This window comes from Clostridium sp. SGI.024 (genome assembly GCF_050315195.1).
Classification (GTDB): Bacteria; Bacillota; Clostridia; order Clostridiales; family Clostridiaceae; genus Clostridium.
Genome location: NZ_JBNPON010000002.1, coordinates 1 through 115,343 on the forward strand (window position 1 = coordinate 1; position 115,343 = coordinate 115,343).

The window sequence follows — 115,343 nt, forward strand, 5'->3', positions numbered from 1 at the left end:
TAATAATTAATTCTCTATCTACATTATATACTGTTTTTATTATTTTTTGTTACAATTAATATTCAAATAATATATTTAATTAAATCTTAATATTTTTTTATTTGAACTTTTTATGGTAATTTTTCGTAATATTAACCTAACTATATCTGAGAAGAAAAAAATTATTCAAAATTATTTATATAACAATATTTTATAAAATTATATAAAATCAATAGAGCTGTCTAACCTCCTTTAATTTTACATAGTAAGACAGCTTCATAAAAACTATTTATTTTCTTCTATTAATGCTTCTATTTTAGCTCCACATCTGCTAGCTCCACAAAATCCTGCTCCAGCACAAGTAGCTTCTTTAACTTTTTCAAAAGTATCAGCACCATCTTTTACAGCTTTTACTATTACATCTTTTTCTACACCTTTGCATAAGCAAACTAAATCCATATTTACACCTCAATTTCTAAAATTGTCTCTTTAGTTATTTGTAAAAGAAACATAAAATATTCTAATTCTTTATTATTATATAATATTTTCTCAACATTTAAAAGATATTACTAAAAAATAATTATTCTTTAATTAATTATTTTAGTAATTATAGGTATAGTTATAATAGATAGTAAAGTTGTTATAAATACTACTTTGGCAGAATATTCTTTTTCTTTATTAAAATCTGCTGCAAATATTGATGTCATAGCTGCTGCCGGCATAGCTTGTAAAACTATAATTGTATTTATGACAGTAGTATTATCTTTTATAATTATTTTAATTAGAAAAAGTATTAAAGGTATTATTATTAGCTTTATTAAAGCTTCATAATATATTGAAACCTCTTTAAATACATCCTTTATTCGTACCTTAGATAATATACTACCCACTATTATCATTGAAATTGGTGCAGTCATATCACCTACTATTTTTGTTGTATCTATTAAAAAAGATGGTAGCTTTATATTAAGAAGCATTATAGGAATTCCTATATATACAGCTATTATTGCGGGGTTTACTAAAACTTTTTTTATTTTTTTCTTTGACATCTTATCTGAAAAAATCATAACTCCATAAGTCCATAAGGCTATTGTGAATACCATATTAAATATTGATGTATACACAACCCCCTCTGCCCCATATAAACTATTGATTATTGGGAAGCCTATAAAACCACAATTTGAAAATACATTTGCAAAATGTAGAATTTTTTTCTTTTCACCTTTAAGAGGAAACAAAAATATATAAGAAATAATAGCTCCTAAAGCCATAAAAGTTATGCTATATATAAATGCAGTTAAGACATTTTTTCCCATTCCATCACTAAATTCAAAGCTAAAGGAATTTATAACTAAAAGTGGTAGTGTTACTTCTAATAGTATTCTTCTTAATCCTTTGTTTATTTCTTCATTTATTATGTTCTTTTTACTTCCATAAACACCTATTAATATTATTAAAAATAAAGATATTATTTTATTTAATACAATCATTTTTTACTCCTATATAAATTCTTTATTCTTTCATTATATACTGTTTATTAGTTAAAGTTATATAATAATTTTTTAATAAAGTATTTATTATTATAATTTAGTAGTAATTAAAATATAATTTTACTAATATATTGATAAAGTATTATTTATTTGTTATTATTATAAATATAATTTTTTGTATAAGGGAGTAGTTAGCTCTATTTTGTAAGAGTTACTAAGTCAACATATTGAACAAAGTTCTGGCTTAGTATTAAATAGCGAGACTTATGCGTAGTTTTTCTACGTATAAGTCTCGTTTTGTTTTCTTATAATAATCTATAAGTATAATAGAATCCTAATTTATATTTAGGTTTTTATAATAAATTCTATAATAAAGGAGTACATATCATGAGTTTCATTTCAATTTTTATGACTGGAATAGGATTGTCTATGGATGCTTTTGCTGTTTCTTTGGCTAAAGGTATTTGCTTAAAAGAAAATGAATTAAAATATTCTTTAAGAGTATCCTTATTCTTTGGTGGCTTTCAAGCACTTATGCCTCTACTTGGCTGGTGGGTTGGTAGATATTTTGAAAGCTATATAAAATCCTTTGATCATTGGATAGCTTTTATATTGCTTGCAATTATAGGTGGAAAAATGCTAATAGAAGCTATTAAAGAACTAAAATCTACTGAAGATACAGAAATAGCCGTAGAATGTGAAAGAGATGAATTTTCTTATAAGAAGCTAACTATTTTAGCTATTGCAACTAGTATTGATGCCTTAGCTGTTGGAGTAAGCTTTGCATTTTTAAGTGTTAGCATTATTCCTTCTATAACAATCATAGGAATAACTACTTTTGTATTAAGCTTTTTTGCAGTTTTTCTTGGCAAAAAGCTTGGTGAGTATATGCAAAGCTATGCAGAAATAATTGGTGGAGTTATTTTAATAGGCATAGGAATTAAAATATTAATTGAACACTTAATGTAAATTGTTCAGATGTTAAGAAATTAAAAATGAATAAGATACTTTCATTGAAATTTTTCCGTGAAAGTATCTTATTCATAATACTTAATGTCCCTTATGCTTCTCTTTACGTTTAGCTTGTTTAATTTCATATTTTCTTCTTTCTTCTGCAAGTTTTTCTTCCTTAGTCTTCTTCTTACGATTTACATTAGTAATTTCATGCTGCTCCTTTAATGCTCTCTGAGCCTTTGTTCCAATCACATTTTTCTCTAACTGCCTTTTTATTTCACGTTGCTGTCTTTTAGGATTAACTTTTTTTAATGCCCTATCATTTTCATGAGATTCTTGCTTTGAAAACCTTAATTTATAATAATATTTTATTATAAATTCATAAACTTCTGTATCATTAGGTTCACAACCGAAAGTTGCTTTACTAACCATATATAAATTTTTATCTTCAATTTCAAAAACTCCAATCCAAAAAGGATCATTAAATAATACCGTTAGTTTTACTGATGTTAACACAAATTTTTCCTCCTGATAATTAAAACTCATAAGAGAATGGACAACCCCAGGAGGGCAGGTTACTGCTATATTCCTAATATAGGTTCTGACTACCAACAGAACTGTGTTTTTATCTCTACAAAAGTATTATACTTCTATATTAATAAGCAAATCAATATAGTATAAATTTTAATATTTAGCAATTCCAGTTTATTTTTGCTGGATTAGGCTCATCTACTTTTTGTGATTTTTTTAATATCCTTCTTTATATAAACTATATCTTTTTTAGTTTTAACTTAGAAATCATAAGATATCCAAACATAATCATAAATACTATTACTATAATTTTCATTTCCATATTTACTATTAATGATAATACTGCTAAAACACTTCCACAAATAGTTATTGGTATCCCAGAAAAAACTCCCTCAAAATTACTTATATTATATTTTGCAAGCCTATAACATCCACATATAATATAAAATAACATAATAGCTACACCCATTAAATAATCATTTAATCCATACTTGAAAAATATAAGAAATCCTGGGGCAACTCCAAATGAAATAAGATCTGAAAGTGAATCAAGTTCCTTACCTATTTCACTTGATACATTAAATGCTCTTGCTATTCTCCCATCATATCTATCAATTAACGCTGCTCCAATTATAAAAAGTGCAGCAATTAAATAATATTTATTTATTACTTGAATTATTGACAATATACCAAATGATAAATTTAAAAATGTCAGTATATTAGGAATATATTTCTTAACCATAATTTTCTTCCTTTCAAACTTTAATAATTTTCATTAGATAACTTTTTTATTATCTTATCCCTATAAGTAATCCCTATTACAAATCCAATAACAGCTATAACAGATATTATTATAGTAGTATTATAATCTCTTGCATTTATGTTAGCACCCAAGCTTGCTGATGCCATTATCCAAGGAAGTCTACTTACTATTAAAATAATAAAAAACTTCACAGGTTTTATTGCAGTTAATCCTGCTACATATATCATAAAATCTTTAGGCAAACCTGGTACTATAAAAATTATAAATAGTATAACTTCAAACTTTTTACTATCCATAATATTGGCTATCCATTTTAACTTTTTCTTTTCTATTAAATTTGTAATAAAATCTCTACCTACTAATCTTGTAAAATAGAAAGCTATACCAGAGCCTATAACAAGTCCCATTAAATTATATGTTGTTCCCAATATATTCCCATAAAGATACCCTCCTGCTACTTGAATAGCTTCCCCTGGAATAGGAGCAATTATAGTCTGCAAAGCTTGAAATAATATGAGAATAATCGCACCCATACTCCCCATAGATAAAATATAATTCTTAAACTCTTCAAGTGATACAGTAATTAAAAGTAACTTAGGCGTAAATTTTATTAACAATATAGTTAATAAAATAGTACTTAATATTACTAAAAATTTCATTGTAAACTTTTTATTCAATATTACTTATTCTCCTCTTCCGTAAATTTTAATTTATATTTTCATTTTTATTTTTCATTTCATATATTGCATTCTATAAGAATTATCTTAAATCTTTAATATATCAAATCTTAAGAATTCTTAAGTGACTTATAAAATAATAGATAAAAATCTATTTACTATATATACTAAAATATGAAAGGAGGAAAATTGGCTATATGAAAAATATTTTAATTGCAGATGATAATGATGAAATTAGAGAAATAGTACGAATTCTTTTAGAAAGTGAAGGCTTTAATATATCTGAAGCTATGAATGGTGAAGATGCTGTCAATAAAGTTAATGATGATACAGATTTAATTATTCTTGATATTATGATGCCTATAAAATCTGGTTTTAGAGCTTGTGTAGAAATTAGGGAAAAATCAAGTGCTCCTATTTTATTTCTTACCGCCAAGTCCCAAGATTCAGATAAATGTATGGCTTTCTCAGCTGGAAGTGATGATTTTCTCTCAAAGCCCTTTTCTTATACCGAATTAATCTCAAGAGTTAAAGCATTACTTAGAAGATATTATATATATAAGGGAAAGGAATCCCCTGAAACACCTGATTTTATAGACATAAATGGTTTGAAAATAAATAAAAGTTCTAATCAAGTTTTTATGTACAATGAAGAAGTTATTCTTACTGAAATAGAGTATAGAATTCTTTTATTATTAGCCTCAAATAGAAATAAAATTTTTTCTGCACAAAATTTATATGAAAGCGTATGGAATGAACCATATTTTTATTCAAATAACAATACAGTAATGGTACATATAAGAAATTTAAGAAGTAAATTAGAATCCGATCCTCAAAATCCCAAATATATAAAAACTATTTGGGGAAAGGGGTACAGAATTGAATAGAAAAATTTTTTCTACAAAACTTGAGAAAAAATTAACTTTATCTATAATAATTTCGTTAATTATTTCTTTTTCAATATTTTATTTAGTGAATTCTGTTGGAGAATATATACTCGATAAATATTATGATAAAAGTTCTTTTCTTGAAAATAAAAATACACAAGTGATATCTGACTTTAAATCTTATGTATTAAAAAATAATATATCAATTAATGATCATAAAAAAATTGAAAAGTGGATTCGTGATTATAAATATTATATAGATATTTATATATTTATAAATAATGAGTTAGTGTACAACTCAAATAGATATGCTTCATATTACACCTCTGAAAATTTAAAAATAGCATCTTATATATCAGATAGCTTAGATGATGTTTCTTTTTATGATACAGATGCTAAAGTTTATATAGACTGCTATTTTGAATATAAAGATTATTACATTATTCTTTCTATATCAGTATCTATTGGATTGTTATGCTTTATTATTATTATGCTTACTTTAATTCGCAAGAAAATTTTGTATATAAAAACCATTGAAAATGAAATTAAAATATTAGAAGGTGGAAATTTAAATTATACTATATCTATTGATGGAAATGATGAATTAGGATCCCTAGCAGAAAGTATAAACGAAATGCGAAAGTCTTTTATTGAGAGATTACAAAATGAAAATGAAGCAACATTAGCTAATAGTGAACTAATTACTGCTATATCTCATGATTTAAGAACTCCACTTACGGCATTATTAGGGTATCTTGATATTATAGAATATAAGAAATATAAAACTGCAGAATCTCTTATGCAATATATACATAATAGTCGTGAAAAAGCTTATCAAATTAAATCATTGTCTGATAAACTTTTTGAATACTTTCTAGTTTTCAATAAGAAGAATGATTTAGATTTAGAAACATTTAATGTGACTGAAATTCTCGATCAATTATTTCAAGAAGAAATTTTTATGCTAAGTAATGAAAATTTCATATTTGATTTTATACCCTGCAGCACTATATCTCATTTAGATATGAATCTAATTTCAATGAAACGTGTATTTGATAATATATTCTCTAACCTTTCAAAATATGCTGATAAAACTAAACCTATCAAAATAAGATATTATATTAAAAATCAAGATTTATTTATTATAGTTAAAAATAAAATAAATAAAAATTTAAAATCTGTAAATAGTACTGGTATCGGGCTAAAAACCTGCACTAAAATTATAGAAATGCATAATGGTAATCTATATACTGAAAAAACAGATGATTCATTTTCAATTAATATTAGACTAAATATAAAACCAAGTAACTCATTATATTAATCTTTTAGAGAAGCTTAGTGTTAAGCACCTCTTTAGAATACATCATATTAAAGAAAAATTTAAGATTTTGAAGAGCAATTCTACTCTAAAATTACCAAAGAAACTTTTTCAAAGATTTTTTACTTAAATGGGAGTAGCTAAAGTATACTCCCATTTATCTAAATTATTATACCTTCAAAGCGGTCTATCTCGTTCTGAATAATCTGTGCAGTAAATCCAGTAAAAGTTTCTTTATGCTTCTTAAAATTTCTATCCTACTTTTAATTATTAACTTACTTATTTATCCTTATTTTAATATAATCAAAGTATAGATATTAAAAATAATAGTAGAATTAATTTAAATTCTACTACTAAAAATTAACATCTAACCAATTAGGTATTTTTTTATCTTGCCAAATCATTTTCCCATTATCAAAAGCCATCACCAATTTAGACATTTCAGTATTATCATATATATTAACTTTATTACATATTTTAATTACTTTATTTAAATTCTTCAAAGAATCATAGTATCTTCTTTCTATTGTCTCATCCGGTATTCCATGACCACCTTTGCTTACTCTAAGTGCAACTCTCTCCTTAGCTATCTCAACACTTTCAACTCCAATATAATTCATAGTAACATAAAACCCTTTTTCTTTAGCTAATTTTATATTTCTAATTATACTTTTCCCACATAAAGTAGTTTCTTGATTAAATGATATACCTTCAACTATATATTTCTTTATTAGTTTTACAGCTTCCCTTGCACATTTCATTTGAATATTATTATCTTTCCAAGAACCTATTCTTGCAACCATTTCATCAGTATTTATTCTTTTCTCATCTATATTTTCTTTATAATAAACAGATTCATATATTGAAGTTTTTCCTGCTCCATTAACTCCTGCAAATATAGTATAATTTTTCATACTACTTACCTATAACTTTCATTTGTTCTCTTTGTAATATAATATTAGATAGATTTGCATAGAAATCTCGTTCTTCTTTTGTCTTTGAATCTTGAAATAATTTCATAATATCTTTATATGAATACTTTATAAAAATATCATATAAATTAATATCCTTATTTTCCATAAAAGATACCTCCTAAAAGAAACATATTTATATAAATATTATATATCAAATTTTCTGAGTCATAAACCTACCCTATAATTCTATCCAATCACTTAATTTCTTATATACTCTAAAGCCCCTCTTCTTATACATTTCATATGCAATATTATTCTTTTCTTATTCCTTTACCCAATATTCAATACAATCTTTAGATCTTTCTAAAAATCCATATTGAATTAAAGCCCTTCTTATTGTTACATAGTCTTCATATATTCTTTTTAATATTCTATTTATTTCCTTTTCAGAATATTTCTTTCCAACATTAAAGTTTTTAGTTATCTCTTCTAATAATATAATTTTTTTCTTTTCTTTAGATGGATAACTTTTCAATCCCCCATTTTCATCTAAATAAGTATCTATAACCTTAATTTTTTCTTCCTTAGTTATATTAAATCTATCATCTAAGGTTGTTGCTCCTTTGTGCGGATCACAAATAAAATCTTCTTCTAACATGTTTATCTCTTTATTTGTATTCTTAGAAAGTAAATTCATAGTTGCTAAAAATAACTTAGCTTGTTTTTCTCTTTCTCTTAATTTATATCTATGGTTTCTAATAGTCGAATTTGCTACCCCTAATTTTGATGCTATTTCTTTATCTGTTAGTCCTAAGGCCATTAATTCAATTACTGATTTTTGAGATAATGAGATTCCTGTATAATTTGAATTCATATTTAATAAATAACTTAACATAGACTGATGCTTTTCTTTAATATGAAGCTCTGCTGTTTTTTTTGCATCATATAGATTTCCATCTACTTCATATATTCTTCCTTTTATAAAGCTTTCTTCACAAATTATACATTTTACTTCCTCTTCTGTTTCAATAAATCCTCTTTCAGTTTCTTCAATGGACGCATTCCAAAAAAATTCATTTTCCATAATTATAACCTCCATAAAATTCTTTTAAATAAATTTTACATCTTTATCCTATATTTGTCTATATATTAGCAAACTTTATTTTATTTCGTTTGTATTTTTTTATTTTGAAATATTGTTTTTAATATATAGATTTTTAGTATTAATAATTACTGAATTATATATACTAAAGTATATAAAGTTTAGTACTTGGAGGTATATAAATGCATAATAAATATAATGATCTTTTTGATATTTTAGTAAGATCTTATTATGAAGGAAATTTTGACGATACTCTTTCTAACGTTATGGTATGCCATGAGGTTTCTCCTCAGGAAACCTTTAAAATTATTACATCCCTATGTGGAGTGTCTTTGGAATTTGACAACAATTACGTTTATAATATAAAAAAAGCAATTACTAATTATGCTGTTAATAAGAAGTTTATAGAAAAATTAGATAGTTGTAATATTAATTGTAAGGAAAATAAAGATAAAAAATTCAATTGTCAAGCAGCTTGTCCATTCGATGCAATTTTATATGATTATAACAACAAATCCACATATATAAACTATGATTTATGTGTTGGCTGTGGATTATGTATAGATTCTTGTAAGGATGGTAAACTTTTAGATAAAATAGATTTTATTCCAATTGCTGATTTAATTAAAAATAATAAAACTGTTATAGCTGCTGTTGCTCCTGCAATCACTGGACAGTTTGGTGAAAATGTATCTCTAGATCAATTAAGAGCTTCATTAATTAAGATTGGATTTAGTGATATGATTGAAGTGGCTTTTGCTGCTGATATGCTTACAATAAAAGAAGCTGTAGAATTTAATAAACATGTAAATGGACCAGATGATTTAATGATAACTTCTTGTTGCTGTCCTATGTGGGTTGGAATGCTAAAAAGAGTATATAAAGAATTAGTTCCTGACCTTTCTCCTTCTGTTTCTCCAATGATAGCAGCAGGAAGAATTATAAAAAAATTAAATCCTAAGGCAAAAGTAGTATTTATTGGACCATGTATAGCTAAGAAAGCTGAAGCAAAAGAAAAGGATTTAGTTAATGATATAGATTTTGTATTAACCTTTCAAGAGCTAGATAATATTTTTAAAGCTTTAGAAATAGACCCTTCTAAATTGGAAGGTATACCAACTAAAGATTATGCTTCAAAGGGTGGAAGGTTATATGCACGTACTGGCGGAGTCTCTATAGCAGTAAGTGAAGCTATAGAAGAATTATATCCTGATAAATCCAAACTTTTCAAGTCTGCTAAAGCAGAAGGAGTTAAGGAATGTAAAGATATATTAAATAAAGCATTAAGTGGAGAAGTAAAGGCTAATTTTATAGAAGGAATGGGCTGTATTGGTGGTTGTGTTGGTGGTCCCAAAGCCCTTATTGCTAAAGAACAAGGAAAAATTTATGTTGATAATCTAGCTTACAATTCTCCAATTAAGGTTGCCACTCATAGTAATACAATGGATGAGGTTTTAGAAAAACTAAATATAACTTCTCTAAAAGACTTTGAATATGATAAAAAGACTGAAATATTCCATAGAAATTTTAATTAAATTTACTACTATCATATTATGATTATTTTCTTTAAAATCTCCTTCTACTAAGTAATTTAAAGTAGAAATTCAGAGTAATATCTATTTTTCTATTATTAGCATAGATGTATTATTTATCATATCTTATAATGTAAAAATATTATAGGAGGAAATATTTAATTTGGATACCTTAAGTGTTTGTATTATAGCTAAAAATGAAGAAAGTAATTTAATAAGATGCCTAGAAAGCATAAAAGGTATTGCAGATGAAGTAATATTAGTTGATACAGGTTCTTTTGATAAAACAATAAGTATTGCTGAAAAATATAATGCTAAAATAATAGAATTTCCTTGGGAAAAAAATTTTAGCACTGCAAGAAATAAAGCTTTAGAGATGGCTACTAAAGATTGGATATTATGCCTTGATTGTGATGAGGCATTAGATATTTCTCAAGTATATGAAATAAAAAGAAAACTTAAAAATTCTAAGAACTTAGGATTTAGATTAAAATTAGCAAATGTTATTGATAATAAGTTATATAATGGAAAACATATTCTAAGAATAATTAGAAATAATTCTGGATTTTATTACTCTGGAAAAATTAACGAAAAACTTATGAATTCAATATATAAAGATTTCCACAATAATGAAATACTTAATTTAGAATACTTTCTATATAATTATGGATTTGATTACAGTAGAAAAACCTTAATAGAAAGATGTAACAGAAATATAGATATATATTTATCCTTTAATAAAGAAGAAATAGATTTTCTTTATTATTACTATATAGGTAACGAATATTATCTATTAAAAAAATATAACACTGCAGCTAATTACTATATTAAAGCTCTTAATTTAAATGATAATGCTTATATAAATAGTTATATAACACTTTTATTAGTTAAATCCTATTACTTAATTAAAAAATATAATAAAGCCATCTTAATAGGTGAAAGCTTTTCTATAAAATATAACTTAATAAGAGAACTATATTTCTTTTTAAGTGAATCTTATAAGATGCTTGAAGAGTTTGATGTATCTAAGGAATATTTTAAGATTTATTTAAGTAATACTCCAAGCCAATACTCTTACTTTTTCAATTTGATTAATAATTCTTCTAAAAATCTAATTCCAGAATTTTTTGGTTTTTCAATAGATAATTTAAGCATTACTAAATAAAATAGAAGATAGATATTATATTTGTTGCCACATAATAAACTTCTAATCACCAAAATACAATATCTATCTTCTTCTATACCTAAGTAATGGGAGTATTATAATAAAGCTCTTAATAATAAAAATGACCGAATAACCAATAATATATGGTTATTCGATCATTTAAAATATTTGAAAAGATAATCATAAATTTATTAAAATTTTTGAAGACCTTTCCAAGTAGTATTGATATATACTTAATATCAATACTGTTAAGCTATTGTTCTTTTCTTTTTTCTAGAATTTGTTCTAATACATTTAATCTTGTTTTGCCAAGTATTTGCTTCGGTTTTTTAGCTATCTCATTGTCCTTGTAAAACTTATTTTTATTAGCTTGTACAACCATATAGATTTTTTCTTCTAATGCTTCATCTTCGATGTTGCCTTCGAAGTAATCATCTATGTAGTTTCTCAATGCATAGCTCAGTTCTTCTTGATTTTTATAATATAGTCTGATTCCACCCTTATTCACTATATACTCCTCCCTATAAAATCTACTTTTTAAATATATTTTATACCAAATATATCTTATATACAACCTGTATTAATATACTAAATTCTTACTTAATTATTAAATGTATCTATTTTCCACATTTTTCTTTCAATTATCTTCGTTTTTAAAAAAAATATACAAAAAATATTTAAAAAATGTGTTGACAAATTATTAATTAATAATTATTATTAATACATAGAAATTATTAGAAATAGGGAGGAAAAATTTATGTCATTAATAGGAAAAAAATTAGAAGACTTTAAGGTTCAAGCTTACCACAATGGTAACTTTGTAGAAGTATCAAATGAAGATGTTTTAGGAAAGTGGGGAATATTCTTCTTCTATCCAGCAGACTTCACATTTGTTTGCCCAACAGAATTAGGAGATTTAGCTGATCACTATGATAGCTTTAAAGAAATAGGAGCTGAAATTTATTCAGTATCAGAAGATTCACATTTTGTTCATAAGGCATGGGCTGATACAACTGAAACAATTGGAAAGATTAAATATCCAATGTTAGCAGATCCAACTGGTAAGTTAGCAAGATTCTTTGAAGTACTTATCGAAGAAGAAGGAATGGCTTTAAGAGGAACATTTATAGTTGATCCAGATGGTGTAATTCAAGCTTACGAAGTTCACCAAAACGGAATTGGTAGAAATGCTGAAGAATTACTTAGAAAAGTTCAAGCTGCTCAATTCGTAAGAGAACATGGAGATCAAGTTTGCCCAGCTAACTGGACTCCAGGAGATGATACATTAGTACCAAGCTTAGACTTAGTTGGAAAACTATAATATAACATGGTGCTTTGGCACACTGTAAAATTTAGCGAGGAAACTCGCTATTTTTTTAACAGACTAATCAATAATAATTATTAAATAATAATAGAATATTCAAATATATATTTATTTCATTTTATAAAGGAGGATTATATGAACAAAAACATTTATGATTTAGTTATAATTGGTGGCGGTCCTGCTGGTTTATCTGCTGCTTTATATGCTGGAAGAGCAAAGCTTAGAACATTACTACTTGAAAAAGAACATACAGGTGGTCAAATTACAACTACTGCTGAAGTTGTAAACTATCCTGGTATAGTTAAAACAAGTGGTGCAGAAATGACTTCCCAAATGCGAATTCAAGCAGAAAATTTTGGTGTTAAATTTCAAACTGCTGATGTTACTGATGTGGATTTTAATGGTGATGTTAAGACTATTAAAACAAATGTAGGTGATATTCAAGGAAGATCTGTAATTATAGCTACAGGTGCATCACCAAGAAAATTAGGTTTCCCTGGTGAAATCGAATATGGTGGTAGAGGGGTTGCCTACTGCTCAACATGTGATGGTGAATTCTTTAAAGGTTTAGAAGTCTTAGTAATAGGAGCAGGTTTTGCAGCTGCAGAGGAAGCTATCTATTTAACTAGATTTGCTAAGAAAGTAATAATAATTGCTAGAGAACCTGATTTTACTTGTGCAAAATCTATTGGAGATAAAGTTAAGGCTAATAAAAATATAGAAATAAGATTTAATACTGAAGTTGTTGAAGCCGTTGGTGATGATGTATTAAGATCAGTAAAATTAATTAATAATGTAACTAAGGAAACTTCTGTATATTATCCTCCAAAAGAAGATGGAACATTTGGTATATTTGTATTCGTTGGATATCAACCACAAACTGATATCTTTAAGAACAAAGTTGATATGGACAAATGGGGATATATACTAACTGATGAAAATATGAAAACTAATGTAGATGGTGTTTACGCTGCTGGTGACTTAAGACCTAAGATGCTAAGACAAGTTGTAACTGCAGTAGCTGATGGTGCTATTGCTGCAACAGATGCTGAAAAGTACGTAGCTTCACAAAAAGAAAGACTTGGAATAGTTGATGAATATGTAGAAGAAGAAAAAGTTGAAGAAAAGAAAGAAACGCAAGTAGCTTCTAATATAAAGCCTGGTAAGAGTGCATTATTAAATGATGCTTTAAGAAAGCAAATTCAAGGAGTTTTAGCTAGATTTGAAAATAATATATCTTTAGTTTCAATTGTAGATGAAAATAATAGTAAATCTATTGAACTAAGAGATTTAATTTTAGATATAGCTGACTTAGGTGATAAAGTTAATGCAGTTATATATAAAAAAGGTGAAAATCCTGAAATTGAAGCTAAGGTTAACGCAAATAGATTCCCTATAGTGGCTATTTTAAATAAAGATAATGAATATACCGGTGTTAAGTTCCATGGTGTTCCAGGTGGACATGAATTAAATTCATTCCTTATAGCTATGTATAATGTAGCAGGTCCTGGTCAAGAAATTAACCCTACTATATTAAATGATATTAAGTCTATAGATAAGAAAATAAATATTAAAGTTGGAGTATCACTTTCTTGTCATGTATGCCCTGATGTAGTTATGGCTGCACAAAGAATAGCAATAGAAAACCCTAATGTTGAAACTGAAATGTTAGACTTATCTAACTTCCCTGATTTAAAGGATAAGCATAAGATAATGAGTGTGCCAGCTATAATAGTAAATGACGAAAAAGTTTACTTTGGTGGTAAGAAGCTTGAAGAAATAGTAAACCTATTAAAATAAGTATTATCATTATATATTTATAATAAAAAATAGTAGCTAACCAATTGAATCTGGTGCTACTATTTTTTCTATTATTCTTATGTTTATATACTATACTACATAATTATAGTACTATTCTAAATTATAATTATTTAAATTTAATATATATCAGAAAATTCAATATTAATAATGTTATTAATTTTTATAATTTCTAAAGAATAAACCTATATGAGTAGATTTACTTAAATTCTTCTCTGTCATATAGGTTTAATACAGTTATTTATTATGCTATTATTTTAGATGCTAATTTTTCTTTTTTTCTTTTTTCTGTTTCATCTACTACTACAGCTGTAACTGCTGTTCCTGTTACATTAGTTAATGTTCTCATCATATCTATAATTGCATCTACTGCCATTACCATAGCCATACCTTCTATTGGTAATCCAGCTGTTGATAATACTACAGTTGTTGACATAGTAGCTGCTCCAGGAACTCCTGCTATACCAATTGATGAAATTATTGTAGTCACTACTATTAGAATATAATGATACATTGTTAAATCTACTTTAAATACATTTGCTACAAATATAGCTACTATAGCTGGATATAAACCACCACAAGCATTCATCCCCATTGTTGATCCAAGTGGAGCTACAAAGCTTGCAACATTTCCAGAAACCTTAGCATTTTCTACTAAAGTCTTAATAGTAACAGGTAATGTACCATAACTACTTTGACTTGTAAATGCTACTACTTGAGCTTCTGATATATCTTTAAAGAATTTTAATGGATTCTTTCTTGCAACTAAAGCTACTAATGGTGTATGAACTAATAGTATTTGTAATATACATGCTATATAAACGGCTACTACAACTAATAATAATGATTTTATTGTATCTATTCCATTTTTTGCTGCTGCTGTTGCTATTAAAGCAAATACTCCATATGGTATAAATTTTAATATTATCCTAGTAATACTTAATACTAACTCATAAGCTGATAATATAAAATCTTTAAAAGCTTTAACCTTTTCTGGATTCTTATTATCTTCAATAACTAATGCTACTGCTATAAATAATGAAAAAATAACTATTGGAATTATTTGATTATTCACCATTGATGCTACAGGATTAGATGGTAGGAAATCTAAAATAACCTTTGAAAAAGCTGGTATTTCTTTTGGAGTAAATCCTTCTACACCAACATAATTTAAACCATATCCTAAATTAAATACTCTTCCTATAATTAATCCTATTATTGTTGCAAGTCCTGTTGTTCCTAATAATATACCTATAGTTTTAAGACCTATTGATTTTAAAGTATCTAAATTTTTAAGTCTAATTATGCTTGTTATTATTGATACCATAACTAATGGTACAACTATCATTTTAATTATTGATATATATCCCTTACCTACAACTTCAAGGTAAGCAAGATTTTCCTTAAAAACTGCTCCTAAAATTAAACCTATTGTTAAAGCTGTTAAAGTTGCATAAGAAAACTTTCCAGTCTTTAATTTTACTAAATAAATAACATAAAATCCTACTAATGATAGTACTATTGCTAAAATTAAATTGAAACTAATATTAATATTCATATTTCCCTCCTACTTTTAATTAATTTTATAATTACAATATAAATTATTAAGATTTTAAAAGAAGAACAAAAAAACTCCTGCCCTGTTATACAGAGGCAGAAGTCTAACTTCCACGGTTCCACTCTGATTAGATATAAAATATCCATCTCGTCATCGGTACTAAAGATACCTAGTCTCTATAATGGGAGAACCCATAATCCCCTACTTAGTTTCAAGGATTAAACTCTAAGATGCACTTCATTAATACAATTATAAGCTATTCCAGCAAACTAGCTCTCTCTAAAATAATTGATATTAATTACTTCTTCTCTTCATCGTCATTATTCATATCGGAATACTATGTTTTAATTATAGCATTATATTATTCATTGTCAATATATAAATTAAACATTCAAAATAAATATTTTTATAAATTCATAAAGAATAAAAAATAAGAAGATGCAAAAACATCCCCTTATTTAAACAATAGTTAATAATGCATTATAAATTATTTTAGGTATTTATCTACATTATTTATAGTTACTTTAGTATGTGGTATTTTCTTATATTTCTCTTTTTCCATATCACTAATATCTTCTAAAGACTTCCCTTGTGCTACATCTATTGCTATTTCAAAAATAGCTTCTGCTTGAGCCACTGAATCACTTATTACAGTTCCATTCATTTCTTTATTCTTTATTGACTCCATAGCCTCTTTTATTCCATCTACACCAACAACTATGGGTTTCCTAATTAAATCACTATTTGAATTTATTGCATGAATAGCTCCTAATGCCATACCATCATTATTGCTAAATACTACTTCTATTTTATCTCCAAATTCTTTAATCCATTGAGTCATTTTACTATTTGCCTGATCACTTTGCCAGTTAGCACTATCATCTGCTAATTTTTCTAACTGTATACCTTTTTCATTTAGAGATTTGATACAATACTCTGTTCTTATAAGTGAATCTTGATGACCTGGCTCTCCTTCAAGCATTACATATTGAATTATTCCGTCTTTATTTTTATCATAAAGCTCCTTATTAGAATTCCACTGTTCTGCAACAATATCTGCTTGTAATCTTGCTGACTGTTCTGCTTGGGCTCCAACATAATAAACTTTATTCCATCTATTCATATCTTCTTCTACAGGTTCTCTATTAAAGAAAATTATAGGAATATCTGCATATTTTACCTTATCTATTATTGTAGCTGCCGCTGTTCTATCAACTAAATTAACACATATTACATCATAATCTTGATTAATAAACTTATCAACTTGATTTCCTTGATTTAAAGTACTCCCCTTTGCATCTAAAGTTTCAAGTAAAATTTTAAAGTCATAATTACTTCCATTTTTCTTAACTATTTCTTCTAAGTTACTTGAAATTGTTGAGATAAAAACATCATCTTGCTTATATAATGTTACTCCAATTTTTATTTCTTCTTTGGATTTAAGCTTTCTATCTTTAGCACACCCAACTACTAAAGTAGAAATAATTATTAAACTAAGCATATTGAAAATCTTCTTACACTTTATCAAAATACCCTCCCATTAATAAATCCTTACTATAAAACTTTTTTATAGATTTTCTTAAATTATTCTATTAGGTATAAAATCATTATCTAACAATTGGAAATAAGATTTTTTGATTTTCCTTAGAGTACATATTTCCACTATTTATCAAAGTGGATTCAATATTAATTTTATTATCTAACTCTTTATTTTTTATTCTATATACAGCAGTTTTTACACTTAAATATCCAACATTAAACTCATTTTGTATTTCAATTCCATCTATTATTTTTTCTTCTATTAAAGAAATTATGGCACTTGTTCTTCCTATTCCATATAGTTCAATATCAGACTCTACATTAGTATTGCTAAGCGCATTTTTCTTAACTTTCCCAATAGTTTCTAAAACATTTGGTTCAAAGGCTACTAAAACTTGTGATTTATTATCTAATAATATAGTTTTAATTTTACTATATAGCTTTGAATCATCTAATGGCATTTCCATTACTTCATAGGTGTTCTTGCCTTTATTTATTTCATCTATAAATCCATTGTATCTCTCATTTAAACTACTATATTTATAGTTACTCTTAGCAATTATAATATGATTTCTAGTATTTCCATTCCTTACTACCTCTTCTGCTAATTCTTGACCTAATTTATAATTATCACAAGATATATAAGGTATATTTTCTTTTGTGTCTATTTTAGATTCAAATAACACTATTGGTATTTTTTTATTAATGCTTTCTATTAAATCTACTAAATCTGTGTAATCTGCAGGAGATATAATTATGGCATCTGTTCCTGAATCTATTTGCCTTTGTAAATACTCCTTTTGTTCCTCAACATTATTTTCATCAAGTAAAGATATAACTCTAAGATTCACATTCATTTCTGAAGATGCTTGATTCATTCCAGCCTTCATTACACTCCATTCTTCAGTATTTTTTCCTCTAATTATTACAGCAATATCATAAACTAAAACTTCTTTTTTCCAACCTTCTTTAATTAATATTAGTGAGGATACTAATACAGATAAAAATAAAATAAATAAAACTATTTTTTTCTTTATTCTCATTACTTATCCTCCTTAATACTATTAAATTCTACAGATGGCATATGAATTCTAATTGTTGTTCCTTCATCTGGTTCACTATAAATCTCTAAGCCATAATCACTTCCAAAATATAGCTTAATCCTCTGATGTACATTATTTAATCCTATTCCAGATCCTTTCTTTTGAATATTATTACTTTTTTCAGTTAAAAGCTTGTCTGCTACTTCCTGAGGCATTCCTAATCCATTATCAATTATATCTATATACAAATCTTCACCCTTTTTATAGGATTTTACTAATATATCTCCATCACCATTCATATATTCCATGCCATGATATATAGCATTTTCTATAAGTGGTTGAATTATTAATTTAATACTAGTTAAATTTAAAGTATCCTCATCTGCTTCTATACTATAAATAAATTTATTTTTATATCTTATGCTTTGTATAGTTAAATAATTTCTAGCATGTTCTAATTCATCTTTTACTGTAATTATATTTTTACCCTTACTTAAACTTATTCTAAAAAATCTAGCTAAAGCAGTAACCATAACTATTGCCCCATCATAATTTTCATTTTCTATCATCCAAATTATTGAGTCTAAAGTATTATAAAGAAAATGTGGATTAATTTGTGCTTGTAATGCATTTAATTCACTCTTTCTTTTTGACTCCTGCTCTACCATTATATTTTTCATAAGTAAATTCATCTGATTTACCATTGATTTTATTGCTTTAGTTAAATGCTGAATTTCATAAGAACCACTTTCAGATATATTTAAGTTTTCAACACCATTTTCAAATTCTTTAACAGCCTTTTCTAAATCTTTTATAGGATTAGCTATTCTTGATGACACAAACATATTAATTGATATTAACGTAAATATTGCAAAAATCATAATAAATATTGCAAAAACTCTAAATTCATAATAGCCTGCAGTAACATCAGACATTGGTGATATAGCAACTAACTTCCAACCTGTATATCCAACTGTTTTAACTGTAACTAATCTATTACTTCCTTCAAATTTTTCTATATGATTACCATCTTCATATTTAGCTGCTTCCTTATTATTTTCAGTTGTTAAATTTGAATAAATTAACTGTTGCCTAGGATGATAAATTATCTCCCCATCTCTATCTATAAGATATACATATCCATTTTTACTTACTTCAACATTTTTACAAATTTGCTCTATTCCACTGAAGTTCATATCTACTAAAAGCACACCACTGCTTATTTTCCTTTTATTTGTTATCTCAACTGCTCTACTTAATGAAACTACCCATGTATATTTATAGTCAGGATCATAAAATAAATTTTGAACATGAGGAGTTGAAAAATGTAAATTTTCTTTTCTATTTTTTGCATTTTTAAACCAATCATTAATTCTAGGATCTATGTTTTTTTTCAGCTGTTGAAGTGGATAAGACTCTATTATTTCACCAAATTCAGAAAATAAAGTTATACTTATTAAATTATCTTTATTGGCTTCATATATTAAGTCCATTTCCTTTTCTATATTCTCTACTGACATATCAGTCTTCTTAATTGCCCTATAATAAATGGTGTCAGAAATTTTCATCATATTCCTTAAATAGCTATCTAAATTTAAATTAACTTGCTCAATAATTGTTTGGTTATTCTTTGAAACCATTTCTTCAGTAGAGTTAGAAAATCTTAAATATAATGCTCCTCCCACTACTATCATTCCAATAACAGCAACTATAGTAAAGGATATTGAAATTATATATTTAATGCTGGCCTTCTTATAATAATTATTAACTTTATCCTTAATAAATTTAAACATAATAATTTTCTCAGTTCTTTCTATATCTAGATGGTGATATTCCAAATTTTTTCTTAAATACGTAACTAAAATAATTTGCTTCCTGATATCCAACTTTTGTTGCTATTACATATGTTTTATCATCTGTTGTATTTAATAATTTTATAGCTTCTTCAAGCCTTATATCTGTAAGATAGCTTACAAAACTCATATCTGTTTCTTTTTTAAATATAGTAGAAAAGTATGTTGGACTTACATGTAAATTTAAGCATAGCTTTTCTACAGATAATTCATCATCATTGTAATTATTTTTTATATATTCCTTAGCTTTTTCGACTAATATTTTAGATGAATTAACTCTTTCCTTCTTAATTATTTCATTTAATAATATAGATTTCTTTACAAACCATTTTTTAATTTCTCCAATTGAATTAAATCCATCTAAATAAGTGTAAAAGTTAAATTCCTCTCCAAAAATCTTATTAACTTCTATATTATAACTTTGTAGTAACTTAACTATTGATATAAGAACCTCCATTAAATATATTCTATACTTCTCTATTGATACTCTGGATTCTTCTATCTTTTTGAATATATTTTCCACTTCTATTTCTATTTCTTCTTCGCTTGAAAGCTTAATTGAATTTAAAAATTTAATTTCTTCTTGATCTTCAAATTGAAGTTGTATAGAATTATCTGGTTCAACATCATCAATAAAAATAGACTTTCCAATTCCTACTATTGGTCTATAAGCTAATGCACTTTGTGCTGTTCTATAAGAAAATCTTATTTCATTAATATCCTGATATATTCTTCCTATTCCAATAGATATTGAACTGCTAAATACACATTCAAAAATCTTACACACTTCATTCAGTCCTTTTATAACATTAATCATGTTATCCTTTTCATTAAAAGATAATAAAATTGCTATTTTATCTAAATAAGGAAAGCTAATAAAATTACAATAACTTTTCAAAGTATCATCTACAATATTCTTAAGGGATATTAAAACTAATCTATTTTCTTCTTTTCTAATTAAATCATCAATATTTATTAAGGCTATACTTAAATATTTATTTATAAAATCTAGCCCTAGCTTTTTTTCATTTTCTTTCCATTGTTCTTTAGTAACTCTACCTTCTAAAGCACCTATTAATAATTGTTCTCTTATTACTGGTATGCTTTCTAAATAGTGCTTTTCAAGGACTTCCATATTTCTCTTATCATTATATTCTTTATCTAATGTTTCTTTTAATCTTTTTAATACCTCTATAAGCTCAATAGAATTAATAGGCTTTAAAACATATTCTACTACATTTATTTTAATTGCTTGATGTGCATATTCTAAATCATCTGAACCTGAAAAAATAATTATTTTAGTTGATGGCATTAAATCAACTACTTTTTTACCAAGCTCCAAACCATCCATAAAGGGCATCTTTATATCTGTCATTATTACATCTGGATGAAGTTTTTCCGCTAATTCTAAGGCTTCTTGTCCATTTTCTGCATCTCCTACAACTAAAAAACCATTTTCTTCCCAATTAATCTTCTTAATTACTCCAAGTCTAATTTCCTCTTCATCATCTACAATCATTAACTTGTATAACCCCATAAATACCTCCTATAAATAATATAGAATTACTTTTATAATTTATGTATTATAAATACTTATTATTAAAATTTATTATATCATACTTCTTTAAACATTTTCATAAATATTTAAATACAAAAAAGGAGATAAATATCATATTCCTTGCTACTTATAATAAGCTTTAAATAGCAGGCATATAATATTTATCTCCTTATACACTTAATATAATAATTACTGATTTCACTGGTAATTATGAAAGTTATTCCTAAAGTATTTTTTATTTTATACTAATATCCCAATTATCAATGACAAGAAAATTAAAATAAATAATACTACTATAATCTTGTCCATAGTTTTTACTGATACATCTAGATTTCCATAAAGTGTGTCTCTCATAGACTTTTTAGGCATTTCTTCCTTCTTTGTCTTTATATCTTCACTTTCCATAACAATACTTTCCTTTATTATTTCTTTGCTATATATTTTCTTACATCTAATGAAACTGCAACTATAATTATCAACCCTCTAATTATATATTGCCAGTATGCATTTACACCTATGAAGTTTAGTCCATAGTTTATTACTTGAAGTAATACTGTTCCTAATAAAACTCCAGGAATTGTTCCAATACCTCCAGTAAATGAAACACCACCAACTACACAAGCAGAAATTGCATCTAATTCATAGTTAAAACCAGTACTAGTTGTAGTTGAACCTGCTCTAGCAGCTTCTAAAAATCCAGCAAGTCCATAAAGTACTCCTGATATTATAAATATGAACATTATATTCTTAACTAAGTTAACACCTGAAACAGCTGCTGCTTCTGGATTTCCCCCAATTGCAAACATATTCTTTCCAAGCTTTGTTTTATTCCATACAAACCACATAATAGCTGCAACAATTGCAAGATAAAATACTAAGTATGGAATTTCTATACTTCCTAATCTTAAATATCCATTAACAAAGGCTGTGTATCTTTCATCTAAGTTAGCAACAGGTTGTGCTCCTAGTGGTGGCCTATCAATATACAAGCAAGATGCACCATAAGCTATAAGTTGAGTTCCCAGAGTTATAATAAATGCATGTACTTTTAATTTTGCAACCCCAAATCCATTAATTGCTCCAAATATTCCACCTATTAATATAGCTAAAAACATTGGTACTATCAAAGGTAATGCTTTTAAGTTAGGATACATTCTAGCAGCATATGTTGTTGATTGTAGTAATGATGCTGATACAATAGCTGTAAATCCTAAAATACGTCCTGCTGAAAGGTCAGTTCCTTGAAGAACTATTAATCCTGCAACCCCAAGTGCTAAGATACCACGGGTTGATGCTTGACTTAAAATATTAGTAAAATTCTTTAATGAAAGGAAGCCTGGTTCCTTTATAACAAAGAAAATTATCATTATAAACAAAACTATATATAATGCATAATTAAGTAAGAAATTTTGTAATGATTCTTTATTAAATTTAACTTTATCCATAGGTTCCACCTCTATCCTAAATATATTTAGCAGCCATAGTCATAATATCTTCTTGTGTTAATTTATCTGCGTCACTAATTCCAGCTACTTTACCATTTGACATTACTAGTATTCTATCGCAAATCCCTAATAGCTCTGGCATTTCAGATGATACAACTATAACACCTTTCCCCTTATTTGCTAGATCTATAATAAGTTGATATATTTCATATTTAGCACCAACATCTATCCCTCTTGTTGGCTCATCTAATAATAATATTTCTGGGTTAGTTAAAAGCCATCTTCCTATAATTACTTTTTGTTGATTTCCTCCTGATAAGCTTCTAATTAATGTTTTTTGACTTGGAGTCTTAACCTTCATACTATCTATTGTCCATTTAGTGTCTTCAGTCATCTTCTTATTGTCTAATACACCATATTTACTGTATCTATCTATATTAGCAATCATAGTATTAAACTTAATATCAAGCTGTCCAAATACCCCTGTTGCTCTACGTTCTTCTGTTAATAAAGCAAAGCCATTTTTTATTGCCTTACGAGAATCACTATTTTCTACCTTTTTACCATTAAGTATTAATTCCCCTTCACTATGTTTAGCTATTCCAAATATTGTTTCTAACAATTCAGTTCTCTTTGAACCTACTAATCCTGCAATACCAAGAATTTCTCCCTTTCTTAATTCAAAGGATACTTCTTTAATTGAAGGTTGATAAGCACCAGTTAAATTTTTAACTTCTAATATTATATCTTCAGGTTTATTTGTCTTAGGTGGAAATCTATTAGTTAAATCACGTCCAACCATTAACTTTATAATCTTATCAGTTGTAAGATCCTTTGCTGGAATTGTATCTATCCACTTACCATCACGCATAATTGTTACATCATCAGAAATTTGAAGAATCTCTTCCATCTTATGAGAAATATATATAATACCGCAGCCCTTGTCTCTTAATTTATTTATAATTTTAAATAAATGATTTACTTCTTCATTTGTTAATGAAGATGTAGGCTCATCCAAGACTAATATTTTAGCATTATATGAAACTGCCTTTGCTATCTCAACCATTTGCCTTTGAGATACAGAAAGTTTAGCCATCTTTATTCTTGGATCAATATCTATATCTAATTCATCTAGGATTTTTTTTGTTTCATCATACATACTCTTTTCATTTACTATGCCAGATTTTCCAGGGTATCTCCCAAGCCATATATTATCCATAACATTTCTTTGTAAAACTTGATTTAACTCTTGGTGAACCATTGCAACTCCGTTATCCATTGCTTGCTTTGGATTAGAAAATTTACTTTTTTCCCCTTCTATAAATATCTCTCCGTTATCTTCAATATAAACCCCAAATAAACATTTCATTAACGTAGATTTTCCCGCTCCATTTTCTCCCATTAAAGCATGTACAGTTCCTGGCCTTACTTTCAATTGAACATTATCTAATGCTTTGACGCCTGGAAACTCCTTACAAATATCTATCATTTCAAGAACATATTTTGTATCTGCCATATCTTATTCACCACTTTTCAATTATTTATTAAAGGAGCTGTCTAAGCAGCTCCAATCTGAAAATATATTTATTTTATATTCTGCAACAATTAATCTACTTTTTTATTTAGTATATTCTTGATATGGAATACGTACTGCAACTCCACTATCATCAAATTTATATGAAGTTCCATCTATAGCAGTCTTACCAGCTGCTAAGTTCATTCCTGTATCATATAATGCCTTAGCCATTCCTTTAGCATCTTGTAAAACTGATCCTGTCATAAAGCCTTTAGCTATTAAATCTTGAGCTGCTGCTGTAGCATCAACACCTACTACTGGAATAGTTTTTGCTTTATCACCATTGTTATATCCTTGAGCTTGTAATGCTGCTATAGCACCTTGTGCCATACCATCGTTATTAGCTATTACAGCTTCAATCTTGTCACCAAATTTTGAGAACCATGCTTCAGTTGCATTTTGAGCTAAAGCTTGATCCCAGTTACAAACTTGAAGTGCTAATTCTTCTGTTTTAATTTTATTATCATTTAAAGTAGAAACTGAGAATTGAGTTCTTGCAACTGCTTCTGGATTATCAGGTTCACCCTTTAACATAACGTATTGTAAAACTCCGTCTCCATTCTTATCTATAGCTTTTGAATCTTTATTCCATAAATTTGTAAGAATTTTTCCTTGCATAACTCCAGCTTCTTTTGCATTAGTTCCAACAAATATAGCTTTATCATATGCCTTTATTGCAGTAGCTGCTGGTTCTCTATTAAATAATACTACTGGCTTTTTAGCTGCTTTAATCTTATCTATTACAGTTGGTGCAGCACCTGTATCAACTAAATTAACTAATAATAAATCTACATCCTTTTGTAATAATGTATCTATACTATCATTTTGAGTAGCTTGGTCACCTTTTCCATCATAAAAAGTAAATTCAACTTTATCTGAATTTTCACTTTGAATTTTTTCTAAGTTTTGACGAACTGTTGAAATATAAGTATCATCAAATTTATATAAGCATACCCCAACTTTTACCTTGTCTCCCTTTGAAGTATTTCCAGACTCTTTTCCCCCACAGCCTACTAATGAAGCTGTTACCATTACTGTAGCCATTGCCATTGTAAGTAATTTTTTAACTTTTTTCATATTAACCCTCCATCTCTCATAAATATAATTTAATTGATTTCGTTTACACATTTATTATAAATTTATATGTAATTTACTACCATATAAAAAACTTAACAAATATATCGAAATTCTTAGAACTTATAATTATTATTTGCATATTAATATAATTTGATTTTTTCATTAGAGAATCCTTAATAAGACGTCCCTCTTATCCATATACTATTTATGTATGTTATAATAGTAATATATAGAAAGGGGTGTTTTTATGAAAAATGGATTAAAGATATTAATAACTGTAGTTGTAATTATTGCTATAATAGCCTTTCCTATTATCTCTAGTTACAATGGTTTAGTTGGATTAGAACAACAAGTTGATAAAGCATCTTCAGATATAGATACTCAACTTCAAAGAAGATCTGACTTAATACCTAACTTAGTTAATACAGTTAAAGGATATGCAACTCAAGAAAAAGACATATTCACAGATATTGCAAATGCAAGAAGTAAGCTATCTGGAGCTTCTAATATTACAGAACAAGCTAATGCTGATAGTGAATTATCAAATGCTTTATCTAGATTATTAGTAGTTGTTGAAAGATATCCTGACTTAAAATCAAATGAAAATTTTAAAGATTTAAGTATACAATTAGAAGGAACTGAAAATAGAATAGCTGTTGCTAGGCAAGACTATAATACTGCTGCAACTAGCTATAACACTAAATTGAGAAGATTTCCTACAAATATCGTAGCTTCAATTTTTGGTTTTGAAGCTAAACCACTTTACAAAGCAAGTGATAATGCTAGTGAAGTGCCATCAGTAGATTTTACTAGGTAAATATGAAAGTATTTTCCAAATTAAAGGTACTTCTCTTATCTTCTCTTTTTTTATTAGTAAGTTTTTCTCTAATTGCTTCTGCTGAAACCAATTATCCATCTCCTACTGATTATAAATACGTAAATGATTATGTTGGAATATTAACCCAAGAAGAAAAAGAGAGAATAATATCCATTGGGAAGGAATTAGAAGATAAAACTGGAGCTCAAGCTGTTACTGTTATAATAGATAGTACTAATGGAAGACCCATTGAAAATTATGCTTTAAATCTCTTTAGAACTTGGGGAATTGGGCAAAAAGATAAGGATAATGGTTTATTAGTATTAATTGCAATCAATGATAGAAACTGGAGAGTTGAAGTTGGTAGAGGCTTAGAAGGTGCAATTCCTGATGCATTAAGTAATAGAGTTATGGAATCCTTAGCTAAGGAAAAATTCAAAACCAATGATTATGGAACAGGTATAGTTGATAGTTACAGTGCTTTTAGTGATTTAATTGCAGAGGAATATGATGTTTCTTTAGAAAAATCATTAAACATAACTATTCCAAATAATGATAATAATAATGATAATAGCAGTATTTTTGAATTTAGCTCTCTTGGTCTATTGGGTATACTTCTATTAATTGACATTATATTTAATCGCGGTAGAATCATTAGATTTATTATTAAAGCTCTCATCTTATCTGGAGGTAATAGACATGGTGGAGGTGGCCGTGGCGGTTTTGGCGGTTATGGCGGCTTCGGTGGTGGTTCCTCTGATGGCGGTGGTGGCTTTGGTGGCTTCGGTGGCGGTTCTTCAGGTGGCGGTGGCTCATCAGGAAGCTGGTAGAGATGTGCTTCGCACAGTGAAAAATGAATAATTAATAATGAATAATTAAGTAAGAACCTCCAAAAGGAGTTTCTTACTTAATTTATAATTGTGAATGATGTAAAGTAAAGAAGAAACTCCTCTAGGAGTTTCTAAAACATATATTTTCAGTAATTCGTTTCGAATTACATCAATAATTCTACATTTTACATTTTACATTCTACATTTTTACCAATATGCTTTTATATATTTAAAGTATCCTTTCTTCCATATAGGAAGACTCTCATAAACGAAGATGCAGGAATTTTTATAAGCCTTTAATGTTTCTTTTGTTTTTTTAGGTGAGACATGGCTATTACCAAAGGCCTCTTGAAATGCATATTTCATTATTTTTTCTGCATCTTCATTAGTAAGCTTTGGTACTATACTAGAAATTACCTTAGGAAATTCTGGTTCCATCCCTGTGTAATCTTTTATATATCCTCCAAAATGAAGAACTTCTACAATCTTTGTAACTAAAACATCTGAATAAGACTTTTTATATTTTCTTATTATTTTTTTCCTTCTAAGTATAACAATATAACAAAGAGCAATTATAGAAATTAAAACTACTGTACTTATTCCTAAACCCTTTATCACCTTTAACACTAATTCCCATTTATTATCAGAATTATCTGCTTTATTATTATTTATTTCCTCTGGAATTCTTTCAATTTCTTTTTCTTCCTTAATATTTTCACTTATGTTATTAGTAATTTCTTTAGCTATAACCTCCTTTTCTTCATTTGTTTCAGCAATAACTTCATTTATAGATGGTGTTACTTCTACTCTCTCCCATCCATAATCCTTTGTATAGATTTCTACCCATGCATGTGCTTCTCTATCTGTAAGTGTTGCTGTATATATTCCACCAGATTCTTCTTTAAATTCAGATGGTCTTGCTATATATCCTGTAACATATCTAGCAGGTATTCCATACATACGATACATTAAGGTTGCAGTAGTTGCAAAATGTACACAATAACCTTTTCCACCTTCAAATAAAAAGTACTCAGGTATTTCTTTATTAAAGGGCATTATACCAGGAGATAATGTATATGCTGCTTTTGACCATAAGGTACTTTTTATAAATTCTGTAATATTATCAGTTCCATCAACATAATTTTCCTGACATAAATTAAAAAGCTTTGGAAATCTTTCTTTTTCTACATTTAGATATCTATCTTTAATATAAGAATATTCTGTTTGGTTTGTGTTTTTAAACCATGTAAAAGATTCACTTTCTATATCTTTTATAGCATTTAAAAATTTATCATTACTATATGTTAAAAATGTATATTCTTTTTGTCCAAGACGCTGAGATTTAGAAATATAAGGAATATAGTGCCCTAAATTCTCTGAAGTAAGATGCTTTACTCTTAGCCATATAGTAGAATATAAATTTACTTCTTGATTATTTTCAAACTCATTACTTTGAACTAAAAAAAATTGCTTATCAAAATAATTTGTAAGATTACTATTATATATTTTATTTCCATTATCACCTTTAATTTTATCTAATGAATAATTTAATTCATTATCCTTTTCCCACTTGTTATTTAAATAGTTTATACCAATAAAATTTTTTAGATATATTATCTCTTCTGGCTTTTCTGATACAACTACTTCTAACTTTTTTATTCCTTTTGCATTATTGTTCCCTCTGCTTACTCTTCCCTGACTTGAAGAGTTAGATTTATTTATTATTGCAATATCTTTAATTTCCTCTTCTAATTTCACAGGTAATGAATAAAAAAAGTTCATAGTTTTACCAGTTATTCTATAAGTAAATAATAAAGCTAAAATAAATAAAATTGCTGTAAGCAAAGCACTTATTCCAGCATTATTAATAAGTTCTGGCTTAATCTTATCCTTATTTTTCTTACTTACTTTCATATTACCTGTAATAGCAGTTCCTATATGAAAAAATACAAATAAACATACTTGAATAATATCAGGTGGATTACCTATGATTGGTCCAACTATTATAACAGCTATTGAAACTAAATATATTAACCAACCCTTTCCTTTTTTGAAGGTAAGCCAATATATAATAAGAGATACTAAAAAGGAAAATATTAATACTGTCTCTGTAATATCAAACTTCTTAAGCTGCATTATATCAGAAAATACTAAAGTAAATATATTTTTCCACTGTTCCAAGAAAAAGTTTATATTAAATAGTAATAATAAACTAAAAATTATCCATATGCTCTTCATTTTTTTATTATTATATAAAACATAAATAATAATACAGATACCTACTGAAAGAATGTAAATCATTGTTTTCTTAAAGTTTAAAAATGGACTAAAGGATATACTATAAAGTATTCCAATAACTCCAGAAACATAGCTAAGAAATAGTATTATCTCTGATAATATATTTCTATTTTCTTTATTTGCTGTAAAATCCATTACTTCAAAATTAATACCTACATTATCTTTAGTTTGCTTTTTTCTTATAAACTTAAACAGTTAGACACCTTCTTTCTATTTCCTCTATATAATTTTCTTCAGAAAACTGCATAAGCAAACTCTCATTTAAGAATAATTTAAATTCTAAATTTAAAGATATAACAGTTTCAAAATAACTTTCATATGAATATAATTTATTCAAAAGTTTATCATCAGTTTTTTCCTCATATATATCTACTTTTACCATTAATTCTTGTATCATATTTAAATAATCTTCTTCTGTTCTTACTAATGTCTCTACAATACTAGATTTTTTAATATCGTACCATCTTACTAAGTGTGATATTTTATTTTCAATTAAACCAAGAGAAATAGCTGAACATAATTCATAAAAAATATCTTTTTTCTCTATACTTACATCTCTTTCTTTTCTTAAATCTATAAAAAATGTAATCCTATTTTCTGTATTAGAAGAATACTTTTTACTTAATACCTCATTATTTCTAGCAGTTAATTTCCAATGTATATCACGCAGAGAATCACCTTCCTTATATTTATCAATCCATAATATTTCAGGAGGTTGATTCACTAAGGTTTCTGAATATCTTCCATCTTCTAAAGGAAAATATATATAATTATTACTTTCAATTTCAGCTTTAAGCTTATATCCACATGGGAATACTAAAATCTCTGTATGACTATTTCCTTTTTTCTTCTTTTTGAAAAGTGATAAATAATCATATATTTTTATTTCTTTAATTCTTAGATTTACTATTCCACAAAATTCAGACTTCATTTGGAATTCCACTTGAGTTTTACTTCTTGCAGAAACATATCCATTTATCTTTTTTACTGCAGTTTTAGATACTTTATTATGAAAGTATTCTATCTTTATACTAAAGCGTGTAATAGGAAGATATCCTTCATTTGTTACTAGTATTTTACCTTTTATTGTATTTCCTTTCTTTATTTGACCATTATGTAATTCAACTTTTGCATCTATCCTCCTTATAAAATACCTAGTTGTTAAATAAAGTATAATAAATAAAATTAGCTCTGAAAAAACTAATAAATTCAGTACCTTTAATTTATGTGTTCCTGCTAAATAAAATGTAAGTATAAGAAAACTATAATATATTATTTTTCTCATTTAATCACTTCCTTTTAAATGAGGGCATTTTTATATTATTTAAAATTTCTTGTATAATTTCCTCTTTATCAATTCCATCAATCCTAGCCTTTGCACTAATATGAATTCTATGTCTTGCTACTGCAGGGAATAAATCATATACATCAGAAGGGGATACAAAATCATTTCCCTTTAACCATGCAACTGCTTTTGAAATCTTTACAAGGGAAATAGTGCCTCTTGGACTTACCCCAATACTAAGATACTGACTTTTTCTTGTTTCAGTAATTAGTCTTACAATATATTCATATATAGTATCATTTACAAAAACCTTTTCTACTTCTTTTTGCATATTAACCAATACTTCTGCATCTGCAATTGCCTTTAATCCTTCTGTCCGTTTTCCTCCATCTATCTCTTTTGCCATTAACATCTCATTTTCAAAATCAGGATACCCCATTGTCATACATACAATAAAACGATCCATCTGTGCAGGTGGTAAAGGCTGAGTTCCTACTGTTCCTAATGGATTCTGTGTTGCAATAACTAAAAATGGTAATGTAAGGTTTCTAGTTATTCCATCAACTGTAACCTGCATTTCTTCCATAACCTCTAAAAGTGCAGACTGTGTCTTTGGAGATGTTCTATTAATCTCATCTGCTAAAAGAAGATTACAAAATACAGCTCCAGGCTGATAAACAAATTTTTCTGTTTCTCTACTATATATAGAAAATCCAGTTAAATCTGATGGAAGTACATCTGGTGTAAACTGAACTCTATTACATTGAAGTCCCATTAATTTTGAAACAGCTATTGCTAAGGTTGTTTTTCCAACACCAGGTATATCCTCTAATAATATATGACCATTTGCTAATAAAGCTGCTACAACTTCAAATATAAATGATTCCTTTCCCAAAATAACTTTATTCAATTCTAATATCATTTCTTTTGCAATTTCTCTATACTTATCCATACTCCTCCTTACAACTAAAATAGATTTTTATATTATTATATATTTATATACTATCGTATTGAGCCAACATTATGTCAATATATAATTAACATTTTTTATATTTTTTCCCAAAATGTAAGTTTTTTTTAATAAATCCATACAAAAAAATCCCAATACAAATTTTCTTTTATTAGAAAATCATAGTATTGGGATTTTTAAATTATGTTAATTATAATTTTTTTATTAACTCATATAATCCTTGGTTTCTGTTTTAAGTCCTTTTTTTTCTAATCTTCCTTCTACAAATACTTTTACTATAGAATAGAATATTGCAAATAGAGGAACTCCAATAATCATTCCTACTATACCTAATACCTTACCCGCAACTAAAATTGAGAATAAGATCCAAAAGGCTGATATACCAATAGTATCTCCTAATATTTTTGGTCCAATAATATTTCCATCTAATTGTTGAATAAATAATATTATTAATAAGAACCATAAGGCTTGAATAGGAGAAACAAATAGTATAATTATAAATGATGGTATTGCCCCTATAAATGGTCCAAAGAATGGAATAATATTTGTTATACCAACTATTACTGATACAAGTACAGTATAAGGCATCTTAAATATAGTTAATATAATAAATGTTAATACTCCTATAATTAACGAATCTATTATTTTACCTATTAAAAATCTTCCAAAGGTATAGTTGCTTTTATGAATTAAGTTGATTAAATTATTAGCATATCTCTCATTGAAAAAAGCAAAAGTAATCTTTTTGCTTAATGCACATAACTTTTCTTTATCAATTAGTAAATATACTGATATTATAATACCTAATATTACATTCCATATACTTGAGGCAATTTTTGCTAAAAAGCCTCCTAAAGCTGGTATTAAATTAGTAACAAATTTAATAATGTGATTTACAGAATCATTAAAAGTATCCAAAAGAACTTTTGAATATTGCTCTTCTATATGTAAATCTTTAATAATATTATTAACAAAATCTGTAGTATTTGTTATATAATTTGGTATGTCATTAACTAATCCAACAATACTATCAATTACCTGTGGTAATAAAAATCTTACTACCATTCCAACTATTAAAAAGGCAGTTATATATGCAAGTAAAATTGATAGCCCTTTAGTAGACTTAAATTTTAACTTTTTCATATATTTCGCTTTAAAAAACTTATTTTCATAAAAATTCAAAAGAAAATTAATTATATAAGCTATTGAAAAACCAATAATAAAAGGTTGTAATATAACAAATATTGAATTTAACTTGTCAGTAAATATAGATACTTGTGATATTGCTAAATAAAATAAAATTACTGAGACTGCTACTAAAAAAGAATATACTGCTATAGTTGTATATTTACTATTCCAATTTAACTTCATTTCAAACCTCACTTCTAAATTTATTTTCTTTTTTATTATAATTTATTTTATATATGTTTTTTATCTTTTTATTAAAATTCATCATTTATTAATTATTTATAGAAAAAAATTTTACAAATAAGTTATATTTACAATAATTTTTCATTATTTCTTAAATGAATAATAATAAACTTACTGCCATTACTATCATTCCTAATATTAATCCATATATTGATAGATGGTGTTCTCCATATTCCTTTGCTGCTGGTAACAACTCATCTAAAGATATAAATACCATTATACCTGCAACCATTGCAAATATTATTCCAAAGGATAAATCACTAAAGAAATTTCTTAAGAGAAAATAACCAACTATTGCACCTATAGGCTCTGCCATACCTGATAAAAAAGAATACATAAAGGCTTTCTTTTTATCTCCTGTAGCATAATATATAGGAACCGACACAGATATCCCCTCTGGAATGTTGTGTATTGCTATTGCCACTGCTATTGGAATTGCTATCTTCATATCACTTAAAGCAGATACAAATGTAGCTAGACCTTCTGGAAAATTATGAATTGCTATAGCTAAAGCAGTAAATAAACCTGTTCTTAATAAACCTTTTTTATTTCTTTCCTCTTCATCCTCTTCTGAAGGAAGTAATTTAACTTCATGTGGATTTTCTCCACTTGGAACAACTTTATCTATTAATGCTATTAAAAACATTCCTACAAAAAAAGCAATTACTGTGAGCCAACTACCTATTTTTTCGCCTCTAGCTAATATTAATGAATCTTTTGCTTTAACAAATATTTCAACCATTGAAACATATATCATTACACCTGCTGAAAATCCTAAACTAACAGATAGGAACTTTTTATTTGTGCTTTTAGCTAAAAAAGCTATTAAACTTCCAATCCCTGTAGCAAGTCCAGCAAATAATGTAATTAAAAATGCTACTGTTACATTATTCATGGGCTTACCTCCTTACTTATATTTTATTATATATATATTTTATATGTATATTCAGATAAACACAATTATAAATAATCAGTATTTATTAATAAAAATTATTTATAATTAATTAAAGGATTACTATAATAATTAGTAACCCTTTAGTATTATAATATACCTTGTGTGAATTAAGATGTTAAATATTATCTGCAATTTCTCCAACATGAATTTGAATTTCCATTTTCATTTGATGCAGTACTTACATTGTTGGCATTACAAGCTAAATTATTCACTGCTCTAATTACGTCTCTTAAAGCCCTATTATAACCTGTTCTAAAGCCATTATTAAAACCTTCTCTTGTACCTCTTTCAAGTCCAGCACTATATCCTTCTTTATAACCTTTTTGATATCCGCATCTAAAGCCTTTTTGGTATCCACATCTAAAGCCTTTTTCATAAGCAGCTCTAGCTAATTCCTCTGATCTACTTAAGCCTCTTTCAAGTCCAGAATTAAAACCTTCTCTTAGCCCTGCTTCTCTGCCTTGTTGCTTTCCTCTAGAAAATCCTCTTATAAAGCCTTGTTCTAAGCCTTCTCTTAATCCTTTTTCATAACATTCTCTAGCACTAAGAACTCCACAAGAACAATTACTGTTATTGTCTGAACCTAAATTTGCAGTGTCTATGTCGTTTGAATTACTTCTACTTCCATTATTACAGCTAGAATCTAAATCTTCAAAATTTAGTGATTCTAAATCAGAAAAATTAAAATTACCTAATCCATTTTCTGAATCAACAAAACTATCATTTGATGTTAATTCAGCCTCATCATTGCCAAGTCTGCTTAAAATTTCTTCAAAATTTTCGGCATTATATCCACAATTAGTTCCCATCTTTTTTATCTCCTTGTATATTGTTATAATACACAATATATGCTATTAATCTTACTTTTGTTAATATTTAATATATTATAATTTAATCATTAAGTAAGGAATAAACTTCTCTAACTAAGTTTTTAACTCTATCAGGAAGTCTAGATAATGCTTTTTCTCTTTTTCTTTCATCTTCTATTTGTGCTATTCTCATTACTTCTTGTTGAACTCCAGGAATGCTATTAAATTCTGATACTATCCTATTAAATCTTTCTGAAAATCTAGGATCCTGCATTTTTGCTTGTAACTTCATTATTAAGTTATAATTATTCATCAAAACTTTACTCCTAAACTTATTTTACTTTATATTATTCAGGGTAAATTTATTTGTGAATGTAATGGAGAAAGAAATATAATGCTAGCTTTTCCATCACAGACACCAAGCCAAACTAGAATTATATTTCTTCTCTTAACACTAAAGGTAATAATTTCTTTTTTCATTGGAATAAATTTAAAAGGAACATCTATTTTGACGTTCCTTTCATTATTAGTTAATTTATGCTTGTATTTAGAATTTTAAAGATGAAACTTGCTTAAACATATTAATTTCAGTTTCTGAATCTACTTCGCTTAAAGTTTCATTCCAATTTTTATCAAAGTTTATTTTATAAATTTCGATATGTGATTTATCCTTTACAGGTGCCATTGCAACGTATTCTTTACCACAAATTAATTTTTGCTCTAATATTGCATATTCAATTCTATTTCCATTTTCGTCATTAAAGGCCATTATTTTTTCATTCATTAATATACACTCCTTTATTATAATGTTTTTATTTTGCTTTTATTGAATAAATTTATGCATATTTTGTTCTTTAAGTTAGTTTAGCTGTATTAAGTATTCTTGCATATCCTTTATATTAGAGCTATATTCATCTGAAATTGTTATCAATTTCTTCTTAAAGCTTTCATTTAAATCAGCTTCCTTTATAAGAAAATCTAAAATAGCTTTAAAGCCCATTTCTGTACCTTTAATTCCTGTTTGTAATATTTCTTTATCTGTATCAATATTCATTTCCTTAATACTACTAAATACTTCTACAATTTTGCCCCAAGTCCCTTCATCATGTGTGGGTTTTCCTCCTAAGCTTTTTATTTCTTCAATGATAGCAAATTTATTTTTTTCTGCTATCTTTAAAGTATTATCTAATAATTCTATTACTTTATAATCTTTTGCTTTTTCTAGAAGTTTTATAATTTGATTTTCTCCCATTATTACTCCTTCTAGCTCTGAATTTAATTCCTTTAAAACTTTTTCTTTCATAATAAAAACACTCCTCTATGTTATTTTTAGAAACATAGAGGAGTTTATACATACTTTTATTTAATTTTTTTATTTATCATTATCTTCATCACAAACAGCTTCTTGTTGAATATTATGATCTATTATTATTTGAATTCTATCAATTCTTTTATCATCTAATTTTAATAGCTTTAATTTAAGATTATCAAATTTTATTTCACAATCCTTTGTTGAAGTTGGTATTTCTCCAAGCTTTTCAATAAATAAACCTGCTATAGTATCTGCTACTTCAGATTCTAATTCAATATCTAAATAATTATTTATATCATCAAGTGTCATTAATCCACTTACTATATAGTTATAATCATCTATTTTTTCTACATCTAAATTATCATCGTATTCGTCTAGGATTTCCCCCATAACTTCTTCTATGATATCTTCCATTGTAACTATTCCTGAAAAACCACCATATTCATCAATTAATATTGCAATATAAGATTTTTTCTCTTTTAATTCTTTAAATAAATCATCAATATTCTTAGTCTCAATAAAGAAACATGGTTCTATTAATAAATCCCTAATTTCAACATTATCTATTCCCTTTTCAACTATACTTGCAAATAAATCCTTCATATGCAATATTCCTATAATATTGTCTATTTCATTTTCATAAACAGGTATTCTTGAAAAGTTCTCATCTAAAATGTCTTTAATGCAGTCTCTTATACTATCATTAACATCTAATAAAAATGTTTCTGTTCTAGGCGTCATTATTTTTTTAGCTGTTGTATCATCAAACTCTATAATTCCATCAATCATTTCTCTTTCTGATTGATTGATAGCACCATTTTCTTCACCCATTTCTATTAAACTTCTAATTTCTTCTCTTGAAATTTGTTCTTCTATTCCTTCAGTATTCACTCTACATATTTTCAAAATAACATTAGTTGAAAATGATAAGAACCATACAAAAGGCTTGGTCACTTTAGAAATAAATATTATAGGCTTTATAGCTGACATTGCTAATTTTTCTGATTTTTGAAGTGCTATTCTCTTTGGAACTAGCTCTCCTAAAACTAATGTTATATAAGATATAGCAATTGTTGTCAAAACTAGTGCAATACTTTCTGCATAAGGAATATTAACACCTTTTAAAAAGTTTGCAAAACCATATGATATTGATGTTGCTGCTGATGCTGATGCAAAGAATCCTGCAAAAGTTATTCCAACTTGTATAGTTGATAAAAAGTTATTTGGATCCTTTAATACGTTCTTTAACAATTTTGCTTTCTTATTTCCTTCTTCAGCTAACATATTTATTTTGGTTTTGTTTAATGACACTATGGCCATTTCTGCTGATGCAAAAAATGCATTAATAACAATTAAAATTAAAATTAAAATAAAACTACTCCCGGGACTTCCTTCCATTTACTCATTTCTCCTTATTTTTTAGTGTAATGCTATAATTTTATCATAGTTTATATTATTGTATCAAATTTGTATTTTTTATCTAGTTCCTGAATTTTCTCAATATTAGAAATTATTTTCATATATATATATTTAATTAACTGTATCTCTTTATAACAAGGTAATACTATAAATATAAACAAAAAAATCATTTTAAAGTTATAAAATGATTTTTTTGTAATAAATTATTATTTATTATCTTTTTCAATAGCTTCTTTTAATGTATGCCATGCTAAAACTGCACATTTTACTCTTGCTGGCATATTTGATATATTTTTAAGAACTATTGCATCTTCTAATGCTTCTAGCTCATCCTCATCATCTATTTCTCTTTTTATCATTCCAATAAAAGTTTCTACTAATTTTAAAGCTTCTTCTTTACTTCTTCCCTTAATTAGATCTATCATCATTGAAGTTGACGCTTGAGAAATAGCACATCCTTGGCCTGAAAATGCTAAATCTTCTATTATATCTCCCTTTAGCTTAATTTCTAAAGTTATTTCATCACCACAGCTTGGGTTATGTCCTTTTTCACATAAATCTGCATGATCTAATTTTCTTCTATTGTGTTTTGATGCACTATGCTCCATTATAAGAGTTGTATAAATTTCATTTAAATCCATTAAAACTACCTCCATTTTGAAAACATATCATATGTTTTTTTAATTGCTTCCACTAACCTATCGATATCTTCTTTAGTATTATATAAATAAATACTTGCTCTAGAAGTTGCATTTATTCCCATATATCTCATAAGAGGTTGTGCGCAATGATTTCCAGCTCTTATACAAACTCCAAAGGTATCAAAGATTGAAGCTACATCATGTGGATGAACCCCTTTAATTTCAAAGGATAAAACTCCACCTCTTTTTTCAATATCTTTTGGGCCATATATATTAACATATTCTAATTTACTTATTTCTTCTATAGCATAAGACATTAGTTCTTTTTCTATCTTCTCAACATTATCCATGCCTATTTCATTTAAATAATCTATTGCCTTTGATAACCCTACAGCAGCCTCAACATTTTGTGTTCCTGCTTCAAACTTATATGGTAAAACATTATAGGTAGTTTCTTGCTCATATACATATTCTACCATATCTCCTCCCAATAATACAGGAGGCATTTTTTCTAGTAATTCTCTCTTACCATATAAAGCTCCAATTCCCATAGGTGCTAAAAGTTTATGCCCTGCAATAACTAAGAAATCTGCATTTATATCTCTTACATCAACCTTCATATGTGGAACGCTTTGTGCTCCATCAACTATTACTACAGCTCCTTTAGAGTGTGCATATTCTGCTATTTCTTTTACAGGATTTATTGTTCCTAAAGCATTAGATACATGTGTTATACTAACAATCTTTGTTTTATCTGTAATTTTTGAATGAACTTCTTCTTCTGTTAATTCACCATTTTCATCAGTATACATATATTTTAAAACTGCACCTTTTGCTTTAGCTACATTTTGCCAAGGAATTAAGTTAGAATGATGCTCTGCAATTGAAATTACAATTTCATCGCCTTCATTTATAAAATTCATTCCATATGAAAGAGCAAGCAAATTAAAAGCTTCTGTAGCATTTTTAGTGAAAATTATTTCTTCAAAATGCTCTGCATTTATAAACTTTCTTACTTTTTCCCTAGCTTCATCATAAGCTTCTGTTGCAAGAACACTTAGTTCATAAGCCCCTCTATGAGGGTTTGCATTTATATTCTCATAATAATCTTTAATGGCATCGATAACTACTTTAGGTTTTTGTGTTGTTGCTGCACTATCTAAATATGCTATTCTTTTTCCGTTCTTTTCTTTATTTAAAGTAGGAAATTCCTTTAAAAAATCTCTATTATTCATTATCTAAACATTCCTTTATTGCTACTAAAGTTTCATTTCTTGTTGCCTCATCTTCTACTTTATCAATTATTGGATTAAAGGCACCTTCAATTATTACTCTTCTAGCATCATTATAATCTAAACCTCTGCTCATTAAATAGAATAGCTTATTTTCATCTATCTTACCTGAAGCTGCAGCATGTTCTCCAGATACATCATCTTCATCACAAAGTAGCAATGGCATAGCTTTTGCTTTTGCCTTTGGAGATAATATCATGCAATATTCATCTTCTGCTCCTTTACTTTTAGATGCTCCTCTTTTAAAATCAATAGTTCCTCTAAAGATTTTATTTGCTTCACCCTTTAATGCACCTCTTGTAGTAATTTGAGACTTACTTCTTATTCCTCTATGAGTAACTACATAGTTCATATCTATTACCTTTTTATCTCCACCAAGATAAATTGAGCTTAAATTAGATTCTGCACTATCTTCAATTAAATCTCCATGATAGTTTGTAACACTAACTTTTCCACCTAAATCTATTGAAACAAAATCAACATTACCATAACTATTTATATCTGCAAGATTAGAATCTACATTTACAGTATTATTGTTTAATAAATTTACTTTAACTACTTGTATCTTACTGCTATTCTTACTGAAAATTTTACATACTCCATTATGATATCCACTAACATCATCTATTGAGTTATATTTAATAATAATCTTTGCTTCTGAATCTTCTTCTGCAACTACTATAATATTATCAACTAAAGTGCTATTTTCCTTATCCATATTAAATTCTAAAATTATTGGTTCTTCGATCTTTGCTCTTTTATCTATATTAATAAGGAAGCCTTTATTAAAATCAAATTCTCCTTGATTAACTAATTCTTCTGAAGCTCCATAAAGAAATTTTTTATTTAATGGAACTACTTTTCCTTTTTTTAATTCTTCTATTGTAACGCCTTCAAAACCATTACCAGTTACTTTATAATTATTGAAGTCTCCAATTTCAGGAGCTTCATAATCTTTTAATGTTACATCATTAACCTTTAACCAGCTTTTAGTTCTTACAGGAGTCTTGTTAATATTATTAAAACTTATACTATTATTCATTATCCTATGCTCCCTTCTAATTCAAGCTTAATTAAATTATTCATTTCTACTGCGTATTCTAATGGTAATTCCTTTGATATAGGTTCTACGAAGCCTCTTACTATCATGGCCTTAGCTTCTTCTTCAGAAATACCTCTACTCATTAAGTAGAATATAGCATCATCACTAATCTTACCGATTTTTGCTTCATGTCCTATTTCAACATCATCATTCATCAAATCTATAACTGGAATAGTGTCTGACTTAGAAATATTATCTAACATCAATGATTCACAGGATACTACTGATTTAGAATTATATGCATTTGCATTTACTTTAACTACACCTCTATAAGTTGCAGTTCCTCCACTTTTAGAAATTGATTTTGAGTTAATTGTTGAGGAAGTATTTGGTGCTGCATGAATTATTTTTGCTCCAGTATCTAAATTTTGTCCCTTACCAGCAAATGATACTCCAGTAAATTCTGCTCTTGCTCCTTCTCCTTTTAATATACTCATTGGATATAGCATAGAAATTCTTGAACCAAATGAACCTGATACCCATTCAATTCTACCATTCTTTTCAACTATTGCTCTCTTAGTATTTAGGTTAAGCATATTCTTAGACCAGTTTTCTATAGTACTGTATCTTAAAGTTGCTCCTTCTTTTACAAATAATTCAACACATCCAGCATGTAAATTAGTAACATTATACTTAGGTGCTGAACATCCTTCTATAAAGTGTAAGCTTGCTCCTTCTTCTACTATTATTAGTGTATGTTCAAATTGTCCTGCCCCTGGGGAATTTAATCTAAAATATGATTGTAGTGGTATATCTACATGTACTCCCTTAGGTACATAAACAAATGATCCTCCTGACCAAACTGCTCCATGTAGAGCTGCAAATTTATGATCACTTGGAGCTACACATTTCATAAAATACTTCTTAACTATATCTTCGTATTCTCTAACAGCAGTTTCCATATCAGTATAAACTACACCTTGTTTTACTAAGTCTTCTTTTATACTATGGTAAACAACTTCTGAATCATATTGTGCTCCTACACCTGCTAAAGATTTCTTTTCAGCTTCTGGAATTCCTAAAAGATCAAAAGTCTTTTTGATGTCTTCAGGAACCTCTTCCCAATTACCATTTAACTTAGACTTTGGTCTAACATATGTAACTATATTATCCATGTCTAATTCATCTAAGGATGGTCCCCAAGTTGGTAACTTAATTTCATTATATATATCAAGAGATTTTAATCTAAATTCTCTCATCCATTCTGGTTCATCTTTTTCTTTAGAAATAGTCTCTACTATTTCTTTTGTTAAACCTTTATCTGCCTTAAATTCAAATTTATCTTCATTTTTTACGTCGTAAATTCCTCTTTCTACATCTTCAACGTAAGTCTTCTTTTTAATTTCCAAAGTAAGTCACCTCCCTCTTACATAGCTTCTGCTTTAAAAGCTTCATATCCATTTTCTTGTATTTCTTCTGCTAAACTAGCATCTCCAGTTTTAACTATCTTTCCATTAACTAAAACATGAACGTAGTCAGGATTTAATCCTTCAAGAATCTTATTATTATGAGTTATTATTAATACTCCATTTTCTTCATTAGCAAACATCTTAATACCTTCAGATACTATTCTAATAGCATCTACGTCTAAGCCTGAATCTGTTTCATCTAATATAGCTAATTTAGGATTTAACATAAGCATTTGTAGTATTTCATTTTTCTTCTTTTCTCCACCTGAGAATCCTACATTTAAATATCTCTTTGCATATTCAGGATTCATCTTTAAATCCTTCATATTGTTCTTTAAATCCTTATCAAATTTAAGGTATTTAATAAGTTGACCTTCTTTTGCAATTTTTGCACTTCTAATAAAGTTTTCAACTGTTATTCCTGGAACTTCTTCTGGGCTTTGGAAGGATAAAAATAATCCCTTCTTAGCTCTTTCATCTGTCTTAAGTTCTGTAATATCTTCACCTTCAAAAGTAATTTCTCCTGAAACTCTTTTGTACTTAGGATGAGCCATTAAAGTATTAGCTAAAGTAGATTTACCCGCTCCATTTGGTCCCATAATTACGTGTATTTCACCTTTATTAATCTTTAAATCTAAACCTTTTAATATTTCCTTACCTTCTACAGCAGTTTTTAGTCCATTTATATTTAATAAAACATCGTTCATTTATTTACATCTCCTTATTATAAATATTATTTATTTCAATTAAATCTTATCATTTCACTCTGAATTGATTATATCATACTAAATTACTAAGAATTAATCAACTATTTTTTTATTTGTTATAGTAGATAATAAGCAATTATATATTAATATCTTATTTTAGCTTTACATTCCTTATTTTTATTTCATTTTATATATCCTTTTATACTAAATGAAATCAATTTATAAAAAACCCTCTGCTTTTTCAACAGAGGGTTTTCAACAAAATAAATATATTTTATATTTTCATTATTCAATTTACATTGTGCCATAGCACCCTTTATAGTTCTTTGGCTAAAACATATCTTCTTAATCCACCATATTTAATCTTATCTTTTTTAATTTCATATCCTAGTTTTTTAAATGTATCCACACTATACTTATTATATGGTGATGCTGTTGATGTTAATATCTTTATTTTATCTTCTTTAGCTATATCCTCTATTTTTTTACATAATATTCTTTGAAGACCATTTCCTCTATAATCGCTTCTAACAATTGTAGATTCAACTTGTGCAACCTTAAGTAATAAGTCTCCTTCTAAGCCTAAATCGTAGCCATAGTTTCCTTTTTCATATCCTTTTTTCACATATACAGCCATAGCAATTAAAGTATCTTCTTCATCTACATATCCAATTATTTTACCACCATTTTTAAAATAATATATAAATTCTTCTCTTTTTGTTGGGGCATATAATTGCTTATCTTCTAACCCATTTATAATTATTTCTTGTAATTCAATTATTTCATCAATATTATTTAAATCTAAAATTTTATATCTAGCATTAACTATGTTACCAGATTTATTTTTAAGCTTTAGTATTTCTTCCAATTTTAACCCTCCCTTATCATATCTATATTATAATACTTAAATATTATTAAAGTTGTTAACAGAAAAATAAAGAAGAAAATATATTTCTAATTGAAGCTTGTAAATTTAAAGTCCTTCTATAATTATATTTATTTTTCTAAGAATTGAAATATTATATCTAGATATTTTTCTAGTATATCATTATTCTCTAAGTATATTTCATGTTTTGCATTATTAAATTTAATTAGCTTTGCTTTATTACATCTTTTTATAAACTTTCTTATTCCTCTTTCCCCAACTAAGTCATCTCTTCCACTTTGAAATAAAATTACTTCTGCATTTATTTTATTTATGTTTTTTCTTCTTAATATGTTTTTAATAGCCTTTAGAGATTCATATAACCATCTGTATGAGCCTCCGCCTCGTTGCAGCTTACTATTTCCAAGTATTTCTCTATAATAATATGTATAACGGCTTTCGTTTGAGGTAGATGCTAAAAAGAAATTATATGTACTATCATAAGGCATATTACCAAGAATAAATTTATCTTCATTGCCAATTAGTAATTCATATTTAGCTAAAGTTCTAGCCAAAAATCCTGGTACCTTTCCTATTGCTATTTGTAACATAGGTGAAGATAATATAGCTTTTCTAAAATATTCAGGATACTTTTCAAGAAACATTATCCCTATTGCTCCTCCCATAGAATGAGAAAATAAAAATAAGTTTTTATTTTTGTTTTTTAATACTTCTTTATCTATAAATAACTTCATATCATCAACATAATAATTAAAATCTTCAACGTGTATTTGAGTATTATTTTTCCCTAAGCATCCTGATCTTCCATGACCTCTATGCTCCATAATGAAAACAGAATAACCTTCTCTTGTAAAATAATATATTATTTCCATATACTTTTCTATGCATTCTGTAAATCCATGAGAAATAACTATTCTTCCTTTTTCATTTTTCACTTTATATACTTCAAAATATATTTTATTATTATTTGCACCTATAAAGCTTCCTCTATCTTTAATATAAACAAGCTCTTTTCTAACCTTTTCAACAATATCTTCATCCATTCCAAAGTTTTCAAAATAATATCCTGTATTCATTTTCTTACCTCTAATTTTATATTGCTATTATTTTATCCTATAAAGATAAATTTATAGGTTATAGCTTCATATTTTAGATATTTAAGATATTTTATAGAACTTAAAAAATATCTTCTAAAACCAGATTTTGTATCATTGTAAATCTTGTATATCAAAAAAGAAGAACTCCTCATTTGGAGTTCTCCTTCTAGTTAGTATCATTCATAGCTATTGATTTTGATATCTATTTTTCTTTTTTAAAATATAAAGTGCTACACATGCCATTATCATAAATCCAACATATAAAAATACATATGATGTATCTCCTGTTGTAGGTGAATTTTCAATATCCTCTGGATTATTCACATCCCCTGGATCTTTATTATCATCTTTATTAACAGGATTTTCTACTGGTTTTTCATTATCGTTAGCTTGTGCTAATTCTAAATTATTTAGAGCTAACTCTAAACCTTCTACTGCTTTATCTACTTCTTCTTGAGTAGCTTCTTTATTTTCTAATACAGCCTTAGCATTAGCTAATTCTGAATTTAATTTAGCAACAGTACCTGAAGTAAATTTAGATGTATCTTTACCTTCTAATTCTGTTACTAGTTGTTGAAGCTTAGCTTTATCAGTAGATACTACCATTTCTAAATTAGAGAATTCTTTATTTAAATCTTCGTAAGCTTTAGTTACTTCTGCTTCCATTGCATTTTCATCTGCTATTACTGCATTAGCTTTTGCAAGTTCAGCTTGTAATGCTGCCCACGTTGAAACTGTATATTTGTTTTCTTCTAAAGCATTAATTATTTCAACTAATTTTGCAAGCTCTGCCTTGTCACCCTTCTTAAACTCTAACATATGAATTACATTAATTAGTCTTTTTTCAGCTAAATCTATTTGAACTTCTGTAGCATTTGCATCAGCTAAAATAGCTTTTGCTTCTTGTAATGCAGCTTCAAATTCAGTAACTACTGATGGAACAACATTTTCAAGTGCTCCCCCTGCTTTTACTTCTTCAGCATAATCTATAACTAATCTCAATACTGTTTTATCAACAACTTCTGGTTGTTCTTTAGCATTATTGTATACTGATAAAGCTGATGCCAATTTCGATTTTTCTACAGCTGCTATTTGTGTTGTAGTAAATGGATTATTTAACATTTTTTCTGCAGTTATAAGAGCTCTCATTAATTCTTTTGCTTGTTGCATTTCGCTTGTTTCAAGCTTATCTCTTACAATTACTGTTTTCACATCAGCAATTTCTGCCTTAAGTGGAGATTTATCCACCTTTTCAAAAACTTCTACTTCTCTAATTCCATAGTAGTTTGCATTCCTTGTAATACCTTGCACTTTTACATATTGCGCCTCTACTGGTGTTGCTAATGTAATAGTATTTTCTGAAGCTGTATTTCCAGAAATAGTCTCTACCGTTGTCCAGTTTTTCCCGTCTATTGATGTCTCAATACGGAAAGAAGTTGCATATTGTGTTCCATTCCATGTAATAACAACTTTGCTTATATCCTTAACTTCATCAAGATCTACCATCAGGTAATCATTATTATTATTTGAACTTAACCAATAAGAGTTAGGATCTGTTGATATAATTGTTGATGCTAAATCATTCTTATCACCATCTGTTGCTTTCCATGCTGGATGACGCTTTAAATCTCCTGAGTTCAATGCTGGAGATCCGCCAAATCGCTCTGCATAAGCTTCTGTGTTAAGGGCAACATTGATTTCTGTCATATCAGCTGCATTACGAATCATCTCTGGTTGTAATGCTTTATTATAAGCTTTTATATTTCCCATATATCCATGGAAGTTTAAACCAATTTCCTTCATTGGGAATACAAATGTACTCCAGTAATTTGAGCTATTTCCATCATCTGCAGAATATAGCATTTTAACTAATACACCATCTACATAAATCTTTGTATTTTGGAAAGTTCCTACAATTGTTACATTAGCAGTATCATCTGTTGGAAGCTCAAATCCTGTTGGTTGTGTATAGAAGCTTCTTCTCACTGTCATGAAGGAATTTGAAATACCTTTTGCAAGAAGTTGTCCATCATATCCTGAGAATAGTAAAGAATCTTTATTATTTCCATCTGATGCTTTTACATCAAAGGATACTGTATATGGATAACCTAAGGTCTCTAATGGAGTAGTCATTTTTGTAGTTCCGTCAAACTTAATCATTTTTGTTCCGTCTACATCTACAATTTTTCCATTTTCAACTACTGCATCATAACCATTTCCACTTGCATCTTTTACTACAATATTACTATTTGAATTAATTGTTTCTTGTAAATCATAATCAACCACTACTTCAGATTCGCTAATGATTGTATGAGCAATCTTTGTTCCAGGACCTTCTTCTAAGTCCTCGAAGGCTTTTTGATATTCTATATAACTATCTTCTTCACTCTGTCCACCCCATGTCTTTTCTGCAACCATAGCTGCTGAGCGAAGCATTCTTTCATGTAAATCTGCTTCTGTAATACCTTCACGGAATTCATCTCCCCATAATGCTGCTTTTGCACCTAATAATAATGGTTCTCCTGCTTCTGCACGAATATCACCATTAAATATGGTTGGATCCCAATTTTTATATAAATACTCTTCACCAATCATATCCTTATGATCACGACCAGGAGTTGTGTACAAATAAGGTTGTGGTACGTTTACAACTTGGTATCCTTCTGCCAAACGAGCATATGGATCATCTTCATAAGTAGCCCAAATATCTATAACGATATTAGCTGGATCAATTACTGTTGTTCCAGGGAATAATTTTTGAGCACCCCACATACGAGCAGTTTTTCCATAGGAAGCCATAAGCTCTGATAAGAAGTTTATATATTGACGGAATGCTTCTGGATTACTCTTATCCCAATATTCATCTGCACCTACATGTACTGTATCGCTTTTAAATACTGGATTACTTCCACCTAAATAGTCTCCATATAATTCTTCAATAAATCTTCTTGCATTAATTGCATGTTGTTTTTCTACCTGATTTGATGAATTCACATCTAATGCAAGCATTTCTCTATTATTTGAAGCACTACTTACTGTTGTATTGATTGGACCAAGCCACTCAATATTATCTGGATTCTCATTTGCATATTCAATATATGCTGTTGAATGAGAAGGAGTATCAAACTCTGCAATTAAGTCAATACCTCTGCTATTTGCCAAATCTTCTAATTGACGATATTCTTCTTTTGTATAGAATGGATCTGCATAATCATTATTGAAATATTCAAAGGCTTCTCCTGTATAGATATCCTTTGCTGTTAAGCTTGGATATACATCACTTTCTAATCTATGAAGTCCTGACCAAGTTGTATTAGTTTTTGTAGAAAGCCCATCTTTATTGTACTCAAAGTCATCATTCAAATGAAGGTGGAACTCACTCATCTTATACCATGTTAAAATTTTTGTATAATCTTGTAGATATTGTAAACGATGAGGAATACGTCCTACGTCAAACATAACACCACGAATTTCGTAATCTGGATAATCACGAACAACTCCGTATGGAACATTTTTATTTGCATCATCTCTCCACAAGATTTGTTCTACTGTAATTGTACCGTATAAAGATCCTGTATAAGTATGTGCATAAATTTTAATACCCTCTTCATCTACTGTCATGAAGTAACCTTCATCACCTACTCCATAAGTATCTTCGTTTAAAGATTCAATATAAATATCATTACTTCCACCTTCTGTACCTATTACAATGGGAATAGTCAATCCTGTGATTTCTTCTAAATCTGTCTGCATATTTTCTGCAACAGATCTTAAGCCTACATTTGCAACATCATTAATTATAATTTTAGAATTGCTATTTAATGTGAATGTACCATTATATCCATACCATTCTTGGATAGATGGAATAATTACTGGTTTTTCATTTGCATCTATAACTGTCTTGAATATTTCTGGATACTTACTATTTTTCGATGGAACCACTACATCAAAGTTTCTTCTTGCTGTATCTGCTTCATCTTCATTATTTGTCACTTCTACAAGTAATTTAACATTTCTGTCTCCAATGTTGTGTGAAGTAATATCTCCATCATTGGAAATAACTTGTTCTTTATTACTTCCTATTATCTTAATGTTGTAACCTTCTTCTACTTCTGGAAGTTCTACTTTTGTCGTGTCCAAACCTATTGTTGGAAGTGAATTGATACCATGTAAGATACTAGAGGCAGAATTGATTGCTGTCACCTTCATCTCTTTAATTGTATAATTACCTGCACTGTTGGTCTTATCAAATCCAAAGTATCCATTTGCCATATGAGGGGTTCCCGACATTGTTTGTGAAAATACTTGTGTACCATCAACCCAAAGGGTCACTTTTTTTCCAACTAATTCTACTTTAATTTTTGTTTCTTTACCTACTGTAAGGGCTGGTCCCGTTACAGTACTTCCCCATGAATTTCCACTATCGCCCCAGAATTCCCAAAACCATTTATTATTGCTATTTTCTGTACCCACTAATACTTTATGGTTAGCATCTGTGGCTCTCATAATAAGACCAAATCTTGCTCCGTTTTCATTTGGAACAATTGTTGCTTCATAAATAGCATCTGACACTGGAGTCATATTTTTGTCTACTACACCAGCTCTTGTACTAGTATAAGTTAAGTTCATACCATTTGATGAACCTGTAATTGTTGCTCCACTTCCATAAAGCATTTCTACTCCATCAACATTTCCATCTGTAAAATTACGTGAATAAGTAGGTACTAATTCATCTTCCGGTTCTTGTGGTGTACCTGGTGTAATAACACCAGTCTGCCTACCCATGATTGTAATATTTTTCACTGATACTCCTGTTCCACCTGCATCTGGATTTACTTTTTCAAAGTAGAATCTTACATACCTTTGCAATGTGAATTCTTTAGAAAACGTATCCACATGATCATCCGAAAGACTTCCCTTAGTTCTTTGTGGAATATCTTTTACTAAAGTCCACTCCGTTGCGTCTGAAGTTGCTGCTGTCTCAATGCGATACTTTGCTGCCCATACTTTCCTAAAAAATGATACACTTATTTCTGTTGCCTTTGTTGCTTCTGCTTCCAAATCAACCATCAACCATTGTGGTGTCTGTACTGTGTCATCATTAGCACCTGAAGCTTTCATAGCATTAGAAGACCAACGTGTATCCGCGCTTCCATCGAAAGCATTTCCTGCCACATTCTCTGGTAATGCACTTTCTACAGAAGATGCTCTTGCAGTCTTTCCAAGAGCTACATTTGTTGGTTCTTCTACCACTGGTGTTCCCATAATTGTAATTTCTCGAATAGATACTCCTGTTCCACCTGCACTTGGGTTTACTTTGTCAAAGTAAAATCTCACATATCTCTGTAATTCATAAGTTCCAGCAAAGATATCTATATGATTGTCTGGAAGACTTCCCATATTTCTCTGCTCAATATCCTTTACTAATGTCCATTCTGTTGCATCTACACTTGCAGCCGTTTCAATACGGTACTTTGCTGCCCATACCTTCATAAAAAATGCTACTCTGATTTCTGATGCATTAGTTCTTTCTGATTCTAAATCAATAGTCAACCATTGTGCTGTCTGTGTTGTACTATCATTAGCTCCAGAACCTTTCATAGCATTAGAAGACCAACGTGTATCAGAATTACCATCAACCACATTGCCTCCAACATTTCCTGGCAATTGATTTTCCACGGAAGAAACAGTAACATTTTTCCCACTAGCCACATTTGTGTCTGCCGCTTTTACATTAATATTCTGAATGCCCAAACTACTCAGTAATACTGCAAAAGCCAGAAAAAAACTAAAAATTTGTTTCTTTTTCTGTTTCATAATAAATACTCCTTTATATTAAATTTACCGTGACTTTTGTAGATGTATACAAAAGCCCATGATTATATATAACGATACCACCCCCCTCTCTCATTGTCAATTTTTTCCAGAAAAATTGTAAAAAAAATATATGTATATCTCCATTGATTTTTCTTATATTGAAAACTTATCATAAAATCAATATCCTACAAATAATACTTAATCAATATTCTCTATAATATTAGAAAAATCTCAAAAATATTTCGAATTAAAATGCCACACAAAAGTAAGCCAAAAGAGTATTAACTGATTATAATGCTGCTGAGTCAAAATTGTAATTATGAAGTGACTTTGTGAATGATAATAACTAAAAAAGAACTCCAAATAAGAGTTCTTTTTTTATACCTTATATTCTTTTAATGACTATTATATTGCCTTCTTTCATAAAATCAAAATTGCCATATGTTTAACATCTTACTTCTAATTATCACTTAATATGAAGTTTTGAATTACTAATAAAGCTTTTACATCTATATTTTCATTTGAATTAATAAGTTCTTTTGCTTCTTCTTTGTTAAGCATTACTACTTCTATATCTTCATCTTCTTCTAAATTTTCTTGTGAAACAACTCCATTACAAGTACATTTTACTAATGCTATAGATTCATCTGTCATTCCTACTGAAATATATACCTTTTCTTTAGTTGCCTCTCTATCAATTTCTATAAGATCTAAACCTGTTTCTTCCTTTAGTTCTCTTCTTACAGCTTCTTCAAAGCTTTCACTTCCATCAACTAACCCAGCTGGTAATTCTATAACATAGTCATTAATAGGTACTCTAAATTGCCTTATAACAACTAATTTATCTTCATCAACATGTTTTGCAATTATTACAACTGCATCTATTTTGTCTTCTTCATTATTAAAGAATTTATTTTCTATATCTTCTAAACTTTTTCTTGATGCTATTATCCAATTTTTTAAATTTCCTTTTTTATTTGTATAATCTGCACTATACAATGATAAGTACTTAGTTTTTGATAATGTTTTTATATTTTTAACCTTACTCATGTTATTCATCTCCATTATAACTATAGTTTCATACTTTATTTTACTTTTATTTTACAATTCATTCAACTTTATATCTAGATTTATTACTACTATTGTTTTAAAATTAATATAATATACTAATTTTACAAATTGGAGGACATTAGATTTTGAAAGAAATAAATAAAAAATTAAAAGAAAATATTTTACTTGGAACATATTTAATTATTCTTTATTTCCTTTTACTAAATATTAAATGGGTAACAGCAGCTTTAGGAAGTATACTTGGAATTATTAGTCCTTTTATAACAGCTTTTGCTATGGCCTTTGTTTTAAATTTACCTATGAAATTTTTTGAAAATAAAGTTTTCAATTTTTTAGATAAAGAAAAATCTAGCTTTCTTAGAAATCTTAAAAGACCACTATCTATTTTAACTACATTTATATCTGTAATAGGTTTTATTGTAGCATTAATTCTTTTTGTAGTGCCTCAATTAGCTGCTAGTCTTTCTACACTACTTGATGCAGTACCTGGATATATGGAATCCTTTGAAAAATTATTAAATCAATATCTATCTTCTACGGAGATATTACAACACATTTATAATACTTTAATGAATACATGGCAAGAACTATTAAAATACTTTGCTAATTTCCTAAGTACATCATTAACTGGTATATTAAATACTACTGTTTCTATCACTAGTGGATTAATTAACTTTATATTATCCTTAGTATTAACAATATATATGTTAGCTAGCAAAGAAACTTTAATATATCAAATAAAAAAGATATTATATGCATTCTTAAATAATGCTATTGTTGATAAGATTTTAAGTGTTAGTAGACTTACAAATAATACTTTTGCTAAATTTATTACTGGTCAATGTATTGAGGCAATTATATTAGGTGTCTTATGTTTTATTGGAATGACTATTTTTAAAATGCCATATTCATTATTAATAAGTGTTCTTATAGGAGTAACAGCTTTAATTCCTGTTTTCGGAGCATTTATAGGTACAATTCCAGCAGTATTCTTAATACTTATTATAAATCCTATACAAGCTATCTGGTTTGTAGTATTTATTTTATGCTTACAACAGTTTGAAGGAAATATCATTTACCCAAGAGTTGTAGGTAACTCTGTAGGACTTTCGGCAATATGGGTAATGCTTGCTATGTTAGTAGGTGGTAGTACTTTAGGGTTAATAGGTATGCTAATTGGAATTCCTCTTTTCAGTGTAGCTTATCAGCTTATTAAGGACTATACTAATAAAAGATTAAATAAAAAGGATTTAAAAATTTAAGGAGCTGTCTCAACAGCTCCTTTATAAATTTTCTATTTTAGTTAATATTTCATAGCATAATTTGTGTGTCTCTAATGAATCTTCTATATTAATACTAGCTTCATTATTATTCTTTACAGCCTTTAAGAATTCCTTTATTATTACTTCAAATCCTCTTCTATAGAGAATAGTATCCCAGTCATTAAATTTTAATACCTTTTCAGTATTATCTGATAATATATTAGCGTTAACTAAATCTTTTACTATTACTTTTGTACCTTCAGTATAATATTCAAGGACTTCTTCATTAGCCCCACTTTCTCTATTCATCATAGCAATACAAGTTGTTTTATCATTTCCTAAAGTAACAACTAAATTGTATAGTAGTCCATTTTTCTTTTTTGCAGAAACATTTAATATATTTAATTTATCTTTTGCTAAAAACCTAATTGTATCAAGTACATGTATAAAATCATCTAAAACAAAAACAACTGGATCTTTAGGGCTATCTACTCTATTTTTTTCTAACTTTATTATTGAAGGTGAACCTATATTCTTTAATCTAGCATACATAGGTGCAAATCTTCTATTAAATCCAACCATAAATATTTTATTTTTACTCTTGGCTAATTTTGATAATCTAATACTATCTTCATAGTTATAACTAATAGGTTTATCAACATAAACATGTATATTGTTATTTAATAGCTTCTCTATTATTTCTGCATGACTTTCAGTTGCTGTATGAATAAATGCTGCTTCTATATTTTTACTTATTAATTCATCTACTGAAGTTACATATTCTTTTACTCTGTATTTTTTCGAATAATACTTAAGCTTATCTATATTTCTAGTGCAAAAAACTAAATCTATGTCATCTAAAGATGTAACAACTGGTAAATATGCTTTTTCGCAAATATTACCTAATCCAATTATACCTATCCTCAAAGATCTCACCTGCCTTATTAAATTAGATTATCTAAACTATTTTTATTTTCATTAATTACTTCTATAAACTTTGCTGATATTTCAGGATCAAATTGTACACCACTATATTTTCTCATCTCTTCTATTGCTTGCTCATATGTTTTTCTTGCATTATATGGTCTATTTGAAGTCATAGCATCAAAGCTATCTACTACACAAAGTACTCTGGATAAATAAGGAATTTCTTCTCCTTTTAAATTAGATGGATATCCTGAACCATTATATCTCTCGTGATGATGTAGTATTATTGGTATAACATTTTCTAAAGATTTTACTGGTTTAATTATTTCTATACCATCCTCTGGATGCTTTTTAAGACTTTCCCATTCCTCGTCAGTTAACGGCATGCTCTTTGTTAATATTTCCTTAGAAATGTTAATTTTACCTATATCGTGCATGTAAGCACTATAAATAAGAGTTTTTTTATCTTCTTCATTTAAATTAAGTTTTTCAGCTAATAATCTGCAATAAAGAACAACTCTTTCAGAATGTCCATATGTATATCTATCCTTAGCATTTATTACACTAATTAAAGTTTTAATAGATGCAACTAATTCTATATCTCCCTCATCTATATCTGCACTTATTTCATCCAATATAGATGTATATGTCTCTACTCTATTTTTCATAAAGAACTTAGCTCTATATAGTGCATCATCTGCACTTTTTATAAGAGTAATATCATCCTTAGCTTTATCAGGGTAAACAGATATACCCATAGAGACAGTTAAAAGGCCATTAGGTTGATTTTCTTCACCTTCAAATTTAGTAGTTTCTATGATTTTTCTAATATTATCTGCTATAAGTACAGCTTCTTTTTCCTCTGTATCAGGTAAAATTATTCCAAATTCTTCTCCACCATATCTTGCTGCTATATCGTTTTCTCTTAAATTTTCTTTCAATATTTCCCCAATTATCCGTAGAACTTCATCTCCCATTTGATGACCATTTAAATCATTGTAATGTTTAAAATAATCTATATCAACAAATATCATAGAAATTGGTTTATTAGATTTCTTTGATAATGCTACTTTCTCTTTTAATGTATCATGAAAATATCTATGATTATAAACTCTAGTTAAACCATCCTTATTCACAAGTTCCTCTAATTTATTAATATGTTCTCCTTCAATCTTAACATAAAACCCTAATGGCCATGCAGTTAAGATAAATATTCCTGACAATATCAAATCATTTTGAAAATATTTATTAACCCCTGAAGTTTCAAAACAAACAATATCCATACCTAATATTAGTACTGATGAAATTATAGCAACTGTTATTCCACTTTTTAATCCTAATTGTATAGTAGAAGTCATAATTATAAATAAAAATATATATTTATATTGACTTTCATTAGCTCCTGAAAAAATTACCGCTATGAAAAATATGGCAATAAAAAATAAATTTTCTACAAACATTATATATTTATAACTTTTTTTATTCATCCTTTTTATTGATGGAAATGACCATAAAATATATATAAATAATAATATTAGTACAGCTATCATTATTCCTGTAGAGGCTGACTGTGCATATGCCGCACTTCCATTTATTTTTTTTTCATCAAAAAAATATTGAAAAAATATAATTCCTGTAAAAAGTAATGAAGCTAACTTTACTATTGAAACCATATCATTTATTTCTTTTAATCTGTTATTTTTCATACTTACCATAGTTACCATCTCTTTCTATGATAAATAAAGATCGGAAGAATCCGACCTTTATTTACTTATTCCTCTCTTAAAGCTTTTGGCTCTTCTGGTTGATACATCATCCACCAACAAGCTGAAGTAGATACTACAGATGCAATTACTGTAGCAAAAGCTGCAACCACCATTAATACCTTATTACTTAATTTCTTCATTCTCTTTTCCCCCATATACTTTAATATTTTTATTAATAAAGAGTCTACTTTATTAACTACAATATGACCATACTTTGTTAAAGTAAACACTTGCCATAGAATTCCTATATAAATACATGATGTGTAAAGTAAAAATGAATTTATAGTATTAATATAATATATGCCTATGTTTATAACTACTAAAATCATATAAATAAATAAAATAATAATAGATCCCCTTTTTAATCTTTTTATTTTTTCCTTCTTTTTTATTGGCTTGTTGGGACTATCTACTGGTGCTAATTTATAAATAATAATAAATGAACTAATAAACAATAAAATTCCAATAATAATTATATAACTCTTATTTAATCCTATATTTTTAACTATATATGCAGGAATAACAGAAATTACTATTCCAACTATTGAACAATTAGTTGAAGTGCTTGCATGTGCTCCACCAGAAAATTTTCTTAGAAAAGCTCCAACAAAAGATATTATTAATGCTTCAATAATTACATTAAAAATTAATCCAGCTACTGCTACTAATAATATTGATATACCCATTTGAAAAAAAGCAAATATACCATATTCAATAATACTTCTTTTATCTTCATCCAAGTTTAGTTCATTTTTTAAATTATTAGATATTTTTTTGCTTAATAATTCTAAATTCATATTTTTTAATGCTTCCTTTTTTTATTATTAAATATATAAATTATTAGTATTATAACTCCAGTAATTATTAATGATGGAATTCCAATAATAGATTTATAAATTGGATTCTTAAATTGAGTATCTAAATCAAAATTCATAAAGTTAAGTATTAAAACATTTATTGCTTCTGAAATAAACTGTATCAAATATATAAATATTATGCTCTTTATAGCACTTACAGCCTCTATTTTATTGTAGGAAACTATAATAAATAACAAAAATAATACAGATAAAACCATATGTACTCCATAATTAATTGGCAATAATCTAACAGTAAAAGTTATTATCGAAAAACCTACACTAGTACATAAATATTTTTTTTTATTTATATCTACTTTTGAAAAAATATAAATTGCAAGTACAACTATAAATCCCTCTGGTAATGATCTTAATAAAAATTCTATTGGTCTTACTTCTAACATTTTCTGTCTCCTTTTATTAATTATTTTCATTTGTTAAATTTATTTTTTTAATTGTATTGTATATAATAATAAATACAAATCCTCTTATAAATATATCACCTAAACTAAGGACACTATATCCAATATCGAATATATCAGTTAAAAACTTTAATTTAGTTGAATAATTGCCTAATATATGTATATCTTGAACTTTTGAAAAGGAATCAACTTTTGCATATCCAGTTAAATATGAAAGACTTGGAAATACAGGCATATATCCATTATTTGCAGAAATAGCTATATTATTTAATACTCCTCCAACTAAAACAAATATTGAGCCTATTATAGCTGAAATATATTGCCTATAAGTAAATACCAGTGGTAAATATGATAATAAATACAAAGTTTTAAATATTGATGCAAACTTAATTAAACTATAATTTTCACTAAAAATATTAGCTTGTACAATTAAATAAACCACCTCCATAAAGATAACTGGATATATAGGCCAAGTTTTAAATAATGGCTTTATTTTTAACCTCTTTATTTTACAAAATATTAATGAAATAATTATTGTTTCCAACATGGTAAGCGTTTCCTTTTACTTTATTCTAATTAAATATTAATAGTATACATACATGATTTTTATTATATTTATTTTATATGATAATTATACTATCACCTGTTATTCTTTACCATAACTATTTTTGTTTTTCGCTAAATAAATATATTTTTTAAATCAAAAAAATAAAAATAGGAGAATAATTCCCCTATTTTTATAAATAATATCACTTTTTGTAATTAACATGTAAAATACTATGAGCTATTTCACTATTAGGTTTAATAAGATATTCATCGTATAGTTCTTTTATCATAGGATTTTCATGAGATTTTCTAATTGTTTTTTCCCTATCCTCTATATAAATAGAATCCATTCTACTTTTTAACACTTCCCTATTTGATTTTATATAAGGTTGTCCTCCACCATTTATACAGCCACCTAGACAAGCCATAACTTCAATAAATTGATATTTTGACTTTCCAGATTTTAAATCATCCATAACCTTCTTAGCATTTCCTAGGGAGCTAACTACAGCTATATTTATTTCTTTACCATTAATCTCTATCTTAGCTTCCTTAATACCTTCTAAGCCTCTTACATCTTCAAAGTCAACCTTTTCTAAAGTATTTCCTGTAATCCATTCATAAGAAGTTCTTAAAGCAGCTTCCATAACTCCACCACTTGCTCCAAATATGGCTCCTGCTCCACTTGATTCTCCTAATGGATTATCAAAATCACTATCTTCTAGATTAACTATATCTATTCCTGCTTCTCTTATTAACTTAGCAAGTTCCCTTGTAGTTATTACTATATCTACATCTTTTATTTTATCTTCACTTTTCATTTCTTCTCTATTAGCTTCTTGCTTTTTAGATATACATGGCATAATTGATACAACTTTTATATTATCTTTATTAAGTCCTAATTTATTTGGTAGATAATTTTTGGCAATAGCTCCAAACATTTGTTGTGGTGATTTACAACTTGAAATAAGCTCTATTTTGTCAGCATAATTATTTTCAGCAAATTTTATCCACGCTGGACAACAACTAGTAATAAGAGGTAAATTTTTACCGCATTCAAATCTTTCTAAAAATTCATTTGCTTCTTCCATTATAGTTAAATCAGCAGCAAAATTAGTATCGAATACTAAATTAAAGCCTAATAATTTTAATGCAGCTACTATTTTACCTATGGATAATTTTCCTGAATCCATTCCAAATTCTTCTGCTAAAGCATATCTTACCGCTGGAGCTATTTGGGTAATGACATATTTATTTCCATCTAATAATTCCCAAACCTTTTTGTAATTCATCTTTTCTCTTAATGCACCTGTAGGACAAACAGCTATGCATTGACCACAATAAGTACAATTACTATTTACTATACTTTCATTACAAAATGTTGAAATATTACTTTTAAAGCCTCTATCTGCTACTGTTATAGCATTTACCTTTTGCAAATCATTACATGCTGTTACACACCTTCTACACAATATACACTTTTCTCTATCTCTTACAAAGCCCTCAGAAATATCTAAATCAAATATATTTCTTTCCCCTTCATAAGAATTTTCATGTATACCTAGTTCTGCTGCTAAATTTTGCAACTCACAAATGTTATTTTTTTCACATTTCAAACAATCCATAGGATGATCTGATAGTAAAAGTTCAGTTATAATTCTCCTTGCTCTAATAGCCTTTAATGAATTAGTCTTTATAGACATTCCTTCCCCTACTTCTGTAGCACAGGATGGTACTAATCCATCTTTACCTTCTATTTCAACAACACATACTCTGCAAGTTCCCTTACAATTTCTTGTTTTTCCATCTACCATATACATATGGCATAATGTTGGTAAGTGTATATTAATCTTTTTTGCTGCATCTAAAATACTTGTACCCTTTTCTACCTCTATATTAATACCATTTATCTTTGCATTAACCATTAATTATCCCCTCCTAAGCTAGTCTTAATTATGGCTTTTGTAGGACATGCTTCAAAGCACAATCCACATCTTATACACTTATTAATATCTATAACATGATGTTCTCTGAGTTTTCCTTTTATTGCTAACACTGGACAAGCTCTCAAGCACTTAGTACATCCTATACATTCCTGTGTAATATCATATTTTACTAACTGTTTACATACTCCTGCTTTACATTTTTTCTTTATAATATGTTCTAAATATTCATCTTTAAAAAATTTAATAGTACTTAATACAGGATTTGGAGCTGCTTCACCTAAACCACACAAAGATGCATCCTTTACAACTTCACAAAGCGCTTCTAATTTATTTAAATCTTCCTCTTCAGCCTTTCCTGTAGTAATTTTTTCTATTATTTCTAATATTCTTTTATTACCAATTCTACATGGAGTGCACTTTCCACAGGATTCATCAACACTAAATTCTAAATAGAACTTGGCTATGTCTACCATACAGTTATTTTCATCCATTACTATCATGCCACCAGATCCCATCATAGAACCAATGCTAGTAAGTGTATCGTATTCTATTGGTAAATCTAAATATTCTATAGGAATACATCCACCTGAAGGACCTCCTGTTTGTACTGCTTTAAGTTCTTTATTGTCTGTTAATCCTCCACCTATTTCATATATTATGTCTCTTAAAGGAATTCCCATTGGTACTTCAACTAGTCCTACATTATTTATATTCCCAGCTAATGCAAAAACTTTTGTCCCTGTTGATTTTTTTGCTCCTATACTACTATACCAATTAGCTCCATTGTTAATTATTTGACAAATATTTGCGAAGGTTTCCACATTATTAACGCAGGTAGGTTTTTGCCATAATCCTTTTTCTGAAGTTCTAGGTGGTTTCATAGTTGGCTCTCCTCTTTGACCTTCAATGGAATGTATCAAAGCTGTTGCCTCACCACATACAAAAGCTCCAGCACCATACTTAATTTCAATATCAAAATTAAAGCCAGTATTTAATATATTTTCCCCAAGTACTCCAATTTCTCTAGCTTGAGCAATTGCTACTTTTAATCTATGCACTGCTAAAGGATATTCAGCTCTAATATAAATATAGCCCTTACTTGCTCCTATAGCATATCCACAAATAGCCATAGCTTCTAATACAGAGTTAGGATCTCCTTCTAATATAGCTCTATCCATAAATGCACCTGGATCTCCTTCATCGGCGTTGCAAATTACATACTTTATATCCCCTTCTGCTCTTCTTGTAGCATCCCACTTTCTACCTGTTGGAAATCCTCCACCACCTCTTCCTCTTAGTCCTGATTCTGTAATCTCCTTTATAACTTCCTCTTTTGTCATAGAGGTTATAGCTTTTCCTAATGCTGTATAAGCTCCAACTGCTAACGCATCTTCCATATTTTCAGGGTCTATTACTCCACAATTTTTTAAAGCTATTTTTACTTGCTTTTTATAAAATGGTATTTCTTCTTTTACTCTTATTCTTTCTTTGGTCTCTTTATCCTCATATAATAATCTTTCAACAACTTCTCCATTAAGTATATGACTTTCTATTATTTCCTTAACATCCTCATCTTTAACTTCAATATAAAAAACCTTATCAGGCATAATTTCTATAACTGGTCCCTTAGCACAAAATCCAAAGCATCCTGTCATTATTACTTTTACTTTTTCTTGCAATCCTAATCTTTCTATTTCTTCTTTAAACTTTTCTTCTATTTTATCTGCTCTTGAAGCTTTACATCCAGGACCTCCACATATTAATATATGTCTCTCCTCTATTATTCCATTATTGAACTTTTCTGGATTTTGCCTTACTTCAATTTTACTTTTATATTCACTAACTTTATTTAGTAAATCTTTATAATCCCTTATTTTTTCCATATTAACCCCGCTCCCTTAAATTATTAATTAATTCAGTAACTTGAGGCTTTGTAAAGTGTCCGTAAACCTTATCATTAACTAGTACTACTGGTGCAATTGCACAGGAACCAACACATCTTAAAGTATCTAATGTAAATAATTTATCTTCAGTTGTTTCCCCTTCTTTAATACCTAACACTTTTCTAAAATCCTCTAATATATCATTTGCCCCTCTTACAAAGCAAGCAGTTCCAGTACAAATGCTAATAACATATTTCCCTTTTGGCTCAGTTGAAAAATATGAATAAAAAGTTATTACACCATAAACCTTTGAAACTGGTATATTTAGCATTTCTGCTATATATTCCTGCACATCCCTTCCCAAATATCCATAAAGGTTCTGAGCCTGATGTAAAACTGCAATTAAAGAGCTTTCATCATCGTTTCCTTCTTGGATAAATGATTTTAAATCTTTGAACTTACTACACTTGTCCATTAAATCATCTCCACAAAATATTTTTGAAATTTTAAAAATTTTCTAAATTTTCTATCTATTTAATATTATCACATATTTTGTATTTGTTAAACAAAAAAATGCATTCTAATTTCACAATTAGAATGCAATGAAAAATATTTTTATTTTTCTCCATATATACTTAATGAAAAACCTTTTTTTAATGCTTCTTTTGCATATTCCTTAGCTCCAAATAAAGATAAATCTCTATAATTTCCACATTGTACTTCATTAGCAGCTGGAATTTCAGTAGCCTTTAAAACCTCTTCTAAAGCAGCTTCTAAAGCTACTTTTATCTCCTTTGAATCTCTATCTCCCCAAATGCTTAAATAAAAACCTGTTCTACATCCCATTGGAGAAAAATCAATAATCCCTTCAACTTTATCTCTAAGTTCATAAGCTAGTAAATGCTCTAATCCATGCATAGCTGCTGTTCCAAAAGCTTCTTTATTAGGTTGTAAAAATCTAATATCGAACTTAGTTACCTTATCTCCATTTTTTCCTTCTAGCAAACAACATTTCCTTATATAAGGTGCCTTAACTATTCTATGATCTAATTCAAAACTTTCAACTTTTTCCATACAATATACCTCCACTATATTTATAAATTTAATTTACCTCATTTTCTAAAGTATTTATAGTATTAACAATGGATGAAATGCTTTCACTTATTTTCTTAGCCACATAAGGGTTATTCATTGTATATAAATGAATACCCTGAACTCCAGTAGATATTAAATCTATAATTTGTTCAGTTGCATATGCAATTCCAGCATCTCTTAATGCCTCTGGATTATATTCATATTTATTCATAATCTTTATAAACTTATTTGGAACTTTAGCACCACATAATGATACTATTCTCTTTATTTGTTTTGTGTTTATAACAGGCATAATTCCAGCTTGAATTGGAATAGATATTCCATACTTTTCTTTTTGCTCTAAGAAATTATAAAAATACTCATTATCAAAAAACAGTTGTGATATTAAATGCGTTGCTCCAGCTTCTTGTTTTTTCTTTAAATTTATTAAATCATCTTCATAAGACTTGCTATCTAAATGCCCCTCAGGATAACAAGCTCCAACTATATTAAAGTCATTTCTTAATTTAATATGCTTTATTAAATCGCTAGCATATTTAAAATCACTTTTTCCATCAAAATCAATTGGAATATCACCTCTTAAAGCTAAAACATTTTCTATTCCTTCTTTTTTTAAATCATTTAAAATCTTATCTACTTGCTCTTTAGTAGAATTAATACAAGTTAAATGTGCTAATGGCTCTATCTTATATTTATTTTTGATTATAGAAGATATCTCACAAGTCATATTTTTAGATAAGCTTCCACCTGCCCCATAGGTTACACTTATAAAATCTGGACTTAAACCTTTTAATTCTTCTAAAGTATTATAAATAGTATCTATATTTGATTCTTGCTTTGGTGGAAATATTTCAAAAGAAAAAACCACCTTCTTTTCATTAAATAAATTATTAATATTCATAACTTGCCCCCTTTTCATTACTAAAAAAAGTACCTAAAGGATAACCTTTAGGTACGTAAATAGCCTATATATTACCCTTATCTTACAGGAATTAGCACCACACAAATAAAACAATTAATTTAAATAAAATTAACATTGTAGGTTGCCGGGTATCATAGGGCCAGTCCCTCCACCACTCTTGATAAGTTTTGTTCATTCTTTTTTTATATTATAAGTCTTTTTCTTAATTTTGTAAATATTCAAATTTTATTCTTTGTAATCTTCTTTAAATAAAGCCATAAGTGTAATATCATTATACTTGCCATTTCTATATAATTCTTTCTTTAATATTCCTTCCTCTATAAAACCTATTTTTTTATAACATGCTATTGCTCTAGCATTAAAAGAAAATACTCCAAGTTTTATCTTATCCATATTTACTTCTTCAAATATAAATTTTATTAACACTTTTAAAGCATCACTACCATAATCCCTTCCCCAGTAATCTTTATCTCCAAGCATTATCCCTATGGTACAGTTTCTATTTTTCACATCACAATGGTTGATACTGCATCCTCCAATATATTTTCCAGTTTCTAAATCTTCAATTGCAAAATCATAAGTGAAATCTTTATTACTTTTCCTACTTTTTATCCATTCTTCTTCCTGCCATTTAGTAATTGGAAAAGGAATGGCGGTATCTAGAAATTTTTTAGTTTCTTCATCATTTATAAATTCTACAGCTCTTTCTATATCTTCTTCCCTATAAGCTCTTAGCTTAACTAATTTTCCCCTATACATAATTCTCCCCCTTAAAATAAATACTCTGATATTTTACACTTTAAATTATAAAATAAGGAACTGTTATAAACAGCTCCAAATCAAAAATATAAATTTAAAATTATTATATAATTTATTTTCAATTACTAATAAATATTTTCACCCTAATTCTACATTTCAAATTTTTCATTAGCCATAGCTACTAAATCCTATCTTTTTATTAACAACAGAATAATTGATATTAAACTAAAAGCTAAACTAACCATATTTATATATGTTACAACTTGTTTTGGCGTAAATCCCTTTGATTCTAATCTGTAATGAATTTGACTTCTATCTGCTTGATATACTGGCTTACCATCAATAAATCTTTTTACTATTACAAAAAGATTATCAAATATCGGTATTGCTAATGCTAATATTGGTATAAATATACTCATTAAAGTTGCTTGTTTAAAAGCTCCATCTAAAGCAATTATACTTAAAATAAATCCTAAGAAGTTTGCACCTGAATCTCCCATAAAAATCTTAGCAGGATAATTATTGTACTTTAAGAATCCAAGTGTAACTCCTGAAACAATTAGTGACATAGTAATAGATTCACTTTGTTTTAATATTATTGCTGCTCCTGCAAAGGTGATAGATGATATAAGAGACAAGCCACCAGCAAGTCCATCCATTCCATCTGACCAGTTAATAACAGTTGTTACTCCAAATATCCACGTAATTGTTAATATAAATTGTACAAAACTAGATAAAACTATATAATTTCCTGTAAATGGATTAGTAAAACCTCTAAATACAATGCCAGCATTATATATTATAAATGCTGCTATTAATTGAATTATTAATCTAGGATATATAGGAAATTCCTTTCCTCTGGATTTATAAAAGTCATCAACTAAACCTATTGCTAAAATAAGAAAAGATCCTATAAATATTAAAATTTTTTCTTTTGTTAAAGTATAGTTATTAACTAAAAAATAAACTATAAAAAAACCTATAAACATTGCTACTCCACCACAAAGGGGAGTTTCTTTATCATGCTTTTTTCTCTTTGTTGGTTTATCAGTAAAACTATATTTATTAAATAATTTCATTAACCATGGTGTTATAAAATAAACTATTAAAAATGATACTACTAAAGATAAAATATATCTCATAATATGCTCCTTAAAAAAATAATGCAAATTTATTATGTAAATAATTCTTATGTAAACAATTATTATCTAATTATACTATTAACCCTTATTTTTATCAATGACAAAAGAATTACGAATTATTTCAAAAAAATTAGAGCTGTAAATTAGAATGCATAATGCGTAATGGATAATGCATAATTATAGAAGTAATTTGTTCCAAATTACAAATTTAAATATAGAATTTCTCTATAAAACTATAAATGAGTATAAAACTAATTTAATAGTTTTATACCCATTTTACATTTTTTATTCTTTTTATATTATATAATAACTTTGTTAGCTTTTTGCTTGTATTATATCTTTAACCTTCATAAGCCTAGTTAAAGCTCCTCTTTCATTTTCATCTAACTTCATTCTAATGTATTTAATAGTTTCTTGTAATGAAGGTATAGTCATATATTCAAGTGCATTAACTCTTCTTCTAGTCTTTTCAATTTCATCTGCCATTAGCTGAGTTGATTTTTCAACTTCTGCTAATTCTAATAATTTAGGTAACATATCATATAATTTAGCAATAGAATCATCTAATTCTGATGATGTACTTGCAAAACCATAAGGGAATATACTACCTTCATCACCTTCAAGCTGCCTATGAAAATCCATTTTAGGAACATTAACACTCATTATATTTTTAGTTCCTACTTCAACAGATATACTTTCTTTTGGATAAGCTACTGCTTCTTCTAAAAATTCCGAGCTCATAACAGCCCTAGCCATAACAAAATCCTTAAGTGCTCCTTGAAGCTCTGCTTCAACAGATTTTCTTAATTCATTATTATATTTGACAAGATTAACGAATTGTCTCATAAGCTCATCTTGCTTATCCTTTAAAAGTTTATGTCCTCTTGTAGCTGTAACTAATCTTTTCTTTAGCTTAGACATCTCCATTCTAGTAGGATTGACATTTAATCTTGCCATGGCTATTCTTCATCTCCCTTTGGCATATACTTTTCAAGATACTCATCTCTAATTCTCTTAAGTTCAGTTCTTGGAAGTATCTTTAAAAGCTTCCATCCTAAATTTAATGTTTCTTCTATACTTCTATTAGTTGTAAAGCCTTGTGAAACATATTGTTCTTCAAAAGCTTCTGCAAATTTTGCATATTGCTTATCTGTATCAGATAAAGCTGATTCACCTAAGATTGCTGATAATTCTTTTGCTTGCTTACCTTGAGCATAAGCTGAGAATAATTGGTTCATTGTATCAGCATGATCTTCTCTAGTCTTATTCTTACCAATACCTTTATCTTTAAGTCTTGATAATGATGGAAGAACATCTATTGGAGGTATAATACCTTTCTTATATAACTCTCTTGAAAGAATTATTTGTCCTTCTGTTATATATCCAGTTAAGTCAGGAATCGGATGTGTCTTATCCTCTTCTGGCATTGTTAAAATAGGAATTTGAGTTATAGAACCTTCTTTTCCTCTAAGTCTTCCTGCTCTTTCATATAAAGTTGAAAGGTCAGTATATAGATATCCTGGATATCCTCTTCTTCCTGGAACTTCTTTTCTAGCAGCTGAAACTTCTCTTAATGCTTCTGCATAGTTTGTTATATCAGTCATTATAACAAGTACATGCATTCCTTTTTCATAAGCTAAGTATTCTGCTGTAGTAAGAGCCATTCTTGGAGTTGCTATTCTTTCGATAGCAGGGTCAGATGCAAGATTCATAAATAATACTGAATTATCTATAGCACCTGTTTTATTAAATTCATCAACGAAGAATTGTGATTCTTCGAAGGTAATACCTATAGCAGCAAATACAACTGCAAAGTTAGCATCTGAGTTTAAAACTCTCGCTTGTCTTGCTATTTGTGCAGCTAATTGTGCATGTGGAAGTCCTGATGCTGAGAAAACAGGTAACTTTTGTCCTCTTACTAAGGTATTTAGTCCATCAATAGCTGAAATACCTGTTTGAATAAATTCTGAAGGATAATCTCTTGATACAGGATTAATTGCTTCCCCATTTATATCAAATCTTTTTTCAGGTATTATGTTAGGGCCATTATCAATTGGATGTCCCATACCATCGAATATTCTACCAAGCATATCTTCAGAAACACCTAATTCAAGTGGTCTTCCTAAGAATCTAGCCTTTGTTTCTTTTAAGTTAATTCCTGATGATCCTTCAAAAAGCTGAACCATAGCCTTAGTTCCATTAATTTCAAGAACCTTACCTCTTCTCTTTTCTCCAGTTTGAAGTTCAACTTCAACTAATTCATCATATTTAACACCTTCAACGCCTTCAACAACCATTAAAGGTCCTACAACTTCTGTTACTGTCTTGTATTCTCTAAGCATCTAGAACACCTCCTTCTTCAGTTATTAGTGCATCTATAGCAGATTTTAATTCTAATTCAATTTCATCTATCTTATTTATATTCTTTTCATTAATATACTTACTTCTTGCTATTTTATCTCTAATTTCATCTAAGCCTAAAATTTTATTTAAATAAACGCCTGCTTTTAATGCTCTTTCTGCTTCTTTTCTGAAAAGAAGTATTAACTTTAGCATCTTATATTGTTTATCTAATGAAGCATATGTATCAACTTCATGGAAGGCATTTTGTTGAAGATAGTCTTCTCTTAATGACTTAGATACTTCTAATTTAAGTCTATCCATTTCAGATAAGGCATCAATTCCAACAAGACTTACTATTTCTTGAAGTCCTGATTCTTCTTGAAGTAAAGTCATAGCTTCTTGTCTTAAAGTTGACCAATCAGATGCAACTTCTTCATTCATCCATGTATCAATTGTATCTGCATATAATGAATATGAATTTAACCAATTTATTGATGGGAAATGTCTCTTATAAGCTAATTGAGCATCTAATCCCCAGAAAACCTTAACTATTCTAAGAGTTGCTTGAGTAACTGGCTCAGATAAATCTCCTCCTGGAGGTGATACTGCTCCAATAGCTGTTACAGCTCCTTCTCTACCATCTTTACCTAAACATATTACCTTACCAGCTCTTTCATAATAATCAGCAAGTCTTGAGCCAAGATAAGCTGGATATCCTTCATCCCCTGGCATTTCTTCAAGTCTTCCTGACATTTCTCTTAGTGCTTCTGCCCATCTTGATGTTGAGTCAGCCATGATTGAAACTGAATATCCCATATCTCTAAAGTATTCAGCAATAGTTATTCCTGTATATATACAAGCTTCTCTAGCTGCAACTGGCATATTTGAAGTATTTGCTATAAGAACTGTTCTCTTCATTAAGCTTTCACCAGTTTTAGGGTCCTTAAGTTCTGGGAATTCATTAAGAACGTCTGTCATTTCATTACCACGTTCTCCACAACCAACATATACAACTATTTCAGTATCTCCCCATTTAGCTACTTGGTGCTGAACAACTGTTTTACCTGCTCCGAATGGACCTGGAACTGCAGCTGCACCACCTTTAGCAACTGGGAAGAAAGTATCTATAACTCTTTGACCTGTTGTCATTGGAGCTTCTGGCTTTAACTTTCTTGCAAATGGTCTTCCTTTTCTTGCTGGCCATTTTTGCATTAAAGTTATTTCCTTATCACCTTTTTCAGTTTCTACTATACATACAGTATCAACTATAGTAAATTCGCCTTCTTTTATTTCTTTTATAGTCCCCTTAACACCGTAAGGAATCATTATCTTATGAAGTACAACTGAAGTTTCTTGAACTGTTCCAATAATATCTCCAGCTTCTACTACATCCCCTACCTTTGCTGTAGGGTCAAACTTCCAAAGTCTTTCTCTATTTAAAGATTTAACAGCTACACCCTTCTTTAAGAATGGTGAATTTGCAGCCTTTTCAAAGGCATCAAGTGGTCTTTGAATACCATCAAACATAGATTCAATAAGACCTGGTCCTAATTCTATACTTAAAGGTTCTCCAGTAGTAACTACTGGGTCCCCTGGTCCAATTCCTGTAGTTTCTTCGTAAACTTGGATAGATGCCTTATCATTTCTCATTTCTATGATTTCTCCAATAAGACCTTTTTCTCCAACCTTTACCATGTCGAATATATTTGCTTCTTCCATTCCCTCAGCTACAACTAAGGGACCTGCAACCTTAATTATCTTTCCGGTCTTCAACGTGCTAACCTACCTTCCTATAAAATATTAACGCCAACAGCTTTTTCCACACTATCACTAATTCTCTTAAGTCCAATATTCAATGAGCCTTGATTACTTGGAATTAATATTACAGATGGAAGTATTTGTTCATTGTAACGTGCTATTGTTTCTTCAATATTTTGAGCTACTTGCTCAGTAACGAAGATTACTGCATAATTATTTCTTGCACAATTATCCACTGCTTTTCTAGCTTCCTCAGCTTCTACAACTGGGAATACATCAATTCCTAAAGCTTTAAAAGCTAAAACTGAATCTTTATCTCCAACTACGCCTATTTTCTTATGCATATATATCACGCAACCTTTCTCTTATTACTTCCTCAGCAATATTATTAAGCTTGCCAACCATTATAATTCTTATTACTTTTATTTCTGTTTCCTTAGCATAAATATAAGATAATAATCTTTCTGGTCCAAAAGTAACTAACTTAGAATTTTTCATTAAGTCCATAATATAGTTATCACTTAATTTTTCTAAAAGACTTGCTGATTCAGTAGCTATATATCCTTCAAAGCCTTCTTTAATTAAATCAGAATAAATTGTACTTTGTAGTTTAGACATTATATTTTCTGGTGATTCATTAATTAAGGAAATTAATTTACTACTATCTATATCTCCACCTTCAAAAATAACTTCTCCAGCAAAATCTCTTCCTTTATTTTGTTTCTTTATTCTAAGTAAAGTTCTTATATTAGTAGAGTCTATGATAGCCTTAACTAAGTTATCTATAAACTTATAATTTAAAGCTTTATTTATTTCTACTAATTCTTTAAACATGTATTTATCTATAATAATATCTATTTTTTGTGGATCCTTAGTTTCTTCAAAAGACTTCATTGCTTCTTGAATTCCCTTGCCTAAGGTTCCATTTAAGCTTTTTAAATTATCAGAATCTATCTTTCTCTTTATTTCTTGTAAATCAATATTTCCAAGCTTTATAAGCATTGATGATAAATCCTTACCTAATACTTTTTCTTTTAAAAGAACTTTAGCATTATGATAGTCATATTTTAAGTTCATTATTTTTACAACTTCTTTAATAGGACTTATTTCATAAACTAAATCATACACTCTTTTTAACTCTGCAGTTAGAATTTCTTCATAATCTTCTGCTCTTTTAATACCTGCTGAAACATTTGAATATTCTGTTTCATTTAATATTCTTAGAACTTCACTTGCAGATGAGGCTTCAATCATTCTTTCAACTTTTGCTTTATCAAGAAGTCTAGTTTCTAAAACCCATATTCTTGATACTGCTTGGGTAAATTTCATTACATCCATCTCTTACCCTCCTTAATTAAATAACACACTTGCTACTTCAAACTCCAATTCATCCTTTAATGAACTTACTAAAGCTTCATATGTATTATTTATTTCTATACCATTACTTTCAAGAATAAATCCACCTTTAAAGTTTCCTGCATTAGGGCTAAGCTTTATATTTCCTTTTTCACCTAATGCTTGGTTTAAATCATATATAAAAGTTAGATCAACTACTTCTAGTCCTTCTTTATTTAAAATAAGATTTTGTTCTCCTATTTCACCTAATGAAAGTATTGTGTGTTTAATAAATCTTAAAAAATCATCTCCTGTTATAGAAGATAAAACATCTATACTTTTATCAAACACTTCTTTTATTACTTCTTGCTTTGCACATAATTTATTATTTCTAACCTTTAGAGAAGCAGAAGATAAAATTCTTTCTTTTCTGCTCTTAGCCTCAACCTCAGCCTTATGTATAATTTCCTTTTCTATTTCCTTGGCTTTAGCTACTTTCTTTGAAAGAATTTTATTCTTTTCTTCTTCTGCAGAAGCTAGAATGTTTTCCTTTCTTTCTTCGGCATCCCTAAGGATTTTAGAAGTTAGATTACTTATACTTGCCATCGCCTATTCTCTCCAATCCTAGAATCCTTTATTTACTAACATAAATGAAATAACGAAGCCTAATAATGCGTATGTTTCAACCATAGCTGCTAAGATTATACCTTTAGTATTATGTTCTTCATTCTTAGCTAATATTTGAATTCCTGATGCTGCAACTTTACCTTGAGCTATACCAGACCAAAGACCTGCAAAAGCTATTGGAAGTCCTGCTGCTAATAAATATAAACCTTGTTCAAAGGCCATACCTGAAGTCATCTTAGTAAATATTAAGAAACCTATAACGAAACCATATAAACCTTGTGTACCTGGTAATAATTGAAGAACTAAAGCCTTACCAAATTTCTCTGGTTCTTCTGTAACTAAACCTGTAGCTGCTTCACCAACTATACCAACACCCTTAGCTGAACCTATACCTGATAATCCAACTGCTAGTGCTGCTCCAAGTGCTGCAAAGATCATTCCTCCATTATTTTCTATAAAAAATTGAATCCATGTCATTTCCATTTATAATTCCTCCTAATTTCTTTTGATACTTATATACTTTTCTGAACTTTTAAACGCTTTAAATGGTCTTCCACCACCATCATAAAACTTACCGAAATATTCAACATATTGAAGTCTTGCCGTATGAACATATGCTCCAAGTAAAGATAATCCTAAATTAAATATATGGAATAATACGAATAATACTGGTCCTAATAATACTGCAGCCACTCCTGGTAAAGTGTGTATTAATAAATTTAATGCTCCTGCAATAGATCCACCTGCAAGTCCTAATGCCATAAGTCTTGTATATGACACTAAATCCCCTACATAGCCAGTAATACCATATAAAGCATATAATCCTTGACCAGCCTTAGCTCCAAAAGATTTTTCTTCTCTTCCACCACCAATAACTATTAATATGGCACCTATAATTGATGTAATAATAAATAGTATATTTAAGAAACTTGGTAAACTTAAGAATTTTACTGCTGCAATTCCTCCTAGTGATAATAATGTAATTATCCAAGAACCTGCATCAAGTAAGGCATCTTTACTTTTACCTATTCTTATTAAACTATAAGCTTTAATAAATAGTCCAAAGAATATTTGAATAACTCCTAAGACTAGAGATAATACAACTATTGTCATTACATCCTTATTAGTATCTATTAATTTGAATGGCATTGTAATTGCATCTCCAAAGAAAGATCCATAAACTAATCCAAAGAATATTGTTGGGAAACTTAAATAGAAGAAAAATTTCATAAAATCTCTCATACTATTGTTTAGTTTCAAAAATTTTAAAGCTATAATTGAAGCTATTAATACTAATAATCCATAACCTACATCAGCAACCATCATACCAAAGAATATTAAGTAAAATGGTGTAAGAAGTGGAGTTGGATCAATTTCATTATATTTTGGATAACTGTACATTCCAGTTATACTTTCAAAAGCTGAAACTAACTCTCCATTTTTTAATTTTATAGGAACATCATCTATTTCCTCTTCTTTAACATCTTCAAACTCTATATAATAGTCATCATTTAGAACTTTTGAACATATAGTTTTTAAGTCTTCACTATCTTCTTCAGCTATCCAACCTTGTATAGCACAAACATTTTTAGTCTTTAAAAAGTTACTAGAAACCTTTTTTCTTTCAACCTTACTTGCAAAATAGTCATAAGCTAATTCTAATATTTTCAAATCTTCTTCAAAATCTGATATTTCTTCTTGAATAAAGAATTTTTTAGATTTAATTTCTTCTATATCATGTTTAAAATCTAGAATTAGTTTTAATGGTACATCTGCATGTTCTGTTTTAAAAGCTGTAAATCCAAAACTTCTTAAAACTTCTGAAATATTTTCATCATATTCATTATTAGCTAAGATTAATAAATTAATGTCATTTGTACTTCTTGAAATAATTTCAACATAACAATTTGACAACTCTTGAAACATTGTTTCCTCATAACCTTTAGCTATTGTTCCTAAATAATAAGATGTATTTCTCAATGTTTTAAGTTCATTTAAAGGAACATCTAAGTTTTCCCATGGAGTTAAAACATCTATTTCAGATTGTAATTTTGTTACTTCTGAGTCTAACTTTAATAACTCAGCTTCCTTTTCCTTAGCCTTTTCATAACTATTAATCCAATTAGAAGAATTAACCTTTTCTTCTAATTCATCTAAGGTTAAAGATACTTTTCCTTCTCTTAACGCCTTTAATCCAGATTTTTTAGGAACATATTTATTGAAAAATTCAACTCCAAATTTTGCTTTTGATAAATTTTCTTCATATTTAGAACACTCTACTTCATCATTATCCTTAGATAATTTTTTCAAATCTTCATATTTTTCAAGAAAACCTTCATCTTGTAAATTAATAAATTCAACATTAGATAAGCCTTGAACTTCTTTTAAAAACTTTGGCTTTTTAGATTCAAAGGTAAGCAAAGTAAACTTCTTCATCTTAACTATTGCCATTAATCTTCACTATCCTCTCAACGATTAAATTAATAGCATTATTTTTCTTATCAGTGGAAATATTCTTTATTTTTTGCACTTCAATTTCACCTTTATCTAATATAGGCTTAGCTTCATTATTTCCATCATCTTCTGCTTTTTTAATTATTTCTTTCTTCTTTAAATTAGCAGAATCTATAATTTTTTTGTACTCTTCATCAGCTAATATACTTGCTTCTTTTATTATTTCCTTTGATCTTAAAGTAGCATCTTTAATTATTTTTTCAGCCTGCTCTTCAGACTTTCTAATATTATTTATTGCTTCTAATGCCAAAATCTCACCACCTTTAGTATATTAAATAATAATAATATAGTAATTAATACTTTATGTAGTATTAATTACTTCTTTTATATTATACACTATTCCTTATTTTTTTCAACATTTTTATTCATTTTTTGCATAAATAATGATTTTTATTTGATTATAATTTATTTTTATAAGTTTTATTTAATAAAATTACTTAATATTTATTACATCGCCTCCATATCCAAATAAATAATAATCCTTTTCTTTAATTACTATCGAAGATTCTATAAATTTTTTAATATTTATATTAAAACCTTCCAAATAGTAATTTTTAAATGAATATTCTTCTCTTAATTTTCCTTTTATTTCTTCTTCTTCTTTTTTATCAATACCCCTACCAAGGAAATCAGGTATTCCTCTTTTTTTATTAAAATTTAAATAATCATATCTTAATATTTCTTTTAATATAAAATTATCTTCTTTTAATATTTCCATATTAAAATCTAAAAATACTCTATAGTACTCACTATTTCCTATATTTCTATTAAAGTATCCTTTTTTATCAAAATAATCTCCTAATTCATAATAAAAATCAAAAGGTGTATCAAACTTATTAATAAAATATTTTATTATGTTATTAAATTTTTGAGAATTATAGTATTTATCTACCATTTCTTCTACCTTTTTAAGTTTAATAAGCTCTTCATAACTTATATCCTTTGTTTTTAATATTTCATATGGAGGATATGGTGAATACTTCATACCATATTCTTGCGCTTCTTCTCTCATTGATGATCCTCTCAGAAGCTTTAAAAATCCCAATTGTATCTCTTCTGGAGCTATACTATATACATCATTAAAGGATTTTTTAAAAGAATTATAATCTTCTCCAGGAAGTCCTGCAATTAAATCAAGATGCTGTTTAATATTTCTTATTTTAAGAAGTTCATCTACCTTTTCCTTTATATCACTAAAATTAACAAATCTATTTATTTTATTTAAAACTTCATCATTTGTAGTTTGAACTCCTACTTCAAATTGAAATCTATCCTTAGGTGCTTTTCTTAATAATTCAAGTTCAGCTTCCTTTAAAATATCTGCTGATATTTCAAAATGGAATTGTGTTTTAGTTTCTTGATTTATTAAAAACTCCCATATAGCCATTGTAAATTTATGATTACAATTGAAAGTTCTATCAACAAACTTTACTAGCCTTACTTCCTTATCTATAAAGTATTTTAATTCTTTCTTTACTCTTTCTACATCTAAGAATCTAACACCATGAGTTGTAGATGATAAGCAATATTTACAATTAAATGGACATCCTCTACTTGCTTCATAGTATACTATTTTATTATCTAGATTTTCATCTTCTTCATAAGGAAAAACTATTTCATTCATATTCATTAAAGGTCTTTTACCATTTGAATATACTTCACCATTTTCTTTATAGTAAAGTCCTCTAATTGATTTTATATCTCTTTCTCCAAGCTTATATTCTACGAATTCTCTATAAGTTTTCTCCCCTTCTCCTTCAATAATATATTCCCCATTTAATTCTTTAAGTATGTTTTGACTATCGTAGGAAACTTCTGGCCCTCCATAAACAATTTCTATACTTTCATCTACTAACTTTATTAAATTTGAAAGTCTTCTTATCATTTCTATATTCCATATGTAAGTAGAAAAGGCTACAACATTAGGCCTTTCCTTAATAATTTCTTCTAATATTTTTTCTTCCCTATCATTTATAGAGAACTCTCTAATTTTACATTGATAATTCATATCTTTCGTAAATGCCTTTAAATATCTAACAGCTAAATTGCTATGTACGAACTTAGAGTTTAAAGCTGTAAGTAAAATTTTCATAAGTATATCTCCTTTCAAGTTTAAAAACTATAATTTTTTCCCCCTTATAAAATGAATATCCTCCCATAATTTAGTTTCTTCTATTATATAATATTTTTCAAGAAGTTTTTGATTTTCTTCAATATTTGACCTTATTATAGGATTTAAATTTTTAAATTCAAACTCTTTATATTTTCCTGATGGAAGGACTGCTATTATTTTATTATTTATTCTATCTCTAATCTCTTTATTTATATCCCATATAAATAATTCTCCTCCAGATTTAATATATTTACTTACCTCTTCTATTAATTTGAATCTAGTTAAGTTATTCCATATATTACTTAAACAAAAAAACATAGTACAACTGTCATACTCTTCTTCCTTTAAAATATGATAATTATCTCCATTCACATAATCTACGCATATTTCATTCATTATTTCCTTAGAAATATTGTAAATAACTCCAAAGCTTTCTCCAACATCTAATATATTTCCCTTTAGCTTTACATCTGATAAATTCAATACTATTGTTTTTCCCATCTTACCCAACCTCCATATTACATAAGTTACATTATATTTATATTAGTAGTTATATAAATTTATTATTATTTTTTATTATTATTTTAAATTCTTTCATTATTCATATTTATATCTTCTAAAGAATAGATATAAATGTATTAATTGGAGGTGAAAAGTTTGAAAGAAAATAGTTTTCTGAAAAATTCTGTCCTTCTGACAGCATCAAATATAACTACAGGTATATTGGGATTTATTTTCTCAATTTACTTATCTAATCTTATAGGCCCTGTTGGTATTGGACTTTATAGTTTAGTTATGCCTATTTATAACCTTTTTATTTGTCTTATGACTGCTGGTATAATAGCTGCAATATCTAAGGTTTCTGCTATATATAAATCAAAAGGTCAATACAATAATATAAGTAAAACTGTAAAATCTGTTGCAAGTTTTAATGTTATATGGGCTACTTTTATAGGAGTAACAGTGTTTTTTTTAGCTCCTTACATAAGTAAATATGGAATTAATGATATTAGAACAGTAAATGCAATTAGAATAACTTGCCCTGCTATGATATTTATAGCACTATCTAATATTCTAAAAGGCTACTTTTATGGAGTTTCTAAAATAGTGGTACCTTCTTTTATAGATATTTTAGAAAAGGCTATGCGTATTATAACTATAACATTACTAATTTATGCATTTAAAGCTAATTCAATTACAGCTCTTGTAACTTTAGCATATTTATCTCTTGCTATAGGTGAATTACAAAGTTTAATTTTACTTTTTATTTATTATAAAAATCTGACTAAAAAACTTCCTGTATCAACTAAAAAGCCTGAAAGAGCATCTCAATTATTATTCAATGTATTAATTATAGCACTTCCTTTATGCTTAAATGGATTTTTAGGAAATTTATTTGGAACTGCTGCTACACTTTTAGTTCCAAGAAGATTAGTATCTGCTGGATTCGATACTGTAACAGCCTTAGGTATGATTGGTAAATTCACAGGTATGGCATTAACTATTGTAACCTTTCCAATGATAGTAATTATGTCTATAAATTCCTTAATAGTTCCTGATCTTTCTGAAACTATTAGTAGGAGAGATTATTACAATGCATCTGTAAGGATAAAGAAAGTTATGAAAATAGCCTTTTTATTAGGTTTAGCCACTACTGTAATCTGTAACTTAATTCCGCATTCCTTAGGAGAGATGTTCTACGGAAGAGATGATTTAGGTAATTATATAAAAATAGCCTCCTTAAGTGCACCTATTTTCTTTACGGCAAGTACAATGTTTGGAATATTAAATGGATTAAACAAACAAGGAATTATTCTTAGAAATTCATTAATAGTATCTTCAATAGAAATTGTATGTCTATTTATATTTATAGGCATTCCAGGTGTTAATATAATGGGCTATGGTATAACATTATTTATAACTTCAAGTATAAGTTTATTTATTAACCTTAGAGAAGTTCAAAAACACATATATCTAGATTTATCTATAAGTAATATAATAATTTTTATTTTATTATCTATACTAATATATTTCATCTTAAATGGTCTTACAAGCAATATACTTAATAACTTTAGTACTATTAAAAATATCATAATTATATTATTGACCTTTTTAATATTCTCTGTGCTGAGTTTCTTTGGTGTGGAAGAAGAGTGAAGCTATAGAAAGCTAAGTAAGAAGGAATAGGTAATAAGTAAGAGTTTTGTGATTGTACACTATTACAATGCATAATGCGTAATAGATAATTCATTATGCATTATTATGGTGGAAATTTAGTAAACTGAATTTTTTTAAATGAATTAAATGATTAATTAATAATTATAATAAAGGCTTTAAGCTCAAAAACTAAACTTTTAGAATTTGAACTAAATATAGGTATTAAGTGTTTTAAACTAAGTTTTAAAACAAATGAAAAAATCACTCCATCCCACCAAGATTAATAGTGCTTTTTCATAAGATTTTATTTATTTTTAAATAAATCTAACCAATAGCCCTAAAACTAAAAACCTTCTAAGGACTGCTTAGTGTTTACGCACTAAGCTTTTCTTATTTATCTTTACATAAGTTCGATTTTGCTGAATCTAATTTCAGTAAAAAATATACCAATAAACATTAAGCCAACTTATACCTTATGAATTTTTCTTAATATAAATTTTTAAAGCTTTTATTAAAAGTATTAAAATATATATACCTAATCCTGCAAAAGCTAAAGCTAAAGCTATATTGAAAATTGACCATATAGCCATCTTAGATGCAAATTCCATAGCTCTACTCCTTTCATAGTATAACTCTTTCTAATTACACATACTAATCAGAAAAAACACTTTCTCCCACTAACCTATGTGATAGTGAATAGAAAAATCCTATTATAATTCCAAGCCAAAAATGACTTAAATTAAATGATTCTTTTATTGTAACAGATATACCTAAAAAAATAGCATATATTATCCATTTGAAAAAAGATTTATATTTTAGCTTTGAAAGTCTATTTTTAATAGGAACAAATAGTCTTAGTATGCTATTATTTAGAGCATAAAATAGAATCTGGAAAAAGAAGCAAGACACAACCATAGCTACAGTACATATTAAGAAATTAAAAAACATTATAAAAACCTCCATAAATTAAATTTACTTTTTCATAAGCAGTTCCTCTTCATAATTCATCTTATTATATAATTCTTTTAAATCCTTAATAACATTCTCATCTGTATATTTATATATATAAAGTTCTGTCTCTTCGTTAATATATTTATAAATGTAGATTTGATTTTTAGAAATTCCTATTGAAGATATATAACTTTTTTCTTTGTCCATATTATCTATTAATGAAATTACAAAGTCAGGATTCTTTTGTTTTTTATTACTTGATACAGCATTTATTGGTTTTAAATATTCTTCTATAGTTTTTATATCAATTTCATTAGTAATCATTTTACTTCTTCCTACCTCTTTTTGATTGTAAGAAATAACTTAAAAGCTTTTTTTAATTTTATTGAAAAATTTAAGAAGTTAAACATAATACAAATGGATAAAATAGAATTTTATTTTTCAAGTATTAGTGATGGACTTAACCAAAGTAATTTATCCATATTTGAAATATTTCTTACAAATTTTAATATAAATGAACTACTTCAGCTTAAAGGAAAAATAGAAAAAATAGAAAAATTAGAAGAAGATGATGTTAAAAATATATGTTTAAAAGAATTAATTAAATTTATAATAGAAAACTTTGATGATAAAAATCTAAGCTTATCTATTAGCAAAGATGAATTTCTTAAATATTTAATTAATAGTAAAGACTTTTCTTATGAATCCAAATGGAAATTAACAGTACTATTAGAAGATAGCAAAAACTATTTACTACAGTACTTTAATATATTCTTAGATTCAATAAATAACTTTGAAAGTACTTTTACAGTATTCGAAAAAGAGAAAAATAATTTTATATCTCAACTAAAAAGAGAATTGGATAAAGATAAAAATTTCCTAACAGAACTTAGCAGCTTTAAAATAGATGATTCTAATCCATTAATAATATATCCATCTATGATAGACTTCAGAAAAATTTCATTTAGCGAAAATATAAACCCACTAACCCCAATAAATGAAAGTAGTATATGCTACTTTGGATATAAATTTCAAGAGCTTATGAACTTATCAAAAGGAAAAAAGAACGAAGAAGAGATGCTACTAGAAAAATTAAAATGCTTAAGCGATAAAAGCAAATACGAAATTCTAAAAATGCTAAACAATGAACCTATGTATGGTCAACAAATAGCTCAAAAGCTAAATCTAACCACAGCTACAATTTCATATCATATGAATGCATTATCACTAAACAAGCTAGTTACTATAAATAAAAAAGATAATAAAGCCTATTATAATATAAACAAAGAAGAATTAAATAAAATATGCGCTTTACTAAAAGATACTTTCTATATTAATGTCAAGATTTTTTTGAACAATTGTGCCAAGATTTTTATGTACAATTATTCAGCTATTTTTATCAGCTATTTTGGATAATGCAGTAGCAGTTCTATAAGAGTTTCCTAGAATATTAACAATAGTAGAATGATGGACAAGTCTATCTAAAATAGCACTAGCTAACATATTATCTACAAATACTTGATTCCAGTCGGATAGATTTATATTACTAGTAACTATTGTACTTTTCTTTTCATAACGCCTATCTATAAGCTGAAAAAACATTTTTGCTTCTTGCTCACCAATAGGTAAATATCCAATTTCATCAATTATAAGAAGTTTATATTTACTAAAATGTTTTATCCTATCGTCAAGCTTATTCTCCAAGTAAGCTTTTTTTAATTGCTCTATTAAATCTTGGCATTTTATAAAATAAGTACTTACTCTTTTCTTTGCAGCAGCAATTCCAATTGAGGTCGCAAGGTGGGTTTTACCCACGCCGCTATTCCCTATTAAAATAATACTGCTATTATTTTCTAAAAATCTCAAACTTTCAAAGTCTAAAAATTGTTGTTTATTTATTTTAGGTTGAAACTCAAAATCAAAATCTTTTAACTCTTTCAGGTGCGGAAAGCCAGCTACTTTAACCATGGCATGAGCTGCATTAAAATTTTTAACTTCAACTTCTTTACTAGTTAATTCACTTAAGGCATCTACAATACTTATTTTATGATCATTTATTTTATTAATATAATCATCTATTTGAAGACTTATTTGTGTTAATTTAAGCTCACGTAGATTCTCCTGTAATTGTTGATAACTGTTCATTAAATTTTTTCATCTCCTCTAAATGTTTAACTGCATAATCTTTAACGTTTTCTTGACTTGAATTTTTAAATGTTACTCCCACCATTGCTAAATGATGATTCTCTTGATAATTTATTTTTTTATTAGAAATTGTATGTAAAGTTATTAATTTTTGACCATAATAAACATATAAGTTATTATCAATAACTTTAACAACAATATTTTTACCAATAAAATCAATAGGGACTGAATATAAATTTCCCTTATAGCGAAATAGTGAATTGGAATTAACTTTCGCATTTATTGTTGTGTTTTTGTAGTAAGAACATATTTTATCATTCGGTAGTGGTAAAAGATGTTCTTTCTCTTTCTTAAACACTAAAATTGGCGGTATTCCTGTAGCTTGACATATCCTTAAATTAGCTTCATCTGTTATCTGTTGCATTTTTTCATATAACTGTTGTTCATTATCAAGCAGACCATTATAATTCATTATTTCATCTATAATTCTCATAGGATTTTCAACCTTAGCCTTAGTATTCGGCCTTGCTCTAACGCAAGGGACGATGTTAAACCCAAAGTCATCAGCAAACTGTTGAAATTTAGGATTAACTTTGCCGACGGAACTTTCAGTTCTAGCTTTATCCATCATGGTAGATGCATTATCTATAAATATTTCTTCTGGAACACCTCCAAATGATTCTAATGCCTTAACTAAAAAATCAAATAAATAAGCCTGAGATTTAGCAGGAGAAACTGCCCAGTATTTAAATCTAGAAGCTGATAATATTAAGCTACCAACATTAAAAGTTAATTCTTTACCGTCCCTGAAAGAAAACTTTAAATCTTCCTTCCAATCAAACTGCGCTTGTTTTCCAAAAGGAGTTTCTGATTTTACAGCATCTCTTTTTTTCTTTGGCTTAAAGTATTCTGCAAAATTTTCATGTTTTAGAATATAATAATTAAAATCGCTTCTTGAGCATTTTAATCCCTTTTCTCTAACCAAATATCTATAAAGATGAGATTTATAATAAAATATTTGCTTAGTTTCTGCTGAAAGCAGTGTCGAAATGATATCATAGAAATCATCTATTTTTGATTTCTTAGGTTTTCTATCTTTCTTAATATTTCCATCATAATACTTTTTAACTGTTCTTCTATCTACTCCTAATTCTCTTGCTATTGCACTAAAATTGGGTTTATCCAAATTATTAACCTCAATTAAAATTTTAAGCTTATGTAAATCTTGAACTGACTTTAAAATTATTTCAGTACTAATGTTTGTTGTGTAAATCATATTCATCACCATTAATACTGTGTTAAATTTTACCTAGTATTATACATAAAAATATTGGTCACTCTGTACATTCTTATCTTAGCATTTATATTTCTAAAGTAAATAAAGGATATAAATATTATAATTACTACTACCTACTTTACTACTAGTAGCATTACCATAATATTTATATCCTTAATTATACACTTCAATCAATACATAATTTATAATTTATAATGCATAATGCACTATAAATTATATTTTGAATCTATTTACTCTTACTTCTTAACTATTCACTATTTAACTCTTACTTCTTACTTCTTCATTCCTAAAGTAGTTCTTTTCTTAATCTTCTTGGTAAGAATTTAAATAATTTTGGTGAAAATAAATCTAAGTCATTCTTTCTAATTCCTCCAAAGTAAATCATTGTATAAAGGTAAACAACTCCCCCTATTCCAATAAGTATTACAGTCACTATAGCATAAATAATTTTTCCTCCACCTAAAGCTTCAGCTGCCTTAATTATTGGGAATTTTGCAACAAATATAACTAAAGTCATTAGCAAAGCGCAAATCGTTGGCACTATTGCTTGCTTTACAATAGGAATATTTACTTTAAAGAACTGTTTAATCTTTTTATGATTTATTACTGTAGGTATTATAAATGATACAAAGGTTGCAATTACTGCTCCCATTATATTAACACTTGGAATAGATACTAATAAAACATTTATTATTATTTTTGCAACTAGTCCAAGACTTGCAGATACAATAATTAAGTATAATTTATTAATACCTTGTAAAATAACATTTTGTATAGTTGTTATGGACATAAATATTAATAATGATGAACCATACATAAGTAAAAAATAGCCTGATTCTGAAGGAAATAAAAAGCTATATATTTCTTTACTTAATATAGCTAACCCAAAGGTTGCTGGCATAACTATTATGTACATCATTCTAAAAGCATAGCTTGTTTGCTGTTTTAAATCTTTCTTATTTTTATAAACAAAGGCCTGTATAATCTTTGGAAATATTGATGTTCCAAGAGCTGTTACTATTGCAAGTGGTACATAAACAAGAGTTTTATAATAAGATAGTACTGCTGATAAACTATTTATCTTATCTACATCAAAACCAGCAGCTTTTAAGCTTCTAGCTAAAGTTATACTATCTATAACCCCAGCAAAATTTTGAACTGCTGCAACTAAAGTTATAGGAATAGCATACATAAATATTTTTTTAACTATTCTCTTATCTGAAACCTTCTTTTTACTTGCATCATGATTTCTTTCAGCTTCTTCTTCAAAATCTCTCTTATTATATATATAAATAATATATATAATCCCACCAATTGCTCCAAGAGAAGTTCCAACAGTTCCTCCAGCACTTCCCCAGTCTAAACTACTTGTAACTTTTAACAATAAAAATGCAAATACTAAGCTAAGAACTACATTTATTAATTGCTCAATAATTTGAGATATAGCTAAAGACTCCATTTCTTCAACACCTTGCATATAGCCTCTATAAGCAGCCAAAACAGCTGCAAATATTAATGCAGGTCCTAAAAATACAAATGTCCATGCCGATTGCTCTCTATAAATTAATTTAGATATAGGAAATGCTAAAGCCATAAATATTCCAGCAATAACCATACTGATAATTCCAAAATATCTTATTGATAGTTTCATTGCTCTTAAAGCATCCTTATTATTTCCTAGTGCTCTTAGTTCAGTAACTACCTTAGTTACAGCAGGTTGCGCACCTAAGCTTGTTACTGCAATTAAAAATACAAATATATCATAGCCTACTACATATATTCCATAACCAGTTTCGCCTAAAACCCATGTTAATAAAGGAACATATATTGCTGATAATAATTTACCAGCAATACCAGCTATTGATAATATTAAAAACCCACGTCCTACTGATTTTTGTTCCATATTAAACCTCTATTTACTATATTTTAAACTTAAACACATCATTTTTTATCTTTTTAAATACTGGTGGTAAGCTCTCTGTTATTGTTTTATTATTTAAATAGCTTAATTTATCTTTTGTATCCCTAAAAATTAATTTATATGCATATAAGAATTGGCAATCTAAACCGAACTTATTTGCAAAGAATGAATTAAGTTTTCTATCACCATATTTATTATCACCTATAATAGGAGTTCCTAAGTGAGATAGATGAGCCCTTATTTGATGGCTTCTTCCTGTTATTAAATCTATTTCTAAAAATGAATAAGCTCCATTTGTTTTTAAAGTTTTAACTTCCATTGCTATTTCTTTAGAATTAGGTACTTTTTCATCATAAATCCTAGAAATATTTGCATCCTCATTTTTTAGAATATATCCTTTATATAATCCATCCTTAATTTTACCCTTAACTAAGGCATTATAGTATTTTTCAACCTTACCTTCTCTTATTAATTCATTTACATTTCTTAACGCTTCAAAATTCTTCCCGAATATAACTATTCCTGAAGTATTTCTATCTAATCTATTACATGGTGCTGGAGTAAAGGTTACTTCATTTTCAGGTAAATAATCACCTTTTTCATTTAAGTATGATAATACATAATCAGTTAAACTTGGCTCCTTTCCCTTTTCATCTGGATGAACTAGGATATTAGGCCATTTTTCAACTATTAATATATTAGCATCCTCATATGTTATTTTCATTCCACTTGCATTTACCTTAATAAACTTTTCTTCTGGTTTTTCTTTAGTACTTTGTATATATTTAATTTCAATCACATCATCTACTTGAAGAGTGTAATTCTCTTTTTGTTTTTTTCCATTAACTCTTACATCACCTTTTCTTAAGGCTTTAAATATTTTACTTAATGGAACATCCTTTAATAACTTTCTTAAAAATTTGTCTAACCTTTGACCTGCTTCATTTGTTCCTATTTCTATTCTCAAAGTAATCACTCCTAGTTTCTATTTTATGAACTATTTTCCCCATTCTAATAGATTAATATTAATTTAACTTCTTGTCAAATATTCAAATGCCATTTGACATTGCATTGCTACTCCAAGTGGTAGACAATCTTCATCTATATCAAATAAACTACTATGTGCTGGATAAATTATGTTCTTTTCTTTATTACCTGAACCTAAGAAATAAAATACTGCTGGTCTTTCATTTGCAAAATATGCAAAGCTTTCAACCCCCATTTTAGGATGCTTTTGAAGTAATACATTTTCACTTCCTAAAATCTTTTCTGCTCCTATCTTAAAAAGCTCTACCATATTATCATCATTATAAAGATTAGGATAAGATTCTTCTATATCTATTTCTGCAGAAGCCCTAGAAGACTTACATATTCCTTCTACTATATCTCTTAATCTTTCCTTTGCAAAAGCTCTATCTTCTTTACTCATAGTTCTTATAACACCACTTATTGTAACCTCTTCTGGTATTATATTTTGAGCAGTTCCACCATGAATACTTCCAACAGTTATTACTGCAGGGTTAGCTGTATTTATTTCTCTACTAACTATAGTTTGTAATGCCAATACAATATGACTTGCTATAACTACTGGATCTACAGTAGTATGAGGATAAGCTCCATGACCACCTGATCCCTTAATCTTTATAGTAAATGGATTTGATGCTGCATTTACTACTCCATCCTTTATCATAATTGTTCCACATTCTAAAGTTTCCTCTACATGAAGGCCACAAACACAATCTACTTTAGGATTTTCTAAAACTCCTTCTTCAATCATAAATCTAGCTCCACCAATTGTTTCTTCAGCTGGTTCAAAGAATAATTTAACATTTCCACTAAATAAATGCTTGTTTTTATTTAATAATTTAGCTGCCCCTAATAAAATTGTAGCATGAGCATCATGTCCACATGCATGCATTCTACCACTTATTTTTGAATTATAATCACAAACCTTCTTATCTAAGATAGGTAGTCCATCAATATCTCCTCTTAAAGCTATTGTCCTTATATTATCACTATTACTTTCCTTAGTTCCTCTTATAATTCCACAAACTCCTGTTTTAGCTACTTCTCTAAATTCAATACCTTCATTTTTCAAAAAGTCTTTTATAAATTTAGAAGTTTCATATTCCTCCATACCTAACTCTGGATGTTCATGTAATGTTCTTCTTACTTTAATTAATTCATCTTTTATGCTTATTGCTTCATTTTTAAAATTCATAAATTTTGCCCCCTTATTTATATTTATGTAATATTACTTAGGACCAGAAAACTTTAATGCTATCCCCATCTTTCAACTTTTCTGTATAGCCTACTTTGTTTCCATTTAACATTAAATTAATTATGCCCTTTGCTTCTCTTAAATCAAAAGAAACATAGTTAAATATATCAACAAAAACGTATTCTTTTTTCCCATGTAATTTTACACTAGAATCATTAAATTTTACTTCTATTTCAGTTGTAGCTTTTGTTTTTTCTTCTTCATAAGTAGTTAATTTATCATTTTCATTAATAATATAGTTATCACTAATATTTACTGAATCCTTTTTAATATTTACTTCCTTTTTAATTATATACTTTTTTATATCCCCAATTGTCTTAGGAAGAATTATATTAATATCATCATTTTCTTTTATAAAATAATTTATATCTTATTATACTTTCAGAACTTATTGTTTTTAAAAACCTGCAGCTGCAATGGATACATCTTTAAGGTTAATACCTAATTCTGATTGAATTTCACTTAGTATTGTTTTAACACCTTTTGCTACTAAATCTATATCATGAATTTCTCCATCTATCATTGCTCTTTCTTCATGTTCTAAGTACTTTTCACATATAACTTTGAATTTATTATCTTCAATTATTCCAACAGTTCCTATTAATGACCGCATTCCCACATCTAGTGCAAATTTAACCTTACTTAAATCTACATTCTCCATATAAATACACCTCATACCCTATAATATAGCTTCTATTCTCCTTTTATTGCCATAATAAAATTATACAGCCTAATGTCTAATTAGTGAACAATTACTTATTTTTTGTAATAAGATTATTTTCCATTAATACCTTAATTGAGAAGCTTTTACCTATCTTATCGCCAAAATCTACTTTTATAACATCTTTATTAATTTCTAATACTCTGCCTCTTCCATAAGCCTTATGAGTAATTATATCATTAATCTTTATTCCATAATCTTCATTAGTTTCTATTTCTTTAAATTTACCTTCTATAACAAATCTTGAAGCTTCCTTAAATTTTCCTCTTTGAGTTTTAGGAGAAAATATATAAAGATTATCTATAGCCCTTGTTATTCCAACATAAAACAATCTTCTTTCTTCTTCAATATTTTCTTCCATTGAGGATCTATGTGGAATTGTTTCTTCATTTGCATTAATTAAAAATACATTTTTGAATTCCATTCCCTTAACTCCATGAATTGTACTTAAAATAACTCCTTCTTTTATATCCTTGCTTTCTTCTATACTTTCTTTAACTTTTTCTACATGAGAAAGCAATTCTATAATAGTCTTAAGTCCATCAGCTGCACTTTTAAATTCTTCCACTATATCTTCTAAATCATCAATACTTTGATTATACCTTTCTGAATAATCCTTTAGATAATCTATATAGCCAAGTTCCGTTATAATATATTGTATTGCTGATGATAAGGATAGCTTATTCAAGTGAATAATATCTTTTCTTAATTCATCTAGCTTTTTGGCTTGATATGGCGGTGTATCTTTTTTTTCAATTAATATATCAAAGGGAGATTTATCTTCTCTGTAAGTTCTTAAATATTCTAAATTGCTCTTACTAACATATCTAAAGGGTTTATTTATAGTATGTAAAAAACTCTCCCTGTCCTTAATATTAATAGCAAGTTGTAAATAAGCTAAAATATCCTTAGAAATAAAGTGTTCAAAAAAATTATATCCTTTATCTAAAAGGACAAAAGGTATTCTTCTTCTTGTAAATGTATCTATAAGGCTTCTAGCTTCCATATTAGTTCTATATAAAACAGCATTTTTACTTACATCATATATAGACTTTTCAATTATGTTCGCTATCTCTTCCCCTTGACTTCTTTCATCATAAGGAGATGAAAACTTTATAATTCCATTAGTGCTTTTATAAGAATTAATCACTTTATTATTTCGTTTTAAATTATGTTTTATTACATCTTTAGAAGCCTCCACAATATTTTCATTACTTCTATAATTTATAGATAAGTAAATCTTTTCTCCTCCATTAAATATTTCCTTAAAAGTCACCATGTACTCTGGCTTAGAGCCTCTAAAACTATAAATGCATTGATCTTCATCTCCTACTGCAAATAAAGAGTTGTTTTTATTCATCATTTTTAAAAATGTAATTTGTAAATCATCACAATCTTGAAATTCATCTACAAGAACATATTTAAATAAACTTAGATATTTATTTAATAAGCCTTCATTTTCTCTAAATAAAGTTATTACCTTTATTGATAAATCGTCAAAATCCCAAAGTTCATTTTTATTTTTATATTCTTCATATTTCTCTAAAGCTTCTACAAAAATATCCTTAGCTAAAGAAGGCTTAAAATCTTCTATTTTTTTTAAAGAAGTTTTAAATAATGAAATATTGTTAAGGACTTCTTTAATCTTATCTTCACTAACTTCATCTGAATATTTTGCTAAAACGGATTTAATAATTCTATGAGAAACACCTCCTTGAATTATAGATATATTGTGGCCTTCTCTTAATAGAATCTTATAAAATAATCCATGGAAGGTTCCAAAAAAAGGTGCAACTTCTCTATTAAATACATTTTTGTATCTAGTCCTCATATTATCTGCTGCTGCCCTTGTAAAAGTTATTACAATTATATTTCCAACCTTAACATTTAAATTAGTAACTAAATGATTTACTCTATTAATAATTACTGTAGTTTTACCAGAGCCTGGGGCTGCTACAACTAATACATTTTTTTCATTTATATTAACAGCTTTATTCTGATATTTATCTAAATCAACCTTCATGTTATCTCCTCTTACTATTTATTATTGACTTTTTTATACTACAAATAACTATATTGTAATAATTTATTTATAGAGGTACAATAGGTATATGTTTCAATATTAATTTCTTTAGTATATTAATATTAAGAAAAAGGAGAAGAATATGGAAAACTTAATAAGATTTGATGTTACTAATGAACGTAATCTAACAATGTTAGTAGATTTTTATGAGTTAACTATGGCAAATGGTTACTTTAATAAAGAAATTCAAAATAAAATAGCTTATTTTGATATGTATTTTAGAAGAGTTCCAGATGGTGGCGGATACTGTATTATGGCAGGAGTGGAACAATTAATTCAGTATTTAAGCAACTTAAATTTTACAGATTCTGATATAGATTATTTAAGAAGTAAAAATATTTTTTCAGAAGATTTTTTAACTTATCTAAAAAACTTTGAATTTGAATGTGATGTATGGGCTATTCCTGAGGGGAATTTTGTTTTTCCAAACCAACCACTTGTTGTCGTAAGAGGTCCAGTTGTTCAAGCTCAATTTATAGAAACTATGATCCTACTTACAATAAACCACCAAACTCTAATAGCAACTAAAGCTAATAGAATATGTAGAGCAGCAGACGGAAGAACTGTAATGGAGTTTGGTTCACGTAGAGCCCAAGGATATGATGGTGCTATATATGGTGCTAGAGCTTCTATAATTGGTGGATGTGATTCTACAGCTTGTACTATAGCCGATAAATATTTTAGTGTTCCAGCAGTTGGTACTATGGCTCATAGTTGGGTACAGTTATTTGATACTGAATATGAAGCATTTAAAGCCTGGGCTGAAGTTTATCCAGATAACTGTTCTCTATTAATTGATACTTACAACGTTTTAAAATCTGGATTACCAAATGCAATAAAGGTTTTTGATGAAATTTTAAAACCACTTGGAAAAAGACCTAAAGGTATTAGAATAGATTCTGGTGATATTACTTATCTAACTAAGAAATGTAGAAAAATTCTAGATGCAGCTGGATATGAAGATTGTAAGATAATAGTGTCTAACTCATTAGATGAACATATAATAAGAGATGTTTTAAGCCAAGGAGCTTGTATTGATTCCTTTGGAGTTGGTGAAAGATTAATAACTGCAAAATCAGAACCTGTTTTTGGAGGAGTCTATAAACTTGTAGCTGTTGAAAAAAATAATAAAATAATACCTAAAATAAAAATTAGTGAAAATACAGAAAAAATAACTAATCCAGGCTTTAAGAAAATATATAGAATTTATGACAAGGATACTCATAATGCTATAGCTGATCTTATTGCCTTAAACTCTGAAGTTATTGATGAATCAAAGCCACTTGAAATCTTCCATCCAATAGAAACTTGGAAGAGAAAAACGGTAACTAATTTTTATGTAAAAGATTTAATGGTAAAAATTTTCGATAAAGGTAATCAAGTATATGAAAGTCCTTCTGTATTAGAAATTAAAGAGTTTTCTAAAAATGAAAGTTTAAAAATGTGGCCTGAAATTCTAAGATTTGAAAATCCACATACTTATTATGTAGATTTATCAGAAAATTTATGGAAATTAAAACAAGACTTACTTCATAAATGTATAAAATAAGGAGCTGTATAGCTCCTTATTCCTATATTTCCATCTATATTTTTTAATAGTTAATAACCCTACTATCCTCATCATAACTTGAATATCTATCTTGAGAATAGAATAAATCATCATTTAAATTTTCTGCAAAAGAAAACTTAGCACCTGATGTTGATAATTCCTTAAAAGGACATATATCATTCTCGTTATCTACAGTATGCATTGGGCATTCATTATAACAATTAACCCTTTCTTTGTTTGTTGACCAAAACGGACACTTACTCATACTCTTCCCTCCAAACCCCAATAGTTGAAAACGAAATCACAATTTTCTTATATTATAGTATATATTTTTGTTAAAATAAAGTATTCTAGCACTACTTTTGTGAGACAAATATCGACTTAATTATCTATATTACTACACCGCTCTATGGATTTTGAATATATTCTCCATAATAGGTCCTCGTTAATACTCATTTTTTTTCGCATTTCAGTTATTTTATCACTATCAACATTTTCATAAGCTAATGCTAAGTCTAAAATATCCTTAAGTACATTTTGTTCTCCTAGTAATGCATTCTTAATCTCAGAGTTTAACGGTAACTCTTTAACTACATAATCAATATTTTTTTCAATCATTTGATGCATATTAGAAAATAATCCTACCATAAATGCTTGAGGAGCATAATTGGATGAAATTATATTAGATATTTCTTCACAAAATTTTGCTCTAATAATTATGCTATTTGCATACCCAGAATTTATAGAAGACATCTCTACAACAGTTAAAATAGATAACCATTTTCTAAGTTCTTCTCTACCTATTAATATAATAGCTTGTCTAATTGATTTTATTTCTTGAAGAAAATTAAAATATGATGAATTTATAAATTTTAAAAACTTATATGTTAATGCAACATCAGTTTTCATTATATATTCAACCTTATCAATATCATAATTTTCCTTAATAAGCTCAACTAATAACATAAATATGCTAGTATTCTTAACAGCAATATCCTTTCCTAAAAATATGGAAGGCTTACTATAGTAATACCCTTGAAAATAAATATATCCCAATTCTTTTGCTTCATTTAATTCCTCAGAAGTTTCAACCTTCTCTGCTAACATATCTATATTATATTTATTACATATATAAGCAATTTTCTTTCTAGCTTCACTTGTAGCTAATCTAAAGTCAACTTTAACTATATCAATTACTCCAATAAACTTTACAATATGTTCAACCTCTACAACATCATCTAATGCTATATAATATCCTAAATCCTTTAGGGACAATAATTTATTTATTATTTCTTCTGATGGATTAACAGTTTCAAGTACTTCTATTACAACATTTTCTTTTGGAAGTAAAGTGGCAATATCTTTCATTATCAAAGCTTCAGAAAAATTAACAAAAGCTCTTTTTTTATTTGTTAAAATATCCAATCCAAAGGATGATATGTTTTCAATAACTTTATAAGTTGAAACATCATCTTCAACTAAAGGATTGTAACTATTTTTCATAGAGTTCCTATATAATAATTCATAAGCCACTACTTTTCCATTTTTATCATAAATTCCTTGTCTAGCTATAAAAATATCCATATATTTTTCCTCTTTTATCAATATAAATCCATTATAACCTAAAACATGTAAATTTAGAATATTTTTTTAATTTAAAATAGAGCTGCCTAAGCAGCTCCTTTATTAAAATTTTAGAATGCAAATTTAGAATTATTGAAAAAATATATATTTTAGAAACTCCTAGGGAAATTTCTTTCTTAATTTTTCATTATTCATTTTAGATTGTGCCACAGCACCATTTTTATCTTTTATTTTTTAAAGTGAATACTATTCTTAACTACAGAAATATTTATTATCTCATTTGTAAATGCTTTAAGAAGAGCTTTTTCTAAAACTTTTTCATGATCAAAGTTTTCTATATCTCTACATTCAGCAAAAACTTTATTTAATTCTCCATCTACATTTCTATAAGTTAATGTAACATATGGCTTATCATATTGCACATCAACTATTTTTAATCCCCATGAAATTTGTGCATAGTCACCATCTGATGTTAATTTAGTTAAATCCCTTAACTTATCCTTTTCTTCTGAAGGATCACTAACTACTATTAATTCATCCCCAACTTTATATTTTCCCATATAAATTCCTCCTTAAATAAATTAATTCTATCTTTAGTATATATTATTACTAAAAATTATGATATTATAATTTAGTATACTTAGACAACCTTTTGTTAATTTATTAACAACTCTTGTTTTTATAATATCATAAGTCTTACTTTATTACAATATTATTAGAATTATTAGAAAATTTCAAGTTAATTTTTTCTAATAGATATTTATTATCTATTAGAAATTATTAGTAATAAATAAATATTGACATGTAAAACTATATATTATATAATTGGTATACAAATAGAAAAAGGATGGTGTATTATGGAAAATATAACTTCTATCTTCAGAGAAAAGAAATTAAAGCTTACTCCTCAAAGATTAGCAGTTTATAAATATTTAATGAGTACAAATGAACATCCTTCTGCAGAAATTATATATAAATCACTTCAACCTGAGTATCCTACTATGAGCTTGGCTACGGTCTACAAAGCTTTAAAAACTTTAGTGGAAGTTGGATTAGTTCAAGAAATTAACGTTGGTGAAGGTAATTTTAGATATGATGCTAATCAAGGCGAACACGCTCATATCCAATGTATAAACTGTAGTAAGGTTTCCGATTTAGAAAATTTATCATTTTCTACTCTTAATCATGCTGCTGAGGAATGCTCAGAATTTAAAGTTTTATCAAATCGAGTTTTCTTTTACGGATTATGTAAAAATTGTAAATAAAATAAAAAACAAGCTAAATCTTATGATTTTAGCTTTTTTTATTTTGAAGGCCGCATTATTGCGGCCTAAAAGGGGGATGGGGGGTTTTAGCTTAAACGAAGATTTCTCTACGTTTGCTATAGGAGAATACTTCTCCGGTACAATAATAGTATTAGCTACTCCCAATCCTTTTATTCATTTTTTATTTAAATAAGCCACTATTATAAGCATCAATTACCTTATCTAAAAAAACAGCTTTTTTATAATCTACTATGCTTTTTATAGCCACTAACATTTGTACATTTTCATCTTCTTCAAGAAATTCATTTCCTATATCTTCTTTAATTTCTTCATCATAATTTTCATTTTCAATGTTATCTAGGTTTTCAGTATTTATTTTATTATTTTCAAAATTAGATATATTGGACTCATTATTATATAAGTTAAAATTCCCTAATCCTAAATTGCTCATAATGTTTTGTAATGGAGTGAAATCAAATCCCATTGAATTTGACTGCTTACTATTGCCTTGATCTAAGTTGAAATTATTTAAATCTATACCATCTGTTTTCATAGAAGATAGTATACTTCCAATTTGATTAAAATCTATGTTGCTACCCAAAAGATTCATAAGTTGGGTTGGATTAATACCAAAAGGAATGTTATTTCTTAAATTGCTAGAAGATTGGCTATTTATTCTATCCTCCCTGCGTCTTCTTCTTCTTTTAGACATTAAAGTTCCTCCAATTATATTTCTGTTGCTTTATTATATGTAAAAATATTTTTTTTGATTATATTTTTGAGCATTTTTTTGGAGGGCTTTGCCCTCCATCCTCTATACTAATATCCGCAGCCGTCTCCACCGAACATATTTCCGAAGCAGCCTCCACATAGTAAGAATAATAATATTATTAAAACTGAACAGTTACTATTTAATAGACCAGAAGCACATGCAATTAATAAGAATATAATTGGAGTAATACAACTATTTAATCCACCAAATATATTTCCTGTTCCACAGCAAGCATTTCCCATTGGCTCGCAACATACTGGTTCACAGCAGCAGCAATCATCATATTTTTTTTCACGGCAATGTTTTCTCTTTGACATGATTTTCTCTCCTTTCTAATTCATATTAGCAGCATCCGCCAAATAAATTTCCACACCCGAAGTTACCACAGTTTCCAAAACCTGAACCATTACAAAGGAATAAAATAACTAATAGGAATAGATAAGGTGTACAATTTCCTAATCCACCAGATCCGCCATATCCTCCAGATCCACCACCATCACAGCAGCATTCTTCACAACAGCAATCACGTCTACGTGATTTCTTACAACAGCAGCGACTTCTACCTCTGTTACCATATCCACCGCCAAATCCTCCGCTGTAGAATAGGATTAATAAGATCCAAATCCAACTTCCAAATCCGCCAAAACAACCATTGTTATTACAACAGTTTCCAATTGGTTGTGATGGACAATTTGGTGCAACATTATCATTACAGCCACATGAATTTAAACCATTTAGAATTTCATTCATTTCCATAACTTACTCCTCCTTGGGATTTTTAGTTTTTTTGTTTTATAATATATGATATTCCCTCGAATAATAATTGCCACTGTTTTTTATTGTAATATTATAAAAAATAGTATATAAATATTGTATTCCTTGCTCCGTCGCTACGCTCCAAGTCGCCGTCATACAATATTTATATACTCAAGTACTAAAGGAAATAATTCCTCATTGCATTCGGAATTATGGAGATTGCTCTATATAACTTTATTGCCGTTTAACTGTAGTTTTTCTTATTACTTCCGTCTCTTTGCTTCAAGTCACCCTCATACGATACTTCCCTCTTTCTACACTAATGGTAATAATTCATCACTTTGTTCTGAATTATGAAAGGTATTTATATGATAATCAATATATTCCCAAAAACTATTATTGTTGCGATTTCCTAAAGTCCAAGTCCTCATGATAGGATATTTATATAAAAATTCTTTTATAAATATAAGGCTTTGTTTTGTTTGAATGTTGATAATTATTAACTTTTAAAATGGTAATTATTTCTATTCATCATGGAATTATATCCCAAATTAATATATAATAAAAATATATATTTTTTGTAATTGTATTTTATTATTCAGAAAATTTATTTATAAGTAAGGAGAAATTATGAAATTAAAGTTAAAAAACGGAAACTTAGTTAATACAACTTATTCCTTAGCCTATATTGTATTATCATATGTATTTACACTGTGGTATCAAATTGAATATCTCGCTTTTGAGGTTGAGGCTTCAAGAGCTATTGTTTTTCTGATTTTCAATATTATTTTTGTAGTATTAACATTATGCTTTTTAAAACTTAGCAATAGAAATATAGCAATACTTATTATAACCATATTTAGTATAATAAGTTTAAAAGTTTACGCCACAGGACCTATGCAAATATTATTAAATAATAAATTTAATGATTCCTTACCAAAGGAAGCTATAATAACCTTTGCATTTATAGTAGAAATAATAATATTTATTTCAAATTTAGCAGTTTCATTTTATGCTATATTTAGATTACATGAATTGCAAGAAAATAAAAGTAATATTTAAAGCGAAATCTTAAACTATTGCGAATTAAAATACTTTTTATTATCAACATCAGTTTAAAACAGAGCCAAATATAAAAAAGGATATCGGTATTATATTTATTATCAACTAAGATTGCTCTAAGTTGCAATTATATAATATCTATATCCTTATATATTGAAAGTAATAATTTTTAAATTTAATTGCAATTATTAAAATTATTCACTTTCTGTTTCGCTTTCTACTAATGGTCCAAAAAGATTATCAATTAATTCATCTTTTCCTTTTTTATTAACAGATGAGAAAAAGTATAATTTATCTTCTTTTCCTAGCTTCAAAGTATCTCTTATTACTTTTTCATTTTTTCTTAGTTCATTATTAGATAATTTATCACTTTTAGTAGCAATAATTACTTCATCATATCCATAAAATTTAATCCATTCATGCATTTGAATATCATCTGCTGTAGGTTTATGTCTAGAATCAACTAATAAAACTACTCTTTTTAATTCTTCACGACCACTTAAATAAGTTTCAATAGTATTTCCCCAGCTAGCCTTTTCTGTTTTAGAAACTTTAGCATATCCATACCCTGGTAAGTCTACTAAATATAATTCATTATTATTAATTTCAAAGAAATTAATTAATCTAGTCTTTCCAGGAGTTTGACTTACTTTAGCTAATTTTCTTCTATTTGTTAAAGCATTAATTATTGAACTTTTTCCAACATTTGAACGCCCTACAAAAGCAATTTCAGGTAATCCTGTTACTGGATACTGATCTTTTTTAACAGCAGAAGTAACAAAATCTGAATTTTTTATTTTAAACAATAGTATCAACTCCAATTATGGCTTTTTTTAATACCTCATCAACATGATCAACTGTAATAATATCAAGTTTATTTTTAACCACATCAGGTATTTTATTTATATCTTTTTCATTTTCCTTAGGAATTATTATAGTATCAATTCCAGCTCTAAAAGCAGCAATAGATTTTTCTTTTAATCCCCCTATAGCTAAAACTCTTCCTGTTAAAGTGACTTCACCTGTCATAGCTACATTGCTTCTTACTTTTTTATTGCTTAATGCTGAAACTATTGAAGTTATTATAGTAACACCAGCTGAAGGTCCATCTTTCTTTATAGCTCCTTCTGGGAAATGAATATGAATATCTGTATTCTTATAAAAGTCTTCATTTATACCATATTTTTTTGCATTAGCTCTCACAAATCCAAAGGCAATTTTAGCAGATTCTTGCATTACATCTCCTAGTTGTCCAGTTAATGTAAGCTTTCCACTTCCATTCATAGTTACAGCTTCTACTGGTAATGTATCTCCACCAGCAGCTGTCCATGCCATTCCTTTAACTACTCCAACTCTGTCTTCTTTATCTTTAATATCAAAAGTAAAGATTTTGTTTCCTAAATATTTTTCTAATCTATTAGCATTTATTGAAATAGATTTTTTATTATTTTTCATCATTTCTGTAAGAGATTTTCTTATAAGTTTTCCTAAAACTCTTTCTAAACTTCTTACTCCAGCTTCTCTTGTATAGTAATTAATTATATCCTTTATTGCTGCTTCAGATATTTTAAACTCATTATTTTCTAATTTATGTTCTTTTAATAATTTAGGAATTAAATATTCTTTTGCTATATGATATTTTTCTTCATAAGTATATCCTGATACTTCTATTATTTCCATTCTATCTAAAAGAGGTCCTGGAATTGTATCTAATGAATTTGCAGTTGTTATAAATAATACTTTAGATAGATCCATATCTAATTCTAAATAATGATCTCTAAAGGTATTATTTTGTTCACTATCTAGCACTTCTAAAAGTGCATCTGCAACATTTCCTCTATGATCTGAACCAAGCTTATCTATTTCATCTAATAAAATAAGTGGATTATTAACTTTTGCTTCCTTTAAAGCATAAGCTATTCTTCCCGGTATAGCACCTACATAAGTTTTTCTATGTCCCCTAATTTCAGCCTCATCTCTAACACCACCTAAGGACATTCTAGTATACTTTCTATTAGTTGCATGTGCTATAGACTTAGCTATAGAAGTTTTTCCAACTCCAGGAGGACCAACTAAACATATTATAGGTCCCTTTAAGCTTTTTGTATATTCCTTTACAGCTAAATACTCTATTATTCTTTCTTTTACTTCTTCTAAGCCATAATGCTCATTATTAAGAATTTCTTCTGCTTCTTTAATATTAAAATTATCCTTTGTTGATTTATTCCATGGAATATCTAAAATCCAATCTAAATAAGTTCTTATAACGTTACTTTCTGAACCTTGCCCAGCAGAAAATTTTAGCCTATTTAATTCACTTTCAGCTTTTTCACGAACATGTTTAGGTAATTTAGCCTTCTTTATTTTATTTTCGTAATTAGAAATCTCTTTCTTTTCTTCGTCATCTTCACCAATTTCTTCTTGAAGTGCTCTAATTTGCTCTCTTATATAATATTCTCTTTGAGATTTATCAATACTTTCTTTAAGCCTTTTTCCTACTTTTCTTTCTATATTTAATATATCAATTTGATTTTCTATTATAACTAATAGCTTTTCTATTCTCTTAATACAATCAACTTCTTGAAGAATTTCTTGTCTTTTATCTTCATCAACTATTACATATGAAGCAACCACATCAGCAAGTTCACTACAGTTCTTAATAGTACCAAAAATAGACATAATACTACTTCTATTATTTCCAGAAATATTTAAATACTTACTGAAACTCTTTTTAAGCAAGTTTACATAAGCTTCTATTCCTTCATATTCTTCATTAGAAGGTTCTTTTATTCTTTCTACCTCTGATTCTATATATTCCTCTTTATCTTTTATACTTATAAGTCTACCTCTATCTATACCCTCTACTAATACTCTTATAACATTATTCGGTAATTTAATTATTTGTTTTATTTTGCAAATAGTTCCAATTTCGAAAATATCATCAAAACTAGGTTCTTCTATTTCATAATCCTTTTGTGTTGATAAGAATATTTCTATTTGATTGTCCATTGCTGCTTCTATTGCAGCTATTGACTTTTCCCTTCCTACATCAAAATGCATAATCATATTTGGAAAGATACTAATACCTCTTAAAGGAATTAAAGGTAGAGTCATAAAATTTTCACTCATTATTCCCATCCTCCTTATTTATCCTATAACTTTATTAGTATACACATAAACTTGTATTTTTTCAATCTATTTTATATAGATATATACATCTTATTATTTAATAATTTATATTTAACAATAATATATATTAATAGTTTCAGTTTTATTAATATTATAATACATATATAATTTATAAATGAAAATAATTTTTATAAATTATTTTAGTTTAATCTTCTGATTTGGCTGATAATATATCTAAATTATTCTTTATAATAATATCTTCTGATGTATTTTCTTCATAAATGGCTTCATCTATTACTTCTTTTAAACTATTTACTGGTATAACTTTTATTCCATCTATATCTTTATAGCTTTCCCTCCAATTTTCAATTGGAATAATAACCTTAGTAGCTCCAGATTTTTTGGCTGCATATATTTTTGCATTAACTCCTCCTATAGGTTTAACTTCTCCTAGTAAAGTTATTTCTCCAGTCATTGCAACTTTATTATTAATTTTGATTTTGTTAATAGCACTATATATAGCAGTTGCTATTGTTATTCCTGCTGAAGGACCATCTACAGGCATTCCCCCTGGAATATTTATATGTATATCGTAATTTTCACATTCTAAACTAAAAATATTATTTAATACAGTTAACACATTTTGAATAGAGGAATAAGCCGTACTTTTTCTTTTAACTTTTCTATTACTGTTACTTATTTCTTCTTCTTCAATAACACCTGTTACTTTCAATACCCCTAATCTTTTCCTTACCTTCCTAGCAGTAGCTTCTACTTCCATAAGAATCCCTACATTGGCACCATGAACTGCTAATCCATTTACTATTCCTATTTCAGCTTTCTCTCTAATTTTCTTATCTGGAATTTGCGTATAGTTACCACTTTCAATTACCCACTGTATATCTTCTATATTTATATCCTCTCTATCTTCATTAATTGCAACTCCTGAGGATAGCTGAATTAAATTAACTACATCTCTACCATTAGTACAATATTTTGATACTAAGTCTAATGATTTTTCATCTATCTTTAATCCAACTTTCATCACTGCATTTTTTGCAATTACTTTAATTTCATCAGCATGAAGACATCTAAAAAATATTTCAACACATCTTGATCTTATAGCAGGAGCTATTTCTTCTGGACTTCTTGTAGTTGCTCCAATTAATCTAAAATCTGCTGGTAATCCATTATCGAATACCTCTTTAATATAATCTGGCATATTAGGATTTTCGCTGCTATAATAAGCACTATCTAAAAATACCTTTCTATCTTCTAATACCTTTAATAATTTATTAAGTTCTATATTATGTAACTCCCCTATTTCATCCATAAATAAAATACCTCCATGAGCTTTGGTTACTGCTCCTGGTTTTGGTTGTGGAATACCAGCTATTCCAAGAGATCCAGCCCCTTGATATATAGGATCATGAACTGAACCAATTAATGGATCAGCTATGCCTCTTTCATCAAATCTAATCGTAGTTGCATCTATTTCTATAAACTTAGCATCTTTTTTAAAGGGTGATTTTGAGAATTTTTTTGCTTCTTCAAGTACTAATCTAGCAGCAGCAGTTTTACCCACTCCTGGAGGCCCATAAATAATAACATGCTGTGGATTAGGTCCACATAATGCAGCCTTCAAGGCTTTTATTCCTTCCTCTTGACCTATAACTTCTTGGAAAGTAGTAGGTCTACTTTTCTCTGTTAAAGGTTGAGTTAATTGTATACTCCTCATTTTTTGTAATTTATCCATTTCTTTTAAATTCTCTTTATCAATAACTATCTTGTTATTAACATGACCTTTATTGCTATTAACCATATAATAAATAAATAGCAACATAGTTGTTATTTGTAGTATTACTAATATCTCTGTCATATATTTTGCATTAACTCTAAAAGTAAATGCATCCTCCCTTCTATCTGTCATATAAATATTATTAACTTATTGGTATGTTAATATTCTATAAAAAAAGGATACTTTACCATTATTTTTACGTGAGATTTTATCTTTATATATAATTAGTTAAATAAAAAAACATCTTAAAGTTAAAAATAACAATAAGATGTTTTTTTATTTAGGCAGTTTCTATGCCCTTTCTTTTCTTTACTTTTTTTGCTTTTAACTGAGGTCTAACTTCTCCCTCAGGAAGTTTAATTACTTCTGGATTTTTCTTTTCAGTTATACAATCCTGATTTATAATAACTTTTTCTATAGATTCATCAGAAGGAATATCAAACATAATTTCTGTCATAGTTTCTTCTACTATAGATCTTAATCCTCTAGCTCCAGTTTTTCTCTTAATAGCTTCATTTGCTATTGCTTCTAAAGCTTCATCAGTAAAGTTTAATTGAACATTATCTATTTCAAATAACTTTTTATATTGCTTAACTAAAGCATTTTTTGGTTTTGTTAAAATATTTATTAGTGCATCTTTATCTAATGATTCTAATGTTACTACAACTGGTAATCTACCTACAAATTCAGGTATAAGCCCAAACTTCAATAAATCTCCAGGCATTATATCTTGAAGTAACTTACCCACATCTTTGTTATGCTTTGAATTAACGCTTGCACCAAAACCTATAGAACTCTTTTCTGTTCTCTTTTCAATTATTTTATCAATTCCATCAAAAGCACCACCACAAATAAATAATATATTTGAAGTATTTATTTGTAAAAATTCTTGATGAGGGTGCTTTCTTCCTCCTTGTGGTGGAACTGAAGCAGTAGTTCCTTCAAGTATCTTTAATAATGCTTGCTGAACTCCTTCTCCTGATACATCTCTTGTAATAGATGGATTCTCTGATTTTCTTGCAATCTTATCTATTTCATCTATATAAATAATTCCTTTTTCTGCTCTCTCTATATCATAATCTGCATTTTGTATAAGTTTTAATAATATATTTTCTACATCTTCACCTACATATCCAGCTTCAGTTAAAGTTGTAGCATCAGCAATTGCAAAAGGAACATTTAAAAACTTAGCTAAAGTTTGAGCTAATAATGTTTTACCTGAACCAGTTGGTCCTAATAAAAGAATATTGCTTTTTTGAAGTTCTATATCATCATCTACTAAGTTAGAATTAATTCTTTTATAGTGATTATATACAGCAACAGATAAAGATTTTTTAGCTTTCTCCTGACCTATTACATATTGATCTAAATAATTCTTAATTTCATTTGGTTTAGGAACACTTGTAGTATCTAGCTCAACACTTTCTTCAAATTCGTCAGCTATTATTTCTGAGCATAAGTCTATACATTCATCACAAATATATACTCCAGGCCCAGCAATTAATCTTTTTACTTGCTCTTGATTTTTACCACAAAAAGAGCATTTTAATTGTTTCTTCTCATCGTATTTAGCCATAAATTCACCTCACTTGGTTAAGATATAACAATTTTATTCGTTACTACCTTTTTCATTTTTAATTATTACTTTATCTACCAAACCATAATTCATAGCTTCTTCTGCTGTCATAAAGTAATCTCTTTCAACATCAGATTTAATTTTTTCTAGGGGTTGCTCTGTATTTTCACTTAAGATTTTATTTAAAGATTCTTTAATCTTTAATATTCTTTTAGCATGAATATCAAAATCTGTTGCTTGCCCTTGGAAACCACCTAATGGTTGATGAATCATAATTTCACTGTTTGGAAGTGCAAATCTCTTTCCTTTTGCTCCAGATGAAAGTAAGAAAGAGCCCATTGATGCAGCCATACCTATACATATAGTTGAAACATCTGGCTTTACATATTGCATTGTATCATAAATAGCCATTCCTGAAGTTATTGATCCTCCTGGGCTATTTATGTATAAATGGATATCTTTATCTGGGTCTTCACTTTCTAAAAATAATAGTTGTGCAACTACTAAGTTCGCTACTGTATCATTTATTTCTCCACTTAACATTATTATTCTATCTTTTAATAACCTTGAAAAAATATCGTAAGATCTTTCTCCCCTACTAGTTTGTTCTACTACCATAGGAACTAAACTCATTTTAATTCCCTCCTTCTCTAAAAATTACCTTCTTTTATAATATATCCATATTCCATAAAAACTAATTATATTAAATTATATAAAATTTTATTTAATTTGTTAATGAATATTTGAAATAATTGCCAGAATTAAATTCTGGCAATTATTATTTTTGCTATTTATTGTTTTCTACTAATAACTTTACAGTTTTTGCTGTTTTTACATCTGCTATAAGAGCAGCTTTTTGAGTATTTAATAGTAATTCTACCATTTTTTCATCATCACCAGCTGAATACATTTTAGCTACTTCTTCAGCTTTTTCTTTTAATTCTTCTTCAGTAGCATCTATATTTTCTGCTTTTTCAATTGCTTCTAATACTAAATCAGTCTTAACTTTAACTTCAGCATTTTCCTTCATATAATCTCTCATCTTAGCTTCATCTGTTCCAGTAAATTGGAAGTATTGTTCTAAGTTTAATCCTTGATATTGAAGTCTTTGCTCTAAGTTTTTAACCATAGCATCAATTTCTTTTTCTATCATAACAGCTGGAACTTCAATGTTTGCATTTTCAACAACTGCTTTAATTACAGCTTCTTCATGCTCTTTTTCAGCTCTATTAGCATTAGCTTCTTCCATCTTCTTAGTTATGTCAGCTTTTAATTCTTCTAATGTATCAAACTCTGAAGTTTCTTTAGCAAATTCATCATCGATTGCTGGTAATTCTTTAACTTTTATTTCTTTAACTAAAACTTCAAATTTAGCTTTTTTATTGTTTAATTCTTCTTTGCCATAGTTTTCTGGGAAAGTAACATTTACTTCAACTTTATCCCCAGCCTTAGCACCTATTAATTGCTCTTCAAAATTATCTATGAAAGTACCTGAACCTATTTCAAGTGAATAGTCCTTACCTTCTCCACCTTCAAAGGCTACATCATCAACATAACCCTTAAAATCAATAACTGCTGTATCACCAGTAGCTACTTCTCCATCTTCTTTTGTTTCAATTCTAGCATTTTTTTGTTGCATTTCTTTTAATCTTGCTTCTACGTCTTCTTCAGTTACTTCGTAAGATGGCTTTTCAATATTTAATCCCTTGTATTCTCCTAATTCAACTTCTGGATAAACTGTAACTTCAGCAGTATAAACGAAATCTTTTCCTTCTTCTACTGTTACTATATCTATCTTTGGATAGTCAACAGGAATTATGTCATTTTCTTTTAATGCATTTGAATAAGATGCTTCTATTGCAAAATTTATTGCATCTTCCATTAAGACTCCAGTTCCATAGTACTTCTTTACTATAGCCATAGGAACTTTTCCCTTTCTGAATCCAGGTACATTAAAGTTTTTAACATTTTTGTTATAAGCTTTTTTTATAGCTTCTTGAAATTTATCAGCTCCAACTGTAATTTCAAATTTCACAAGGTTTTTCTCTATTTTTTCCATTTTAGCTTCCATCGTATTCTTTCCTCCTAAAATAGTAAGATACTATCATAATTGATATAACTAGCTTATTATACCATAGAATATTATTTACTTTCAAATATTTGTTTATTTAATTTATTAATTCTCCATTTGAGTTTATATATTTAACATTTCCATCTATAGTCACTTCTAATCCTTTTTCTTTTATTTCACCTAACTTAATTTCTTTCCCCTTGGAATTCCATAAAGTTTTATGACTATTATCATTTAAATCTACTACCCAAATGTATTTATTTAAATCATATCCAAAGTATGGAACATTACTTATATATGCTACTTTTGTATTAGTAATAAATTTAGCTTCTACATTCCACAAATAACCATTATATGTTTGAAGAACTGACGATTTATTAAATACCTCTCCATTTGGAGCTACATATTTATCTTTAGTTATATTTGCTTCTTTAGTATTAACATTGAATATTTTCATATCTTGATTTTCATCAATAGTAAGAATTAAATTTTTGTCTTGATTTAAAGTATAATAAATATTACTTGGAGCATCTTTTATCCCCTTAAACTTAACTACCCCATTACTTTCTTCATATTCTGCCTTTAATATAATTCCTTCCCTAACAATTAAATCCATTGTTTTTATTTCAGGTTCCTTAGGTGTTTCTTCTTTTACTGTCTCTTCTTGTTTATTTTCTTCATTTGTCTTATTAGTATTATCTTGAATTTCTTCATTATCTTCATCTATCCAACTTTGAACTTTACTTCTTAAGGTCTCCATGTTTATACTGTTCATTGCCATCTTTAAAAATAATATACCGATAACAAGTACTCCTAAAATTGATATTATAGCTATTCTTTTTCTTCTTTTTCTCATTAGCCTTTCATAGTCTCTACTGAATATGCTAGGTTTTCTCACACCTAATTCCCTCCTTATAAGATATTATTTATATTAAAAACACTAAATATATTATCTATAAATAATTATTGATTATTCTATTATTTTCTAGTTCCACATCCACAAGAAGATTTTCCACCTTTTGTGCTACAGCATCCCCCACATTTAAGAAGACCATAGTCTCTTAATTCTTTTACTGTAAGCTGTGCTTGATTTTCATCATAATCTTCATATTCAGGTGTGGCTTTCAATAACTCTTCTGAATTAATATTTATCATTTAAATCACCTCAAATTATATTATATACTTTAATTAGGTTAAATCTCTATAAATTTTATATATTTTTAATTTTATTTTAAGAATATCATATATCAATAAATGCTATATTATTTTAAAATATTATCGTTTTCGATTTTTTTATAAAAACTATTGGATTTTTTGACTAATTATACTATAATAATAGTATAATATATATATATATTGTATGTTTTATATATAAATATTTGTTAAAATGCCCATACTACTGTTAATAATTTATTAACAGTTTTAATAAAACCCCACATATGTTCATTTATTCCCTTTCTTAAATGAACATAAAACCCTTTAACCTGTGCAATATTCTTGTACAGGTTCTTTATTTATTTAAATAAATGTTTTTTAAATTTATATAACAATATAAATTTAATAGCAAAAAAGATTAGACTTCTATAAAAATCTAATCTTCTAATATGTATATAATTTATATTTTACGTTTTATACGTATGGTGTTGGATCTATATGTTGTCCATTAATTCTTATTTCCCAATGTATATGAGGTCCTGTACTCATTCCTGTTGAACCAACCAAGGCAATAGTTTGTCCTCTATTGACGGTTTGTCCAACTCCCACAAGTAATTCACTATTGTGAGCATATAGTGTTTGAACTCCACCACCATGATCCAATATTATTGTATTTCCATAGCCACTAATACATCCTGAATAAACAACTACACCACTTTTAGAGGCAGAAACTGGTGCTCCGTAAGGATCTCCTAAATCTATTCCAGTATGAAAACCAGCTGCCCCAGTAACTGGATTTATTCTAGGTCCATAATTATCAGTAACTACACCCTTTCCTGGTCGTAAAAAAGTTTCAGTACTTGGATCTCCTGGTGCTCCACTACTTCCACCTTCTTCTGGTTTAACGCCTTGTCCTCCACCTGAATTATTTCCACTATTTATATCAGCAAATATATTATCTAGTTCCTTTTGAAGAGCCATATTATAAGAAATTAAATCTCCTATTTGGCTATCTAATTCATTTCCTTGTTCTTTTAAATAAGCTATCAAATTAGATTTTTCAGATTCTAAATTATTTAATTCATTCATTTTACTTTGATGATATTCTTCTTTAGCTAAGTATTCTTTTTGAGCCTCTTTCAATTCATCTTGTTTGGCTACTACAGCCTTTTTTCCTTCTTCTATTTGTGCTAATTGATTAGATATTTCTTCTTTTTCCTTTTCAAGTTGTGCTTGAATTTCTTTTGCTTCATTAATTAATTCTTTATCAAAATTAATTATTCTAAAAATGCTCTGAATATTATTAAATAATGAAAGTATGTTTTCACTTTTTAAAATTAAATATATGTAATTAGTAGCTACATCCATTTTATAGTAACTTCTAAGTCTTTTTTCTATGTTCCCCTTAATTCTTAAAGCATCCTTTTCTTTTTCTTCAATTGTCTTTTCTCTACTTTCAATTTCAGATTGAGATTTGTAAATTTCACTATTAATATTATCTATTTCCTTTTGAACTTCATCTATTTTTAACTGATAAGATTTAACTTCTTCCCTAGCAGCTTCTAAATCACTACTTTTTTCATTTATTTTATCTAATATCCCATTAAGTTCAGCATTTTGATTGTTTATTTCATTTTCAACCTTATCTTTTTCTTTTTCTAAATCATTAATTTGATTTTGATTTTCATTTATTTGTTGTTGTATAGAGGAACCAGTCTCAGCATAAGCTAAAAAGTTTCCTGAAAAAACTACAGTAACAGCTATTGTTGTTGCTTTTAATATTTTACTCATAACTCTACCTCCTTTAGTTAATCTATACTAAATTTCTGTACATCATTAATAATCCAATTATTATTTTTATACTCAATATTAGTTAAAAACATCTCTTCAACATTATTCTTCCAAAAGGGCACTAACTTCTTTTTTATATTATAATTTAATTTAATAACCACATTTCCTTTATAAATACCATTTTCATAATAAAATTCACTACTCTTTAATTCAGTTTTTAAATCAGTAATTTCATAATTGTTCTTTAAAAACAAACTTTCTTTTTTTATGCTATCATAAATTTTACTTTTTGCATCATCTTCAGCATTAGCTATTAAAGAATAATCTGAGTTATTTAACGCCTCAAAAACACTTGTATAAAAATCATTAGTTGATTTATTAACTTCCTCAATAAGTTCATCATTTACAATATCTATATTTATATTTAAATTTGGTAAATTCGAAACTTCTACTTTTTCACTAGCTATTAATCCCCATGGAAATTCTCTTTCTAATTGTATTTTTATATTCTTATTTAGTGGAATCGGTCCATATTTTTTCATATCTTTAACTTGCTTATTAATTTCTTTACCATCAATTAATACATTAGCATCTTCAAAGTTTGAGGTTAAAGTTATATTTATAGCTGGCATATCTAACTTGTACTCTAAATTTTCCATTATATAGACTTCTTTTTTCTCTTCAATTTCTCCATATAAAGTATTTAATTTACCTTTAATTGAGTATTTCCCGGGAATTAAATTCCTTTTTATTTTAGTTTCAGCAATTTTTTCATCATTTATATATATTTTAGTTTCGTCGAAATTACAATTAACTTTAATGGCTACAGGAGCAATTTCTATATGATAATTGTCGAATAATAATATCTTTTTATTAATTAACTTAAAAAATCCACTTTCTCCATTATTCTTTAAATCTTTAATAATGTTATTAACCATATCTTCATTTTCAAAATAATAATCTGCTAAAGGCTCAAATTCTTTTTTACTTATTCTTTCCCCATCTACTTTAATATCTTTATAAATCCTTCTTGGTTTATTTTCTATTAAAGCTACTTCTAAATTCTTTAATATTATATTTTTACTGGACTTATAACTTCCAACTTCAAATCCAATTCCTGCAAATACTAAAAGGATAACTATTAAAATAACCTTTCTTCTTATTATAAATTCCTTTAAATTAGAAAATTTTATATTTCTTATATCCTCTATTAATAAATGTAAATATCTTTTTAAAGCCTCAAATAATTCCTTTAACCTTTTCAATATTTTCACCCTTTATTCTAAAATATCTATTATCCACTTATTACAGTTTAAACACTTGTAAATTCTAATAACAAATAAATCAAGATTTCCCATTGGTTTTTGCTTGCTTAATATTTCAACTTCTTCTCTAGTATAGAAATCATCTTCTTCATTTAAAAAGCCTTGAATTTCAATTATGTAATTTTCATTTGTCTTTTCACAACAATCATTTTGTCCTACAACTTCTATTTTTTCATACTTAAGTCTTGGACTAAGTTCTTTAATAATGTCTATAATATCTTCAAATTCATCTATATTATCTAAAAAGTCTTCTTTGTAAAATACTAAATTTTGTATTTGAAATAACTTATTCATCTTTACACCTCTTCTTCTATATATCAATTTTATATTCATTAATAATATTAAAATATATTTATATAGTCAATTTATTTTATGAAATATTAATAAATATGGTATAATTTACTACAAAGATAGCTAAAAGAAATTATAAAAACTTATTTTCAGAAATAATATTTTTATAATTTCTAAATATTAAAAGGAGATGATAAAATGATTTTCGATAGCCATATGCACTCAAAATTCTCTACAGATAGCAATATGAATATATTAGATGCAATTGCAGTAGGAAAAGAAAAAAATATCGGAATTATAATTACTGATCATATGGATTTAGACTATCCTGTTAAAGATGAGTTTAAATTTGATGTTCCTACTTACTTCAATGAATATCAAAAATATCGCTCATCAAATGTAAAGCTTGGAATTGAAATAGGCCTTACAACAAATACTGTTTCTGAAAATGAAGCTATTGCTAAAAATTATGATTTTGACTTTGTTCTAGGTTCTATACATGCTGTAAAAGGCTTAGATATCTATGTAGATTATGTTCACCAAGGATATAATAAAAAACAATTCTTCACTTATTACTTTGAAGACATGCTAAAATGTGTACAACTCCATGATAATTTTGACTCCTTATCTCATATAGACTACCCTTGTAGATATTGCAAATTTGATAATAACGAAATATTAGTTTCTGAATTCAAAGATATACTAGCAGAAATTTTCACTACTTTAATAAACAAAGGCAAAGTATTAGAATTAAATACTGCACGACTTCATGTTCCAGAATCAAATAAAGCTATGAGAGATATTTATAAGCTTTATATGGACTTAGGTGGAAAATACGTAACCATAGGCTCAGATGCCCACAGCCCCTTAAATATATACAAAAACTTTCATTTAGCACTAGAATTCATAAAAGATTTAGGACTAAAAGGAGTTTACTTTAATAAAAGAAAAATGGAATTATTCTAATAAAAATAAAATCCTATTATTAAATTAATTTATATACTTTAATAATAGGATTTTTTCTAACTAATAAGATTTTTTTCTTAAATCTCTATAAAAATCATTTAATATTAATGACTTTTCTCCATGTAAACCACCACTTACTATTACCAATAAAGTAACAATAGGTATTGCTAAAATAATAAAAATTTTATTAAATATACTCATAGTTACTCCTCCCATAATTATACATTTTAAATATTCATTTATAATATTATATTTAAATTATATAAAAAATTCAATATTTTAACAAAAAAAACATTGTAATTTATTCAATTACTTCAGCAATTTCATTACAAGCAAAATCAAAACTATCTTTGCCACTATGGTAATGAAAATTATACTTTTCATCATTAAAAAGTCCATGCTTCCTTTGAATCATCATCTTTACTGGTTCAGGAAGAATTCCAATAACCATATTTTAAACACTCCCTTTATATAATTTAAATTTATCGCAATTACAATTAATACATATTCTAATTACTCATTATATATTTTACCATAATATTAAAAATAGATTTTTCTTTAATATTCTTAAATTTTTAATAAATAAAACTATATACTTTAAGAATTTTTTTCTATAGTTTCTATTATAGTGTATGTACAAAAAATTATTGTAGATATTATAGCTATACTTAAAACAACCAATATACCAAAATCTGTAATCCTAGATTTAGCTAATATAAATAAAAATACAAAAACAATTAATATTGCAAATAAAATAGACTTAATAATCTTTTTAAAAATATACATCATTATTCTCTCTCCTTAAACCAATATAATTATTCCAAAACTCGCAGTTATAAAAATATACTCATAAATCTATATAGTGTCTATATACTTTTATTTTGTATCGCTGATTTTATTCTTAAAATAAATTCTTTCTTTTCAATATTATCTTTAAAAACTGATGTTGGTATTACTATTGGGTAAACTTTCACATTTTTATTTAGTTTATTTACTTCTGTTATTAATATACATCCTTCAAACTCATCTATTTTATTATTATTTTTAAATATAAACTCTTTTTTTTCATCTCCATAAATAATACTTATTCCTCTATCATTAACTATTATTTTTTTATTCACCGAAAAAAACTTATCTACTTTAAAATACCTTTGAGAAATTTTTTTAATTCTTTTTTGTATTAATTTAGGTAAAAATTTAAAGACTATATATATTGCTACCATAGTAAATAATAATCCTATTAATAATATTAATAATATGGAAACTATTAAAAGAGGTTTTTTATTCTCTATAAAATAATCTACCATGGTAACAATTGGTATTAATATTATTGCACATCTCATTATAAAATAGAAAATTTTTGACCAAATAATTTTTGAAAATCTATACCTCATTAAAGTTTCCATATCATTAACAGTATTTTTAAAATTTACTTCCATAATCCCCCCCCATTCTTATTGATTAAATTTTATCTTAACCAAAATAATTATTTTAAATATATCTTAACATAATTTCAATTAATAAATATATTCGCTAAATGGAATTTTATCGAAATTGTAGTTTACTATTTTAATAAAAAACTCTTTATATATTATGAAAAGAGTGATTTTATGAATAGTGATTTATTTAATTTTCTTACATCACAAGTATTTTTGCTTTATTATTTGGATACTTATAGTGTGTGCTATACACCAATTTAAAGAACCGAAGTTCGTAAAGCACTTCTCATTTTTGAGGGGTGCTTTTCTATATTCATTTTTAAACATTTCAAATATATAATTTTCAAATTTTTCTTAACTTTACTAGTTTATTTTAAATAATGCAAGTCATAAAATAGTGTATTTTTTTTATAAAAGATTCTACTATTTTATTATTTATACTAAGACTAAATCTAAAGCTCCTATATAGGAATATTATTCAATTAATGGTATAATATCTCTATATGTCAGTTAGGAGGATTTTGTATGAGTAAAAAAAATAAATTTATAATAGTTATATTTATATCACTATTACTAGTTATTTTGGGTATTATTAAATTTACTTTTAATAGTGGATATAAAATACACATTGTTAATAATACTAATCAAAGTATCAAAAGTATAGAAATAAAATTTAAGGTTGGTAGTATACTAGAAACTATCTCTCAAATAGACTCTTCTAGTTCTTGGGAAACTACTATTGATACTAATAGCATTCAAGGGGAGAATTCAATAGTTTTAATATACAAAGATAATCAAGGCAATTCTTACGAAAAAACTATAGTTGGCTATTTAGAGAAAGGTTATATTGGAAAAGTCAAAGTTTTTATTGATAAAATTGACGAAAATGGAAGGTTGGAAATAAACACTAAATAAATAGCTAATAACTTGACTTTTTAATTCAGATCTACTGTAATAACGAGCTAAACGTCTACCAACATCATTATTATTCAAATCCATAGTTCTATCAACTCCATCTGGTGTTTCTGCTTCATGAGCAGTAGCAAAAGCGGCAGCTTTACTTTCCCCAATATCATTTGCCATTAAAGCATTCCAGTATGTATGTCTGAAAGCATCTCCATTTCCTAAATACAAAGTATCTGCTTCATATAAACTTGAAGCTGTATTTGAAGCAGTAGCTGCATCAGCATATGCCACTACTGCTTCACCTGGGTATAAAGTCATTATAGCTAATTCTGTCGAATTCAAACTTTGACCAAATACATTATAACTTCTAGCACTATATATCTCTGTATTTTTTTCATTAATTTTTTGTACAATCATTTCTTTTGCATAATCTGCGGTCAATTCTTTATTATTATTCTGAACTTCTGATAGAATATCTAGAAAATCATTATATTCTAAAAGATGACCTTCTGCTTTTATAATACTATCGTAATCTTGTTGACTAATCTGAACACTTTGGTTATTAACATTAGATTCTGCAAACACAACTCCATTTGATATCGTGGTAGCAATTAATGTTGCAATAGTAACTTTCATAATAGTACTCTTCATTTCAAAACCGTTGATTGAAAAACTAACTTCCGTTTTAGCGTAAACCACTGTAACTGCAAGAGTAAAGTCAGTTTTTATATATAATTTTAGTAGTAAAAATACTTAAATTAAGCTATAATTTTTATAAGATAATCGTTTTTCTAGGGTTTTTAAACATGATTAATAAGCCTACGGAATCGTGCTTGCAAAACTAAGTTCCGTTTGCTTTATTTTTGCATGATTAAGTTCCGTTGATACTTGCCCTAGATTTTTGATATCTTATTTTTTTAAAAGTGCAGGTTTTAGATGTATTTCATCTGCTGGGATATATTTTAATGATAGTTTATCTAGCAGTGAATTATCTAATAACATTTGGGCTAATTTAAATGGTGTATTTCCATTTAAACTAGCTCTTGCTGTATTATTAATATGATTCATCATTAAAGTAATATCTTCTTGAGTACGATTATTTAAAGATGTTCCTTTTGGTATTATATACCTTATGTATTCGTGATTCTTTTCTACGTAAGGCTTCTGATAAGAAGCCATGGGATTACAGTAAAATATTTTAGTTCTTTGATTTCCTTCATTATCTAATTCTAATGATTCAGGATCTTTAAATTCGGATCCGTTATCTGTTAAAATAACAGGAAAGTATTGCTTAAATAATTCATGTCCTAATACCTCATATAGCTTATCTATAGCTTCTCTTACAGCTAATTCGCTACAACTATCAATAATAAAAGCTATCATTAATGAACAATTTCTAAAAATAAAAGTTAGAAGAACTTTGCCACTACGTGTGCCGTGGACAGTATCCATTTCTACTATTGGAGTATTTGGATTCTCTTCAATGAATTTAACAAAGTCACTAAATGTTCTTCCAATTCTATAATTAAAATCTTTAGTTACAGAAGTTGTAGATTTCTTTCTAGGTTTATACTTAACTTTTCTAGGTAAATCAATATTTCTAGCAGTGAAAGCATTTTTATCAAAATAATTATATAAGGTTCTTTCAGAACATTTTATTTCTTTCCTATGATGCGTGAAAATATGGAATAAAGATTGTCCTTTTAAAACTAGTGGAGATATTATATCATCCATCTTTTTTAATTCCGTTGAAGTTATATTAAGACCTTCTCTAGATGACTTTAAAAGCTCTTTATACTTTGTATCAGCTACTCTAGCTTTATAGTATTGTTTTTCAGCCGTACACGTAGTAGCTGTGCTACATCCGTTACAAACATATGGGTAACG

109 protein-coding genes, 2 pseudogenes, 1 riboswitch and 1 other annotated feature (1 of these 113 running past the window's edge) are annotated in these 115,343 nt (G+C 27.5%); of the genes and pseudogenes, 17 read left to right on the forward strand and 94 right to left on the reverse strand.

Annotated features, from left to right (window positions below):
* Positions 1 to 264 precede the first annotated feature (264 nt).
* Positions 265 to 438: a (2Fe-2S)-binding protein gene (locus tag ACQRD5_RS00840; protein WP_291626596.1), complete on the reverse strand. Its 174-nt coding sequence runs from the start codon at positions 436 to 438 to the stop codon at positions 265 to 267.
* Between the two features lie 128 nt (positions 439 to 566).
* Positions 567 to 1,469 (reverse strand): AEC family transporter, encoded by a 903-nt coding sequence (locus ACQRD5_RS00845; RefSeq protein ID WP_291626598.1) that lies wholly within the window; start codon positions 1,467 to 1,469, stop codon positions 567 to 569.
* Positions 1,470 to 1,856: 387 nt separating this feature from the next.
* Between ACQRD5_RS00845 and ACQRD5_RS00850 the strand changes: the two genes are divergently transcribed.
* Positions 1,857 to 2,438 carry a manganese efflux pump MntP family protein gene (locus tag ACQRD5_RS00850; RefSeq protein ID WP_294189380.1) on the forward strand — a complete coding sequence of 194 codons (582 nt, stop codon included), beginning with the start codon at positions 1,857 to 1,859 and terminating at the stop codon, positions 2,436 to 2,438.
* 81 nt (positions 2,439 to 2,519) lie between these two features.
* Here the strand turns inward: ACQRD5_RS00850 and ACQRD5_RS00855 are convergent, their stop codons facing one another.
* From ACQRD5_RS00855 to ACQRD5_RS00865, 3 genes are all read right to left on the reverse strand, one after another.
* Positions 2,520 to 2,939: a YjdF family protein gene (locus ACQRD5_RS00855; protein WP_291626602.1), complete on the reverse strand. Its 420-nt coding sequence runs from the start codon at positions 2,937 to 2,939 to the stop codon at positions 2,520 to 2,522.
* A 253-nt stretch (positions 2,940 to 3,192) separates the two neighbouring features.
* Positions 3,193 to 3,696 carry a CDP-diacylglycerol--serine O-phosphatidyltransferase gene (pssA, locus tag ACQRD5_RS00860; RefSeq protein ID WP_291626604.1) on the reverse strand — a complete coding sequence of 168 codons (504 nt, stop codon included), beginning with the start codon at positions 3,694 to 3,696 and terminating at the stop codon, positions 3,193 to 3,195.
* 20 nt (positions 3,697 to 3,716) lie between these two features.
* Positions 3,717 to 4,394 carry a TVP38/TMEM64 family protein gene (locus tag ACQRD5_RS00865; RefSeq protein WP_291626606.1) on the reverse strand — a complete coding sequence of 226 codons (678 nt, stop codon included), beginning with the start codon at positions 4,392 to 4,394 and terminating at the stop codon, positions 3,717 to 3,719.
* Positions 4,395 to 4,591: 197 nt separating this feature from the next.
* On the opposite strand from ACQRD5_RS00865, the gene ACQRD5_RS00870 reads away from it, so the two are divergent.
* Positions 4,592 to 5,281 (forward strand): response regulator transcription factor, encoded by a 690-nt coding sequence (locus ACQRD5_RS00870; protein ID WP_291626608.1) that lies wholly within the window; start codon positions 4,592 to 4,594, stop codon positions 5,279 to 5,281.
* Positions 5,274 to 6,602: a HAMP domain-containing sensor histidine kinase gene (locus tag ACQRD5_RS00875; RefSeq protein ID WP_294363479.1), complete on the forward strand. Its 1,329-nt coding sequence runs from the start codon at positions 5,274 to 5,276 to the stop codon at positions 6,600 to 6,602. The genes ACQRD5_RS00870 and ACQRD5_RS00875 overlap by 8 nt, the downstream gene beginning before the upstream one ends.
* A 158-nt stretch (positions 6,603 to 6,760) precedes the next feature.
* Here the strand turns inward: ACQRD5_RS00875 and ACQRD5_RS00880 are convergent.
* From ACQRD5_RS00880 to ACQRD5_RS00895, 4 genes and pseudogenes are all read right to left on the reverse strand, one after another.
* Positions 6,761 to 6,856 (reverse strand): annotated as a pseudogene (locus ACQRD5_RS00880) (peptide deformylase); the annotation flags it as partial.
* A gap of 96 nt (positions 6,857 to 6,952) precedes the next feature.
* Positions 6,953 to 7,513, reverse strand: a complete 561-nt coding sequence (locus ACQRD5_RS00885) for a zeta toxin family protein (RefSeq protein WP_427746414.1) — start codon at positions 7,511 to 7,513, stop codon at positions 6,953 to 6,955.
* A gap of 1 nt (position 7,514) precedes the next feature.
* Positions 7,515 to 7,679, reverse strand: coding sequence for a hypothetical protein (locus ACQRD5_RS00890; protein WP_291626613.1), 165 nt, complete (start codon positions 7,677 to 7,679; stop codon positions 7,515 to 7,517).
* A gap of 156 nt (positions 7,680 to 7,835) precedes the next feature.
* Positions 7,836 to 8,597: a DUF2087 domain-containing protein gene (locus ACQRD5_RS00895; RefSeq protein ID WP_291626615.1), complete on the reverse strand. Its 762-nt coding sequence runs from the start codon at positions 8,595 to 8,597 to the stop codon at positions 7,836 to 7,838.
* Between the two features lie 200 nt (positions 8,598 to 8,797).
* Between ACQRD5_RS00895 and ACQRD5_RS00900 the strand changes: the two genes are divergently transcribed.
* Together ACQRD5_RS00900 and ACQRD5_RS00905 are read left to right on the forward strand one after the other, a co-directional pair.
* Positions 8,798 to 10,150: a [Fe-Fe] hydrogenase large subunit C-terminal domain-containing protein gene (locus ACQRD5_RS00900; RefSeq protein WP_427746415.1), complete on the forward strand. Its 1,353-nt coding sequence runs from the start codon at positions 8,798 to 8,800 to the stop codon at positions 10,148 to 10,150.
* Between the two features lie 160 nt (positions 10,151 to 10,310).
* The gene (locus ACQRD5_RS00905) at positions 10,311 to 11,312 is read left to right on the forward strand and encodes a glycosyltransferase family 2 protein (RefSeq protein ID WP_320628058.1); all 1,002 of its coding nucleotides are present in this window, start codon (positions 10,311 to 10,313) and stop codon (positions 11,310 to 11,312) included.
* A gap of 253 nt (positions 11,313 to 11,565) precedes the next feature.
* Here the strand turns inward: ACQRD5_RS00905 and ACQRD5_RS00910 are convergent, their stop codons facing one another.
* Positions 11,566 to 11,820 (reverse strand): TIGR04540 family protein, encoded by a 255-nt coding sequence (locus tag ACQRD5_RS00910; RefSeq protein WP_291626621.1) that lies wholly within the window; start codon positions 11,818 to 11,820, stop codon positions 11,566 to 11,568.
* Positions 11,821 to 12,069: 249 nt separating this feature from the next.
* Between ACQRD5_RS00910 and ahpC the strand changes: the two genes are divergently transcribed.
* Together ahpC and ACQRD5_RS00920 are read left to right on the forward strand one after the other, a co-directional pair.
* Positions 12,070 to 12,633, forward strand: a complete 564-nt coding sequence (gene ahpC / locus ACQRD5_RS00915; protein ID WP_291626623.1) for an alkyl hydroperoxide reductase subunit C — start codon at positions 12,070 to 12,072, stop codon at positions 12,631 to 12,633.
* Between the two features lie 138 nt (positions 12,634 to 12,771).
* Entirely contained in the window at positions 12,772 to 14,436 is a 1,665-nt protein-coding gene (locus ACQRD5_RS00920; protein WP_291626625.1) for an FAD-dependent oxidoreductase, read from the forward strand.
* A gap of 262 nt (positions 14,437 to 14,698) precedes the next feature.
* Here ACQRD5_RS00920 and ACQRD5_RS00925 read toward each other — a convergent pair whose 3' ends face one another.
* The 9 genes from ACQRD5_RS00925 to ACQRD5_RS00965 all read right to left on the reverse strand — a co-directional run bounded on the left by ACQRD5_RS00925 (position 14,699) and on the right by ACQRD5_RS00965 (position 26,103).
* Positions 14,699 to 16,012 (reverse strand): dicarboxylate/amino acid:cation symporter, encoded by a 1,314-nt coding sequence (locus tag ACQRD5_RS00925; RefSeq protein ID WP_291626627.1) that lies wholly within the window; start codon positions 16,010 to 16,012, stop codon positions 14,699 to 14,701.
* An 88-nt stretch (positions 16,013 to 16,100) separates the two neighbouring features.
* Positions 16,101 to 16,336, reverse strand: a binding site (T-box leader).
* Between the two features lie 163 nt (positions 16,337 to 16,499).
* On the reverse strand, positions 16,500 to 17,540 hold the full coding sequence (locus tag ACQRD5_RS00930; RefSeq protein ID WP_427746416.1) for a galactose ABC transporter substrate-binding protein: 1,041 nt from the start codon (positions 17,538 to 17,540) through the stop codon (positions 16,500 to 16,502).
* A gap of 79 nt (positions 17,541 to 17,619) precedes the next feature.
* On the reverse strand, positions 17,620 to 18,594 hold the full coding sequence (locus tag ACQRD5_RS00935; protein WP_291626631.1) for a substrate-binding domain-containing protein: 975 nt from the start codon (positions 18,592 to 18,594) through the stop codon (positions 17,620 to 17,622).
* Positions 18,594 to 20,387 (reverse strand): sensor histidine kinase, encoded by a 1,794-nt coding sequence (locus ACQRD5_RS00940; protein ID WP_294170329.1) that lies wholly within the window; start codon positions 20,385 to 20,387, stop codon positions 18,594 to 18,596. Before ACQRD5_RS00940 ends, ACQRD5_RS00935 begins: the two co-directional genes overlap by 1 nt.
* 10 nt (positions 20,388 to 20,397) lie before the next feature.
* On the reverse strand, positions 20,398 to 21,984 hold the full coding sequence (locus tag ACQRD5_RS00945; RefSeq protein WP_291626634.1) for a response regulator: 1,587 nt from the start codon (positions 21,982 to 21,984) through the stop codon (positions 20,398 to 20,400).
* A gap of 261 nt (positions 21,985 to 22,245) precedes the next feature.
* On the reverse strand, positions 22,246 to 22,410 hold the full coding sequence (locus ACQRD5_RS00950; RefSeq protein ID WP_291626636.1) for a hypothetical protein: 165 nt from the start codon (positions 22,408 to 22,410) through the stop codon (positions 22,246 to 22,248).
* 17 nt (positions 22,411 to 22,427) lie between these two features.
* Complete coding sequence (mglC, locus tag ACQRD5_RS00955; RefSeq protein WP_291626638.1) at positions 22,428 to 23,450, reverse strand: galactose/methyl galactoside ABC transporter permease MglC; 1,023 nt, start codon at positions 23,448 to 23,450, stop codon at positions 22,428 to 22,430.
* A 16-nt stretch (positions 23,451 to 23,466) separates the two neighbouring features.
* A complete protein-coding gene (gene mglA / locus ACQRD5_RS00960; RefSeq protein ID WP_291626640.1) occupies positions 23,467 to 24,966 on the reverse strand; it encodes a galactose/methyl galactoside ABC transporter ATP-binding protein MglA in 1,500 nt (499 codons plus the stop codon).
* A gap of 102 nt (positions 24,967 to 25,068) precedes the next feature.
* Positions 25,069 to 26,103, reverse strand: a complete 1,035-nt coding sequence (locus ACQRD5_RS00965; RefSeq protein WP_291626642.1) for a galactose ABC transporter substrate-binding protein — start codon at positions 26,101 to 26,103, stop codon at positions 25,069 to 25,071.
* Between the two features lie 247 nt (positions 26,104 to 26,350).
* Here ACQRD5_RS00965 and ACQRD5_RS00970 point away from each other — a divergent pair, with 247 nt between their 5' ends.
* Entirely contained in the window at positions 26,351 to 26,920 is a 570-nt protein-coding gene (locus ACQRD5_RS00970; RefSeq protein WP_291626644.1) for a LemA family protein, read from the forward strand.
* Positions 26,921 to 26,922: 2 nt separating this feature from the next.
* Complete coding sequence (locus tag ACQRD5_RS00975) at positions 26,923 to 27,750, forward strand: TPM domain-containing protein (RefSeq protein ID WP_291626646.1); 828 nt, start codon at positions 26,923 to 26,925, stop codon at positions 27,748 to 27,750.
* Positions 27,751 to 27,957: 207 nt separating this feature from the next.
* Here ACQRD5_RS00975 and ACQRD5_RS00980 read toward each other — a convergent pair whose 3' ends face one another.
* The 19 genes from ACQRD5_RS00980 to ACQRD5_RS01070 all read right to left on the reverse strand — a co-directional run bounded on the left by ACQRD5_RS00980 (position 27,958) and on the right by ACQRD5_RS01070 (position 52,230).
* Entirely contained in the window at positions 27,958 to 30,183 is a 2,226-nt protein-coding gene (locus ACQRD5_RS00980) for a transglutaminase domain-containing protein (RefSeq protein ID WP_320901534.1), read from the reverse strand.
* A 52-nt stretch (positions 30,184 to 30,235) separates the two neighbouring features.
* Complete coding sequence (locus ACQRD5_RS00985) at positions 30,236 to 31,333, reverse strand: DUF58 domain-containing protein (protein WP_427746417.1); 1,098 nt, start codon at positions 31,331 to 31,333, stop codon at positions 30,236 to 30,238.
* 4 nt (positions 31,334 to 31,337) lie between these two features.
* Entirely contained in the window at positions 31,338 to 32,285 is a 948-nt protein-coding gene (locus ACQRD5_RS00990; RefSeq protein WP_427746418.1) for an AAA family ATPase, read from the reverse strand.
* A 222-nt stretch (positions 32,286 to 32,507) separates the two neighbouring features.
* Positions 32,508 to 33,674, reverse strand: coding sequence for an AI-2E family transporter (locus tag ACQRD5_RS00995; RefSeq protein ID WP_427746419.1), 1,167 nt, complete (start codon positions 33,672 to 33,674; stop codon positions 32,508 to 32,510).
* Between the two features lie 151 nt (positions 33,675 to 33,825).
* On the reverse strand, positions 33,826 to 34,629 hold the full coding sequence (gene zupT / locus ACQRD5_RS01000) for a zinc transporter ZupT (protein ID WP_294362584.1): 804 nt from the start codon (positions 34,627 to 34,629) through the stop codon (positions 33,826 to 33,828).
* A gap of 182 nt (positions 34,630 to 34,811) precedes the next feature.
* Complete coding sequence (locus ACQRD5_RS01005) at positions 34,812 to 35,498, reverse strand: hypothetical protein (protein ID WP_291626658.1); 687 nt, start codon at positions 35,496 to 35,498, stop codon at positions 34,812 to 34,814.
* Positions 35,499 to 35,580: 82 nt separating this feature from the next.
* Positions 35,581 to 35,811: a hypothetical protein gene (locus tag ACQRD5_RS01010; RefSeq protein WP_291626720.1), complete on the reverse strand. Its 231-nt coding sequence runs from the start codon at positions 35,809 to 35,811 to the stop codon at positions 35,581 to 35,583.
* A gap of 234 nt (positions 35,812 to 36,045) precedes the next feature.
* A complete protein-coding gene (locus tag ACQRD5_RS01015) occupies positions 36,046 to 36,282 on the reverse strand; it encodes a DUF1292 domain-containing protein (protein ID WP_291626660.1) in 237 nt (78 codons plus the stop codon).
* A 75-nt stretch (positions 36,283 to 36,357) separates the two neighbouring features.
* Complete coding sequence (locus tag ACQRD5_RS01020) at positions 36,358 to 36,801, reverse strand: DUF2383 domain-containing protein (protein WP_294362581.1); 444 nt, start codon at positions 36,799 to 36,801, stop codon at positions 36,358 to 36,360.
* A 69-nt stretch (positions 36,802 to 36,870) separates the two neighbouring features.
* Positions 36,871 to 38,208: a hemolysin family protein gene (locus ACQRD5_RS01025; RefSeq protein ID WP_294187865.1), complete on the reverse strand. Its 1,338-nt coding sequence runs from the start codon at positions 38,206 to 38,208 to the stop codon at positions 36,871 to 36,873.
* 227 nt (positions 38,209 to 38,435) lie between these two features.
* Positions 38,436 to 38,870 (reverse strand): Fe-S cluster assembly sulfur transfer protein SufU, encoded by a 435-nt coding sequence (gene sufU, locus ACQRD5_RS01030; protein WP_291626666.1) that lies wholly within the window; start codon positions 38,868 to 38,870, stop codon positions 38,436 to 38,438.
* A 5-nt stretch (positions 38,871 to 38,875) separates the two neighbouring features.
* The gene (locus ACQRD5_RS01035; RefSeq protein WP_308779582.1) at positions 38,876 to 40,105 is read right to left on the reverse strand and encodes a cysteine desulfurase; all 1,230 of its coding nucleotides are present in this window, start codon (positions 40,103 to 40,105) and stop codon (positions 38,876 to 38,878) included.
* Entirely contained in the window at positions 40,098 to 41,204 is a 1,107-nt protein-coding gene (gene sufD / locus ACQRD5_RS01040; RefSeq protein ID WP_291626670.1) for a Fe-S cluster assembly protein SufD, read from the reverse strand. The genes ACQRD5_RS01035 and sufD overlap by 8 nt, the downstream gene beginning before the upstream one ends.
* Complete coding sequence (gene sufB, locus ACQRD5_RS01045; RefSeq protein WP_291626672.1) at positions 41,204 to 42,613, reverse strand: Fe-S cluster assembly protein SufB; 1,410 nt, start codon at positions 42,611 to 42,613, stop codon at positions 41,204 to 41,206. Before sufB ends, sufD begins: the two co-directional genes overlap by 1 nt.
* Positions 42,614 to 42,630: 17 nt before the next feature.
* Positions 42,631 to 43,380, reverse strand: a complete 750-nt coding sequence (gene sufC, locus ACQRD5_RS01050) for a Fe-S cluster assembly ATPase SufC (protein WP_291626675.1) — start codon at positions 43,378 to 43,380, stop codon at positions 42,631 to 42,633.
* Between the two features lie 316 nt (positions 43,381 to 43,696).
* On the reverse strand, positions 43,697 to 44,248 hold the full coding sequence (locus ACQRD5_RS01055; protein WP_291626677.1) for a GNAT family N-acetyltransferase: 552 nt from the start codon (positions 44,246 to 44,248) through the stop codon (positions 43,697 to 43,699).
* A gap of 128 nt (positions 44,249 to 44,376) precedes the next feature.
* The gene (locus tag ACQRD5_RS01060; RefSeq protein ID WP_291626678.1) at positions 44,377 to 45,342 is read right to left on the reverse strand and encodes an alpha/beta fold hydrolase; all 966 of its coding nucleotides are present in this window, start codon (positions 45,340 to 45,342) and stop codon (positions 44,377 to 44,379) included.
* A 207-nt stretch (positions 45,343 to 45,549) separates the two neighbouring features.
* Positions 45,550 to 51,180 (reverse strand): discoidin domain-containing protein, encoded by a 5,631-nt coding sequence (locus tag ACQRD5_RS01065; RefSeq protein WP_427746420.1) that lies wholly within the window; start codon positions 51,178 to 51,180, stop codon positions 45,550 to 45,552.
* A 459-nt stretch (positions 51,181 to 51,639) separates the two neighbouring features.
* The gene (locus tag ACQRD5_RS01070) at positions 51,640 to 52,230 is read right to left on the reverse strand and encodes an NUDIX hydrolase (protein ID WP_291626683.1); all 591 of its coding nucleotides are present in this window, start codon (positions 52,228 to 52,230) and stop codon (positions 51,640 to 51,642) included.
* A 146-nt stretch (positions 52,231 to 52,376) separates the two neighbouring features.
* On the opposite strand from ACQRD5_RS01070, the gene ACQRD5_RS01075 reads away from it, so the two are divergent.
* Positions 52,377 to 53,513 (forward strand): AI-2E family transporter, encoded by a 1,137-nt coding sequence (locus tag ACQRD5_RS01075; RefSeq protein ID WP_291626685.1) that lies wholly within the window; start codon positions 52,377 to 52,379, stop codon positions 53,511 to 53,513.
* A 21-nt stretch (positions 53,514 to 53,534) separates the two neighbouring features.
* Here ACQRD5_RS01075 and ACQRD5_RS01080 read toward each other — a convergent pair whose 3' ends face one another.
* From ACQRD5_RS01080 to ACQRD5_RS01190, 23 genes are all read right to left on the reverse strand, one after another.
* Positions 53,535 to 54,440, reverse strand: coding sequence for a Gfo/Idh/MocA family protein (locus ACQRD5_RS01080; RefSeq protein WP_291626687.1), 906 nt, complete (start codon positions 54,438 to 54,440; stop codon positions 53,535 to 53,537).
* A 17-nt stretch (positions 54,441 to 54,457) separates the two neighbouring features.
* Positions 54,458 to 56,155, reverse strand: a complete 1,698-nt coding sequence (locus tag ACQRD5_RS01085; RefSeq protein ID WP_320901549.1) for a diguanylate cyclase — start codon at positions 56,153 to 56,155, stop codon at positions 54,458 to 54,460.
* Between the two features lie 56 nt (positions 56,156 to 56,211).
* Positions 56,212 to 57,003, reverse strand: a complete 792-nt coding sequence (locus tag ACQRD5_RS01090; protein ID WP_291626691.1) for an AgrD family cyclic lactone autoinducer peptide — start codon at positions 57,001 to 57,003, stop codon at positions 56,212 to 56,214.
* Between the two features lie 5 nt (positions 57,004 to 57,008).
* The gene (locus tag ACQRD5_RS01095) at positions 57,009 to 57,464 is read right to left on the reverse strand and encodes a hypothetical protein (RefSeq protein ID WP_291626693.1); all 456 of its coding nucleotides are present in this window, start codon (positions 57,462 to 57,464) and stop codon (positions 57,009 to 57,011) included.
* A 16-nt stretch (positions 57,465 to 57,480) separates the two neighbouring features.
* Positions 57,481 to 58,029, reverse strand: a complete 549-nt coding sequence (locus ACQRD5_RS01100) for a DUF5317 family protein (protein WP_320901551.1) — start codon at positions 58,027 to 58,029, stop codon at positions 57,481 to 57,483.
* Positions 58,030 to 58,231: 202 nt separating this feature from the next.
* A complete protein-coding gene (locus ACQRD5_RS01105) occupies positions 58,232 to 59,953 on the reverse strand; it encodes an NADH-dependent [FeFe] hydrogenase, group A6 (RefSeq protein ID WP_427746421.1) in 1,722 nt (573 codons plus the stop codon).
* Positions 59,953 to 61,857 (reverse strand): NADH-ubiquinone oxidoreductase-F iron-sulfur binding region domain-containing protein, encoded by a 1,905-nt coding sequence (locus ACQRD5_RS01110; RefSeq protein ID WP_291626698.1) that lies wholly within the window; start codon positions 61,855 to 61,857, stop codon positions 59,953 to 59,955. The genes ACQRD5_RS01105 and ACQRD5_RS01110 overlap by 1 nt, the downstream gene beginning before the upstream one ends.
* A gap of 1 nt (position 61,858) precedes the next feature.
* Positions 61,859 to 62,332, reverse strand: a complete 474-nt coding sequence (locus ACQRD5_RS01115) for a complex I 24 kDa subunit family protein (RefSeq protein WP_291626700.1) — start codon at positions 62,330 to 62,332, stop codon at positions 61,859 to 61,861.
* A gap of 140 nt (positions 62,333 to 62,472) precedes the next feature.
* Positions 62,473 to 62,931, reverse strand: coding sequence for an S-ribosylhomocysteine lyase (locus ACQRD5_RS01120; protein WP_294169401.1), 459 nt, complete (start codon positions 62,929 to 62,931; stop codon positions 62,473 to 62,475).
* A 28-nt stretch (positions 62,932 to 62,959) separates the two neighbouring features.
* Positions 62,960 to 63,853: a methylenetetrahydrofolate reductase [NAD(P)H] gene (gene metF, locus ACQRD5_RS01125; RefSeq protein ID WP_291626702.1), complete on the reverse strand. Its 894-nt coding sequence runs from the start codon at positions 63,851 to 63,853 to the stop codon at positions 62,960 to 62,962.
* Positions 63,854 to 63,927: 74 nt separating this feature from the next.
* Positions 63,928 to 64,041, reverse strand: a riboswitch (SAM riboswitch).
* 58 nt (positions 64,042 to 64,099) lie between these two features.
* Positions 64,100 to 64,633 carry a GNAT family N-acetyltransferase gene (locus tag ACQRD5_RS01130; protein ID WP_291626704.1) on the reverse strand — a complete coding sequence of 178 codons (534 nt, stop codon included), beginning with the start codon at positions 64,631 to 64,633 and terminating at the stop codon, positions 64,100 to 64,102.
* A gap of 188 nt (positions 64,634 to 64,821) precedes the next feature.
* Positions 64,822 to 65,775, reverse strand: coding sequence for an MraY family glycosyltransferase (locus tag ACQRD5_RS01135; RefSeq protein WP_291626706.1), 954 nt, complete (start codon positions 65,773 to 65,775; stop codon positions 64,822 to 64,824).
* Positions 65,776 to 66,090: 315 nt separating this feature from the next.
* Positions 66,091 to 66,732, reverse strand: a complete 642-nt coding sequence (locus ACQRD5_RS01140) for a V-type ATP synthase subunit D (RefSeq protein WP_291626707.1) — start codon at positions 66,730 to 66,732, stop codon at positions 66,091 to 66,093.
* Positions 66,733 to 66,734: 2 nt separating this feature from the next.
* A complete protein-coding gene (locus tag ACQRD5_RS01145) occupies positions 66,735 to 68,117 on the reverse strand; it encodes a V-type ATP synthase subunit B (RefSeq protein ID WP_291626708.1) in 1,383 nt (460 codons plus the stop codon).
* The gene (locus ACQRD5_RS01150; RefSeq protein WP_291626709.1) at positions 68,110 to 69,891 is read right to left on the reverse strand and encodes a V-type ATP synthase subunit A; all 1,782 of its coding nucleotides are present in this window, start codon (positions 69,889 to 69,891) and stop codon (positions 68,110 to 68,112) included. The genes ACQRD5_RS01145 and ACQRD5_RS01150 overlap by 8 nt, the downstream gene beginning before the upstream one ends.
* 17 nt (positions 69,892 to 69,908) lie before the next feature.
* Complete coding sequence (locus ACQRD5_RS01155; RefSeq protein ID WP_291626710.1) at positions 69,909 to 70,220, reverse strand: V-type ATP synthase subunit F; 312 nt, start codon at positions 70,218 to 70,220, stop codon at positions 69,909 to 69,911.
* Positions 70,213 to 71,214 carry a V-type ATP synthase subunit C gene (locus ACQRD5_RS01160; protein WP_294168408.1) on the reverse strand — a complete coding sequence of 334 codons (1,002 nt, stop codon included), beginning with the start codon at positions 71,212 to 71,214 and terminating at the stop codon, positions 70,213 to 70,215. Before ACQRD5_RS01160 ends, ACQRD5_RS01155 begins: the two co-directional genes overlap by 8 nt.
* Before the next feature lie 12 nt (positions 71,215 to 71,226).
* Entirely contained in the window at positions 71,227 to 71,817 is a 591-nt protein-coding gene (locus ACQRD5_RS01165; RefSeq protein WP_291626712.1) for a V-type ATP synthase subunit E, read from the reverse strand.
* Positions 71,818 to 71,835: 18 nt separating this feature from the next.
* Complete coding sequence (locus tag ACQRD5_RS01170) at positions 71,836 to 72,321, reverse strand: V-type ATP synthase subunit K (RefSeq protein ID WP_291626714.1); 486 nt, start codon at positions 72,319 to 72,321, stop codon at positions 71,836 to 71,838.
* Between the two features lie 12 nt (positions 72,322 to 72,333).
* On the reverse strand, positions 72,334 to 74,289 hold the full coding sequence (locus ACQRD5_RS01175) for a V-type ATP synthase subunit I (RefSeq protein WP_294168405.1): 1,956 nt from the start codon (positions 74,287 to 74,289) through the stop codon (positions 72,334 to 72,336).
* Entirely contained in the window at positions 74,276 to 74,602 is a 327-nt protein-coding gene (locus ACQRD5_RS01180; protein ID WP_291626718.1) for an ATPase, read from the reverse strand. Before ACQRD5_RS01180 ends, ACQRD5_RS01175 begins: the two co-directional genes overlap by 14 nt.
* 183 nt (positions 74,603 to 74,785) lie before the next feature.
* Positions 74,786 to 76,444 (reverse strand): B12-binding domain-containing radical SAM protein, encoded by a 1,659-nt coding sequence (locus ACQRD5_RS01185; RefSeq protein WP_427746422.1) that lies wholly within the window; start codon positions 76,442 to 76,444, stop codon positions 74,786 to 74,788.
* A 27-nt stretch (positions 76,445 to 76,471) separates the two neighbouring features.
* The gene (locus tag ACQRD5_RS01190) at positions 76,472 to 76,966 is read right to left on the reverse strand and encodes a hypothetical protein (protein ID WP_294168317.1); all 495 of its coding nucleotides are present in this window, start codon (positions 76,964 to 76,966) and stop codon (positions 76,472 to 76,474) included.
* Positions 76,967 to 77,122: 156 nt separating this feature from the next.
* Between ACQRD5_RS01190 and spoVB the strand changes: the two genes are divergently transcribed.
* The gene (gene spoVB, locus ACQRD5_RS01195) at positions 77,123 to 78,622 is read left to right on the forward strand and encodes a stage V sporulation protein B (RefSeq protein ID WP_294168315.1); all 1,500 of its coding nucleotides are present in this window, start codon (positions 77,123 to 77,125) and stop codon (positions 78,620 to 78,622) included.
* 473 nt (positions 78,623 to 79,095) lie between these two features.
* Here the strand turns inward: spoVB and ACQRD5_RS01200 are convergent, their stop codons facing one another.
* From ACQRD5_RS01200 to ACQRD5_RS01210, 3 genes are read right to left on the reverse strand one after another with little or no spacing between them, the layout of a single operon-like run.
* On the reverse strand, positions 79,096 to 79,230 hold the full coding sequence (locus ACQRD5_RS01200) for a hypothetical protein (RefSeq protein WP_294168314.1): 135 nt from the start codon (positions 79,228 to 79,230) through the stop codon (positions 79,096 to 79,098).
* Between the two features lie 43 nt (positions 79,231 to 79,273).
* Positions 79,274 to 79,570: a hypothetical protein gene (locus ACQRD5_RS01205; RefSeq protein WP_427746423.1), complete on the reverse strand. Its 297-nt coding sequence runs from the start codon at positions 79,568 to 79,570 to the stop codon at positions 79,274 to 79,276.
* Between the two features lie 24 nt (positions 79,571 to 79,594).
* Positions 79,595 to 79,897: a hypothetical protein gene (locus tag ACQRD5_RS01210; protein ID WP_294168313.1), complete on the reverse strand. Its 303-nt coding sequence runs from the start codon at positions 79,895 to 79,897 to the stop codon at positions 79,595 to 79,597.
* A 93-nt stretch (positions 79,898 to 79,990) separates the two neighbouring features.
* Between ACQRD5_RS01210 and ACQRD5_RS01215 the strand changes: the two genes are divergently transcribed.
* On the forward strand, positions 79,991 to 80,989 hold the full coding sequence (locus tag ACQRD5_RS01215; RefSeq protein WP_427746424.1) for an ArsR/SmtB family transcription factor: 999 nt from the start codon (positions 79,991 to 79,993) through the stop codon (positions 80,987 to 80,989).
* On the opposite strand, the gene istB is transcribed toward ACQRD5_RS01215, so the two are convergent.
* The 7 genes and pseudogenes from istB to ACQRD5_RS01250 form a co-directional block, all read right to left on the reverse strand.
* Positions 80,960 to 81,718: an IS21-like element helper ATPase IstB gene (gene istB / locus ACQRD5_RS01220; RefSeq protein ID WP_291632146.1), complete on the reverse strand. Its 759-nt coding sequence runs from the start codon at positions 81,716 to 81,718 to the stop codon at positions 80,960 to 80,962. The two genes, ACQRD5_RS01215 and istB, sit on opposite strands and share 30 nt — an antisense overlap.
* Positions 81,681 to 82,994, reverse strand: coding sequence for an IS21 family transposase (istA, locus tag ACQRD5_RS01225; protein ID WP_291632147.1), 1,314 nt, complete (start codon positions 82,992 to 82,994; stop codon positions 81,681 to 81,683). Before istA ends, istB begins: the two co-directional genes overlap by 38 nt.
* A 307-nt stretch (positions 82,995 to 83,301) precedes the next feature.
* A complete protein-coding gene (locus tag ACQRD5_RS01230) occupies positions 83,302 to 84,918 on the reverse strand; it encodes a putative polysaccharide biosynthesis protein (RefSeq protein ID WP_427746425.1) in 1,617 nt (538 codons plus the stop codon).
* 16 nt (positions 84,919 to 84,934) lie between these two features.
* Entirely contained in the window at positions 84,935 to 85,903 is a 969-nt protein-coding gene (locus ACQRD5_RS01235; RefSeq protein WP_294168308.1) for an RluA family pseudouridine synthase, read from the reverse strand.
* A gap of 63 nt (positions 85,904 to 85,966) precedes the next feature.
* Positions 85,967 to 87,157, reverse strand: a complete 1,191-nt coding sequence (locus ACQRD5_RS01240; RefSeq protein ID WP_320901576.1) for a M20 family metallopeptidase — start codon at positions 87,155 to 87,157, stop codon at positions 85,967 to 85,969.
* Positions 87,158 to 87,620: 463 nt separating this feature from the next.
* Positions 87,621 to 87,878 (reverse strand): annotated as a pseudogene (locus ACQRD5_RS01245) (cell division protein FtsA); the annotation flags it as partial.
* A 91-nt stretch (positions 87,879 to 87,969) separates the two neighbouring features.
* On the reverse strand, positions 87,970 to 89,961 hold the full coding sequence (locus tag ACQRD5_RS01250; RefSeq protein WP_427746426.1) for an ATP-dependent helicase: 1,992 nt from the start codon (positions 89,959 to 89,961) through the stop codon (positions 87,970 to 87,972).
* Between the two features lie 142 nt (positions 89,962 to 90,103).
* On the opposite strand from ACQRD5_RS01250, the gene ACQRD5_RS01255 reads away from it, so the two are divergent.
* Positions 90,104 to 91,570 (forward strand): nicotinate phosphoribosyltransferase, encoded by a 1,467-nt coding sequence (locus ACQRD5_RS01255; protein WP_294168298.1) that lies wholly within the window; start codon positions 90,104 to 90,106, stop codon positions 91,568 to 91,570.
* A gap of 43 nt (positions 91,571 to 91,613) precedes the next feature.
* Here the strand turns inward: ACQRD5_RS01255 and ACQRD5_RS01260 are convergent, their stop codons facing one another.
* From ACQRD5_RS01260 to ACQRD5_RS01270, 3 genes are all read right to left on the reverse strand, one after another.
* The gene (locus ACQRD5_RS01260; RefSeq protein WP_320901582.1) at positions 91,614 to 91,835 is read right to left on the reverse strand and encodes a hypothetical protein; all 222 of its coding nucleotides are present in this window, start codon (positions 91,833 to 91,835) and stop codon (positions 91,614 to 91,616) included.
* Between the two features lie 116 nt (positions 91,836 to 91,951).
* Positions 91,952 to 93,154 (reverse strand): EAL and HDOD domain-containing protein, encoded by a 1,203-nt coding sequence (locus ACQRD5_RS01265; RefSeq protein ID WP_320901584.1) that lies wholly within the window; start codon positions 93,152 to 93,154, stop codon positions 91,952 to 91,954.
* Positions 93,155 to 93,381: 227 nt separating this feature from the next.
* On the reverse strand, positions 93,382 to 93,714 hold the full coding sequence (locus ACQRD5_RS01270) for a hypothetical protein (protein ID WP_294168293.1): 333 nt from the start codon (positions 93,712 to 93,714) through the stop codon (positions 93,382 to 93,384).
* A gap of 297 nt (positions 93,715 to 94,011) precedes the next feature.
* On the opposite strand from ACQRD5_RS01270, the gene ACQRD5_RS01275 reads away from it, so the two are divergent.
* On the forward strand, positions 94,012 to 94,419 hold the full coding sequence (locus ACQRD5_RS01275) for a Fur family transcriptional regulator (protein ID WP_294169774.1): 408 nt from the start codon (positions 94,012 to 94,014) through the stop codon (positions 94,417 to 94,419).
* Positions 94,420 to 94,600: 181 nt separating this feature from the next.
* Here the strand turns inward: ACQRD5_RS01275 and ACQRD5_RS01280 are convergent, their stop codons facing one another.
* From ACQRD5_RS01280 to ACQRD5_RS01290, 3 genes are all read right to left on the reverse strand, one after another.
* Positions 94,601 to 95,131 carry a hypothetical protein gene (locus ACQRD5_RS01280; protein ID WP_294188021.1) on the reverse strand — a complete coding sequence of 177 codons (531 nt, stop codon included), beginning with the start codon at positions 95,129 to 95,131 and terminating at the stop codon, positions 94,601 to 94,603.
* 107 nt (positions 95,132 to 95,238) lie between these two features.
* The gene (locus ACQRD5_RS01285) at positions 95,239 to 95,508 is read right to left on the reverse strand and encodes a hypothetical protein (protein ID WP_294169772.1); all 270 of its coding nucleotides are present in this window, start codon (positions 95,506 to 95,508) and stop codon (positions 95,239 to 95,241) included.
* A 25-nt stretch (positions 95,509 to 95,533) separates the two neighbouring features.
* Positions 95,534 to 95,947, reverse strand: coding sequence for a hypothetical protein (locus ACQRD5_RS01290; RefSeq protein WP_294169770.1), 414 nt, complete (start codon positions 95,945 to 95,947; stop codon positions 95,534 to 95,536).
* 630 nt (positions 95,948 to 96,577) lie between these two features.
* On the opposite strand from ACQRD5_RS01290, the gene ACQRD5_RS01295 reads away from it, so the two are divergent.
* The gene (locus ACQRD5_RS01295; protein WP_294169768.1) at positions 96,578 to 97,009 is read left to right on the forward strand and encodes a hypothetical protein; all 432 of its coding nucleotides are present in this window, start codon (positions 96,578 to 96,580) and stop codon (positions 97,007 to 97,009) included.
* Between the two features lie 194 nt (positions 97,010 to 97,203).
* Here ACQRD5_RS01295 and yihA read toward each other — a convergent pair whose 3' ends face one another.
* The 11 genes from yihA to ACQRD5_RS01350 form a co-directional block, all read right to left on the reverse strand.
* Positions 97,204 to 97,815, reverse strand: a complete 612-nt coding sequence (gene yihA, locus ACQRD5_RS01300; RefSeq protein WP_294169766.1) for a ribosome biogenesis GTP-binding protein YihA/YsxC — start codon at positions 97,813 to 97,815, stop codon at positions 97,204 to 97,206.
* On the reverse strand, positions 97,808 to 100,138 hold the full coding sequence (gene lon, locus ACQRD5_RS01305; protein ID WP_320901588.1) for an endopeptidase La: 2,331 nt from the start codon (positions 100,136 to 100,138) through the stop codon (positions 97,808 to 97,810). The genes yihA and lon overlap by 8 nt, the downstream gene beginning before the upstream one ends.
* Positions 100,139 to 100,343: 205 nt before the next feature.
* Positions 100,344 to 102,017 carry an ATP-dependent protease LonB gene (gene lonB / locus ACQRD5_RS01310; protein ID WP_294169762.1) on the reverse strand — a complete coding sequence of 558 codons (1,674 nt, stop codon included), beginning with the start codon at positions 102,015 to 102,017 and terminating at the stop codon, positions 100,344 to 100,346.
* Between the two features lie 199 nt (positions 102,018 to 102,216).
* A complete protein-coding gene (gene clpX / locus ACQRD5_RS01315; RefSeq protein ID WP_294169760.1) occupies positions 102,217 to 103,512 on the reverse strand; it encodes an ATP-dependent Clp protease ATP-binding subunit ClpX in 1,296 nt (431 codons plus the stop codon).
* Positions 103,513 to 103,545: 33 nt separating this feature from the next.
* Positions 103,546 to 104,145 (reverse strand): ATP-dependent Clp endopeptidase proteolytic subunit ClpP, encoded by a 600-nt coding sequence (gene clpP, locus ACQRD5_RS01320; RefSeq protein ID WP_294169758.1) that lies wholly within the window; start codon positions 104,143 to 104,145, stop codon positions 103,546 to 103,548.
* Positions 104,146 to 104,299: 154 nt separating this feature from the next.
* Positions 104,300 to 105,583, reverse strand: coding sequence for a trigger factor (gene tig, locus ACQRD5_RS01325; RefSeq protein WP_294169756.1), 1,284 nt, complete (start codon positions 105,581 to 105,583; stop codon positions 104,300 to 104,302).
* Between the two features lie 97 nt (positions 105,584 to 105,680).
* On the reverse strand, positions 105,681 to 106,481 hold the full coding sequence (locus tag ACQRD5_RS01330; protein ID WP_320901592.1) for a hypothetical protein: 801 nt from the start codon (positions 106,479 to 106,481) through the stop codon (positions 105,681 to 105,683).
* Positions 106,482 to 106,561: 80 nt separating this feature from the next.
* Positions 106,562 to 106,738, reverse strand: a complete 177-nt coding sequence (locus ACQRD5_RS01335) for a hypothetical protein (RefSeq protein WP_320901594.1) — start codon at positions 106,736 to 106,738, stop codon at positions 106,562 to 106,564.
* Between the two features lie 474 nt (positions 106,739 to 107,212).
* Positions 107,213 to 108,529: a murein hydrolase activator EnvC family protein gene (locus tag ACQRD5_RS01340; RefSeq protein WP_427746427.1), complete on the reverse strand. Its 1,317-nt coding sequence runs from the start codon at positions 108,527 to 108,529 to the stop codon at positions 107,213 to 107,215.
* Between the two features lie 17 nt (positions 108,530 to 108,546).
* Entirely contained in the window at positions 108,547 to 109,794 is a 1,248-nt protein-coding gene (locus ACQRD5_RS01345) for a TcaA 3rd/4th domain-containing protein (protein WP_427746428.1), read from the reverse strand.
* Between the two features lie 12 nt (positions 109,795 to 109,806).
* Positions 109,807 to 110,148 (reverse strand): hypothetical protein, encoded by a 342-nt coding sequence (locus ACQRD5_RS01350; RefSeq protein WP_294169747.1) that lies wholly within the window; start codon positions 110,146 to 110,148, stop codon positions 109,807 to 109,809.
* Between the two features lie 195 nt (positions 110,149 to 110,343).
* Between ACQRD5_RS01350 and ACQRD5_RS01355 the strand changes: the two genes are divergently transcribed.
* A complete protein-coding gene (locus ACQRD5_RS01355) occupies positions 110,344 to 111,111 on the forward strand; it encodes a histidinol phosphate phosphatase (protein ID WP_308780458.1) in 768 nt (255 codons plus the stop codon).
* Between the two features lie 60 nt (positions 111,112 to 111,171).
* Here the strand turns inward: ACQRD5_RS01355 and ACQRD5_RS01360 are convergent, their stop codons facing one another.
* The 4 genes from ACQRD5_RS01360 to ACQRD5_RS01375 all read right to left on the reverse strand — a co-directional run bounded on the left by ACQRD5_RS01360 (position 111,172) and on the right by ACQRD5_RS01375 (position 112,550).
* A complete protein-coding gene (locus ACQRD5_RS01360; RefSeq protein WP_294187227.1) occupies positions 111,172 to 111,312 on the reverse strand; it encodes a hypothetical protein in 141 nt (46 codons plus the stop codon).
* A 100-nt stretch (positions 111,313 to 111,412) separates the two neighbouring features.
* Positions 111,413 to 111,562, reverse strand: coding sequence for a hypothetical protein (locus ACQRD5_RS01365; protein ID WP_308780459.1), 150 nt, complete (start codon positions 111,560 to 111,562; stop codon positions 111,413 to 111,415).
* A 146-nt stretch (positions 111,563 to 111,708) separates the two neighbouring features.
* On the reverse strand, positions 111,709 to 111,900 hold the full coding sequence (locus ACQRD5_RS01370; RefSeq protein WP_320627811.1) for a hypothetical protein: 192 nt from the start codon (positions 111,898 to 111,900) through the stop codon (positions 111,709 to 111,711).
* 77 nt (positions 111,901 to 111,977) lie between these two features.
* Entirely contained in the window at positions 111,978 to 112,550 is a 573-nt protein-coding gene (locus ACQRD5_RS01375) for a hypothetical protein (RefSeq protein WP_427746429.1), read from the reverse strand.
* A gap of 525 nt (positions 112,551 to 113,075) precedes the next feature.
* Between ACQRD5_RS01375 and ACQRD5_RS01380 the strand changes: the two genes are divergently transcribed.
* Positions 113,076 to 113,465, forward strand: coding sequence for a hypothetical protein (locus ACQRD5_RS01380; protein ID WP_320627810.1), 390 nt, complete (start codon positions 113,076 to 113,078; stop codon positions 113,463 to 113,465).
* On the opposite strand, the gene ACQRD5_RS01385 is transcribed toward ACQRD5_RS01380, so the two are convergent.
* Positions 113,382 to 114,107, reverse strand: a complete 726-nt coding sequence (locus ACQRD5_RS01385) for a DUF6973 domain-containing protein (RefSeq protein ID WP_320627809.1) — start codon at positions 114,105 to 114,107, stop codon at positions 113,382 to 113,384. The genes ACQRD5_RS01380 and ACQRD5_RS01385 overlap by 84 nt on opposite strands.
* Positions 114,108 to 114,365: 258 nt before the next feature.
* Positions 114,366 to 115,343 carry the 3' portion of an IS30 family transposase gene (locus ACQRD5_RS01390; RefSeq protein WP_427746430.1) on the reverse strand. The gene runs 333 nt beyond the window's last position, so the window shows 978 of its 1,311 coding nt (coding positions 334-1,311); the start codon falls outside the window, past its right edge; the stop codon is at positions 114,366 to 114,368.

What these genes read in the sequence shown, in the direction of transcription:
- ACQRD5_RS01070 (WP_291626683.1), bottom strand. Translation starts at nt 52,230, where the DNA reads ATGAGTAAGGTTAAAAATATAAAAACATTATCAAAAACTAAGTACTTA.
- ACQRD5_RS01340 (WP_427746427.1), bottom strand. Translation starts at nt 108,529, where the DNA reads ATGAGTAAAATATTAAAAGCAACAACAATAGCTGTTACTGTAGTTTTT.
- ACQRD5_RS00945 (WP_291626634.1), bottom strand. Translation starts at nt 21,984, where the DNA reads ATGGGGTTATACAAGTTAATGATTGTAGATGATGAAGAGGAAATTAGA.
- ACQRD5_RS01165 (WP_291626712.1), bottom strand. Translation starts at nt 71,817, where the DNA reads ATGGCAAGTATAAGTAATCTAACTTCTAAAATCCTTAGGGATGCCGAA.
- ACQRD5_RS00980 (WP_320901534.1), bottom strand. Translation starts at nt 30,183, where the DNA reads ATGGATTTTACAGCAAATAAAGAAAATAGAAATATATTATCAGAGATA.
- ACQRD5_RS01265 (WP_320901584.1), bottom strand. Translation starts at nt 93,154, where the DNA reads ATGGATATTTTTATAGCTAGACAAGGAATTTATGATAAAAATGGAAAA.
- mglC (WP_291626638.1), bottom strand. Translation starts at nt 23,450, where the DNA reads ATGGATAAAGTTAAATTTAATAAAGAATCATTACAAAATTTCTTACTT.
- ACQRD5_RS01140 (WP_291626707.1), bottom strand. Translation starts at nt 66,732, where the DNA reads ATGGCAAGATTAAATGTCAATCCTACTAGAATGGAGATGTCTAAGCTA.
- ACQRD5_RS01185 (WP_427746422.1), bottom strand. Translation starts at nt 76,444, where the DNA reads ATGAAAATTTTACTTACAGCTTTAAACTCTAAGTTCGTACATAGCAAT.
- ahpC (WP_291626623.1), top strand. Translation starts at nt 12,070, where the DNA reads ATGTCATTAATAGGAAAAAAATTAGAAGACTTTAAGGTTCAAGCTTAC.
- ACQRD5_RS01105 (WP_427746421.1), bottom strand. Translation starts at nt 59,953, where the DNA reads ATGGTTAATGCAAAGATAAATGGTATTAATATAGAGGTAGAAAAGGGT.
- ACQRD5_RS01095 (WP_291626693.1), bottom strand. Translation starts at nt 57,464, where the DNA reads ATGTTAGAAGTAAGACCAATAGAATTTTTATTAAGATCATTACCAGAG.
- ACQRD5_RS01260 (WP_320901582.1), bottom strand. Translation starts at nt 91,835, where the DNA reads ATGAGTAAGTGTCCGTTTTGGTCAACAAACAAAGAAAGGGTTAATTGT.
- ACQRD5_RS01010 (WP_291626720.1), bottom strand. Translation starts at nt 35,811, where the DNA reads ATGAATAATTATAACTTAATAATGAAGTTACAAGCAAAAATGCAGGAT.
- ACQRD5_RS01035 (WP_308779582.1), bottom strand. Translation starts at nt 40,105, where the DNA reads ATGAATAATAGAGATTTTTTAAAGGAATTTCCTACTTTAAATAAAGAA.
- ACQRD5_RS01205 (WP_427746423.1), bottom strand. Translation starts at nt 79,570, where the DNA reads ATGTTTTTTAATTTCTTAATATGTACTGTAGCTATGGTTGTGTCTTGC.
- ACQRD5_RS01335 (WP_320901594.1), bottom strand. Translation starts at nt 106,738, where the DNA reads ATGATAAATATTAATTCAGAAGAGTTATTGAAAGCCACACCTGAATAT.
- ACQRD5_RS01200 (WP_294168314.1), bottom strand. Translation starts at nt 79,230, where the DNA reads ATGGAATTTGCATCTAAGATGGCTATATGGTCAATTTTCAATATAGCT.
- lonB (WP_294169762.1), bottom strand. Translation starts at nt 102,017, where the DNA reads ATGACAGAGATATTAGTAATACTACAAATAACAACTATGTTGCTATTT.
- ACQRD5_RS01275 (WP_294169774.1), top strand. Translation starts at nt 94,012, where the DNA reads ATGGAAAATATAACTTCTATCTTCAGAGAAAAGAAATTAAAGCTTACT.
- ACQRD5_RS01100 (WP_320901551.1), bottom strand. Translation starts at nt 58,029, where the DNA reads ATGTTGGAAACAATAATTATTTCATTAATATTTTGTAAAATAAAGAGG.
- ACQRD5_RS00975 (WP_291626646.1), top strand. Translation starts at nt 26,923, where the DNA reads ATGAAAGTATTTTCCAAATTAAAGGTACTTCTCTTATCTTCTCTTTTT.
- ACQRD5_RS01175 (WP_294168405.1), bottom strand. Translation starts at nt 74,289, where the DNA reads ATGGCAATAGTTAAGATGAAGAAGTTTACTTTGCTTACCTTTGAATCT.
- ACQRD5_RS01355 (WP_308780458.1), top strand. Translation starts at nt 110,344, where the DNA reads ATGATTTTCGATAGCCATATGCACTCAAAATTCTCTACAGATAGCAAT.
- pssA (WP_291626604.1), bottom strand. Translation starts at nt 3,696, where the DNA reads ATGGTTAAGAAATATATTCCTAATATACTGACATTTTTAAATTTATCA.
- metF (WP_291626702.1), bottom strand. Translation starts at nt 63,853, where the DNA reads ATGAATATTAATAATTTATTTAATGAAAAGAAGGTGGTTTTTTCTTTT.
- ACQRD5_RS01170 (WP_291626714.1), bottom strand. Translation starts at nt 72,321, where the DNA reads ATGGAAATGACATGGATTCAATTTTTTATAGAAAATAATGGAGGAATG.
- ACQRD5_RS01215 (WP_427746424.1), top strand. Translation starts at nt 79,991, where the DNA reads ATGGATAAAATAGAATTTTATTTTTCAAGTATTAGTGATGGACTTAAC.
- lon (WP_320901588.1), bottom strand. Translation starts at nt 100,138, where the DNA reads ATGAGTGAAAATTTTATGACTCTACCTTTAATTCCTTTAAGAGGTATT.
- ACQRD5_RS01250 (WP_427746426.1), bottom strand. Translation starts at nt 89,961, where the DNA reads ATGAAGGTTGATTTAGATAAATATCAGAATAAAGCTGTTAATATAAAT.
- ACQRD5_RS00950 (WP_291626636.1), bottom strand. Translation starts at nt 22,410, where the DNA reads ATGGAAAGTGAAGATATAAAGACAAAGAAGGAAGAAATGCCTAAAAAG.
- ACQRD5_RS01370 (WP_320627811.1), bottom strand. Translation starts at nt 111,900, where the DNA reads ATGATGTATATTTTTAAAAAGATTATTAAGTCTATTTTATTTGCAATA.
- ACQRD5_RS01160 (WP_294168408.1), bottom strand. Translation starts at nt 71,214, where the DNA reads ATGGATGTAATGAAATTTACCCAAGCAGTATCAAGAATATGGGTTTTA.
- ACQRD5_RS01365 (WP_308780459.1), bottom strand. Translation starts at nt 111,562, where the DNA reads ATGGTTATTGGAATTCTTCCTGAACCAGTAAAGATGATGATTCAAAGG.
- sufC (WP_291626675.1), bottom strand. Translation starts at nt 43,380, where the DNA reads ATGAACGATGTTTTATTAAATATAAATGGACTAAAAACTGCTGTAGAA.
- ACQRD5_RS01020 (WP_294362581.1), bottom strand. Translation starts at nt 36,801, where the DNA reads ATGAAAGAAAAAGTTTTAAAGGAATTAAATTCAGAGCTAGAAGGAGTA.
- ACQRD5_RS01385 (WP_320627809.1), bottom strand. Translation starts at nt 114,107, where the DNA reads ATGAAGAGTACTATTATGAAAGTTACTATTGCAACATTAATTGCTACC.
- ACQRD5_RS01015 (WP_291626660.1), bottom strand. Translation starts at nt 36,282, where the DNA reads ATGAATGAAAAAATAATGGCCTTTAATGACGAAAATGGAAATAGAATT.
- ACQRD5_RS00965 (WP_291626642.1), bottom strand. Translation starts at nt 26,103, where the DNA reads ATGAAAAAAGTTAAAAAATTACTTACAATGGCAATGGCTACAGTAATG.
- ACQRD5_RS01350 (WP_294169747.1), bottom strand. Translation starts at nt 110,148, where the DNA reads ATGAATAAGTTATTTCAAATACAAAATTTAGTATTTTACAAAGAAGAC.
- ACQRD5_RS00900 (WP_427746415.1), top strand. Translation starts at nt 8,798, where the DNA reads ATGCATAATAAATATAATGATCTTTTTGATATTTTAGTAAGATCTTAT.
- ACQRD5_RS00935 (WP_291626631.1), bottom strand. Translation starts at nt 18,594, where the DNA reads ATGAGAATAAAGAAAAAAATAGTTTTATTTATTTTATTTTTATCTGTA.
- ACQRD5_RS01110 (WP_291626698.1), bottom strand. Translation starts at nt 61,857, where the DNA reads ATGGAAAAAATAAGGGATTATAAAGATTTACTAAATAAAGTTAGTGAA.
- ACQRD5_RS01380 (WP_320627810.1), top strand. Translation starts at nt 113,076, where the DNA reads ATGAGTAAAAAAAATAAATTTATAATAGTTATATTTATATCACTATTA.
- istA (WP_291632147.1), bottom strand. Translation starts at nt 82,994, where the DNA reads ATGATTTACACAACAAACATTAGTACTGAAATAATTTTAAAGTCAGTT.
- ACQRD5_RS00890 (WP_291626613.1), bottom strand. Translation starts at nt 7,679, where the DNA reads ATGGAAAATAAGGATATTAATTTATATGATATTTTTATAAAGTATTCA.
- ACQRD5_RS01255 (WP_294168298.1), top strand. Translation starts at nt 90,104, where the DNA reads ATGGAAAACTTAATAAGATTTGATGTTACTAATGAACGTAATCTAACA.
- ACQRD5_RS01145 (WP_291626708.1), bottom strand. Translation starts at nt 68,117, where the DNA reads ATGCTTAGAGAATACAAGACAGTAACAGAAGTTGTAGGACCTTTAATG.
- ACQRD5_RS01115 (WP_291626700.1), bottom strand. Translation starts at nt 62,332, where the DNA reads ATGGACAAGTGTAGTAAGTTCAAAGATTTAAAATCATTTATCCAAGAA.
- ACQRD5_RS00870 (WP_291626608.1), top strand. Translation starts at nt 4,592, where the DNA reads ATGAAAAATATTTTAATTGCAGATGATAATGATGAAATTAGAGAAATA.
- ACQRD5_RS01270 (WP_294168293.1), bottom strand. Translation starts at nt 93,714, where the DNA reads ATGGGAAAATATAAAGTTGGGGATGAATTAATAGTAGTTAGTGATCCT.
- ACQRD5_RS00840 (WP_291626596.1), bottom strand. Translation starts at nt 438, where the DNA reads ATGGATTTAGTTTGCTTATGCAAAGGTGTAGAAAAAGATGTAATAGTA.
- istB (WP_291632146.1), bottom strand. Translation starts at nt 81,718, where the DNA reads ATGAACAGTTATCAACAATTACAGGAGAATCTACGTGAGCTTAAATTA.
- ACQRD5_RS01090 (WP_291626691.1), bottom strand. Translation starts at nt 57,003, where the DNA reads ATGAATTTAGAATTATTAAGCAAAAAAATATCTAATAATTTAAAAAAT.
- ACQRD5_RS01285 (WP_294169772.1), bottom strand. Translation starts at nt 95,508, where the DNA reads ATGTCAAAGAGAAAACATTGCCGTGAAAAAAAATATGATGATTGCTGC.
- ACQRD5_RS01130 (WP_291626704.1), bottom strand. Translation starts at nt 64,633, where the DNA reads ATGTATAGGGGAAAATTAGTTAAGCTAAGAGCTTATAGGGAAGAAGAT.
- ACQRD5_RS01065 (WP_427746420.1), bottom strand. Translation starts at nt 51,180, where the DNA reads ATGAAACAGAAAAAGAAACAAATTTTTAGTTTTTTTCTGGCTTTTGCA.
- ACQRD5_RS00885 (WP_427746414.1), bottom strand. Translation starts at nt 7,513, where the DNA reads ATGAAAAATTATACTATATTTGCAGGAGTTAATGGAGCAGGAAAAACT.
- ACQRD5_RS01360 (WP_294187227.1), bottom strand. Translation starts at nt 111,312, where the DNA reads ATGAGTATATTTAATAAAATTTTTATTATTTTAGCAATACCTATTGTT.
- zupT (WP_294362584.1), bottom strand. Translation starts at nt 34,629, where the DNA reads ATGAATAATGTAACAGTAGCATTTTTAATTACATTATTTGCTGGACTT.
- ACQRD5_RS00920 (WP_291626625.1), top strand. Translation starts at nt 12,772, where the DNA reads ATGAACAAAAACATTTATGATTTAGTTATAATTGGTGGCGGTCCTGCT.
- ACQRD5_RS01025 (WP_294187865.1), bottom strand. Translation starts at nt 38,208, where the DNA reads ATGGAAGGAAGTCCCGGGAGTAGTTTTATTTTAATTTTAATTTTAATT.
- ACQRD5_RS01155 (WP_291626710.1), bottom strand. Translation starts at nt 70,220, where the DNA reads ATGCATAAGAAAATAGGCGTAGTTGGAGATAAAGATTCAGTTTTAGCT.
- ACQRD5_RS01290 (WP_294169770.1), bottom strand. Translation starts at nt 95,947, where the DNA reads ATGGAAATGAATGAAATTCTAAATGGTTTAAATTCATGTGGCTGTAAT.
- ACQRD5_RS00895 (WP_291626615.1), bottom strand. Translation starts at nt 8,597, where the DNA reads ATGGAAAATGAATTTTTTTGGAATGCGTCCATTGAAGAAACTGAAAGA.
- ACQRD5_RS00985 (WP_427746417.1), bottom strand. Translation starts at nt 31,333, where the DNA reads ATGAGAAAAATAATATATTATAGTTTTCTTATACTTACATTTTATTTA.
- ACQRD5_RS01135 (WP_291626706.1), bottom strand. Translation starts at nt 65,775, where the DNA reads ATGAGATATATTTTATCTTTAGTAGTATCATTTTTAATAGTTTATTTT.
- ACQRD5_RS00925 (WP_291626627.1), bottom strand. Translation starts at nt 16,012, where the DNA reads ATGAATATTAATATTAGTTTCAATTTAATTTTAGCAATAGTACTATCA.
- ACQRD5_RS00845 (WP_291626598.1), bottom strand. Translation starts at nt 1,469, where the DNA reads ATGATTGTATTAAATAAAATAATATCTTTATTTTTAATAATATTAATA.
- ACQRD5_RS00995 (WP_427746419.1), bottom strand. Translation starts at nt 33,674, where the DNA reads ATGAAGTTAAATTGGAATAGTAAATATACAACTATAGCAGTATATTCT.
- ACQRD5_RS01240 (WP_320901576.1), bottom strand. Translation starts at nt 87,157, where the DNA reads ATGAATTTTAAAAATGAAGCAATAAGCATAAAAGATGAATTAATTAAA.
- ACQRD5_RS00940 (WP_294170329.1), bottom strand. Translation starts at nt 20,387, where the DNA reads ATGTTTAAATTTATTAAGGATAAAGTTAATAATTATTATAAGAAGGCC.
- ACQRD5_RS01280 (WP_294188021.1), bottom strand. Translation starts at nt 95,131, where the DNA reads ATGTCTAAAAGAAGAAGAAGACGCAGGGAGGATAGAATAAATAGCCAA.
- ACQRD5_RS01120 (WP_294169401.1), bottom strand. Translation starts at nt 62,931, where the DNA reads ATGGAAAAAGTTGAAAGTTTTGAATTAGATCATAGAATAGTTAAGGCA.
- sufD (WP_291626670.1), bottom strand. Translation starts at nt 41,204, where the DNA reads ATGAATAATAGTATAAGTTTTAATAATATTAACAAGACTCCTGTAAGA.
- ACQRD5_RS01005 (WP_291626658.1), bottom strand. Translation starts at nt 35,498, where the DNA reads ATGGGAACTAATTGTGGATATAATGCCGAAAATTTTGAAGAAATTTTA.
- ACQRD5_RS00990 (WP_427746418.1), bottom strand. Translation starts at nt 32,285, where the DNA reads ATGGATAAGTATAGAGAAATTGCAAAAGAAATGATATTAGAATTGAAT.
- ACQRD5_RS00850 (WP_294189380.1), top strand. Translation starts at nt 1,857, where the DNA reads ATGAGTTTCATTTCAATTTTTATGACTGGAATAGGATTGTCTATGGAT.
- ACQRD5_RS01375 (WP_427746429.1), bottom strand. Translation starts at nt 112,550, where the DNA reads ATGGAAGTAAATTTTAAAAATACTGTTAATGATATGGAAACTTTAATG.
- clpX (WP_294169760.1), bottom strand. Translation starts at nt 103,512, where the DNA reads ATGGCTAAATACGATGAGAAGAAACAATTAAAATGCTCTTTTTGTGGT.
- tig (WP_294169756.1), bottom strand. Translation starts at nt 105,583, where the DNA reads ATGGAAGCTAAAATGGAAAAAATAGAGAAAAACCTTGTGAAATTTGAA.
- mglA (WP_291626640.1), bottom strand. Translation starts at nt 24,966, where the DNA reads ATGGCAGATACAAAATATGTTCTTGAAATGATAGATATTTGTAAGGAG.
- ACQRD5_RS01060 (WP_291626678.1), bottom strand. Translation starts at nt 45,342, where the DNA reads ATGAATACAGGATATTATTTTGAAAACTTTGGAATGGATGAAGATATT.
- ACQRD5_RS01190 (WP_294168317.1), bottom strand. Translation starts at nt 76,966, where the DNA reads ATGGGAAAAACAATAGTATTGAATTTATCAGATGTAAAGCTAAAGGGA.
- ACQRD5_RS01210 (WP_294168313.1), bottom strand. Translation starts at nt 79,897, where the DNA reads ATGATTACTAATGAAATTGATATAAAAACTATAGAAGAATATTTAAAA.
- clpP (WP_294169758.1), bottom strand. Translation starts at nt 104,145, where the DNA reads ATGAGTTTAGTTCCTATGGTAGTAGAACAAACTAGTAGGGGAGAAAGA.
- ACQRD5_RS01295 (WP_294169768.1), top strand. Translation starts at nt 96,578, where the DNA reads ATGAAATTAAAGTTAAAAAACGGAAACTTAGTTAATACAACTTATTCC.
- sufU (WP_291626666.1), bottom strand. Translation starts at nt 38,870, where the DNA reads ATGGATTTAAATGAAATTTATACAACTCTTATAATGGAGCATAGTGCA.
- ACQRD5_RS00970 (WP_291626644.1), top strand. Translation starts at nt 26,351, where the DNA reads ATGAAAAATGGATTAAAGATATTAATAACTGTAGTTGTAATTATTGCT.
- ACQRD5_RS01085 (WP_320901549.1), bottom strand. Translation starts at nt 56,155, where the DNA reads ATGGTAAGTATGAAAAATAACAGATTAAAAGAAATAAATGATATGGTT.
- ACQRD5_RS01230 (WP_427746425.1), bottom strand. Translation starts at nt 84,918, where the DNA reads ATGGAACAAAAATCAGTAGGACGTGGGTTTTTAATATTATCAATAGCT.